This is a genomic window from Bradyrhizobium iriomotense (assembly GCF_018129405.1).
Lineage (GTDB): Bacteria > Pseudomonadota > Alphaproteobacteria > Rhizobiales > Xanthobacteraceae > Bradyrhizobium > Bradyrhizobium iriomotense_B.
Genome location: NZ_JAFCLP010000012.1, coordinates 1 through 112,817, shown reverse-complemented (window position 1 = coordinate 112,817; position 112,817 = coordinate 1). Strand labels below are relative to the sequence as shown.

Annotated in this window: 108 protein-coding genes, 1 tRNA gene, 1 pseudogene and 1 riboswitch; of the genes and pseudogenes, 59 read left to right on the top strand and 51 right to left on the bottom strand. The window is 64.9% G+C overall.

The genetic code is table 11. The features are described from left to right. Positions 1-29 precede the first annotated feature (29 nt). Positions 30-545 carry a L,D-transpeptidase gene (locus tag JQ592_RS23605; protein ID WP_211405178.1) on the top strand — a complete coding sequence of 172 codons (516 nt, stop codon included), beginning with the start codon at positions 30-32 and terminating at the stop codon, positions 543-545. A 52-nt stretch (positions 546-597) separates the two neighbouring features. On the opposite strand, the gene JQ592_RS23600 is transcribed toward JQ592_RS23605, so the two are convergent. Both JQ592_RS23600 and JQ592_RS23595 read right to left on the bottom strand, forming a co-directional pair. Beyond that, entirely contained in the window at positions 598-1,188 is a 591-nt protein-coding gene (locus JQ592_RS23600) for a thermonuclease family protein (RefSeq protein WP_211405177.1), read from the bottom strand. A gap of 71 nt (positions 1,189-1,259) precedes the next feature. Next, positions 1,260-1,460 (bottom strand): DUF1674 domain-containing protein, encoded by a 201-nt coding sequence (locus JQ592_RS23595; RefSeq protein ID WP_211405275.1) that lies wholly within the window; start codon positions 1,458-1,460, stop codon positions 1,260-1,262. A 189-nt stretch (positions 1,461-1,649) separates the two neighbouring features. Between JQ592_RS23595 and JQ592_RS23590 the strand changes: the two genes are divergently transcribed. The 3 genes from JQ592_RS23590 (at position 1,650) to purH (ending at position 6,632) form a co-directional block, all read left to right on the top strand. Further along, complete coding sequence (locus JQ592_RS23590) at positions 1,650-2,996, top strand: RsmB/NOP family class I SAM-dependent RNA methyltransferase (RefSeq protein ID WP_211405176.1); 1,347 nt, start codon at positions 1,650-1,652, stop codon at positions 2,994-2,996. Positions 2,997-3,155: 159 nt separating this feature from the next. After that, a complete protein-coding gene (locus tag JQ592_RS23585; protein WP_211405175.1) occupies positions 3,156-4,874 on the top strand; it encodes a heparinase II/III family protein in 1,719 nt (572 codons plus the stop codon). A 59-nt stretch (positions 4,875-4,933) separates the two neighbouring features. Beyond that, positions 4,934-5,015, top strand: a riboswitch (ZMP/ZTP riboswitch). A gap of 24 nt (positions 5,016-5,039) precedes the next feature. Further along, on the top strand, positions 5,040-6,632 hold the full coding sequence (gene purH, locus JQ592_RS23580; protein WP_211405174.1) for a bifunctional phosphoribosylaminoimidazolecarboxamide formyltransferase/IMP cyclohydrolase: 1,593 nt from the start codon (positions 5,040-5,042) through the stop codon (positions 6,630-6,632). A 254-nt stretch (positions 6,633-6,886) separates the two neighbouring features. On the opposite strand, the gene JQ592_RS23575 is transcribed toward purH, so the two are convergent. Continuing rightward, the gene (locus JQ592_RS23575) at positions 6,887-8,272 is read right to left on the bottom strand and encodes an MFS transporter (RefSeq protein WP_211405173.1); all 1,386 of its coding nucleotides are present in this window, start codon (positions 8,270-8,272) and stop codon (positions 6,887-6,889) included. A 103-nt stretch (positions 8,273-8,375) separates the two neighbouring features. On the opposite strand from JQ592_RS23575, the gene ggt reads away from it, so the two are divergent. Next, positions 8,376-10,124: a gamma-glutamyltransferase gene (ggt, locus tag JQ592_RS23570; protein ID WP_211405172.1), complete on the top strand. Its 1,749-nt coding sequence runs from the start codon at positions 8,376-8,378 to the stop codon at positions 10,122-10,124. Positions 10,125-10,200: 76 nt separating this feature from the next. On the opposite strand, the gene JQ592_RS23565 is transcribed toward ggt, so the two are convergent. Then, positions 10,201-10,866: a glutathione S-transferase family protein gene (locus tag JQ592_RS23565; protein ID WP_211405171.1), complete on the bottom strand. Its 666-nt coding sequence runs from the start codon at positions 10,864-10,866 to the stop codon at positions 10,201-10,203. 166 nt (positions 10,867-11,032) lie between these two features. On the opposite strand from JQ592_RS23565, the gene JQ592_RS23560 reads away from it, so the two are divergent. From JQ592_RS23560 to panE, 4 genes are all read left to right on the top strand, one after another. Beyond that, complete coding sequence (locus tag JQ592_RS23560) at positions 11,033-11,611, top strand: DUF2239 family protein (RefSeq protein WP_433996433.1); 579 nt, start codon at positions 11,033-11,035, stop codon at positions 11,609-11,611. An 82-nt stretch (positions 11,612-11,693) separates the two neighbouring features. Further along, positions 11,694-13,043: an MATE family efflux transporter gene (locus tag JQ592_RS23555; protein WP_211405169.1), complete on the top strand. Its 1,350-nt coding sequence runs from the start codon at positions 11,694-11,696 to the stop codon at positions 13,041-13,043. Positions 13,044-13,133: 90 nt separating this feature from the next. After that, entirely contained in the window at positions 13,134-13,742 is a 609-nt protein-coding gene (locus JQ592_RS23550; protein ID WP_211405168.1) for a 2-hydroxychromene-2-carboxylate isomerase, read from the top strand. A 123-nt stretch (positions 13,743-13,865) separates the two neighbouring features. Continuing rightward, positions 13,866-14,789 carry a 2-dehydropantoate 2-reductase gene (panE, locus tag JQ592_RS23545; protein ID WP_211405167.1) on the top strand — a complete coding sequence of 308 codons (924 nt, stop codon included), beginning with the start codon at positions 13,866-13,868 and terminating at the stop codon, positions 14,787-14,789. A gap of 200 nt (positions 14,790-14,989) precedes the next feature. Here panE and JQ592_RS23540 read toward each other — a convergent pair whose 3' ends face one another. From JQ592_RS23540 to JQ592_RS23530, 3 genes and pseudogenes are all read right to left on the bottom strand, one after another. Further along, positions 14,990-15,574 carry a c-type cytochrome gene (locus JQ592_RS23540; protein ID WP_211405274.1) on the bottom strand — a complete coding sequence of 195 codons (585 nt, stop codon included), beginning with the start codon at positions 15,572-15,574 and terminating at the stop codon, positions 14,990-14,992. Between the two features lie 219 nt (positions 15,575-15,793). Continuing rightward, positions 15,794-17,068, bottom strand: a complete 1,275-nt coding sequence (locus tag JQ592_RS23535) for a PQQ-dependent sugar dehydrogenase (protein WP_211405166.1) — start codon at positions 17,066-17,068, stop codon at positions 15,794-15,796. 380 nt (positions 17,069-17,448) lie between these two features. After that, a pseudogene (locus JQ592_RS23530) lies at positions 17,449-18,429 on the bottom strand (NAD-dependent epimerase/dehydratase family protein); the annotation flags it as partial. 191 nt (positions 18,430-18,620) lie between these two features. Here JQ592_RS23530 and JQ592_RS23525 point away from each other — a divergent pair. Together JQ592_RS23525 and JQ592_RS23520 are read left to right on the top strand one after the other, a co-directional pair. After that, positions 18,621-18,881 carry a hypothetical protein gene (locus tag JQ592_RS23525; protein WP_211405165.1) on the top strand — a complete coding sequence of 87 codons (261 nt, stop codon included), beginning with the start codon at positions 18,621-18,623 and terminating at the stop codon, positions 18,879-18,881. Positions 18,882-18,884: 3 nt separating this feature from the next. Continuing rightward, complete coding sequence (locus JQ592_RS23520; protein WP_246820628.1) at positions 18,885-19,535, top strand: nucleotidyl transferase AbiEii/AbiGii toxin family protein; 651 nt, start codon at positions 18,885-18,887, stop codon at positions 19,533-19,535. 91 nt (positions 19,536-19,626) lie between these two features. Here the strand turns inward: JQ592_RS23520 and JQ592_RS23515 are convergent. Further along, positions 19,627-19,701 (bottom strand) — tRNA-Gly (locus tag JQ592_RS23515). A 274-nt stretch (positions 19,702-19,975) separates the two neighbouring features. Here JQ592_RS23515 and trxA point away from each other — a divergent pair. Together trxA and JQ592_RS23505 are read left to right on the top strand one after the other, a co-directional pair. After that, on the top strand, positions 19,976-20,899 hold the full coding sequence (gene trxA, locus JQ592_RS23510) for a thioredoxin (protein WP_211405164.1): 924 nt from the start codon (positions 19,976-19,978) through the stop codon (positions 20,897-20,899). An 86-nt stretch (positions 20,900-20,985) separates the two neighbouring features. Further along, positions 20,986-21,663: an LON peptidase substrate-binding domain-containing protein gene (locus JQ592_RS23505; RefSeq protein ID WP_211405163.1), complete on the top strand. Its 678-nt coding sequence runs from the start codon at positions 20,986-20,988 to the stop codon at positions 21,661-21,663. Between the two features lie 113 nt (positions 21,664-21,776). On the opposite strand, the gene JQ592_RS23500 is transcribed toward JQ592_RS23505, so the two are convergent. From JQ592_RS23500 to JQ592_RS23485, 4 genes are all read right to left on the bottom strand, one after another. Next, on the bottom strand, positions 21,777-24,275 hold the full coding sequence (locus JQ592_RS23500) for an EAL domain-containing protein (RefSeq protein WP_211405162.1): 2,499 nt from the start codon (positions 24,273-24,275) through the stop codon (positions 21,777-21,779). Positions 24,276-24,456: 181 nt separating this feature from the next. Continuing rightward, positions 24,457-25,050: a cytochrome b/b6 domain-containing protein gene (locus tag JQ592_RS23495; protein WP_211405161.1), complete on the bottom strand. Its 594-nt coding sequence runs from the start codon at positions 25,048-25,050 to the stop codon at positions 24,457-24,459. 86 nt (positions 25,051-25,136) lie between these two features. Continuing rightward, a complete protein-coding gene (locus tag JQ592_RS23490; protein WP_018648269.1) occupies positions 25,137-25,415 on the bottom strand; it encodes a PepSY domain-containing protein in 279 nt (92 codons plus the stop codon). Positions 25,416-25,607: 192 nt separating this feature from the next. After that, complete coding sequence (locus JQ592_RS23485) at positions 25,608-25,958, bottom strand: hypothetical protein (protein WP_211405160.1); 351 nt, start codon at positions 25,956-25,958, stop codon at positions 25,608-25,610. Between the two features lie 105 nt (positions 25,959-26,063). Here JQ592_RS23485 and JQ592_RS23480 point away from each other — a divergent pair, with 105 nt between their 5' ends. Together JQ592_RS23480 and JQ592_RS23475 are read left to right on the top strand one after the other, a co-directional pair. Then, positions 26,064-26,594, top strand: a complete 531-nt coding sequence (locus JQ592_RS23480; RefSeq protein WP_211405159.1) for a TetR/AcrR family transcriptional regulator — start codon at positions 26,064-26,066, stop codon at positions 26,592-26,594. A gap of 60 nt (positions 26,595-26,654) precedes the next feature. Continuing rightward, positions 26,655-26,852 (top strand): Trm112 family protein, encoded by a 198-nt coding sequence (locus tag JQ592_RS23475; RefSeq protein WP_211405158.1) that lies wholly within the window; start codon positions 26,655-26,657, stop codon positions 26,850-26,852. 201 nt (positions 26,853-27,053) lie between these two features. Here JQ592_RS23475 and JQ592_RS23470 read toward each other — a convergent pair whose 3' ends face one another. Beyond that, complete coding sequence (locus JQ592_RS23470; protein ID WP_211405157.1) at positions 27,054-28,274, bottom strand: ubiquinone biosynthesis hydroxylase; 1,221 nt, start codon at positions 28,272-28,274, stop codon at positions 27,054-27,056. A 267-nt stretch (positions 28,275-28,541) separates the two neighbouring features. Between JQ592_RS23470 and tesB the strand changes: the two genes are divergently transcribed. Beyond that, positions 28,542-29,402 (top strand): acyl-CoA thioesterase II, encoded by an 861-nt coding sequence (gene tesB / locus JQ592_RS23465; protein WP_211405156.1) that lies wholly within the window; start codon positions 28,542-28,544, stop codon positions 29,400-29,402. Between the two features lie 3 nt (positions 29,403-29,405). On the opposite strand, the gene JQ592_RS23460 is transcribed toward tesB, so the two are convergent. Next, entirely contained in the window at positions 29,406-30,290 is an 885-nt protein-coding gene (locus JQ592_RS23460) for a DUF4339 domain-containing protein (protein ID WP_211405155.1), read from the bottom strand. A gap of 251 nt (positions 30,291-30,541) precedes the next feature. Between JQ592_RS23460 and JQ592_RS23455 the strand changes: the two genes are divergently transcribed. The 9 genes from JQ592_RS23455 to JQ592_RS23415 all read left to right on the top strand — a co-directional run bounded on the left by JQ592_RS23455 (position 30,542) and on the right by JQ592_RS23415 (position 40,928). Continuing rightward, positions 30,542-30,880: a P-II family nitrogen regulator gene (locus JQ592_RS23455; RefSeq protein ID WP_018323564.1), complete on the top strand. Its 339-nt coding sequence runs from the start codon at positions 30,542-30,544 to the stop codon at positions 30,878-30,880. A gap of 132 nt (positions 30,881-31,012) precedes the next feature. After that, positions 31,013-32,314 (top strand): ammonium transporter, encoded by a 1,302-nt coding sequence (locus JQ592_RS23450; RefSeq protein ID WP_211405154.1) that lies wholly within the window; start codon positions 31,013-31,015, stop codon positions 32,312-32,314. A 311-nt stretch (positions 32,315-32,625) separates the two neighbouring features. Next, entirely contained in the window at positions 32,626-32,964 is a 339-nt protein-coding gene (locus tag JQ592_RS23445) for a P-II family nitrogen regulator (RefSeq protein ID WP_008142813.1), read from the top strand. A gap of 37 nt (positions 32,965-33,001) precedes the next feature. Next, complete coding sequence (locus JQ592_RS23440; RefSeq protein ID WP_211405153.1) at positions 33,002-34,450, top strand: ammonium transporter; 1,449 nt, start codon at positions 33,002-33,004, stop codon at positions 34,448-34,450. 218 nt (positions 34,451-34,668) lie between these two features. Next, positions 34,669-35,073, top strand: coding sequence for a GFA family protein (locus JQ592_RS23435; RefSeq protein WP_211405152.1), 405 nt, complete (start codon positions 34,669-34,671; stop codon positions 35,071-35,073). 231 nt (positions 35,074-35,304) lie between these two features. Beyond that, positions 35,305-36,519 (top strand): aminotransferase class I/II-fold pyridoxal phosphate-dependent enzyme, encoded by a 1,215-nt coding sequence (locus JQ592_RS23430; RefSeq protein ID WP_211405151.1) that lies wholly within the window; start codon positions 35,305-35,307, stop codon positions 36,517-36,519. 9 nt (positions 36,520-36,528) lie between these two features. After that, positions 36,529-39,009 carry a DNA translocase FtsK gene (locus tag JQ592_RS23425; protein WP_211405150.1) on the top strand — a complete coding sequence of 827 codons (2,481 nt, stop codon included), beginning with the start codon at positions 36,529-36,531 and terminating at the stop codon, positions 39,007-39,009. Between the two features lie 151 nt (positions 39,010-39,160). After that, positions 39,161-39,916, top strand: coding sequence for an outer membrane lipoprotein carrier protein LolA (locus JQ592_RS23420; RefSeq protein WP_211405149.1), 756 nt, complete (start codon positions 39,161-39,163; stop codon positions 39,914-39,916). A gap of 196 nt (positions 39,917-40,112) precedes the next feature. After that, complete coding sequence (locus JQ592_RS23415; protein WP_211405148.1) at positions 40,113-40,928, top strand: exodeoxyribonuclease III; 816 nt, start codon at positions 40,113-40,115, stop codon at positions 40,926-40,928. Between the two features lie 109 nt (positions 40,929-41,037). Here the strand turns inward: JQ592_RS23415 and JQ592_RS23410 are convergent, their stop codons facing one another. Continuing rightward, on the bottom strand, positions 41,038-41,481 hold the full coding sequence (locus JQ592_RS23410) for a cyclic nucleotide-binding domain-containing protein (RefSeq protein WP_211405147.1): 444 nt from the start codon (positions 41,479-41,481) through the stop codon (positions 41,038-41,040). 58 nt (positions 41,482-41,539) lie between these two features. Beyond that, positions 41,540-42,226, bottom strand: a complete 687-nt coding sequence (locus tag JQ592_RS23405) for a response regulator transcription factor (RefSeq protein WP_008142830.1) — start codon at positions 42,224-42,226, stop codon at positions 41,540-41,542. A 204-nt stretch (positions 42,227-42,430) separates the two neighbouring features. On the opposite strand from JQ592_RS23405, the gene JQ592_RS23400 reads away from it, so the two are divergent. Next, positions 42,431-43,000: a L,D-transpeptidase family protein gene (locus tag JQ592_RS23400; protein ID WP_211405146.1), complete on the top strand. Its 570-nt coding sequence runs from the start codon at positions 42,431-42,433 to the stop codon at positions 42,998-43,000. A 6-nt stretch (positions 43,001-43,006) separates the two neighbouring features. After that, a complete protein-coding gene (locus JQ592_RS23395; RefSeq protein ID WP_211405145.1) occupies positions 43,007-43,792 on the top strand; it encodes a 2-keto-4-pentenoate hydratase in 786 nt (261 codons plus the stop codon). Positions 43,793-43,850: 58 nt separating this feature from the next. Here the strand turns inward: JQ592_RS23395 and JQ592_RS23390 are convergent, their stop codons facing one another. Beyond that, positions 43,851-44,540: a YggS family pyridoxal phosphate-dependent enzyme gene (locus JQ592_RS23390; RefSeq protein ID WP_211405144.1), complete on the bottom strand. Its 690-nt coding sequence runs from the start codon at positions 44,538-44,540 to the stop codon at positions 43,851-43,853. Positions 44,541-44,649: 109 nt separating this feature from the next. Here JQ592_RS23390 and JQ592_RS23385 point away from each other — a divergent pair, with 109 nt between their 5' ends. Further along, a complete protein-coding gene (locus JQ592_RS23385; protein WP_211405143.1) occupies positions 44,650-46,353 on the top strand; it encodes a diguanylate cyclase domain-containing protein in 1,704 nt (567 codons plus the stop codon). 189 nt (positions 46,354-46,542) lie between these two features. On the opposite strand, the gene JQ592_RS23380 is transcribed toward JQ592_RS23385, so the two are convergent. After that, positions 46,543-47,586, bottom strand: a complete 1,044-nt coding sequence (locus JQ592_RS23380; protein WP_246820627.1) for a GGDEF domain-containing protein — start codon at positions 47,584-47,586, stop codon at positions 46,543-46,545. 197 nt (positions 47,587-47,783) lie between these two features. Here JQ592_RS23380 and leuS point away from each other — a divergent pair, with 197 nt between their 5' ends. From leuS to holA, 3 genes are all read left to right on the top strand, one after another. Beyond that, positions 47,784-50,408, top strand: a complete 2,625-nt coding sequence (gene leuS, locus JQ592_RS23375; RefSeq protein ID WP_211405142.1) for a leucine--tRNA ligase — start codon at positions 47,784-47,786, stop codon at positions 50,406-50,408. Continuing rightward, positions 50,395-50,946, top strand: coding sequence for an LPS assembly lipoprotein LptE (gene lptE / locus JQ592_RS23370; RefSeq protein WP_211405141.1), 552 nt, complete (start codon positions 50,395-50,397; stop codon positions 50,944-50,946). Before leuS ends, lptE begins: the two co-directional genes overlap by 14 nt. Positions 50,947-51,082: 136 nt before the next feature. Then, positions 51,083-52,111, top strand: coding sequence for a DNA polymerase III subunit delta (holA, locus tag JQ592_RS23365; protein ID WP_211405140.1), 1,029 nt, complete (start codon positions 51,083-51,085; stop codon positions 52,109-52,111). A gap of 295 nt (positions 52,112-52,406) precedes the next feature. Here holA and JQ592_RS23360 read toward each other — a convergent pair whose 3' ends face one another. The 7 genes from JQ592_RS23360 to hemJ form a co-directional block, all read right to left on the bottom strand. Continuing rightward, positions 52,407-53,294 (bottom strand): ParB/RepB/Spo0J family partition protein, encoded by an 888-nt coding sequence (locus tag JQ592_RS23360; protein ID WP_211405139.1) that lies wholly within the window; start codon positions 53,292-53,294, stop codon positions 52,407-52,409. Between the two features lie 164 nt (positions 53,295-53,458). Next, positions 53,459-54,355 (bottom strand): ParA family protein, encoded by an 897-nt coding sequence (locus JQ592_RS23355; RefSeq protein WP_246820626.1) that lies wholly within the window; start codon positions 54,353-54,355, stop codon positions 53,459-53,461. 28 nt (positions 54,356-54,383) lie between these two features. Next, a complete protein-coding gene (rsmG, locus tag JQ592_RS23350) occupies positions 54,384-55,157 on the bottom strand; it encodes a 16S rRNA (guanine(527)-N(7))-methyltransferase RsmG (protein ID WP_211405138.1) in 774 nt (257 codons plus the stop codon). A gap of 22 nt (positions 55,158-55,179) precedes the next feature. After that, positions 55,180-57,060 carry a tRNA uridine-5-carboxymethylaminomethyl(34) synthesis enzyme MnmG gene (mnmG, locus tag JQ592_RS23345; protein ID WP_211405137.1) on the bottom strand — a complete coding sequence of 627 codons (1,881 nt, stop codon included), beginning with the start codon at positions 57,058-57,060 and terminating at the stop codon, positions 55,180-55,182. Between the two features lie 654 nt (positions 57,061-57,714). Further along, positions 57,715-59,073 carry a tRNA uridine-5-carboxymethylaminomethyl(34) synthesis GTPase MnmE gene (gene mnmE, locus JQ592_RS23340; protein ID WP_211405136.1) on the bottom strand — a complete coding sequence of 453 codons (1,359 nt, stop codon included), beginning with the start codon at positions 59,071-59,073 and terminating at the stop codon, positions 57,715-57,717. A 314-nt stretch (positions 59,074-59,387) separates the two neighbouring features. Beyond that, entirely contained in the window at positions 59,388-60,653 is a 1,266-nt protein-coding gene (gene rho, locus JQ592_RS23335) for a transcription termination factor Rho (protein WP_128930505.1), read from the bottom strand. A 247-nt stretch (positions 60,654-60,900) separates the two neighbouring features. After that, complete coding sequence (gene hemJ / locus JQ592_RS23330; protein WP_211405135.1) at positions 60,901-61,335, bottom strand: protoporphyrinogen oxidase HemJ; 435 nt, start codon at positions 61,333-61,335, stop codon at positions 60,901-60,903. Between the two features lie 457 nt (positions 61,336-61,792). Between hemJ and JQ592_RS23325 the strand changes: the two genes are divergently transcribed. The 4 genes from JQ592_RS23325 to dnaQ are packed head-to-tail and all read left to right on the top strand — an operon-like array spanning position 61,793 to position 64,619. After that, positions 61,793-62,632 carry a pyruvate, water dikinase regulatory protein gene (locus JQ592_RS23325; protein ID WP_211405134.1) on the top strand — a complete coding sequence of 280 codons (840 nt, stop codon included), beginning with the start codon at positions 61,793-61,795 and terminating at the stop codon, positions 62,630-62,632. A gap of 8 nt (positions 62,633-62,640) precedes the next feature. After that, on the top strand, positions 62,641-63,249 hold the full coding sequence (locus JQ592_RS23320) for a Maf family nucleotide pyrophosphatase (RefSeq protein WP_211405133.1): 609 nt from the start codon (positions 62,641-62,643) through the stop codon (positions 63,247-63,249). A gap of 23 nt (positions 63,250-63,272) precedes the next feature. Beyond that, positions 63,273-63,872 (top strand): dephospho-CoA kinase, encoded by a 600-nt coding sequence (gene coaE / locus JQ592_RS23315; protein ID WP_211405271.1) that lies wholly within the window; start codon positions 63,273-63,275, stop codon positions 63,870-63,872. 27 nt (positions 63,873-63,899) lie between these two features. Next, the gene (gene dnaQ, locus JQ592_RS23310) at positions 63,900-64,619 is read left to right on the top strand and encodes a DNA polymerase III subunit epsilon (protein ID WP_211405132.1); all 720 of its coding nucleotides are present in this window, start codon (positions 63,900-63,902) and stop codon (positions 64,617-64,619) included. Here dnaQ and secB read toward each other — a convergent pair. After that, positions 64,616-65,104 (bottom strand): protein-export chaperone SecB, encoded by a 489-nt coding sequence (gene secB / locus JQ592_RS23305; protein WP_018646030.1) that lies wholly within the window; start codon positions 65,102-65,104, stop codon positions 64,616-64,618. The genes dnaQ and secB overlap by 4 nt on opposite strands. A 414-nt stretch (positions 65,105-65,518) precedes the next feature. Between secB and JQ592_RS23300 the strand changes: the two genes are divergently transcribed. Genes JQ592_RS23300 through JQ592_RS23290 form a run of 3 tightly spaced genes read left to right on the top strand, consistent with a single transcriptional unit; the run spans position 65,519 to position 68,320 of the window. Further along, complete coding sequence (locus tag JQ592_RS23300) at positions 65,519-66,226, top strand: Tim44/TimA family putative adaptor protein (RefSeq protein ID WP_211405131.1); 708 nt, start codon at positions 65,519-65,521, stop codon at positions 66,224-66,226. Continuing rightward, complete coding sequence (gene mltA, locus JQ592_RS23295; protein ID WP_211405130.1) at positions 66,204-67,733, top strand: murein transglycosylase A; 1,530 nt, start codon at positions 66,204-66,206, stop codon at positions 67,731-67,733. The genes JQ592_RS23300 and mltA overlap by 23 nt, the downstream gene beginning before the upstream one ends. Continuing rightward, on the top strand, positions 67,730-68,320 hold the full coding sequence (locus JQ592_RS23290) for a Smr/MutS family protein (protein ID WP_211405129.1): 591 nt from the start codon (positions 67,730-67,732) through the stop codon (positions 68,318-68,320). Before mltA ends, JQ592_RS23290 begins: the two co-directional genes overlap by 4 nt. A 79-nt stretch (positions 68,321-68,399) precedes the next feature. Here JQ592_RS23290 and JQ592_RS23285 read toward each other — a convergent pair whose 3' ends face one another. The 5 genes from JQ592_RS23285 to hslV all read right to left on the bottom strand — a co-directional run bounded on the left by JQ592_RS23285 (position 68,400) and on the right by hslV (position 72,764). Then, positions 68,400-69,524: a hypothetical protein gene (locus tag JQ592_RS23285; protein ID WP_211405128.1), complete on the bottom strand. Its 1,125-nt coding sequence runs from the start codon at positions 69,522-69,524 to the stop codon at positions 68,400-68,402. Between the two features lie 222 nt (positions 69,525-69,746). Continuing rightward, positions 69,747-71,051: an ATP-dependent protease ATPase subunit HslU gene (hslU, locus tag JQ592_RS23280; RefSeq protein WP_211405127.1), complete on the bottom strand. Its 1,305-nt coding sequence runs from the start codon at positions 71,049-71,051 to the stop codon at positions 69,747-69,749. 49 nt (positions 71,052-71,100) lie between these two features. After that, positions 71,101-71,718: a DUF2585 domain-containing protein gene (locus JQ592_RS23275; RefSeq protein WP_211405126.1), complete on the bottom strand. Its 618-nt coding sequence runs from the start codon at positions 71,716-71,718 to the stop codon at positions 71,101-71,103. Next, positions 71,715-72,200, bottom strand: coding sequence for a GNAT family N-acetyltransferase (locus tag JQ592_RS23270; protein WP_211405125.1), 486 nt, complete (start codon positions 72,198-72,200; stop codon positions 71,715-71,717). The genes JQ592_RS23275 and JQ592_RS23270 overlap by 4 nt, the downstream gene beginning before the upstream one ends. Positions 72,201-72,203: 3 nt before the next feature. Next, a complete protein-coding gene (hslV, locus tag JQ592_RS23265) occupies positions 72,204-72,764 on the bottom strand; it encodes an ATP-dependent protease subunit HslV (protein ID WP_211405124.1) in 561 nt (186 codons plus the stop codon). 241 nt (positions 72,765-73,005) lie between these two features. On the opposite strand from hslV, the gene hisB reads away from it, so the two are divergent. The 7 genes from hisB (at position 73,006) to coaA (ending at position 77,744) form a co-directional block, all read left to right on the top strand. Further along, positions 73,006-73,599, top strand: a complete 594-nt coding sequence (hisB, locus tag JQ592_RS23260; RefSeq protein ID WP_211405123.1) for an imidazoleglycerol-phosphate dehydratase HisB — start codon at positions 73,006-73,008, stop codon at positions 73,597-73,599. 67 nt (positions 73,600-73,666) lie between these two features. Then, positions 73,667-74,197, top strand: coding sequence for a DUF2628 domain-containing protein (locus tag JQ592_RS23255; protein ID WP_211405122.1), 531 nt, complete (start codon positions 73,667-73,669; stop codon positions 74,195-74,197). After that, complete coding sequence (hisH, locus tag JQ592_RS23250; RefSeq protein WP_211405121.1) at positions 74,194-74,844, top strand: imidazole glycerol phosphate synthase subunit HisH; 651 nt, start codon at positions 74,194-74,196, stop codon at positions 74,842-74,844. The genes JQ592_RS23255 and hisH overlap by 4 nt, the downstream gene beginning before the upstream one ends. Beyond that, entirely contained in the window at positions 74,841-75,584 is a 744-nt protein-coding gene (hisA, locus tag JQ592_RS23245; protein WP_211405120.1) for a 1-(5-phosphoribosyl)-5-[(5-phosphoribosylamino)methylideneamino]imidazole-4-carboxamide isomerase, read from the top strand. The genes hisH and hisA overlap by 4 nt, the downstream gene beginning before the upstream one ends. Positions 75,585-75,587: 3 nt before the next feature. After that, complete coding sequence (hisF, locus tag JQ592_RS23240; RefSeq protein WP_211405119.1) at positions 75,588-76,361, top strand: imidazole glycerol phosphate synthase subunit HisF; 774 nt, start codon at positions 75,588-75,590, stop codon at positions 76,359-76,361. A 78-nt stretch (positions 76,362-76,439) separates the two neighbouring features. Further along, positions 76,440-76,763: a phosphoribosyl-ATP diphosphatase gene (locus JQ592_RS23235; RefSeq protein ID WP_211405118.1), complete on the top strand. Its 324-nt coding sequence runs from the start codon at positions 76,440-76,442 to the stop codon at positions 76,761-76,763. A gap of 24 nt (positions 76,764-76,787) precedes the next feature. Next, positions 76,788-77,744 carry a type I pantothenate kinase gene (coaA, locus tag JQ592_RS23230; RefSeq protein WP_211405117.1) on the top strand — a complete coding sequence of 319 codons (957 nt, stop codon included), beginning with the start codon at positions 76,788-76,790 and terminating at the stop codon, positions 77,742-77,744. A 359-nt stretch (positions 77,745-78,103) separates the two neighbouring features. Here coaA and JQ592_RS23225 read toward each other — a convergent pair whose 3' ends face one another. The 5 genes from JQ592_RS23225 to JQ592_RS23205 all read right to left on the bottom strand — a co-directional run bounded on the left by JQ592_RS23225 (position 78,104) and on the right by JQ592_RS23205 (position 84,689). Beyond that, positions 78,104-79,150 carry an AI-2E family transporter gene (locus tag JQ592_RS23225; RefSeq protein WP_211405116.1) on the bottom strand — a complete coding sequence of 349 codons (1,047 nt, stop codon included), beginning with the start codon at positions 79,148-79,150 and terminating at the stop codon, positions 78,104-78,106. 80 nt (positions 79,151-79,230) lie between these two features. Next, positions 79,231-79,860 (bottom strand): histidine phosphatase family protein, encoded by a 630-nt coding sequence (locus JQ592_RS23220; protein ID WP_211405115.1) that lies wholly within the window; start codon positions 79,858-79,860, stop codon positions 79,231-79,233. Between the two features lie 355 nt (positions 79,861-80,215). Continuing rightward, positions 80,216-82,441, bottom strand: coding sequence for a PAS domain-containing hybrid sensor histidine kinase/response regulator (locus tag JQ592_RS23215; protein WP_211405114.1), 2,226 nt, complete (start codon positions 82,439-82,441; stop codon positions 80,216-80,218). Between the two features lie 125 nt (positions 82,442-82,566). Next, the gene (locus JQ592_RS23210) at positions 82,567-83,040 is read right to left on the bottom strand and encodes a hypothetical protein (protein ID WP_211405113.1); all 474 of its coding nucleotides are present in this window, start codon (positions 83,038-83,040) and stop codon (positions 82,567-82,569) included. 110 nt (positions 83,041-83,150) lie between these two features. Then, positions 83,151-84,689, bottom strand: coding sequence for a YifB family Mg chelatase-like AAA ATPase (locus tag JQ592_RS23205; RefSeq protein ID WP_211405112.1), 1,539 nt, complete (start codon positions 84,687-84,689; stop codon positions 83,151-83,153). A 229-nt stretch (positions 84,690-84,918) separates the two neighbouring features. On the opposite strand from JQ592_RS23205, the gene JQ592_RS23200 reads away from it, so the two are divergent. After that, complete coding sequence (locus JQ592_RS23200; RefSeq protein WP_011083489.1) at positions 84,919-85,164, top strand: PilZ domain-containing protein; 246 nt, start codon at positions 84,919-84,921, stop codon at positions 85,162-85,164. Positions 85,165-85,243: 79 nt separating this feature from the next. Continuing rightward, positions 85,244-86,020, top strand: a complete 777-nt coding sequence (locus JQ592_RS23195; protein WP_211405111.1) for a tetratricopeptide repeat protein — start codon at positions 85,244-85,246, stop codon at positions 86,018-86,020. Between the two features lie 12 nt (positions 86,021-86,032). Here the strand turns inward: JQ592_RS23195 and JQ592_RS23190 are convergent, their stop codons facing one another. From JQ592_RS23190 to rsmI, 7 genes are all read right to left on the bottom strand, one after another. Continuing rightward, a complete protein-coding gene (locus tag JQ592_RS23190) occupies positions 86,033-87,325 on the bottom strand; it encodes an AAA family ATPase (protein ID WP_211405110.1) in 1,293 nt (430 codons plus the stop codon). Then, positions 87,322-88,056 (bottom strand): CpaD family pilus assembly protein, encoded by a 735-nt coding sequence (locus tag JQ592_RS23185; protein ID WP_211405109.1) that lies wholly within the window; start codon positions 88,054-88,056, stop codon positions 87,322-87,324. The genes JQ592_RS23190 and JQ592_RS23185 overlap by 4 nt, the downstream gene beginning before the upstream one ends. Before the next feature lie 40 nt (positions 88,057-88,096). Then, a complete protein-coding gene (locus JQ592_RS23180) occupies positions 88,097-89,617 on the bottom strand; it encodes a type II and III secretion system protein family protein (RefSeq protein WP_211405108.1) in 1,521 nt (506 codons plus the stop codon). A 10-nt stretch (positions 89,618-89,627) separates the two neighbouring features. After that, positions 89,628-90,440, bottom strand: a complete 813-nt coding sequence (gene cpaB / locus JQ592_RS23175) for a Flp pilus assembly protein CpaB (RefSeq protein ID WP_211405107.1) — start codon at positions 90,438-90,440, stop codon at positions 89,628-89,630. A 512-nt stretch (positions 90,441-90,952) separates the two neighbouring features. Further along, the gene (gene gshB / locus JQ592_RS23170) at positions 90,953-91,897 is read right to left on the bottom strand and encodes a glutathione synthase (protein WP_211405106.1); all 945 of its coding nucleotides are present in this window, start codon (positions 91,895-91,897) and stop codon (positions 90,953-90,955) included. A gap of 10 nt (positions 91,898-91,907) precedes the next feature. Further along, positions 91,908-92,306 carry a YraN family protein gene (locus tag JQ592_RS23165; protein WP_211405105.1) on the bottom strand — a complete coding sequence of 133 codons (399 nt, stop codon included), beginning with the start codon at positions 92,304-92,306 and terminating at the stop codon, positions 91,908-91,910. Beyond that, a complete protein-coding gene (gene rsmI / locus JQ592_RS23160) occupies positions 92,293-93,243 on the bottom strand; it encodes a 16S rRNA (cytidine(1402)-2'-O)-methyltransferase (RefSeq protein ID WP_211405104.1) in 951 nt (316 codons plus the stop codon). Before rsmI ends, JQ592_RS23165 begins: the two co-directional genes overlap by 14 nt. Before the next feature lie 339 nt (positions 93,244-93,582). Between rsmI and JQ592_RS23155 the strand changes: the two genes are divergently transcribed. Beyond that, complete coding sequence (locus JQ592_RS23155; protein ID WP_211405103.1) at positions 93,583-94,815, top strand: penicillin-binding protein activator; 1,233 nt, start codon at positions 93,583-93,585, stop codon at positions 94,813-94,815. Between the two features lie 163 nt (positions 94,816-94,978). Here the strand turns inward: JQ592_RS23155 and hemW are convergent, their stop codons facing one another. The 3 genes from hemW to rph are packed head-to-tail and all read right to left on the bottom strand — an operon-like array spanning position 94,979 to position 97,480. Further along, positions 94,979-96,133 (bottom strand): radical SAM family heme chaperone HemW, encoded by a 1,155-nt coding sequence (hemW, locus tag JQ592_RS23150; protein WP_211405102.1) that lies wholly within the window; start codon positions 96,131-96,133, stop codon positions 94,979-94,981. Beyond that, on the bottom strand, positions 96,120-96,755 hold the full coding sequence (gene rdgB, locus JQ592_RS23145) for an RdgB/HAM1 family non-canonical purine NTP pyrophosphatase (RefSeq protein ID WP_211405101.1): 636 nt from the start codon (positions 96,753-96,755) through the stop codon (positions 96,120-96,122). The genes hemW and rdgB overlap by 14 nt, the downstream gene beginning before the upstream one ends. Before the next feature lie 11 nt (positions 96,756-96,766). Continuing rightward, complete coding sequence (gene rph, locus JQ592_RS23140; protein ID WP_080133847.1) at positions 96,767-97,480, bottom strand: ribonuclease PH; 714 nt, start codon at positions 97,478-97,480, stop codon at positions 96,767-96,769. Positions 97,481-97,661: 181 nt separating this feature from the next. Here rph and hrcA point away from each other — a divergent pair, with 181 nt between their 5' ends. Together hrcA and grpE are read left to right on the top strand one after the other, a co-directional pair. After that, positions 97,662-98,750: a heat-inducible transcriptional repressor HrcA gene (gene hrcA, locus JQ592_RS23135; protein ID WP_211405100.1), complete on the top strand. Its 1,089-nt coding sequence runs from the start codon at positions 97,662-97,664 to the stop codon at positions 98,748-98,750. 96 nt (positions 98,751-98,846) lie between these two features. Beyond that, positions 98,847-99,464: a nucleotide exchange factor GrpE gene (grpE, locus tag JQ592_RS23130; RefSeq protein ID WP_211405099.1), complete on the top strand. Its 618-nt coding sequence runs from the start codon at positions 98,847-98,849 to the stop codon at positions 99,462-99,464. Between the two features lie 121 nt (positions 99,465-99,585). On the opposite strand, the gene pncA is transcribed toward grpE, so the two are convergent. Together pncA and JQ592_RS23120 are read right to left on the bottom strand one after the other, a co-directional pair. Then, positions 99,586-100,308: a bifunctional nicotinamidase/pyrazinamidase gene (gene pncA, locus JQ592_RS23125; protein ID WP_211405098.1), complete on the bottom strand. Its 723-nt coding sequence runs from the start codon at positions 100,306-100,308 to the stop codon at positions 99,586-99,588. 248 nt (positions 100,309-100,556) lie between these two features. After that, positions 100,557-101,498 (bottom strand): hypothetical protein, encoded by a 942-nt coding sequence (locus JQ592_RS23120; RefSeq protein WP_211405097.1) that lies wholly within the window; start codon positions 101,496-101,498, stop codon positions 100,557-100,559. A gap of 394 nt (positions 101,499-101,892) precedes the next feature. Between JQ592_RS23120 and dnaK the strand changes: the two genes are divergently transcribed. The 8 genes from dnaK to JQ592_RS23080 all read left to right on the top strand — a co-directional run bounded on the left by dnaK (position 101,893) and on the right by JQ592_RS23080 (position 109,280). Further along, positions 101,893-103,794 carry a molecular chaperone DnaK gene (gene dnaK / locus JQ592_RS23115; RefSeq protein WP_018645013.1) on the top strand — a complete coding sequence of 634 codons (1,902 nt, stop codon included), beginning with the start codon at positions 101,893-101,895 and terminating at the stop codon, positions 103,792-103,794. A gap of 272 nt (positions 103,795-104,066) precedes the next feature. Next, positions 104,067-105,194: a molecular chaperone DnaJ gene (dnaJ, locus tag JQ592_RS23110; RefSeq protein WP_211405096.1), complete on the top strand. Its 1,128-nt coding sequence runs from the start codon at positions 104,067-104,069 to the stop codon at positions 105,192-105,194. Between the two features lie 88 nt (positions 105,195-105,282). Then, a complete protein-coding gene (locus tag JQ592_RS23105; protein WP_061023588.1) occupies positions 105,283-105,882 on the top strand; it encodes a class I SAM-dependent methyltransferase in 600 nt (199 codons plus the stop codon). A 57-nt stretch (positions 105,883-105,939) separates the two neighbouring features. Further along, positions 105,940-106,518 carry an NADPH-dependent FMN reductase gene (locus JQ592_RS23100; protein ID WP_211405095.1) on the top strand — a complete coding sequence of 193 codons (579 nt, stop codon included), beginning with the start codon at positions 105,940-105,942 and terminating at the stop codon, positions 106,516-106,518. A gap of 6 nt (positions 106,519-106,524) precedes the next feature. Further along, positions 106,525-107,238, top strand: a complete 714-nt coding sequence (gene pyrF, locus JQ592_RS23095) for an orotidine-5'-phosphate decarboxylase (RefSeq protein ID WP_211405094.1) — start codon at positions 106,525-106,527, stop codon at positions 107,236-107,238. 72 nt (positions 107,239-107,310) lie between these two features. Beyond that, entirely contained in the window at positions 107,311-107,622 is a 312-nt protein-coding gene (locus JQ592_RS23090; protein WP_211405093.1) for a DUF1330 domain-containing protein, read from the top strand. 199 nt (positions 107,623-107,821) lie between these two features. Beyond that, entirely contained in the window at positions 107,822-108,637 is an 816-nt protein-coding gene (gene dapB / locus JQ592_RS23085) for a 4-hydroxy-tetrahydrodipicolinate reductase (RefSeq protein WP_211405092.1), read from the top strand. A 19-nt stretch (positions 108,638-108,656) separates the two neighbouring features. Next, the gene (locus tag JQ592_RS23080) at positions 108,657-109,280 is read left to right on the top strand and encodes a 2,3-bisphosphoglycerate-dependent phosphoglycerate mutase (RefSeq protein ID WP_211405091.1); all 624 of its coding nucleotides are present in this window, start codon (positions 108,657-108,659) and stop codon (positions 109,278-109,280) included. Positions 109,281-109,485: 205 nt separating this feature from the next. Here JQ592_RS23080 and JQ592_RS23075 read toward each other — a convergent pair whose 3' ends face one another. After that, complete coding sequence (locus JQ592_RS23075) at positions 109,486-110,382, bottom strand: methylated-DNA--[protein]-cysteine S-methyltransferase (protein ID WP_100233290.1); 897 nt, start codon at positions 110,380-110,382, stop codon at positions 109,486-109,488. A gap of 55 nt (positions 110,383-110,437) precedes the next feature. After that, positions 110,438-110,971: a DUF2244 domain-containing protein gene (locus tag JQ592_RS23070; protein WP_211405090.1), complete on the bottom strand. Its 534-nt coding sequence runs from the start codon at positions 110,969-110,971 to the stop codon at positions 110,438-110,440. 22 nt (positions 110,972-110,993) lie between these two features. Between JQ592_RS23070 and nth the strand changes: the two genes are divergently transcribed. After that, a complete protein-coding gene (gene nth / locus JQ592_RS23065; RefSeq protein WP_211405089.1) occupies positions 110,994-111,767 on the top strand; it encodes an endonuclease III in 774 nt (257 codons plus the stop codon). 24 nt (positions 111,768-111,791) lie between these two features. Here the strand turns inward: nth and JQ592_RS23060 are convergent, their stop codons facing one another. Further along, the gene (locus tag JQ592_RS23060; protein WP_211405088.1) at positions 111,792-112,532 is read right to left on the bottom strand and encodes a sulfate transporter family protein; all 741 of its coding nucleotides are present in this window, start codon (positions 112,530-112,532) and stop codon (positions 111,792-111,794) included. Between the last annotated feature and the right edge of the window lie 285 nt (positions 112,533-112,817).

Sequence of the window (112,817 nt, the reverse complement as noted above, 5' to 3'; positions counted from 1 at the left end):
CCGTTCGGGGCAACGGAAGGGAAGCATTGATGTCGATGAGGATTGCTGCGGCGCTGGCCGCCACCATCGGGGCAGGAGTCTTGATGTCGACGGCGGCCGAGGCGCGGCCGGAAATGGTGGGGGCCCGCCTCGCCGACTACTCGCCGGGCACCATCGTGGTCAAAACCAGCGAGCGCAAACTCTATCTCATCCTCGATAGCGGCCACGCCGTGCGCTACCCGGTCGGCGTCGGCAAGTCCGGCAAGCAGTGGGCCGGCACCACCCGCATCGACGGCAAGTATCGCAACCCGGCCTGGTCGCCGCCCGCCGAGGTCAAGCGCGACAAGCCGCAGCTACCCGACGTCATTCCCGGCGGCTCGCCGCGCAACCCGATGGGCGTTGCCGCAATGACGCTGGCCGGCGGCGAATATGCCATCCACGGCACCAACGTGCCGGGCTCGGTCGGCGGCTTCGTCTCCTATGGCTGCATCCGCATGCTCAACGACGACATCACCGATCTCTACAGTCGCGTCTCCGTCGGCACGACGGTGGTCGTGACGCGCTGATCGCTGGAATGAGAGAATCGAAAAGGCCGCGTCGTTCGGCGCGGCTTTTTTGTTACCAGAACCGCCAGTTGCGCCCGCACCAGCCGTCGCGATGGCCGCCATTGTAGCTCCGCGCATAGCCGCCGGCGAGCAAGGCCGCCGACACGTTGGCGGTGCGCCTGGTCGCGACGTCGGCGAGAACGCGACCGTATTTGTCGGGCCCAAGATTAGTGATCGTCACATCGCCCTGACCGAGCAGATCGCGCAGCGCACCGGTCGCAGCTTTGGCCTTGTCCAGTTCCTCCTTGCATAATGCCTTCATCTCCGGCGCGTCGATGCCGCGCAGGCGAACGCTTACGACGAGATCGCGGCCGCCGCGCTGACGCAGGCGCGCGAGAAAGGTGTCGCCGTCGATGGTCCGGATGACATCGACCGACTGGCGTGCATTGGCGTTACCGGACTGCTGCAAGATGATCTCGACGTCCTGCGAGCGGCCGTCATCCGCGTGCGGAATGGGCCAGTTGGTTCCGTACCGGAACGTAAGCACGATCGCGACCGCGACGCCGACCACGAACACCCACGGGAGCAAACCGGAGAAGCGACGGCCGAACGGCGAGCCGCTGTAGGACGGACGACGTGGATGGCTGGGCTCGAAGCGCGGCATCCGCGCACGCTAGGGCTGAGTCGGCTGAACCGGCAAGATGCCTCAAGAGGAGAGTACGCAGGACCTGCAGCTCAAAAGTCCGAGGCAATGCCTTTGCGCTCCCAATCCCCGTAGCGGGTGGGCTCAGGCCCCTTCGGTCCCTGCAATTCCTTGGGCGCCGCATCGGCATGAGCCGCAGCAGCAGCCTGCCGGCGCGCTTCGGCCTCGGCCAACGCGCGCTGGGCAGCCGGCGATAGCGGCTTGCGATCGGGAACGGAGGGCTGGTCACTCATGTCGAGCGGTCGTAGCGCAAGATCACGGGGCATGCGAGGTCCAATATCGCATTGCTGAAATGGTGATAGTGGGCTGTAAACGCGAGACGCCATTCTTACATTTGGCATATTCGCGTGCCACAGATCGAATCCTCTAGGCATGCGCCCATAGCGGCGGAACTGCCGCTCGTTTCAGAACCTTGCTTCCGCATGCCATCTCAACGTTTCGCCCCTCCGTCCGAAGTGCCCGGTCTTGCGGCGCGGCGGATTGCCGCCGATATCGTCGACGGCGTGCTGCACAAGCACCGCACGCTCGACGATCAACTCGACGGCGGCGGCGCCCATCCCGGACTGAAGACGCTGGCCGACCGCGACCGCGCGCTGATGCGCCGCCTGGTTGCGACCGTGTTGCGCCGGCTCGGCACGCTCGGCCATGTTCTGTCCCGCCTGCTCGACAAGGGCATTCCCTCCGACGCGCCACGCGCGCAGAGCGCGCTGCTGATTGGCGCCGCCCAGATCCTGTGGATGGACGTGCCCGACCACGCTGCCGTCGATCTCTCCGTCCGCCTCGTGCAATCCGACCGGCGCGCCGCGCGCTATGCCGGCCTCGTCAATGCCGTGCTGCGCCGCTGCGCGCGCGAGGGCAAGGCGCTGGTCGAGGAAGTCGCGACGCAATCGCTCGACTTGCCGCCCTGGCTGCTGGCGCGCTGGAGCGCGCATTACGGCGAGAGGGCCGCAAGGGACATGGCGCTGGCGCTCGGCCATGAGCCATCGCTCGATCTCACCGTGAAGTCGGACCCAGCCCAATGGGCAAGCCGGCTGCATGGCGAGACGCTGCCGACCGGGACGGTGCGGATGCTGCTGCACGGCTCGGTGACCATGCTGCCCGGCTTCGCCGAGGGACAATGGTGGGTGCAGGACGCCGCCGCCGCGCTGCCGGCCCGGCTGTTCGGTGACATCAAGGGCAAGTCCATTGCCGATCTCTGCGCCGCGCCCGGCGGCAAGACCGCACAGCTGGCGCTATCAGGCGCGCATGTCACCGCGATCGACCGCTCGCCCGCCCGTGTGGCGCGGCTGCGCGAGAATCTGGCGCGGTTGTCGCTCCAGGCCGAGACCGTCGTTGCTGACGCCGTGGAGTGGGCCGGCCCTGCCGAAGGCTTTGACGGCATCCTGATCGACGCGCCCTGCACCTCGACCGGCACCATACGCCGTCATCCCGACGTCGCCTGGCTCCGCCAGGAATCCGACATCGCCGCGCTGACCGCGCTCCAGCAGCGGCTGCTGAAGAAATCCGTCTCGCTGCTCAAGCCGGGCGGCACGCTGGTCTACTGCACCTGTTCGCTGGAACCCGAGGAAGGCGAGCAGGCCGTGGCCACACTGCTGGCCGCGGAGCCTGCGCTTCGCCGCGTCCCGATCGAGGCGTCGGAGGTCGCGGGACTCGCCGAAATCATCACCGGAAACGGCGACCTGCGCACCCTGCCGAGCCATCTGCCGAACGTCGATCCCAAGCTCGGCGGGCTCGATGGATTCTTCGCAAGCCGGCTCGTTAAATCCTGATTTTGCACTGGTTTTTACAACCTCGACGCTGATTCGCGCCGTTCAGGGTGGTGTCAGGCGGTCGATTTTGGGATTAATAAGGATTCGTCGGAATCCCTCTCTCCCCCTTCAAGGCAAGGCGTGTCGGTCGCTCAACGCAGACGTATCTCGACGCTGGTCATGAACCGCTTCGCGCGGAACATGCTCTCGCGCGCGAGTGGCGGCCCGGTTGCGCTGTCGCGGGTCTGGCCCAGCCGCACCGACCGGCTGATCATCGCGCCGCACGACTTACGCACCGCGGATGCGACCCGCGCCGCCGAGATCTATGCAGGCCGCTTCGTCTTCGCCGGCAAGATCGTCAATTGCCACGGCCGTTCGATCTTCGATCTCGAGCCGCCGTCGGAGGATTGGGAGGTCGCGCTGCTCGGCTTCGGCTGGCTGCGCCATCTGCGCGCCGCCGACACCGCGCTGACGCGGGCCAATGCGCGCGCGCTGGTCGAGGACTGGATCGCCAACCCCGCCAACAAGCGCCGCCCCGTCGCGCGGCGCGCCGACGTGCTGGCGCGGCGCGTGATCTCGCTGCTGTCGCAGGCGCCGCTGGTGCTCAACGACACCGACAACAAGTTCTATCGCCGCTATTTGCGCGCGCTCGCCCGCGAGATCCGCTTCCTGCGCTACACCATGGTCGACATCCCCGACGGGGTGCCGAAGCTGCAGGTGCTGATCGCCCTGTGCTATGCGGCGCTGTGCCTCGCCAACCAGGCGCGTCACATCCGCAGCGCTTCGAAAAAGCTGTCGGACGAATTGCAGCGGCAGATCCTGCCCGATGGGGGCCACATCTCGCGCAATCCCGGCGCGCTGATCGAGCTGCTGATCGACCTCTTGCCGCTGCGCCAGACCTTTGCCGCGCGCAACATCGCGCCGCCGCCGGCACTGCTCAATGCGATCGACCGCATGATGCCGATGCTGCGCTTCTTCCGCCACGGCGACGGCAATTTCGCACTGTTCAACGGCATGAGCGCGACGCCCTCCGACCTGCTCGCGACGCTGCTCGCCTATGACGACACCCACGGCGCGCCGATGGCGAACATGCCGCATACCGGCTTCCAGCGCCTCGATGCCGGCCAGACCACCGTGATCATCGACACCGGCCCGCCGCCGCCGGCCGGCATCAGCCACGACGCCCATGCCGGCTGCCTGTCGTTCGAGCTGTCCTCCGGCATCAGCCGCATCGTCACCAATTGCGGCATGCCGACCACGGGTCGCGACAATTGGCGGCCGTTCGCGCGCGGCACCGCGGCGCATTCGACGCTGACCTATCACGACACGTCGTCATGCCAGTTCGTCGAGATGTCGGCGATGAAGCGCCTCCTGCACGGCGCGCCCGTCACCAGCGGCCCCGTGGAAGTCGAGAGCTATCGCGAAATCGTGCAGAACGGCACGCTGCTCACGACCTCGCATGACGGCTATCTCTCCAAATTCGGCGCGATCCATCGCCGCGTGCTGATGATCACCAATGACGGCGCGCGCATCGACGGCGAGGATACGCTGTCGCCGCCGCAGGGCGGACGCTTCAAGGGCGCCGATGCCGATTTCGCGCTGCGCTTCCATCTGCATCCCGCCGTGAAAGCGAGCCGGCTGTCGGATGCCCGCGGCGTCATGCTGGTGCTGCCGAACCGCGATGTCTGGACCTTCGAGGCGCTCGACGACAAGGTCGACCTCGAGGACAGCGTGTTCCTGGCCGGCAATGACGGCCCGCGCCGCACGGCCCAGATCGTGATCCGCCAGGACGCGCGGCAGGCGCCCTCGATCCGCTGGAGCTTCATCCGCTCGACCGCTTCCCCCGCGGTCACCAATGCCCGCCGCAACGCCCGGCGCGAGCCGGAACTTCCGCTGTAGACGCGCTCGATTCGGCCCCATCTCGTCGTTGTGAAAACGGCCAAAAGCTGCTATCGAGCCCTCGCTCGCGCGACTGGCGACCTTGGATGGAGCACCATCGGGAAGCGCGGGACATATAAGCCGCGCGCCTGGGCATAGACACTCCCTTAGCAGAGGATCTTGCTCATGACTGACCATCCCCGCCGCGTCACCCGCGCCCTTCTCTCCGTTTCCGACAAGACCGGCCTGATCGAGTTCGCCAAGGCGCTTGCCGCGCATGACGTCGAGCTGGTCTCGACCGGCGGCACTGCCAAGGCCATCGCCGCAGCCGGCCTCAAGGTGAAGGACGTCTCCGACCTCACCGGGTTTCCCGAGATGATGGACGGCCGCGTCAAGACGCTGCATCCGAAGGTGCATGGCGGCCTGCTCGCGATCCGCGACAACAAGGAGCATGCGGAGGCGATGAAGGCGCACGGCATCGCGCCGATCGACCTGCTCGTCGTCAACCTCTATCCGTTCGAGGCGACGGTCGACAAAGGCGCGGGCTTCGAGGACTGCATCGAGAACATCGACATCGGCGGCCCCGCGATGATTCGCGCCGCCGCCAAGAACCATGACGACGTCGCCGTCGTGGTCGAGGCTGACGACTACAAGGCCGTGCTCGACGAGCTTGCCGCCAACAAGGGCGCAACGACGCTGAAGCTACGCCGCCGCCTTGCGGCAAAGGCCTATGCTCGCACTGCTGCTTACGATGCGGCCATCTCCAACTGGTTCAACCGTCAGCTCGAGATCGACGCGCCCGACTTCCGCGCCTTCGGCGGCAAGCTGATCCAGTCGCTGCGCTATGGCGAGAACCCGCACCAGACCGCGGCGTTCTATGCCACGCCGGACAAGCGCCCCGGCGTCTCGACCGCGCGGCAGCTCCAGGGCAAGGAGCTCTCCTACAACAACATCAACGACACCGACGCGGCCTATGAATGCATCGGCGAGTTCGACGCCAAGCGCACCGCCGCCTGCGTCATCGTCAAGCATGCCAATCCCTGCGGCGTTGCGGAAGGCTCAAACCTCGTCGAGGCCTATCGCAGGGCGCTGGCCTGCGATTCCACCTCGGCCTTCGGCGGCATCATCGCGATGAACCGCGCGCTCGACGCCGACACCGCGCGCGAGATCACCAAGATCTTCACCGAGGTGATCATCGCACCCGACGCGAGCGAGGAAGCTATCACCATCATCGGCGGGAAGAAGAATCTGCGCCTGCTGCTCGCCGGCAGCCTGCCCGACCCGCGCGCGCCCGGCCTTACCGCCAAGACCGTGGCGGGTGGCCTGCTGGTGCAGAGCCGCGACAACGCCGTTGTCGATGACATGACGTTCAAGGTCGTGACCAAGCGTGCGCCCACAGACGCGGAGATGCGCGACCTGAAGTTCGCGTTCCGGGTCGCAAAACACGTCAAGTCCAACACCATCATCTACGCCAAGGATCTCGCCACCGTCGGCATCGGCGCCGGCCAGATGAGCCGGGTGGATTCAGCGCGGATCGCGGCGCGCAAGGCGCAGGATGCGGCGGGCGAACTGAAGCTCGCCGAGCCGCTGACCAGGGGTTCTGTCGTGGCGTCGGATGCGTTCTTCCCGTTCGCCGATGGCATGCTCGCCTGCATCGAAGCCGGCGCCACCGCCGTGGTGCAGCCCGGCGGCTCCATGCGCGACGACGAAGTGATCAAGGCCGCCGACGAGCACGGCATCGCCATGGTGTTCACGGGCACGCGGCACTTCAGGCACTAGTCTATCCACGAGCGTAGCCCGGATGGAGCGCAGCGAAATCCGGGTTTCGCGGGCATATCCTCTCCGCGAGTCGTCCCGGCGCAGGCCGGGACCCATACGCCGAGTACGCAATTGTTGCGCGAGCTGACAATTGCCAATCTTCGTCAAAATCAATTCGGTGGTTATGGGTCCCGGCCTGCGCCGGGACGACATCGGATGTGTGGCGACAGCAGTCCCGGATTGCGCTTCGCTCCATCCGGGCTACGGGACGACGGCTACTCCCGCACCCGCATCAGCAGCCCCAACCCGGCGACGAAGAAAATGACCAGCACGGCCATGCCGGCCTTCTGGCTTGCGGTCGCCGCGGTGATCATGCCGATCAGAAGCGGGCCGATGAAGGACGTCACCTTCCCGGTCAGTGCGAACAGGCCAAAGTACTGCGCGATGCGGTCTTTCGGCGCGAGGCGGATCAGCAGCGTGCGCGAGGCGGCCTGAAGCGGGCCGCCGGCGGCACCGATGAGACAACCCAGCACGAGATAGGCGCGCTCGGCCGCGCTCGAGAACAGGGACGCGCCTGCTTGCGGCGGCGCCACCTTGACGAACAGCACGCTGTCCTTGTCGACCAGGAGGATCGCCGCCACCGACAGCAGCAGGACCAGCAGGCTGCCGGCAATGACGCGCTTCGGCCCGAGATGATCGTCGAGCTTGCCGCCAAGCCATGCGCCGAACGTGCCGGCAATCGCGAGCATGATGCCGAAGGTGCCGATCTGGATCGTGTGCCAACCGAACGTGCCGGCGGCGTAAATGCCGCCGAACGCGAACAGCGACACCAGGCCGTCGGTGTAGATCATGTTGGCGAGCAGGAACGCCGCGAGCGACTTCTGCTGCGGCAGACTTTTGATCGATTGCTTCAGCTCCAGCAGGCCCTCGCGTAGCGCCTCACGCACCGGCAGCTTCGCGGGATAGTCCGGTGTGAACAGAAACAGCGGCGTCACGAAGACGATGAACCATAGCCCGGTGAGCGGTCCGACGATGCGGTCGCCCTGATGGCTGACGGGATCGAGCCCGAACAGCGGCGCGAATCCGAGCAGCGTGCGGCCGGTCTCGGGATTGGCGGCGAGGAAGCCGAGCACGATGATCAGGCTGACGATGCCGCCGATGTAACCCGTGGCCCAGCCGGTGCCGGAGAGCCGGCCGATGCGCTCCGGCGGCACCAGGGTCGGCATCATCGCGTTGTTGAAGACGGTGGCGAATTCCGCACCGACGCTGGCGAGCGCCACCGCGGTGAGCAGCGGCGGAATGACTGAGGGGTCGCCGGGCTTGCCGATCCACAGCGTGCAGGCTGCCAGCACCAGCAGCGTGCCGAACCCTGCGATCCAGGGCTTCCTGCGGCCGGACGCATCCGCGATGGCCCCGAGCACCGGCGACAGCAGCGCGATGGCGAGCCCCGCAGCCGCCATTGCAAAGCCCCACAGTGATTGGCCTGTGGCCGGATCCGGCGCGACGCTGGTGGCGAAATAGGGCGCAAACACGAAGGTCGTGATCAACGTGAAATAAGGCTGCGCCGCCCAGTCGAAGAAGATCCAGCTGACGACAGCCGCGCGCGGCGGATAGGTCCGCTGCACGCCGGCCATGAGCAGATCGGGGGCGATCGTCGTCATTCCGAAGTCCTCATCACGAACAGTTTTGTCCCACTTAGCGCAAACCGTATAGCATTAAGGAGAGGCGTGTGAACCGGCCCGAGGCCACGGCGGAAATTTGATAATGTCGTCATATTGGACCCGGCGGACATTTGTCGCCTTCTTCTCCATTCTGGCGTTCGGACTCGCTCCTGCGACCGCGCAGGATGCCCGGCGGGCCTATGTTCCGCCGCCGCTCGGTACGGTGCACGCCGTTGCCGCCGAGCATGGCATGGTGGTGGCGCAGGAGAAGATCTCCGCGCAGGTCGGCGCCGACATCCTGCGACGCGGCGGCAATGCGGTCGATGCCGCGGTCGCGACCGGCTTTGCGATGGCGGTGACCTATCCGCGCGCCGGCAATATCGGCGGCGGCGGCTTCATGGTGATCCATTCCGCCGAGCGCAACGAAGACATCGCGATCGACTATCGCGAGACCGCGCCGGCAGCGACCACGCCGCAGATTTTCCTCGGTCCCGACGGCAAGCCCGATGCCGCGAAGTCGCGCGATTCCGCGCTCGGCGTCGGCGTGCCCGGCACCGTCGCAGGCCTTGCGCTGGCATTGGAGAAATACGGCTCGGGCCAGTTCACGCTGGCACAACTGCTCGAGCCGGCGATCGCGCTGGCCCGCGACGGATTCCTCGTCAGCGACGACATCGCCGACAGCCTGCCGGGCTGGCACCGGCGCCTCGCGCGCTGGCCGTCCTCCGCGAAAATCTTTTCGCGGCCTGACGGCAGCTCGCTCGTCGAGGGCGACCGACTGATACAGAGCGACCTGTCCGAAACGCTGTCGGCCGTCGCAGCACAGGGGCCGCGCGGCTTCTACGAGGGCCCGGTTGCGGAGAAGCTCGCCAAGGCGCTGTCGGATGCCGGCGGCATCATGACGACGGCCGATCTGAAGGCCTATCAGCCGGTGATCCGCACGCCCGTGCGCGGCAGCTATCGCGGCTACGACATCGTCTCGATGCCGCTGCCGTCCTCCGGCGGCGTGGTGCTGGTGGAGACGCTCAACATCCTCGAAGGCTTTCAGCTCGCCGATCTGAAGCAGGGATCGCCGGCATCGCTGCATCTCCTCGTCGAGGCCATGAAGCGCGCCTATGCGGATCGCGCGCGCTATCTGGGCGATCCCGCTTTCGTCAACGCGCCGATACAAACCCTCACGTCAAAGGACTACGCGGCCAAGCTGCGCGCCGGCATCTCCACCGATCGCGCCACGCCGTCGAAGCAGCTGGTGTCCGCCGCCGAGGCGCCACGCGAGGGCAGCAACACCACGCATTTTTCGGTCGTCGACAGCAGCGGCAACGCGGTCAGCAACACCTATACGCTGAATTTCAGCTACGGCGTCGGCCTCGTCGCCGAAGGCACCGGCGTGCTGCTCAACAACGAGCTCGACGATTTCACCGCGGCGGTCGGTGCCTCCAACGCCTACGGCCTCGTCGGCTACGAGCCCAATCTGCCCGGCCCCGGCAAACGGCCACTCTCCTCGATGTCGCCGACCATCGTGCTCAGGAGCGGCAAGCCGGTGCTAGTCACGGGTTCGCCCGGTGGCAGCCGCATCATCTCCACCGTGCTCCAGGTGATCGTCAACGTCCTCGATTACAAAATGGACGTCGCCGCCGCCGTCGCCGCGCCGCGACTGCATCATCAATGGCTGCCGGACGAAGTGCGCATCGAGCGCGGCTTTCCCGACCAGGTCCTGTCCGAGCTGAAGGCCATGGACCACGTCATCGTCGAGCCGATGGGACAAACCTCCGCCAATTCGATTCTCGTGACGCCGAACGGTCCTCTCGGCGCGCCCGATCCGCGCACGCGCGGCGCGGAAGCCGCGGGACAGTAACCTCGTCGTTGCATGGCAAGGCAGCGCGCGCACGCTTGCGCAGGCCGACGCGCACCGCTCCGGAATGACGGGCTAACTACCGCCCCACCTGATACGGCCCGCCCTTCTCGAGCGCACGCGCATAGGCCGGCCGCGCGTGAATGCGCTCCAGGAACGCCATCGCCTTGGGATGGCCCTGCTCGAGCCCGCCGCGCGCTTGCGCGGCTTCCAGCGGGAAGCTCATCTGGATATCGGCGGCAGTGAACTCGCTGCCGGCGAACCACTCGCTCTTCGCAAGCTCGCCTTCCCAATAGTCCATGTGCTGCTTGAGCTGCGGATTCACCAGCGCGGTCAGCGCCTGGTTGCAGACCTTGCGCACCAGCGGGCGCAGCAGCGCGGGGGCGCGCTTCGGCATCAGCGTGAACAGCAGCTTCAGGAGCAGCGGCTGCATCGCCGATCCCTCGGCATAGTGCAGCCAATAGGTGAAGCGCAGCCGCTCCGGCGTGTTCGGCGGCGGGATCAGCCGGCCGTTGCCGTAGGTGGCGATGAGATATTCGATGATCGCGCCTGATTCGGCGATGGTGTTGCCGTTGTCGGTGATGACAGGCGACTTGCCGAGCGGATGGATGGCGCGCAGCTCCTTCGGCGCGCGCATGTCCGGCTGGCGCTGGTAGCGCACGATCTCGTAGGGCACGCCCAGCTCTTCGAGCAGCCACAGCACGCGCTGCGAGCGGGAATTGTTGAGGTGATGAACGGTCAGCATCGCGTGGTCCCCGGGGCTAGGCGTGGTCGATCGGCCCGGCCGTTCGTGCCAGCCCGGGAACACAATGTCGAGCCATCGGTGCGGATATTTTCACCCGGGTATATTGACGTGAGTAATTTACCCGGGTATTAAATTGGACAACGCAATCAATATGGCAATGATTCCAATGCAAGGGACCTACACAGCTTTCGTCGGCCAGCGCCGGCTGGCCTCCGGCCCGGCGGGCGAAGTCGCGCTCGCGGTCAAGCGGGCGACACAACCGCTGGACCAGCCGGTCGTCATCTTCGACGACGGCACGGGCCGGTCGATCGATTTCGACCTGCGTGGCGACGACCGAGAGATGCTGGCGCGGCTGGAAAAGCTGGCACCGCCGCCGACTGAGACCGAAGCACCGGCCGAGCCACGCGGACGCGGCCGGCCGAAGCTCGGCGTTGTCGCGCGCGAGGTGACGCTGCTGCCGCGGCACTGGGAGTGGCTCAACGCGCAAGCCGGCGGCGCTTCGGTCGCCTTGCGCAAGCTCGTCGACGAAGCCCGGCGCGCCAGCGGCGACAAGGACCGCGCGCGGCAGGCACGCGATGCAGCCTATCACTTCATGTCGACCATGGCGGGTGACCTGCCGCAGTTCGAGGAAGCCTCGCGCGCGCTGTTTGCCGATGACCGGCGACGCTTCGCCGGACTGATCGCCGACTGGCCGACCGACATCCGCGACCACATCGTCAAGCTCGCCTACAGCGACCGCGCTTAAGGCGCGCTCTTCAACCCCATCGACGGCCGAGCCGCGCCTTGCGCGGCCACGGCTTCGCACGCCCTGATGAAAGGCCAAGCCCATGTCTGCTCCAAAGCTGCTCTGGACCACGTTCCTCCGCTTTCTCGCACCGCTGATGCTGAGCAACGCGCTGCAATCGCTGTTCGGCACCGTCAGCAACGTCTATCTCGGCCAGATGATCGGCGTCGACGCGCTGGCGGCGGTGTCGGCGTTCTTCCCGGTGATGTTCTTCCTGTTTGCCTTCGTCATGGGCCTGAGCACCGGCGCCACCGTGTTGATCGGCCAGGCCTTCGGCGCCGGCGAGCACGGCAAGATCAGAAGCGTGGTGGGCACGACCCTTGCTGTCGGCCTGCTGCTCTCGGTTGCGATTGCACTCGTCGGCGGAGTTTTCAGCCGGCAATTGATGACGGTACTCGCCACGCCCGCGAACATTCTGGACGAGGCCAGCGCCTATGCGCGCATCGTGCTGCTCACGATGCCGCTCGGCTTCATCTTCCTGCTGATGACGGCGATGATCCGCGGCGTCGGCGATGCGCTGACGCCGCTGCTGGCGCTGGCGGTATCGACGGCGATCGGCCTGATCCTGACGCCGATGCTGATCCGCGGCACGTTCGGAGTGCCGGCCGTCGGCATCACCAGTCCGGCATGGGCGGCGGCGATCGCCAACGGGCTGACGCTGATCGTGCTGGCCATCTATCTGCTGCGGAAGAAACATGCGCTCGCACCGGACGCTGCATTGCTGGGTCATCTGCGGCTCAATCGCGCCGTGCTCGGCAAAATTCTCGGCATCGGGCTGCCGAGCGCGGTGGGCATGGTGGTGATGGCGATCGCCGAGCTGGTGCTGCTCGGCCTCGTCAACGGCTTCGGCTCGAACGCCACCGCGGCCTATGGCGCCGTCAACCAGGTGATGGGCTATACGCAGTTCACGGCGATGTCGATTTCGATCGCAGTCTCGATCCTCGGCGCCCAGGCCGTCGGCGGCGGCGACAGGGCCCGGCTCGACGGCATCGTGCGCACCGGTCTTGCGTTCAACATCGTCCTGACCGGCGGGCTGGTGGCGCTGATCTATCTCGCGCCGCGCGCCGTGCTCGGCATCTTCATCACCGACGGCGCCGTGCTCGATCTGGCAAAGGGACTGCTCCACATCGCCTTGTGGAGCTCGGTGCCGTTCGGCCTCGCCACGGTGTTCTCAGGCGCGATGCGTGCGGGCGGTGTCGCCTTCACGCCGATGCTGCTGTCGATCTTCGCCATCGTCGCGATCGAGCTGCCGGCCGCGGTCATCCTCAGCCGCACCGTCGGCCTCGAGGGCGTGTGGGCCGCCTATCCCATCGTGTTCTGCGCCATGTTCATTTTGCAGATGGGCTATTACCTCCTGGTGTGGCGCAAGCGCGCGATCCGGCGCTTGATCTGACCGTCAAAGTATTATGACCGTCATTAAACGGTGGACCCGCGGCGCGTCCTGCGCCAAAATGCCAAAAAAGTGTCTCCAGGGAGAACGAACTTGCCCCGCACAGCCCCGCAATTCCTGTTCGATTTCGGCAGCCCGAATGCCTATCTCAGCCATCTGGCGATCCCGGCGATCGAAGAGCGGATCGGCGTCAAATTCGAATACGTGCCGATCCTGCTCGGCGGCATCTTCAAATCGACCAACAACAAGTCGCCGGCCGAGACGCTCGCCGGCGTCAAGAACAAGCCCGAATTCCAGCAGGTCGAGACCGAGCGGTTCATCAAGCGCTTCAAGGTGCAGCCTTACGTCATGAACCCCTTCTTCCCCGTCAACACGCTGAACCTGATGCGCACCGCGATCGCGGCGCAGCTCGAGGGCGTGTTCGAAAAATATGTCGACGCCGCCTTCCACCACATGTGGCGCGAGCCGAAGAAGATGGACGATCCCGAAATCGCGGCAAAGGCGCTGGCGTCCTCCGGCCTCGATGCGCAAAAGCTGTTTGCCCGGGCCCAGGAGCCCGAGGTCAAAAGCAAGCTGATCAAGAACACCGAGGAGGCGGTCGCCCGCGGCGCCTTCGGCTCGCCGACCTTCTTCGTCGGTAACGAGATGTTCTTCGGCAAGGAGCAGCTGCGCGAGGTCGAGGAGATGGTGAAGGGCGAGTAGGGAATGGCGAATGGCGAGTAGTGGAAACGTTACTCGCATCTCGCCGTCTGCTATTCTATTCGCTACTCCCTATTCGCCATTCGCCTGTTTCTGAAGAACAACGACAATAACGGAGTCCTTCCCATGCGAATCCTCGTGGTCGGCGCCGGCGCCATCGGCGGCTATTTTGGTGGCAGGCTGTTGCAGGCCGGCCGCGACGTCACCTTCCTGGTCCGGCCGCGCCGCGCCGGCGAGCTCGCCAGCGCCGGTCTCGTCATCAAAAGCCCGAATGGCGACGTGACCCTGAAAAATCCGCCGACGGTGCAGGCCGACGCGCTCAAGGACAAATTCGACGTCGTGCTGCTCAGCTGCAAGGCGTTCGACCTCGACGACGCCATCAAGTCGTTCGCCCCGGCGGTCGGACCGAACGCCGCGATCATTCCGATGCTCAACGGCATGAAGCATCTCGACATCCTCGACGCCAAATTCGGCAAGGAGCGGGTGCTCGGCGGCCTCTGCGCCATCGCCGCGACGCTGAACGAGAAGCGCGAGGTGGTGCAGCTCCAGCCGATGCAGTCGATCAATTACGGCGAGCGCGACGGCAAACTCTCGGATCGCGTCAAGGCAATCGACGAAGCCTTCAAGGGCGGCATCGTTGGTGCCACCGCCAGCCAGAACATCATGCAGGATATGTGGGAGAAGTGGGTGCTCCTCTCATCGCTCGCCGCAAGCACCAGCCTGATGCGCACCTCCGTCGGCAACATTTTGGCCGCTCCCGGCGGCCGGGACTTCCTGCTCGGCATGCTCGATGAGACCAGCGCGGTCGCTACGGCGTCCGGCTATCCGCCGGGTGACCCGTTCTTCGAGCGCGTCAAAGGCAATTTCACCACCGAAGGCTCGCCGATGACCGCGTCGATGTTCCGCGACATCAAGGCGGGCCTGCCGGTCGAAGCCGATCACGTCGTCGGCGATCTCATCGCGCGCGCTGATGCTGCCAAGGTGCCGGTGCCGAAGCTGCGCATCGCCTACACGCATCTGAAGGCGTATGAGAAGCAGCGGGCGGGGTAGCCCGCGCTCCACGCACCGCTGTCGTCCCGGGCAAGCGTAAGCGCTGATCCGGGACCCATAGCCACAAGAGGACATGGCGCGCGACGCCGTCACTTCGAGTCCCCGTAACCACATCTTGCTGTGGTTATGGGTCCCGGATCGGCGCGCGCCTCGGGCGCGCTTGTCCGGGACGACGGCGGAGTTTGTCGCTACACTTTCCGCTATTTCAAATGCGCCAGATAATGCGACACCGCGGTGATTTCCTCGTCGCTCATGTGATAGGCGACGTCGGCCATCGCCGCGACGCCGCCGCCGACGCGGACGCCCGCCTTATAATCATGTAGCGCCTTGACGAGATATTCCTCGCGCTGGCCCGCGAGCCGCGCCACCGCCTTGGTGCCGGCATAGCTGTCGGTATGGCATGAAGCACAGCGGCGGCCGGCCGCCGCCTCCGCGCCTTTCTTCGAGAGATCGGGGTCCTTGTCCTCCGCTCCCTTCGGCGGCGTCATTTGTGAAAAATAGGCGCCGAAATTGCGGATGTTCTCGTTTGTGATCTCTTCCACGATCGGCTGCATCTGGTCGTTCTTGCGCGAGCCGGCGCGGAAGAACACGAGCTGCCACTGGATGAATTGATCAGGCTGGCCAGCGAGCGAGGGAATGTTCTCCGTCTGAGAAATGCCGTTCTCGCCGTGACAACCGGAGCAGACGGCGGCCTTCTCCTTGATTGCGGAATTGTCGGCGGCCTGGGCTGGGATAGATGCGAGCATCAGCGTCGCAGACAGAATTCCGAACCGAACGACCCGCATCACTGATTTCTCCGGCTGTCATTGCCGGGCTTGACCCGCCTGCGAGGCCGAAGCCTCTTCGGCGTGGCGTAGGCCCGGCAATCCATCCCTTTTGCAAAGTCTTCTCGTTTGATGGATGCCCGGATCAAGTCCGGGCATGACGAACGCGTTCCATTGCAAGTCTGTCACAAGCAAAAGAGGCTGCGGCCATCGCGCGGTCGCAGCCTCATATCGTTCGCGCTACTTCTTGCTGTAGCTGATGCGATAGATCGCGCCAGCCCAGTCGTCGGCGACGAGGATCGAGCCGTCCTTGGCGAGGATGATGTCGGCGGGACGACCAAGATAGCCCTGGTCGCCCTCGAGCCAGCCGGAGGCGAACACCTCCTGCTTGGCGTTCTTGCCGTCGGGCCCGACGATCACGCGCATGATACGGGCGCCCTGGTACTTGTGCCTGTTCCAGGAGCCGTGCTCGGCGATCAGGATGTTGTTCTTGTACTCGGCGGGGAATTGATCGCCGGTATAGAACTTCATGCCGAGCGGAGCGACGTGCGCGCCGAGATTCAGCACGGGCGGCGTGAACTCGGAGCATTTGTGGCCCATCGCGAACTTCGGATCGGGCAGGTCGCCCTGGTGGCAATAGGGATAGCCGAAATGCTCGCCCATCTTGCTGATCATGTTCAGCTTGTCTGACGGCAGATCGTCGCTGACCCAGTCGCGGGCGTTCTCGGTGAACCAGTATTTGCCGGTGCGCGGATCGACGTCGCCGCCGACCGAGTTGCGGACGCCGAGCGCATAAACCTCGGCGTTGCCGGTCTTGGGATCGACGCGGCGGATCTGCGACACGCTGGTCGGGGGAATGCCGACATTGAAGGGCGGTCCGAACGGCAGGAAGAACCAGCCTTCCTTGTCGACCGCGATGTACTTCCAGCCATGCGCGGCATAGGACGGCATGTCGTCATAGACGACCTTGCCCTGGCCGAGATTGTCGAGATTGGCCTCGGCGTTGTCGTAGCGGATCAGCTTGTCGACCGCGATGACGTAGAGCGCGCCGTCCTTGAAGGCGAGACCGGTGGGCATGTTCAGCCCCTTGAGGATGGTCTTGACCTCCTTCTTTCCGTTGTTGTCCTTGATGGCATAGACGTTGCCGAGGCCGAACGAGCCGACGAACAGCGTGCCCTTGTCACCCCAGGCCATCTGCCGCGCGGCGAGAACGCCGGGCGCATAGACCTCGATCTTGAAGCCCGGCGGCAGCTTGATCTTCTTCATCATCGCCGCGAGCTCAGCCTCGGACGCGCCGGTCGGCGGACCCGACGGCGGCGCGAGGCCTTTCTGCGCCTCGGTCTCGTCGCCGAGGAACCAGTCGTCCGGCGGATGGGTCCAGAATTCCTTGGTGCCGGATTCGTATTTCTTCAGTGCCCGGTTTTTGTCCTGTTGCTGCGCATTGACAACGCTGGTCCCGGCAAGAAGGGCAACCGCTGCAAGCGCCAACACGGATCGATGGAACATCGATGTCATCGCGTCACTCCCCTAAGGCAGCCGTCAGGGCTGCACGTTCTTTGTTTTGCTGTTTGAGTAGGCGAAGTTCGGAAGTCTGTCAGGACGACAGACGTAAAAAGGTTAGCACATCTGCGAGCGGTGAGAAGCGCATCGCGTGTGCTGCGGTTGCGCTCAATAAAAATTGAGACGGATTGCTTCCTGCGCCAGCGTGGCAACAACAACGATCTCGCTGCAACGCGGAATCAGAAGGACGCCCGGTTCAATTTGCAGGCAGCGGAAGGGCCACATAAAAAAATGCGAAAACAACCCCATGCACAGTAGAACGGCCGAGGCCCCGTTGCGCACGGTGACGCCGCGCAGGCGTTTGACAGGTCGGGCAAAACTGCAAAAGCGGTGATGGCGACGGGGTAAGGCCCGTCGTCGAAAACTGCCTCGTGATAGCCTTTCGACCCGACGTCGCGCGCCAGCGTGCTGCGGAAATCCTGGTCCGCACGGAGGCACTGCAGCACATGCGCGAAGTCGAATTCGGGCCGCCAGCCCAGCTCGCGCCGGGCGCGCGCGTTGACATAGATGCGGTCGATCTGCGGCAGCAGGCGCCAGCCGCGCGCCGCGTAGAGCTGTGCACAATCCGGATAGAGCGCGCGCACGATGCTTGCCGCGTCATCCGAAAGCGCTCCGAGATGATGCGGCTCGAACGGGCTCGTGGCCGAAACGATGTAGCGGGCAAAACCGATTTTTGGCGCGCGGTCGCCGGCGAGCAGATGGGCGCTCACCGCGTCCGCTATGTCGAGCCGGCGATAGAGCAGCTCGTTGGCCTGCGCGTTGTCCAGCGGGTAGGCCGACCGCATCGCCGGATCGTCATCGTCCTCCGGAAAGAAGCGCGAAGTCCGCAAGACCACGACCGGAAGCCTGCGCTCGCGAAAGAACAACTCGCACAGCGTCTCCGCCATCAGCTTGGTCGTGCCATAGATGTTCTTCGGCACCGGCGGCAGCTCCTCGGTAACCCACACCGCCGCCTGTCCCGCTTCGGGGCGCAGCTGCGAGCCGAACGCACTGGTGGTGCTGGTGAAGACGAAGCTCTTCACGCCGGCCGCCGCGGCCGACTCAAGCAGGTTGAGCGTGCCGGTGACGTTGGTGTCGACAAAGTCCTGCCTGGAGTGGGTCGCCACATGCGGCTTGTGCAGCGTCGCGGTGTGGATCACGGAAGAGACGCCAGACATCTGCTCCCGCACGAATGCGGGATCGACGATCGAGCCGACGGCGTCGGTGAAGGGGGAGGGCTTCAGATCGATCCCGCGCGCAGGCAAGCCGCGCGCCTGGAGTGTCCGCAAAAGGGCCTCACCGAGGTGGCCCGCGCTGCCGGTGACCAGAATTGTCATGTGAGACCGAATGAACCAACCGCCAACGGCGGAAAGCCGCCGTCCATTCCGAAGCGTTTAGCCGAGGTTTGCCGCAAATCCACCGGCTGGATGGAACAAAAGGCAAACAATTGACCGCGAAGACCGTTAGGGAGAGTGTAGGTACTCCCATGTCAATCCTATATTGACCGGGTATCGAGATAGTGACGCAGATGAAGAATCCCATCCTCGTTCTGACGACCGTAAATGCGCCGTACAGCAAAAGGCTGGACGCGCAGGAGCTTGTCCATTGTCTGTTGGACCCTCCCTCGGCGAGGGCAGCCTGCGGTCCCATGTCGTCGTTTTTTGGGGACGTTGCACCCGAATTGCAAATCGCGTTCGCTGAGATGCATGGCATCAGCCACGATCAATTGGTTGCCGCCGCGAAGGCGTTTGCTGAATTTTCGGGACAATCCTATCCGCTCGCGGCGTAACAAATGAACGCTCAATCAGATTGGGCGCAACTTTTTCGCATTGCCTGTGCGATGATCCGGCACGTCAACGCCGAACAGAACATCATTGATCATTGGACGTTCGGCGGCGGCACAGCGATGATGCTGCAAATCGATCATCGGATAAGCCAGGATGTCGATATCTTTCTTCCGGACCCTCAAGTTCTTCCCTTCCTCGATCCACAGAAGCATGACTTCAATTTCGAGATTAGGCCTGCCGACTATAATGGAGACGGCGCACGGTCTCTGAAACTCAGCTTTGAATTTGGTCAGATCGATTTCATCGTCGCGACGTCACTTACGTCCTCGCCGACGACGCAAGCGACAGTTGAAGGCGAAATGATCCTTCTGGAGACAATCCCAGAGATCATTGCAAAGAAGATCTATCATAGAGGTAACAGCATCACGCCGCGCGATATCTTTGACATCGCGGCGAGCGGCGAAATGCATGCGGAGTCCATTATCAAGGAGCTGGCCCGGTATCGCGACCGCGTCGCAGGTACGCTGGCCACAATCGACAAGCTAAAGCCTGACTTTGTGAGCGCGGCGATCAATCAGCTCTCGATCAAAGACGCCTATAAGCTGATCGCGAATACAGCGCTCGAAAAGACCAAAGACCTCCTTCGCGCTGTATAGCTGGGGCGAGGCGGACCCACACACCAAAACGGTGCGTCGAGGCTCACCCCGGCGGGGATAGCCAACTCATTTTGGATGCTCTGGGAAAAATTGGAGCGGGCGAAGGGGCTCGAACCCTCGACCCCGACCTTGGCAAGGTCGTGCTCTACCACTGAGCTACACCCGCATCCTGTGTCGGTCGCGTGACGCGCCGGCAACGGCTGTCGTATGCCAAAAGCGGGAGGGGAATGCAACAGCTACCGGCAGCATAGATTCGCAATTGCGGGCCTAAATAGACCCCGAATGCGGCCAAATCGATCGAAAATGCCCCGGAACCGCCGAATCGGAGCCGACGGATTGAAATTCGGCCCATTCGGCCCAATTTAGGAGCCGACACCGAAGCATATGCATTGGCGACGTGCTAAAGAGCCGCCATTCCAGACATCAGACGAGGGAATCCCGTGACGATCATCGACCAGGGTAACGGAGCGGCGGGCCCGGCTGCGGCCGATCTGATCAAGGACACCACCACCCAGACCTTCGTGAAGGACGTCATCGAGGAATCGAAGCGCCAGCCGGTGCTGATCGACTTCTGGGCGGAGTGGTGCGGCCCCTGCAAGCAGCTCACCCCCGTGCTCGAAAAGGCGGTCAAAGCGGCCAAGGGCAAGGTCAAGCTGGTCAAGATGAACATCGACCAGCACCCGGCGATCCCGGGCCAGATGGGCATCCAGTCGATCCCGGCCGTGATCGCCTTCGTCAACGGCCAGCCGGCCGACGGCTTCATGGGCGCGGTGCCCGAGAGCCAGCTCAACGCCTTCATCGAAAAGCTGACCAAGGGCGTCACCGCCCCGGGCGAGGTCAACGTCGCCGAGATCGTGCAGGAAGCCGATGCCGTGCTCGCCGAGGGCGACGCCGCGGCCGCCGCGCAGATCTATGCCGAGGCGCTGCAGCATGATTCGACCAACATCGCGGCCCTGGCCGGCCTTGCCAAGTGCTACGCCGTCTCCGGCGCTATGGAGCAGGCCAAGCAGACGCTGGCCATGGTCCCGGAATCCAAGCGCAACGATCCCGCGGTGAAGGCCGTGCAGACGACGATCGATCTCGCCGAGCAGGCGGAGCAGCTCGGGCCCGTGGCCGAGCTGGAACAGAAAGTTGCCGCAAACCCGCTCGATCATCAGGCCCGGTTCGACCTTGCGACCGCGCTCAACGCGCAAGGCAACCGCGCGGCCGCCACCGACCAGCTGCTCGAGATCATCAAGCGCGACCGCAAGTGGAACGACGACGGCGCCCGCAAGCAGCTCGTGCAGTTCTTCGAGGCCTGGGGCGGCACGGATGATGCAACGGTCGAGGGACGAAAGCGCTTGTCGACGATTCTGTTTTCGTAAGCGCGGTTATTTTTGGAGCATGATCTTGTCGGAAAACCGCTGCACACTTTTCCGGATCATGCTCTAGCGACGTCAGCGGGGACAAGATGCCGATCAACATCGAATATCGCGGACCCGCCGACCTTCCCGAGATCATTCCGGTGTTTCCGCTGCCGGGCGCGCTCTTGCTGCCGCGCGGCCAGATGCCGCTCAACATCTTCGAGCCGCGTTACCTTGCGATGGTCGACGATTCCTTCCGCGACGGCCATCGCCTGATCGGCATGATCCAGCCCGACGTGGCGCACTCGCCGAAGAATTCCGACAAGCCGGCGCTGTTCCGCGTCGGTTGCGTCGGCCGCATCACCCAGCTCGCCGAATCCGGCGACGGCCGCTACATCCTCGAGCTCACCGGCGTCTCCCGCTTCAAGGTGGTCGAGGAGCTCGAGGTGCTCACCGCCTACCGGCAGTGCAAGGTGGATTTCTTCACCTTCGTCGACGACTTCACCGCGCGCATGGGCGAGGACAAGGTCGATCGCGAGGCGCTGCTGTCGGTGCTCGCCGACTTCCTGAAGGCCAATAATCTCAAGGTCGACTGGGAGGGCGTCGAGAGCGCGCCCAACGAGGCGCTCGTCAACGCGCTGGCGATGATGTCGCCCTACGGCCCCGCCGAAAAGCAGGCCATGCTGGAGGCGCCGGACCTGAAGACCCGCGCGGAGATCCTGATCGCGGTCACCGAGATGGACCTCGCCAAGAAGCGCACCAGCGGCGATCCGCCATTGCAGTGAGGGTCTAAAGCATGATCCGGAAAAGTGCGAAGCGGTTTTCCGGAAAGATCACGCGTAAACAACAACCTAAAGCGCGATGACGATTCGTCCCAATCTCATCGCGCTTTAACGGCTCACGCAGCGCGGATGGCTGCTTCGTCCCGCCGCAGCATTCTGGCGACGTCGGAAGCAGGCATCGGCCGGCTGAAATAATAGCCCTGCGTTTCCACGCACCCCTCCTCACGGAGGATGTCGAGCTGCTCTTCCGTTTCGACGCCTTCGGCGGTCGTCGTCTTGCCGAGACTGACTGCGAAACGAACCACTGCGCGTGCGAGATGGCGCGCCTCTGCCCGCGTGCTGGATAGTTCGTCGACGAAACTGCGGTCGATCTTGACCTTGTCGAACGGGAATCTCTGCAGAAAGCTCAGCGATGAATAGCCGGTGCCGAAATCATCCAGGGCTATGCGCACGCCGAGCTCGCGCAGCTGAGCGAGCACTGCAAACACGGCCTCGCTGTCGTGCATGATCACCGTCTCGGTGACCTCGAGCTCGAGCCTGTGCGGCGCAAGTCCTGAACTCGCCAGCGCGCCCACAATGACCGGAACGAGCTCCTTGCTCCTGAATTGCGCGGGAGACAGGTTGATCGCGATCCTGACATGCGCGGGCCATGTGGCAGCTTCCGCGCAGGCGGTCCTCAAGACCCATTCGCCCAGCGGCACGATCAAGCCGGTCTCCTCCGCAAGCGGGATGAATTCGCCCGGCAGCACCAGGCCTCGCTGCGGGTGATGCCAGCGCAGCAAGGCCTCGAAGCCACAGGTCTCGCCGGTCGCGGCGCGGACGAACGGCTGGTAGTGAAGTTCGAACTGACGGCCGGCAAGCGCAGCCCGCATCTCGCGCTCCAGGTTGCGTCGCGCATGCATGAGCTCGTCGAGCTGCGGCTCGAAGAAGCGGAATGCACCACGCCCACCACTCTTGGCCGAGTAGAGCGCGAGATCCGCGCTCTTCAGGATCACGTCGGAATCATTGCCATCGCGCGGCGCGATGGCAATGCCGATGCTGGTGCCCACCGTGACCCGGTGATCGCCGAGATCGAAGGGTTCGCAAAGCGCCTTTCTGATGTTCTCGGCAAGGGCGGCGGCCTCCACGGCCGGGTTGGTCACGTAGTCGATGACCGCGAACTCGTCGCCGCCCAGTCGGGCGATCAATGCGGTTTCCGTGACGCATTCGCGCAGACGCGCGGCAACGACGCGCAGCAGGGCATCGCCGGCCGGATGTCCAAGCGTGTCGTTGACCTCCTTGAAGCGATCGAGGTCGAGCATGAGCACGGCCAGATCGAGGCCGCCATTGCGCGTCACCGCAATCGCATGCTCCATCCGTTCCCTGAGCAGCACGCGATTTGGCAGATCGGTCAGTGCGTCGTGCTGCGCCATGTGGGTGATCTTGGCCTCGGACCGGCGTTGCTCGGTCACATCGAGATGCGTGGCCACCCATCCGCCACCGGCCATCGGCTGTCGCGTCACGCAGATCAGCCGGCCATCCGCAAACTCGTCGATCCTGCTCGAGACTGCGTCGAACGGCAGCGCCGCCAGTTTCGAGATGAACTGCTCGGCAGCGCCTTCGCTGGAATCGCCCTTGAGAATGCCCTTCGCGATACGATGCCTGATGATGTCGGTATGCGATGTCCCTGTCCTCAGCAGTTCCGGCGGCAACTGATAGAGTCGGGCATAACGCTCGTTGCAGACGACAAGCCGCTTTTCGGCGTCGAACATGCAAAGGCCCTCGACCATGTGATTGATCGCCGTGTCCAGCCTGAGCGTCTGTCCCTGTAGTTCCTGCTGCGAATCTTCGAGCTGCTGCCGGGCGACCGAAAGCTGGCTGATGATCCCCTCGAACCTGGCGGTTCGGCTTGCCAGGCGACGATCGGCCAGCACGCCGATCAGGCTCATCCCCAGCACGGAAAGTGCGACACCGGCGATGGCAAGCGCGAGAAACGCCGGTGAAAGCGAAAGCGTATCCGTCGCGAGGGTGGGATCCGGCGTGATCTGCACGGCGCCCATGGCCGTGAAGTGATGCGACACGATGGCGAGTGTGAGCAGGACAGCCGCCCCCAGCGTGCCCCGATAGTCCTGGTAGGTGAGGGCAGCTGCCAGCGCGGCGTAGCCGAGGCACATGCCCAGGATGATCGAGACGATGACGAGGTCCACCGACCAGGTGACCCGGCCGGGCACTTCAAGGGCCCACATTCCCAGATAATGCATGCTGGCGATGCCGCCACCGACGATGACACCCCCTGCCAGTGCGCCCCACCGGCGGGACGCGCCGACCGCAACACCGAAGCCGACCGAGGTCAAAAGCATTGCCGCAGCGAGTGAAAACGCCGTCAGCACGAGGCCATAGCCGGTCGTGACGCCGGGCTCATAGGCGAGCATTGCGACGAAATGCGTCGCCCAGATTCCGTAGCCGATGGCTGCGCCGGCAATAGCGATCCAGATCCACCGCGTTCTCGCGCGCGTCGCGATCGCACGGTGAAAAATGCTGGCCGCGACGATGCTTGCGACGAAGCAGACCAGGCCTGCGAGTACAACGAGCCGCCAATCGTGCTCGGCCGTAAGACAGGAAAAAACGCGGAACATTCAATACGGCTCCATCGTCAATGACATCGATGGTGGATGCGCTAAACGTTCATCGCGTTAATTTTGTGCAACGCCTGATTGCATGCTTACCGGCGCGTTAACGCTTCCTGCTCAATTTCGATTTTTGCAGCGCCGTTCCGCAACCGCGCCCAAGCCGAGGGAAGAGTGCGTGCCGCGAATGCTAGTGCTGACCGCGAATCCGCTTGCGGCCGGTGATCATCGCGCGGATCAGGTTCTCGCGCTGAAGAAGTCCCATCAGCAGCACGCCCACGACGTGCAGCACGACCAGTACGATGACCGCGTCCGATGAATAGTGATGGGTGTCCTCGACCCACCAGAGGCCGAAGAAGGTCACCGTCACCGACATCGCGCCCGTGATCGCCGAGACCGCGGTCGCCAGCAGCAGCGCGACCAGCATCAACGTGCCGGCGGGATTGAGCCCGATATAGCGGCCGGTGATGCCGCGGCGCAGATTCCAGAGATAGCGTGGCGCGGCCCGAAGCCGGACGCCGACCATGCGGAAGCGGGAGTAGCGACTGCCCCAAAAACCCCAGACCAGACGGAAGGCGAGAAGCCCGAGCACCGTATAGCCGACGATGCGATGGACCCGGTCATAGACGGTGGGCGTGAACCACGCGGCCAGGATGCTGGCCGCGAAAGCCCAGTGCCAGAGGCGTAGCGGAAGATCCCAGACCGCGACCGTCCGCGATGCGGTCCGATCCGCGGGGGCCCTGTCGGACTCCCCGCGCGCTTCTGGCACCGCTTCTTCGATCAAGCTGGGACCACCCTCGAGCCTAACTCTGCGCGGACGATTTCGCGCAGCTCAACTGGCAAGCTTACTTGCAAGTTTACTTGGCAGGTTTACTTGGCAATCGTGTGCTTCAGGCTGAGATCTTCCGGGCTGTAGAACAGCTCGTAGAGCTTGCCTTCCTTGACGCCGTACACTTCGTAGCACGAGCCTTCGATCTTGGAACGCCGCACTTCGTAGCCCAGCGCCTTGGCCTTGGCTTCAGCTTCGCTGGCCGGCTTCCACGACGCCTTGTCGAGCTTGGTGCAGTCCTTGAAACCGTCGGCCATGGCCGTCGATCCCGCGCCAATCCCGACCGTCAGTGCAATGGCAACAACACGAATGACCTTCACGAACTTCTCCTCTCTGTCGTGGACGCTGCGCGGAGCCGCGAGCGGGACCGAAGGAAGCAAAGGAGGAGATGAAGTCAATCCGGTTCGGGCATAGATCGCTTTAGATAAGTTCTAACATTGGCCAAAAGCCGAGTGCTCTCCGCATGCAGTGCGCATTTGACCCGCCTCTGCGGCCTTACGCCTCACAGGCAGCTAGTAGCCCGCAACCGCCAGCGCGACGACCGCGCTGAGCATCATCCAGCCGAAGTGCCGGCCGCGCGTCGCCCATGCGTTGGCGAGAGCGGAGAAGCCGAACACGCAGGCCATGGTGACGACGATCCAGTGGCGCGCCGGCTCCGAGCCCATCCAGGGCACGGCGATCAGGAGCACGCCTCCGCCGATCCAGGCGACGGTCGAGGCCTGCCAGACCAGGCGGATCAGGGTGCGCAGCCGTTCCGGCTCGATGCGGGCGCGGACGAACACCTTGGCCTCACCGAGGTAACCGTGGATGAGGGCCACGGCAATGGTCAGGACGCCGGCGCACTGGAGCAGGAGATCACGCATCGTCATGGCTCCCGAAGGTTTTTCCATACATCTGTGTATGGTGAGATAAGCGCTGGTCCGCGACCTGTCAATACACTAGTGTATGGTCGGATTTTGGGAACCGAGATGACCGAACAGCTCTCCGTCGAGGACTGGACCAGCCAGGGCCTGAAGACGCTGGCCAAGAGCGGCTTCACCGCGTTGAAGGCCGATCCCCTGGCCAAGGCCATGGGGGTTTCGCGCGGCAGCTTCTATTGGCATTTTGCCGATCTTGGCGCGTTCCACGCCGCGGTGCTGAAGCGCTGGCGCGAGATCGCGGCCGAGCAGATCATCGCCGACGTCGAGGCCGCCGGCGACGAGCCGCTGCAGGCGCTGCTGCGCAGGTCGTTCGGCGCGCGGCTCGACCTCGAGCGCGCGGTGCGCAACTGGGCAGCGTTCGATGCGGGTGCGCAAGCAGCGGTGCGCGCGATCGACCGCCGCAGGCTCGACTATATCGAGCAGCTGCTCGGCAAACGCGGGCTTGCCCCGACGACGGCGCAGGCCCGTGCGCAGATCCTCTATTGGACGTTCCTCGGCTTTGCCCTGTCCGGGGCGCCGGTACCGGCGGCGCGGCTTCAGGGCATGCTCGACGAGATTCTGCGGATGGTTTCGGCTTGAGCCCGCGATGGGCGGGCGCAAATTTTTGTGCTAGAGGGCAACCGAACGCCGGAGACAATGATGAACTCGCCTACCGAACGTCCCGAAGCCAGTGTCGATCCCAAGCTGCTGGAGATTCTGGTCTGCCCGCTGACCAAGGGCCCGCTGGAGTTCGATTCCGCAAAGCAGGAGCTGATCTCGCGCAGCGCCAAGCTCGCTTATCCGATCCGCGACGGCATCCCGATCATGCTGCCGGAAGAGGCACGCAAGATCGATTGAGGTTTTGCGCGATGGCCGCGCAACAATTCCGATGTCGTCCTGGCGAAAGCCAGGACCCATAACCCCCGAATTGCATTGTTCCACGAGCTGGTAACTCCGGGTCTTCGCAAAACGATTGCTGCGGAGTATGGGTCCCGGATCTGCGCGCGCTTGGGGCGCGCTTGTCCGGGACGACAGTGGAGGGTGTAGCGCCAGCGCGCCCTACAACGCCTCGCCCTTCAACAACCTTGGCACTTCGCCGGTCAAACCGGCGGCCTGGCGGATGAAGAGGTTCTTCAGCGGCGGGGCGCGGTCGACGAGGCCGAGACCGATGTCGCGCACGGTGCGCAGCAAGGTCGACTGGTTGGAGAACAGGAAGTTCAGCGAGTTGGTGGCAACGCCCATCGCCATGGTGTCGAAGCGGCGCCAGCGCTGGTAGCGCTCGAGCACGTCGGCGCCGCCGAGATCCATGCCGAGCCGCGCGGCGTCGACGACCACCTCGGCCAGCGCGGCAACGTCCTTCAGCCCCATGTTGAGGCCCTGGCCGGCAATGGGGTGGATGACGTGCGCGGCATCGCCGACCAGCGCGAGGCGCTCGGCGATGAAGGAGCGCGCGACGAAATAGGACAGCGGAAACGCGCGCGGCTTGTCGAGCGCCTTCACCTCGCCGAGATGCAGGCCGAAGCGCTGCTCGAGCTCGGCGTGAAATTCCTCGTCACTGAGCGCAACGATGCGTGCGGCCTCAGGCCGGCGCTCGGTCCACACCAGCGATGAGCGTTTTCCCGTGAGCGGCAGGATCGCGAAGGGGCCCGCAGGCAGGAAGTGCTCCTCGGCGCGGCCCTCGTGGTCGCGTTCATGCCCGACGGTGACGACGATGCCGGACTGGTCATATTCCCAGCCATGGGTGACGATGCCGGCGCGCTCGCGAAGCTTTGACCGCGCGCCGTCGGCGGCGACCAGCAGGCCGGCCGCGATCACGCTGCCGTCGCCGAGCGTCACGTCGATGCCCTCGGCGCGCGCATCGTAGGATGCAACCGTGGTGGCGCGAAGATCGATGCCCTCGGCCTCGGCGCGCACCACCAGCGCATCGATCAGGCGGCGGTTCTCGACCATGTGGGCGAAGGGCTCGCCCGGCGCGACATCGCCGGCGAAATTCAGGAACACCGGACGGGTGGCGTCCTCCAGCTTCGAATCGGTGACGACCATGTCGAGGATCGGCTGCGCCTCGCCCCTGACGTCATCCCAGGCGCCGATCGCCTCGAACAGGCGGCGGCAGGCGGCGACGATCGCGGTGGCGCGCGGGTCCCGGCTCGGCCGCGTGCTGAGCGCGGGATCGGCGACGATGACGGGGATCTCGGGACCGAGCCCCTGGCGCAACGCCAGAGCCAGTGCGAGGCCGGCAAACGCGCCGCCGCCAATGACAATGCTTCCCTGTACCGACATACCAAGCTTCCCGGTCAATTCTCGGTCTTGCTAGCAGACTTGAGCTGGGCGAAACAGTGCGGTGAAACAAGGGCGGAACGGCCTCTTTCGGTCCTTCCGGGGCGCGCGATCCGAACTCGGCTTTTCCCGAGTTCGGCGCGTTAAGTTAACCAAGTCGGCAACAGCCGACTTGATTGGCGCGAACCCGGAATCCAGAGGTTTTCAGCTCGAGATTCCGGGTTCGCACTGCGTGCGCCCCGGAATGACGCGGCACGAGAAAGCACCAGCATGTCCAAAAGCCTGATCGACCTGATTTCGATCCTCGACCTCGAGCAGCTCGAGGTGAACCTGTTCCGCGGCAACAGCCCGAAGACGAGCTGGCAGCGGGTGTTCGGCGGCCAGGTGATCGGACAGGCCATGGTTGCGGCCTGCCGCACGGTCGAGGGCCGGTTGCCGCATTCGCTGCATTGCTATTTCATCCTGCCGGGCGATCCGCAGATCCCGATCATCTACCAGGTCGAGCGCCTGCGCGACGGCAAGAGCTATTCCACGCGGCGCGTCACCGCGATCCAGCACGGCAACGCGATCTTCTCGATGATGGTGTCGTTCCACGCCGACGAGGAGACCGCGTTCGATCATCAGGACAAGATGCCCGACGTGCCGCCGCCGGAGAAGCTCACAGCGGAGGAGGCGGCGAAGCAGCCGATGTTCCGCGAGATGCCGGAGTTCATCCGGCGCTACTACGAGTCGGATCGTCCGATCGAGCTGCGCCCGGTCGAGCTCGGCCGCTATTTCGGCCAGAAGATCGACGACGGCCGCATCCACGTCTGGATCAGGACCGCGGCAAAGCTGCCGGACGATCCGGCGCTGCACATGTGCGCGCTCGCCTATGCCTCGGATTTCTCGCTGCTGGATGCGATCATGGCGCGTTACGGCCGCACGCTGTTCGACAAGCGCATGATGCCGGCGAGCCTCGATCACGCGATGTGGTTTCACCGCCCGTTCCGCGCCGACGAATGGCTGCTCTATGCGCAGGATTCGCCGAGCGCGCAATCAGGCCGCGGCCTGACCCGCGGCTCGATCTTCAAGCCCGATGGCACGCTGGTCGCCTCCGTCGCGCAGGAAGGCTCCGTGCGCGAGCGGAGATAGCCCTCAGAAGCCGCGAGCGGCCGCTCCGCGATCGACCAGCGCGAATTGCGACACGAACCAGCGGCCGTACCAGCGCAGCATCCACGGAATCGGGATGATGAAGCTGCAGGCCAGCGAGAACACCACCGATCGCCACAAGACCTGCCAGCCGCTGCCGTTGAAGACGACCTCGCGCCGCGTGCCCTCGATGTTCCGGCAATTCCAGCGCATCCAGAACGCGATCACCCAGGCCCAGCCGATGATGGTGATGGTCGAGATCATCATCAGCAGGTACCAGCCGACATAGCCGATCGCGCTGCCCTGGAACGAGAGCGGCAGCCGCTCGCCATTCGAGGTGAAGTTGGCGACGGCCCAGCGCAGGATCACCCAGGCGAGAAACGCATTGACGATCACGGCAAGGAGCGGCGCGAACGATATGCCGGTCGCGCCGGCGTAGGTCAGGAGCGCGTTGAGCATCAACGCCCACCAGATGTCCATCGGCTGGCCGGCGAAACCGAAATTCGGGCGGCCCGGCACCTGGATCTGCGACGTGATGTATTTGTAGAACCAGACGGTGACCCAGGGGGCGGGAATCACCAGCAGGATGCCGATCAAGAACACGATGCTGCGGCCGAGCAGACCGAACGGGCTGAAATCGGCCGTCAGCGATCCGCCGGCAGCGCCACCATAGCCACTGCTGCCCATCATCGGCGGGCCGCCGGCTGGAATCATCGGAGGTGCGCCGCCGACGAGGCCCGGAATCTCGGCGGCCTTCTGCCAGCCGGCCATGCCCTCGGTCCACACCAGCGTGTCCGGGCGGACGATGCCCTGGGCGATCAGATCGCGGAATTGTCCTTCCGGAAAGGGCCCCTGCTGCTTGCCCTCGGATGCGTAGAACCAACTCGCCATGAAACGTCCCCCTCGAACATACTTATGTACCGGCCAAGGCGCTTAGGTTCACCGCTTCGGTTCACCGCATCCATGCCAAAAATGCATTGTGAAGGATGAACGGCTGCCCTGTACAGAGGCGGCCGTTCACATGGCCAAACGTTTTTCTGCTTCAACCTGCAACTTTTTTGTGCCATTTGCCCGGAAAGATGCCAGATTGACGCAGCGCCGGGGACATACGGCGCGGCGCATCCCGGGGAATAGGCCTGACCATGAAACTCGTCGTCGCGATCATCAAACCCTTCAAGCTCGACGAGGTCCGCCAGGCCCTGACGGCGATCGGCGTCCACGGCATGACCGTGACCGAGGTGAAGGGCTATGGGCGCCAAAAGGGCCACACCGAGATCTATCGCGGCGCCGAATATGTCGTGAACTTCCTGCCGAAGCTGCGCATCGAGATCGCGGTCGCCTCCGACGTCGCCGACAAGGCCGTCGCCGTGATCACCTCGACGGCCCGCACCGGCCAGATCGGTGACGGCAAGATCTTCGTCACGCCGATCGACCACGCGCTGCGCATCCGCACCGGCGAAACCGACAGCGACGCGCTTTAGATTCTTGTTTTGACGCGTTTTCTTCACGCGAACCGGTATCCACTTCGCTTGAAAACGCTTTGATCTTCTTCGATCGCACCGGGCAACGACGCCGCAAGCGTGCGACGTAATTTCTATGCTGGGGGAAACGACATGGCGGGATTGTTGCGCCGTGCAGCCGCTTCGGCTGCGCCGATCGGACTTGCGTTGGTCATGGCCGCGCCGGCGCACGCCGCCGCCTCCGAGATCAACACCGCCGATACCGCCTGGATGATCGTTGCCACCGCGCTGGTGCTGATGATGACGATCCCGGGGCTGGCGCTGTTCTATTCCGGCATGGTGCGCAAGAAGAACGTGCTCGCCACCATGGCGCAGAGTCTTGCCGCGGTGACGCTGATCTCCATTCTCTGGGTCGCGTTCGGCTATTCGCTCTGCTTCGTCGGCGACGGGCCGTGGATCGGCACGCTCGACCGCTGGTTCCTCGCCGGCATGACACTCGACAGCGTCAACCCCGCGGCGAAGACGATCCCGGAATCGCTGTTCATGCTGTACCAGATGACGTTTGCGATCATCACGGTGGCGCTGGTCGCGGGCTCGGTCGCCGACCGCATGCGGTTCTCCGCTTATCTGTTGTTCTCCGTCGCCTGGTTCATCTTCGTCTACATTCCGCTCGCGCATTGGGTCTGGGGCGGCGGCTTCCTCAACAGCCTGGGCGTGCTCGATTTCGCCGGCGGCCTCGTGGTGCACCTGTCGGCCGGCACCGCCGGCCTCGTCGCCGCCAAGGTGATGGGGCGCCGTCATGGCTACGGCACCGAGAATCTCTCGCCGTTCGATCTGTCGCTCGCGGTGATGGGCACCGGCCTGTTGTGGGTCGGCTGGTTCGGCTTCAACGGCGGCTCGGCAGGCGCAGCCAATTCGCGTGCGGTGCTGGCGATCATCGCCACGCATCTCGCCGCCTGCTCCGGCGCGCTGACCTGGGGTGCGATCGAATGGTCGACACGGCGCAAGCCCTCCGTGCTCGGCATGATCTCCGGCGCGGTCGCCGGTCTCGGCACCATCACGCCAGCCTCGGGTTTCGTGGCGCCGTGGCATGGCATCGTCATCGGCATCGCCGCCGGCGTGATCTGCTACTGGGCCTGCACCTGGCTGAAGCACCGCTTCGACTATGACGATTCGCTCGACGTGTTCGGCGTCCACGGCATCGGCGGCCTGACCGGCACCCTGCTCGCCGGCGTGTTCGCAACCAGCGCGATCGGCGGCACGGCCGGCCTGATCGAGGGCCATCCGCAGCAGCTCCTGATCCAGCTCTACGGGGTCGCCGTTACCTTCGTCTGGTCGGCGGGGGTGAGCTTCATCCTGCTCAAGCTGGTCGGCCTGTTCGTGCCCTTGCGCGTATCCCGTGAGCACGAGCTCGAGGGATTGGATATTTCGCAGCACGGTGAAGCCCTGCAATAGGCTTCTGCGCTACGTAATTACCTTCTCGCTGCCCGACACGTGAGCAACATTGTGTCGGCAGCCTGTCGTGCTCGCTTTTTGAGCAGCCGTGATCAGCTTTTGAGCGCGACGTAATAACGCACTGCACCGCAAGACGCGCCAAGCGCGAAAACACCCGTTTTCATAATCCGTTAGGCAATGCGCCCGATCTGGCACGGCATTTGATTCTAGGGGTCCCGGCTGTGCCCGCGTAGTGAAACTTCTCCCTCGTGGCGAACCAGTCGAGAAACGCCCGGCCACGTCCGGACCGGGCCCAAGCGGGGATAGGACCCATGAAAATTGTTATGGCGATTATCAAGCCATTCAAGCTGGAAGAAGTCCGTGACGCCCTGACCGCCATCGGCGTTCACGGTCTCACGGTGACGGAAGTCAAGGGGTATGGTCGCCAAAAGGGCCATACGGAAATCTATCGCGGCGCCGAATATGCCGTGAGCTTCCTGCCCAAGATCAAGATCGAGGTCGCTGTCGCCTCCGACCAGGTCGACAAGACCATCGACGCCATCACGTCCGCTGCGAAAACCGGACAGATCGGCGACGGCAAGATCTTCGTCATCAATCTCGACCATGCGGTTCGTATCCGCACCGGCGAGGCCGATGCCGCGGCCCTCTGATTTCGCGCTCAACCTTATCCAAGCAGGAGTAAATAATATGACGTTCAAGCGTCCCTATGGCGCGGGATTGGCCGCTCTCGCAGTCGGCCTGTTCGCTGCGACCGCAGCCTACGCCGAGCCAACGGTCAACAAGGGAGACAACGCCTGGATGCTGACATCGACAGTGCTGGTGCTGTTGATGACGATCCCCGGCCTCGCGCTGTTCTACGGCGGCCTCGTCCGTTCCAAGAACATGCTCTCCGTCCTGATGCAGGTGTTCTACACCGTCTGCGTCGTCACCGTGATCTGGGCCGTGTACGGCTACAGCCTCGCCTTCACCGGCGGTTCCGACTTCATCGGCGGCTTCTCCAAGGCCTTCATGATGGGCGTCACCACCGACTCGAAGGCCGCGACCTTCTCGGTCGACGCCAACATCTCGGAGCTCATCTATGTGTGCTTCCAGATGACCTTCGCGGCGATCACGCCCGCCCTCATCGTCGGCGCCTTCGCCGAGCGCATGAAGTTCGCGGCAATCGCTCTCTTCATCCCGCTCTGGGTCACGCTGATCTACTTCCCGATCGCGCACATGGTCTGGTACTGGCCGGGCCCGGACGCGATCCAGGATGCGGCCAAGGCTCTCGCTGCGGCTGGTGATGCAGCGGCGAAGACCGCGGCGCAGGCCAAGCTCGACGAGATCAATGCCGACGCCGGCTGGATCTTCAAGGCGGGCGCGATCGACTTCGCAGGCGGTACCGTGGTGCACATCAACGCCGGCATCGCAGGTCTCGTCGGCGCCCTCCTGATCGGCAAGCGCGTCGGTTACGGCAAGGACCTGTTGGCCCCGCACTCGCTGACCATGTCGATGATCGGCGCCTCGCTGCTCTGGGTCGGCTGGTTCGGCTTCAACGCCGGCTCCAACTTAGAGGCCAACGGCGGCGCTGCCCTCGCCATGACCAACTCCTTCGTCGCCACCGCAGCCGCCGCGCTGTCGTGGATGTTCGCGGAGTGGATCGTGAAGGGTCATCCGTCGGTGCTCGGCGTCATCTCCGGTGCTGTCGCGGGCCTCGTGGCCGTCACGCCCGCCGCCGGCTTCGCCGGTGTCATGGGTGCGATCGTCCTCGGCCTCGTGGTCGGCGTGGTCTGCCTGTTCTTCTGCACCGTCGTGAAGAACGCGATCGGCTACGATGACAGCCTCGACGTGTTCGGCGTGCACTGCATCGGCGGCATCGTCGGCGCCATCGGCACCGGCATTCTCGTCAACCCCGCCCTCGGCGGCGCCGGCATCATCGACTACACCGCGATCCCGCCGAAGGTTGCCGATTACGACTTCGCGGCGCAGATGATCTCCCAGCTCAAGGCCGTCGGCACCACGCTGGTGTGGTCGGGCGTCGGTTCGGCGATCCTCTACAAGGTCGTCGATGTGATCGTTGGCCTCCGCGCCAATGTCGAGAGCGAGCGTGAAGGCCTCGACATCACCGAGCACACCGAGCGCGCCTACAACATGTAACCTCTCCTCCCGGGCGCGATCTCCTCGGAGATCGCACCCACAACTACGGTTTGGGCACATACCCGGCAATGCCCCGACCGTTGAGGGGCTCCAGCGCAAGTTGGAGCCCCTTTCTTTTTGCAGATTTTCTTTTTGACCAGGTGCCGAAGAAAAAGATTGCCATTCCAGATTGCCGGCGCAGAAATACCGACTACAACGAAAAACAATCGGAGGTCGTCATGCGTTTGGAAGGCGGATGCTATTGCGGCGAAGTGCGCTATGTCGCCGAGGGCGACCCGATGATGCAGGCGCAGTGTCATTGCCGCGAATGCCAGTACATCTCGGGCGGTGCGCCCAACACCTTCATCGCGATGCCGGCAGCCGGCTTCTCCTACATCACCGGCCAGCCCAAGCAGTTCACGCGCAAGGACCTCGAACGCGCCGTCACGCGCGAATTCTGCGCCGAATGCGGCACGCATCTGGTGACCAAGGTTCCGGGCCTGCCGGCCGCGATTGTCAAGGTCGGTACGCTCGACGAACCAAAGCAATTCCATCCGCAGATGGCGATCTACACCTGCGACATGCAGGAGTTCCACGCGATTCCCGCCGGCATGAAGACATTCGAGAAGCTGCCGGGGCGCTGAAGGTCGACCCACGAAAGCGGTGCACTCCCTCTCCCGCAAGTCTCCCGCAAGCGGGAGAGGGACGAGCCCGCCATGCATCCCGTTGTTATCCGGCCCCCTTATTCCCGCTCTGGACGGCGGCGGCGGCCGATGGTTAATCGCGTCTTAACCTCGCCCTATCTATGGTGAACTGAACCGCTTCCCGCCGGCGCCTTGGTGCGACCGGCCGTTCCAAGAGTACTGGCGCCCAGAATGGCAATGACCGCTTCATCCCGTGCGCCGCAGGCCAGTGGAAGCTCCGATTCCGCACGCTCGCCCTTCGTTCGGCTGAACGAACTGCTGGCGCCGCATCAGCCCGGCAAGCCCTTGATTTCGCTCGCGGTCGGCGAGCCGCAGCATCCCGTGCCTGACTTCGTCGGCCCGGTCCTGGCCAAGCACATCGCCGAATTCGGCCGCTACCCGATGAACCAGGGCACCGAGCCGTTCCGGAACGCTGCCGGCGCCTGGCTGTCGTCGCGCTTCAAGCTGCCACGGCCACTTGACCCCAAGACCGAGATTCTCGTCCTCAATGGCAGCCGCGAGGGGCTGTTCCTCGCCGCCATCGCAGCCGCGCGCTATGTCGGCCCGCGCCCCGGCAAGCCCGCCATCCTGATGCCGAACCCGTTCTATCCGGTCTATGGCGCCGGTGCGAGCGCCGCCGCCTGCGAGCCGATCTATCTGCCGACCACGGTCGAGAACGGCTTCCTGCCCGATCTCGACGCCATCGACGAGGCGACGCTGGCGCGGACGGTCGCGTTCTATCTGGCCTCGCCCGCCAATCCACAGGGCTCGGTCGCCAAGCCCGACTATTTCAAACGCTTGAAGCAACTCGCCGACCGCTACGGCTTCGTGATCCTCAGCGACGAATGCTATTCGGAGATCTACACCCGCGAAGCCCCGGGCAGCGCGCTGGAATGCGCCGGCCCCGACTTCACCCGCGTGGTTGCGTTCCAGTCGCTGTCGAAGCGCTCCAACCTGCCGGGCCTGCGCGTCGGCTTCGCCGCCGGCGACAAGAAGCTCATCGGCATGTTCCTCGAGCTGCGCAACATCGCCGCGCCCCAGGTGCCGGTGCCGCTCCAGCACGTCGCGACCGTCGCCTATGGCGACGAGACGCATGTCGAGGAGAACCGCAGGCTCTACCGGATCAAGTTCGATCTCGCCGACCAGATCATCGGCAATCGTTACGGCTATCGCCGGCCTGACGGCGGCTTCTGCGTCTGGCTCAACACGTCCGAGCTCGGCGACGACGTGTCGGTGACCCTCAGGCTCTTCAAGGAAGCAGGCGTGCGCGTGGTGCCCGGCAGCTTTTTGGCGCGACAGCAGCCTGACGGATTCAATCCCGGCGCAGGCTACATCCGCCTCGCGCTGGTGCAGGATAGCGAAACGACGGCGCAGGCGCTGCACCGTCTGGTCGAGACTCTGGGTTAGGCGGGGCCCGTGAGCATGTCGGCAATCGAACGTGTCATTCCACTGGTCGGCCATCTGCCGCCCTCGATCCGCGAGGGGCTGGCGCGGCGCATGCGCGAGCTCACCGGCCTCGGCCTGATCGCGCTGTCGGGCGTCGCCTCGGCGGCGCTGATGACCTGGTCGGTGCAGGATCCCAGCCTCAGCCACGCGACCTCGCGGCCGATCCGCAACATTCTCGGCTATGCCGGCGCGATCGGCGCCGACCTCGCGATGCAGATCCTCGGGCTCGGCGCGATCATGCTGGTCCTGACCGTCGCGGTCTGGGGCTGGCGCATGATGACGCATCGTCCGTTCGACCGCGAGGCGCTGCGGCTCGGCTCCTGGATCCTCTGTACCGTGATCGCGGCAGGCTTCGTCAGCTGCTGGCCGCATGGCGGCGCCTGGCCGCTGCCGACCGGGCTCGGCGGCGTGGTCGGTGACGCCCTGGTGCGCGCGCCCGCTGTGATCTTCGGACCGGCCGGCACGATCTATCGCATGGTGCTGGGCACGATCCTGTTCGCCGCGATGACCGCGACGTTCCTGATCGCCTGCGGCCTCGGCGCGCGCGAGCACGACGAAGAGCTCGCGGAGATCGAGGACGACGACAAGCCGCTCGACGAAGACGAGGAGAGCGATCGCGGCTCGGTCTCGCTGGGCTGGCTGTTCCATGCGCTGATGAGCACGAAAGCGCGGCTGATCTGGCTGTGTGGTGCTGCCTACCGCTCGCTGGTCTCGAGCGGACCGAAGACCAAGGCCGTTGCGTTCAGCCGCCAGGAGCCGAATCTCGGCGGCGGCCGCGCCGCGCCGTCGATCTCGCCGCAGGCCGAAGACGAGGACTACGAGGACGAGCACGAGGAAGAAGCGGAAGACGGGGAGGAGGAAGAGGAGGAGCCCGCCGCGCGCGCCCCGCGCAAGAAGGCGGCTCCGAAGGCTGCGGCCAAGAAATCCTCCGACAAGTTCGATCTTCCGTCCGTCTCCATGCTGGCCGCGCCGAAGGCCGGCGACCGCCAGCCGCTCAGCAAGGCCGAGCTGGAAACCAATTCGCGTTCGCTCGAAGGCGTGCTGCAGGATTTCGGCGTGCGCGGCGAGATCGTGAAGGCCAATCCGGGTCCCGTCGTCACTCTGTACGAACTGGAGCCGGCGCCCGGCATCAAGTCCTCGCGCGTCATCGGACTTGCCGACGACATCGCCCGCTCGATGAGCGCGCTGTCGGCGCGCGTCGCCGTCGTGCCCGGCCGCAACGCGATCGGCATCGAATTGCCGAACGCGCATCGCGAAAAGGTTTATTTGCGCGAACTGCTCGTCGCGAAAGAGGCGACCGACACGGTGGCAAAACTGCCGCTCTGCCTCGGCAAGACCATCGGCGGCGACCCTGTCATCATCGACCTCGCGCGTACGCCGCACATGCTGATCGCCGGTACCACCGGCTCCGGTAAGTCGGTCGCGATCAACACCATGATCCTCAGCCTGGTCTACCGGCTGCGGCCCGATCAGTGCCGGCTGATCATGGTCGATCCGAAGATGCTCGAGCTCTCCGTCTATGACGGCATTCCCCATCTGCTCACGCCCGTCGTGACCGACCCGAAGAAGGCCGTGGTCGCGCTGAAATGGGCCGTGCGCGAGATGGAGGAGCGCTACAAGAACATGGCCAAGCTGGGTGTGCGCAACATCGACGGCTACAACACCCGCCTGCTCGAATTGAAGGCGAAGGGCGAGGAGCCGACGCGCACGGTGCACACCGGCTTCGACAAGGAGACCGGCAAGGCGATCTACGAGGAAGAGAAGCTCTCGCTCGACCCGCTGCCCTATATCGTCATCATCGTCGACGAAATGGCCGACCTGATGATGGTCGCCGGCAAGGACATCGAAGGCGCGGTGCAGCGCCTCGCGCAGATGGCGCGCGCCGCCGGCCTGCATGTGATCCTAGCGACGCAGCGTCCGTCGGTCGACGTCATCACCGGCACCATCAAGGCGAACTTCCCGACCCGCATCGCCTTCCAGGTCACGTCCAAGATCGACAGCCGCACCATCCTCGGCGAGATGGGCGCCGAGCAGCTGCTCGGCCAGGGCGACATGCTCTACATGGCGGGCGGCGGCCGCATCAGCCGCGTGCACGGACCTTTCGCTTCCGACGAGGAAGTCGAGAAGGTGGTGCGTCACCTCAAGACGCAGGGCCAGCCGGAATATCTCGAAGCGGTCACCGCCGAAGAGCCGACCGAGGACGAGGACGGCGCGGTGTTCGACGCCACCGGCATGGGCGCGGATGGCGGCGGCGATTTGTTCGCGCAGGCGGTTGCGATCGTCAAACGCGACCGCAAGGCATCGACCAGCTACATCCAGCGCCGCCTGCAAATCGGCTATAACCGCGCCGCATCGCTGATGGAGCGCATGGAACTGGAAGGCATCGTCGGTCCCGCCAACCACGCCGGCAAGCGCGAGATTCTGGTCGAGGAAGAAGACAGCCATATGTGAGGCAGCCGCCTCAATTCATAATTTCACGCGAAATCGTTATCTGCTTTTGCCCGAAATCACGCTAAAAAGGCGCCCAGCCATACAGGACGACGCGTTGATCAGACATCCGGACATTCGATTCGCTGCCACCATCGCTGCGAGAAGCGCGCGCGTGGCCGGCGTGCTTCTCGTCACTGCCGCGATGGTGACTGCGTCCTCGTTCGCGCAGACCGTGCCGGTGCCGAAGCCTGCGCCGAAGGGGCGCGACGGCGGCACCTCCGCCGGAGGGCCGGCTGTCACCGGCGCGACGCAGACGCCGCCGAACCCGGTCATCCCGGACCCGCGCCGCAACGTGCCGAGCAGCATCTTCCAGACCTTCGATGCCAACCAGAAGGCGCAGGCGGCCAAGGTCAGCGCCTATCTGTCCTCGCTGCAGACGCTGGTCGGGAATTTCGTCCAGGTCGGCCCCGACGGCAGCAAGACGCAGGGCGATTTCTACATCCAGAAGCCCGGCAAGGTGCGCTTCGAATATGACGCGCCGAGCCCGATCGACATCATCGCCGACGGTTCGTCCCTGGTGGTGCGCGACCGCAAGCTCGCGACCCAGGACGTCTATCCGCTGTCACAGACGCCGCTGCGCTTCCTCTTGTCCGATCGCATCGACCTGATGAAGGACACCAATGTCGTCAACGTCTCGGCGGACGACGTCTTCGTCAGCGTCACCATCGAGGAGAAGCAGGCGTTGGTCGGCACCAGCCGCCTCTTGCTGATGTTCGGCGTCAAGGACGGCCAGCTCAAGCAGTGGACCGTCACCGACCCGCAGGGCTACGACACCACGATCGCGGTCTACAATCTGGATTCGAGCAAGAGGCTCGACCCCGGCATGTTCAAGATCGATTTCACAAACTACGGCCAGTCGCCGGGATAGGCGCCGTAGGGTGGGCAAAGGCGCACTTGCGCCGTGCCCACCATCTCTTCCTCATGGCAGGCATCGTGGGCACGCTCCGCTTTGCCCACCCTACGAGAGCACGCCCAGATCCTCACATCTCGAACCCGAAAAGACGGTGGGCACGGCGCTTTGCGCCTTTGCCCACCCTAGGAGAGCTTGCTAAGACGCATCCCTCATGCGTCTTTCCCTGACAACCTGGAACATCAATTCGGTGCGGCTGCGCATCGACCTGGTCGCGAAATTCCTCAAGAGCGCGCGACCGGAGGTGCTGTGCCTGCAGGAGACCAAGTGCATCGACGACGCCTTTCCGCTGAAGCGCTTCAAGCGGCTCGGTTACGAGCATGTCGCCCTGAACGGGCAGAAGGGCTATCACGGCGTCGCCATCGTCTCGAAGATTCCGTTCGAGTCGAAGGACATCCGTACCTTCTGCGACAAGATCGATTCACGGCACATCTCGGTCTCGTTCGGCGAAAAGGCAGGCATCGCAAAACCGCTGGTGCTGCATAATTTCTACGTGCCCGCCGGCGGCGACATTCCCGATCCCGCGCTGAACGAGAAATTCGATCACAAGCTCCGCTTCCTCGACGAGATGAAAGCGTGCGAGCCGCTGCATCCCCGTGGTGAGGACCGTCACATCCTGGTCGGCGATCTCAACGTCGCCCCGCACGAGAACGACGTGTGGTCGCACAAGCAGCTGCTGAAAGTGGTCTCGCACACGCCTGTCGAAACCGAGAAGCTGACGGCCGCACTCGCCGCCGGCGAGTGGGTCGATGTCGCGCGCGAGCGCATTCCGATGTCGGAGAAGGTCTATACGTGGTGGAGCTACCGCTCAGCCGACTGGACCCTCGGCGATCGCGGCCGCAGGCTCGACCACATCTGGGTCTCGCGCGCGTTGAAGGACGCGGTCAGTGACTTCAAGATTCTGCGCGATGCGCGGAGCTGGGAGCGGCCGTCGGACCATGTGCCTGTCACGGTGACGCTGGACGTGTGAGGTGCCGTAGCCCGGATGCAGCGCAGCGAAATCCGGGACTGTCTTTCCGCAGGCGACAATCCCGGATTGCGCTTCGCTGCATCCGGGCTACGAAACAGAGCGACGAGCGTCAGCTCGTCAGCTTCGCGCCCGCCATCAAGATATCGCTGGCGATCTGGCTGGAGCGGACCGCGAACTCGTCGCGCAGGCGCACGGCGGCGGCGGGATCGCTTTCGAGCACGCGCTGGAACAGGCCGCGCGCGACGCGGATGACGGAGGAATGCTCCAGCGCGATCGCGCTGGACGGCCGCTTCATCGGCACCACCAGCGCAAGCTCGCCGATCAGCGCGCCGGGACCTGCGATCATCTCGGCGCCGGCGCCGTCCTCGACCCGGAAGGCGCCGCGCTGGACCACGAAGCCTGCATCGGCGTCGTCGCCGAGATTGAACAGGACATCGCCACGGACGAAATCACGCTGCTCGGAGCCGATCGCCAGCATGCGCAACGAGGCGTCTCCCAACAGGCGCAATGTCGGGACACGCTCGAGAAGCGCTACGTCGTCGTCGATTGACATTCAGGTCCGAGGCTCAAAGGCACGCCATCTAAAACGATTCGCGCGCCCCTAAAGCGTATCACGGCACCAGCTTGTAGCCACCGGCTTCCGTGACCAGGATCTCGGGGTTGGCCGCGTCCTTCTCGATCTTCTGGCGGAGGCGGTAGATGTGGGTTTCCAGCGTGTGGGTGGTGACCCCGGAATTGTAGCCCCAGACCTCCTGGAGCAGGGTCTCGCGCGACACCGGCATCTGGCCGGCACGGTAGAGGAAGCGGAGGATGGCGGTTTCCTTCTCGGTGAGCCGCACCTTGCGCGCATTGGCCGCGGTCAGCATCTTCGAGCCCGGGCGGAAGGAGTAGGGGCCGACCGAGAACACCGCGTCCTCGCTGGCCTCGTGCTGGCGGAGCTGGGCGCGGATGCGGGCCAGCAGCACGGCGAAGCGGAACGGCTTTGCGACATAGTCGTTGGCGCCGGATTCCAGGCCCAAAATCGTATCGGAATCGGTGTCATGCCCGGTCAGCATGATGATCGGCGCCTTGAAGCCGCCCTTTCGCAGCGAACGGACAACTTCGCGGCCATCGGTATCGGGCAGGCCGACATCCATCAGAACGAGATCGGGAGAATTGGCCTTCGCGGCGCTCGCGCCCTTGGCGCCGGTATCGACGGCAGAGGCTTCGAATTCTTCGTGCAGCGATAATTGCTCCACCAACGTATCGCGCAGATCGGTATCGTCATCCACGATCAGGATCTTGCGGGCATTGGCCATGGGGTATCATCCTTTTGGAGTCCGGCCCGGCGCGCATGCATGCCGCGCCCAGCCGCGAGGGGAAGTTTAGGGGGTCGCCGTTATTATTGTTGTTCGTGTTGAAGTAGTGGGCTGTTACCGATTCTCAAGCCAGAACCACTCTAACCCAGAATAGCAGGGCGCTTTGATGAATGTCCTGTAATGAATTCGACATCGCACGTACACATGAAAAACAACGTCGCTTCAGCTACTTACAACCGAAATCGAAGCTTCGGACCGCTGTCCGCGGTCCGCGTTAAGCCTGCTGCCGGGAATCCGCGCCGGGGCTGGCTGACGGCCGGACAGCTGACGATACCGGTGGCGCTGGGACGCGGCGGCATCCTCGCCAACAAGCGCGAGGGCGACGGCGGTACTCCGAGGGGTAGCTTCCGTCCCAGACGCCTGTGGTGGCGCGGCGACCGGCACAGCCGTCCGCAGACTTTCCTGCCGGCGCGGATCATCACCGGCGAGGACGCCTGGTGCGAGGATCCCAACGACCGTCACTACAACCAGGGAATCCGGCTCGGCGAGGGGCAGGGCGGTGACCGGCTCAAGCGGGCCGACCATCTCTATGACTTCATCGTCGAAATCGACCACAACACGCGTCCGCGCATCGCCGGCCGCGGCAGCGCGGTGTTCCTGCATCTGGCCCGCGACAATTTCGGCCCGACCGCGGGCTGCGTCTCCATGACCAAATCCGCGATGCTGCAATTGCTGCGACGACTGGGACCAAGAACAAGAATCATCATCGGGTGAGGGCACATGCTCGAGAAAGATCAGATTGCCGCGGCATCGCGCGTCCTCTTTCGGCACTGGCGCGACGGCACCAAGCTCGACGCGCTGGAAGCGCGCTTGCGGCCGCAGAACCGCACTGAGGGCTATGCCATTCAGGCCGGGCTCGAAACATTGTCGAGCGGGAAACTGTTCGGCTGGAAGATCGCGGCAACGAGCGAGTCCGGGCAGAAGCACATCAACGTCGCGGGGCCGCTGGCCGGTCGCATCATGAGTGACACCGTGATCGCCGACGGCGGCACCGCGTCGATGAAGGGCAACGAGATGCGCGTCGGCGAGCCGGAATTCGCCTTCCGCATGGGCCGCGATCTGCCACCGCGCGCGACGCCGTACACGGTCGATGAAGTGCTCGCCGCCGTCGGCAGCTTCCATCCCGCGATCGAGATTCCCGATTCGCGCTTTGTCGATTTCGCCGGCGCCGGCGAGGCACAGCTGATCGCCGACAATGCCTGCGCGCATCTGTTCGTGCTGGGCGCGGCGACGTCGGCGGATTGGCGCGCGATGGATCTCGTCGAGGAGCGGCCGCAGATCACGCTGCGCGGCGAGCGTTATGTCGGCCACGGCAAGAACGTGCTCGGCGATCCCCGCGTAGCTCTCGCCTGGCTCGCCAACGAACTGCGCGGGCTCGGCCTCACCTTGCGGGCAGGGGAGGTGGTGACCACAGGCACGTGCCATCCGCCGCTGCCGATCGAGGCCGGCGATCATTTCGCGGCGGATTTCGGCGTGCTGGGGAAGGTGTCGGTGGGGTTTGTGTAGGCCGCCCCATCGTCGTCCTGGCGAAAGCCAGGACGACCAAAAATAGATTCGCCGATAATCACCGATGCCCGAAGATCGCGCTGCCCACGCGGACATGCGTGGCGCCCAGCATGATCGCGGTCGCGAAATCGGCGCTCATGCCCATCGAGAGATTCTTCAAGCCGTTGCGCTCCGCGATCTTGGCGGTCAGCGCGAAATGCGCGGCCGGCGGCTCGTCGACCGGCGGGATGCACATCAGTCCGGAGATCGTCAGCCCATAGGTGTCGCGGCAGCTTGCGAGGAAGGCATCCGCCTCGCCGGGCGCGACGCCGGCCTTCTGCGGCTCCTCGCCGGTGTTGATCTGGACGAACAGCTGCGGGTGCTTTTTCTGTGATTCGATTTCCTTGGCTAACGCCTGGCAAATGCTCGGGCGATCAACCGAATGGATGGCGTCGAACAGCGCGACCGCCTCTTTCGCCTTGTTGGACTGCAGCGGCCCGATCAGATGCAGCGCGATACCGGGGTAAACAGACGTTAACGCCGGCCACTTGCCTTTGGCCTCCTGCACCCGATTTTCGCCGAATACGCGCTGTCCGGCGGCGATAACCGGGGTAATTGCATCCGCGGCGAAAGTCTTGGACACCGCGATCAGCGTGACGGAGGCGCGATCACGCCGCGCATCCTTGCAGGCGCGTGCAATTTCGGCCTCGACCGAAGCGAGTGCGTTTGGTGAATCGCCGGTTATCGGCGCGGCGCTTTTTTCTGTCATGACGTTGGATTGGCCGTGATCGTACGGGAGGTAAGTCCAATTTTACCGAGTTCAAGAAAGAGTTTTTGAACCCTTCGCTTTACCTTAGCCCGCGGGGTGGGCAGCGAAGATGGCAAGCGTCAGTTTCAACCGCAAACGAGCGAAACTCAAGCAGGTTCTCGGAATCCGGGCCCGGCTTGCGTTGCTCGCCGTGATTCTGGTTGCGCCCTTGATGCTCGAGCGCATCCGTTCGCTCGAGGACGCGCGTACGCGGCAGATCGCGCAGGCCGCGGCTGAATTCACCACCATCGCACGGCACAGCGCCGATGCGCAGCGCGAGGTGATCTCGTCGGTCGAGACAATCCTCAAATCGGAAGCCTTCATCCGCGCCTCGGCCGGCGGCATCAGCAAGAGCTGCGACGTGCTGCGCGCGAGCCTGCCCTCCAATCTTCCCTGGATTCGCACGCTGCTGATCGCGGGCCAGGACGGCCGCATCCAGTGCGCCACCAACAACATGTATGTCGGCCTCGATCTCAGTGACCGGCCCTACTTCCAGCAGGCGCAGCAAACCGGCCGCTTCGTGCTGAGCGATTTCATCCTGTCGCGGCCGGTGCCGTCGCCAACGGTGATGGCGGTCTACCCCGTGTCGGCGTTCAGCGGCGTCGCCGATGCCGTCGTGCTGGCGACCGTCAACCTCGACTGGATGTCGAAGGTCATGAACAATCTCGGCGGCCGCGCCGGCATCACCGCCGTGCTGGTCGACAGCGCCGGCACCGTGCTGGCAGCTCCTGCCGACCAGCACAGCTCGGTCGGTCGTCCGCTCGACAACATGCCGCTGATGTCCGCGATCGCCGACAGGGCGCTGCGCTCGGACCAGGACGAAGGCTCTCTCTCGTTCCTCGCCGCTGACGGCTCCCGCCGCGCGGTCAGCTATATCCGCATCGCCGGCACCAATGCCCGCCTGATCGCCAGCATCGACGAGGACAAGGTATCCGCGGCGGTGAGCCGCGACATCCGCACCGCCTATCTCCAGCTCGCTTTCGTCGTCGTGTTCGTCCTGCTCGGCGCGTTGATTGCTGCCGAGAAGCTCGTGATCAAACCGATCGAGATGCTCGCCGACATGGCCAAGCGCCTCGGCGAAGGTGATCTCTCCGCGCGCGCAGCGCGCAATCGCCTGCCGGCCGAGTTCGTGCCGCTGGCCCGTGCGTTCAACGCGATGGCCGCGCAACTCAGCCAGCGCGAGCGCGAGCTGATCGCGAGCAACGACCGGCTGACCGTGATGGCCTCGATCGACATGCTGTCGGGCCTCGCCAACCGCCGCGGCTTCCAGAGCCGGCTCGATTTCGAATGGATGCGCGCGCAGCAATATGGCAGCGACCTCGCGCTCCTCATGATCGACGTCGACCATTTCAAGCTGTTCAACGACACCTACGGCCATCTCGAAGGCGATTCCTGCCTGACCAGGCTCGGCGAGTCGCTCTCGGGCATCGCCGCCGACACGATGGGGTTTGCGGCACGCTATGGCGGCGAGGAATTCTGTTTGCTGCTGCCGAACACGGATGTGAACCGCGCCGTCGAGATCGGCGAGCTGGTGCGCGCAGCCGTGCTGAAACTGTGCCTGCCGCACATCACCTCCGCCCACATGATTGTCACCGTCTCGATCGGCGTCGCCGCGACGAAGCCCAACGAGGCCTTGCGTCCCGGCGATCTCATCGAAGCCGCCGACGCCGCGCTCTATGCCGCCAAACACCGCGGCCGCAACAACGTCGTCGAGCACGGCGTGCAGGCGATCGAGACCGGCACGGCAGCGATGATGATGGCGGCGAGCGCCTGATCCGCGCGGACAACTCTGTTCACCTCGCCCCGCTTGCGGGGAGAGGTCGGATTGCATCGGAGATGCAATCCGGGTGAGGGGGACTCTCCGCGAGTCCAACTCTCACCGTCTTTGCGGAAGCAGCCCCTCACCCCAACCCTCTCCCCGCAAGCGGGGCGAGGGAGCGCACCGTCGTCGTCCCACCCGCAACTAGCCCGCAGCCCCCGCGCGGTCGAGCTCGATCTCGGTCACCACGCGATTGCGGCCGCCGCCCTTGGCGAGGTAGAGCGCGCGATCGCAGCGCTCGATGAGATCGGCGATGGCTTCGCCGGAACGATACTGCGCCACGCCGATCGACACGCTGATGTTGGGCAGGACCTCGCCGGTCGAACGGCGGGTGATCCTGCATTCGGCGATCGCGCGCCTGATATGCTCGGCGATTCCGGCACAGGTGGCAAGATCGGCGCCCGGCAGCACCGCGATCAGCTCCTCGCCGCCGTAGCGCGCCGGCAGATCCTGATCGCGCACCTTCTCGCGCAGCACCTTTGCGATGAGGCGCAGCACCTGGTCGCCGACGCCATGGCCGAAATCGTCGTTGAAGGTCTTGAAGCGGTCGATGTCGAGCAGGAGCACGCTGAGCGGCTCGCCCCAGTCCGCCGTGACTTGCGCCTTGCGCAGGAATTCGTCCAGCGCCCGCCGGTTGGCGAGGCCCGTCAACGTGTCGGTCCGCGCGCGCTCCTCGGACTTGGACAGCGAGTCGCGGATGACGTCGAGCTCGCGGGCCTTTTCGGCAAAGCCCGCCTCCAGACGCGTCGCCCTTGTAGCCGCGCGGGCCAGCTCGTTCATGAGCTGGGCGACCAGCGCCTTCGGGTCGACGCCGGACTTGCCCTGGTCGGCGACCTCGCTGATCGCCTGCATCTGCGAATGGTTGTCGGCGATCGCGCTCGCCAGGAACTCCTTGGCCGCCCCCATCAGGGTGTGCAGCCGCTCGGAGGTGACGACGACGGCGCTCACCTGGGGGGCGATGTAAGTCTCGAACAGGTTTTGATTGGTCCGGGCGTCGAAGGGGCGATTGTGGTCGATCAGGAGATCGATGGCGTCGCGCAGATCGTCATGGCTGCCTGCGAAATACTGGTACCAGACGGCAAAATTGATCGGCGTCGGCGCAATCCGCTGCTCGGCCATGCTCCGCATCGCCCGTCCGGCGATGGACGCGGCATAATCATAGTCGGGATCGTCGAAGCTGGCGTCCATTGCGAGTATTTTGGGGTCCTGGCCAGCCGCAACCTCGCATTCGACCCCTTAATCACACCCCAACGGCGGCCTAGGTAGTTATGCGGAGCGGCCCGGCAGGTTCCTGACCCCGCGGCAACCCATTGACCCCCCGCGGACTTCTATGGCCTAGTCCGCCGTCTTTAGACGGCCGAACCCAAGAAAAACCCAACGATTCCATGACCTCCGAACGCTATAACGCCCGCGATTCCGAACCGCGCTGGCAGGCTGCCTGGGACCAGCAGGCGATCTTCGTCTCGAAGAACGACGATTCGCGGCCGAAATATTATGTGCTCGAGATGTTCCCCTACCCGTCCGGGCGCATCCATATCGGCCATGTCCGGAATTACACGCTCGGCGACGTGCTGGCCCGCTTCATGCGCGCCAAGGGGTTCAACGTGCTGCACCCGATGGGCTGGGACGCCTTCGGCCTGCCGGCCGAGAACGCCGCCATCGAGCGCAAGGTCGCCCCGAAGGCCTGGACCTACGACAACATTGCCGCGATGAAGAAGCAGCTCCGCTCGATCGGGCTGTCGCTGGACTGGTCACGCGAATTCGCGACCTGCGACCCCAGCTACTACAAGCATCAGCAGAAGATGTTCCTGGACATGCTCGCCGCGGGCCTCGCCGAACGCGAGAAGCGCAAGCTCAACTGGGACCCCGTCGACATGACCGTGCTCGCCAACGAGCAGGTGATCGACGGCCGCGGCTGGCGCTCCGGTGCGATCGTCGAGCAGCGCGAGATGAGCCAGTGGGTCTTCAAGATCACGAAGTACTCGCAGGAGCTGCTGTCGGCGCTGGATGGGCTGGACCGCTGGCCCGACAAGGTGCGGCTGATGCAGCGCAACTGGATCGGCCGCTCGGAAGGCTTGCTGATCCGCTTCGCGCTGGATGCGGCGACGACGCCCGCCGGCGAAAGCGAGCTGAAGATCTTCACGACGCGCCCGGACACGCTGTTCGGCGCGAAGTTCATGGCGATCTCGGCGGATCATCCGCTGGCGCAGGCAGCTGCCGCCAAGAACCCGAAGCTTGCGCAGTTCATTGCCGACATCAAGAAGATCGGCACCGCGCAGGAGATCATCGACACCGCGGAGAAGCAGGGTTTCGACACCGGCATCCGCGCGGTGCATCCGTTCGACCCGAGCTGGAAGCTGCCGGTCTATGTCGCCAATTTCGTGCTGATGGAATACGGCACCGGCGCGATCTTCGGCTGCCCCGCGCACGACCAGCGGGACCTCGACTTCGTCAACAAGTACGCCCTCGGCAACACGCCGGTCGTCTGTCCCGAGGGCCAGGATCCGAAATCGTTCGTCATCACCGACACCGCCTATGACGGTGACGGCCGCATGATCAATTCGCGCTTCCTCGACGGCATGACCATCGAGCAGGCCAAGGAAGAGGTGGCGAAGCGTCTCGAGAGCGAGCTACGCGGCAACGCGCCGGTCGGCGAGCGGCAGGTGAATTTCCGCCTGCGCGACTGGGGCATTTCGCGCCAGCGCTATTGGGGCTGCCCGATCCCGGTGATCCATTGCCCGAAATGCGATGTGGTGCCGGTGCCGGATGCGGACCTGCCGGTGGTGCTGCCGGAGGATGTGAGCTTCGACAAGCCGGGCAACGCCCTCGACCATCACCCGACCTGGAAGCACGTCACCTGCCCGAAATGCGGCGGCAAGGCGAAACGCGAAACCGACACCATGGACACCTTCGTGGACTCGTCCTGGTATTTCGCGCGCTTCACTGATCCCTGGAACGAGAATTCGCCGACGACGCCTGCCGTGGCCAACCGGATGCTGCCGGTCGACCAGTATATCGGCGGCGTCGAGCACGCGATCCTGCATCTGCTCTACAGCCGCTTCTTCACCCGCGCGATGAAGGCGACCGGGCACATTGCACTGGACGAGCCGTTCGCCGGCATGTTCACGCAAGGCATGGTGGTGCACGAGACCTACCAGAAGGCCGACGGCACCTGGGTGCAGCCGGCCGAGGTGAAGATCGAGGTCGGCGGCAACGGACGCCGCGCCACGCTGCTCAGCACAGGCGAGGACGTCGCGATCGGTCCGATCGAGAAGATGTCGAAGTCGAAGAAGAACACGGTCGACCCCGACGACATCATCGCGACCTACGGCGCCGACGTCGCCCGCTGGTTCATGCTGTCGGACTCCCCGCCCGACCGCGACGTGATCTGGAGCGACGAACGCGTCCAGGGCGCCTCGCGTTTCGTGCAGCGGCTGTGGCGGCTGGTGAACGACGCGGTGGAACTCGGCAAGAGTGCCGCCGCGTCCCGGCCGGCTTCGTTCGGCGAGGATGCGCTCCTCTTGCGCAAGGCGGCCCATGGCGCGCTCGACAAGGTCACCACCGGCGTCGAGCGGCTGCACTTCAATGTGTGCCTCGCCCACATCCGCGAATTCACGAATGCGTTTTCGGAGGTGCTCCAGCGCCCCGGCCAGCCCAGCCCTGACCTGGCCTGGGCGATCCGGGAGGCCAGCCAGATCCTGGTCCAGCTGTTCTCGCCGATGATGCCGCATTTGGCCGAGGAGTGCTGGCAGGTTCTGGGCCAGAAGGGACTGGTTTCGGAGGCCAATTGGCCCCAAATCGAACGCGATTTGCTGGTTGAAGACAGCGTGACCCTGGTGGTCCAGGTCAACGGCAAGAAGCGCGGTGAGGTCACAGTTGCAACAGCGGCCCAGAATCCGGAAATCGAGGCTGCCGTTTTGGCCCTCGATGCGGTAAAGCTGGCCCTGGACGGCAAGCCCGTCCGCAAGGTGATCATCGTCCCCAAGAGGATCGTGAATGTTGTCGGCTAGGATCCGCATCGCAGCCCGCCTGCTGGCAGTCGCCGCACTGGCGGCGCTGACGGCTGGCTGCTTCCAGCCGATGTATGCCGACCGTGGCGACGGCACCCCCGGCCTGCGCGAGAAACTGATGGGGGTCGAGCTGCCGCCCATCAACAAGCCCAACGCCTCCCGCGAAGCCCGTGTCGGCGTCGAGGTCCGCAATGCCCTGGCCTTCAAGCTTTACGGCTCGGCGACGGGCATGCCGCCAACCCACCGCCTGGACATCCGCTTCACCTCAAGCCGCTCGTCCCTGATCGTCGATCCCAACACGGGTCTGCCGAGCAGCGAGAATTACGGCATCGACTGTCAGTACAACCTGATTGAGGTCGTCAGCGGCAAGTCGGTCATGACCGGCACCACGTTCTCGCGCGTGTCCTACGACATGCCCGGCTCCTACCAGCGCTTCTCGCGCAACCGCGCCGTTCGCGATGCCGAGGATCGTGCCGCCAACGAGATCGCAGAGAACATCAATACAAGGCTCGCCGCGTTCTTCACCGCGGGCACCTAAATTCATTCCCGTCATTCCGGGGCACGCGTAGCGTGAACCCGGAATCTCGATCCCCAACCTCTGGATTCTCTGGTGCGCAATTGCGCACCGTAGCTTGCCTCTGACGAGGCGCCCCGGAATGACGACTTGAGGCGGCATGGTCGCGCTGCGCGGAAAAGAGATCGACGCCTTCCTCGCCCGCCCTGATGCGGGCCGCCCCATTATCCTGCTCTACGGTCCCGACGCCGGCCTCGTGCGCGAGCGCGCCGACGCGCTGATCGCCTTGGCGGTCGACGATCCCAACGATCCCTTCTCGCTGGTGAAGCTCGACGGCGACGAACTCTCCGCCGAGCCGTCGCGCCTCGTCGACGAAGCCATGACGGTGCCGCTGTTCGGCGGCCGCCGCGCCATCCGCATTCGCGCCGGCTCGCGCAGCTTTGCCGGCGGCATCGATACGCTGGCCGAGATGAGCGTGAAGGATTGCCGCATCGTGATCGAGGCCGGCGAGTTGCGCCCGGAATCACCGCTGCGCAAGGCCTGCGAGAAGGCCAAGACGGCGGTCGCGATCGGCTGCTATCCCGACACCGAGCGGGACCTCGCCAAGCTGATGGAGGACGAGCTCCGCATTGCGAACCTGCGCATCGCGCAGGATGCCCGAGCGGCACTGATGTCGTTCCTCGGCGGCGACCGCCAGGCCTCGCGCAACGAGCTGCGCAAGCTCACGTTGTACGCGCATGGCAAGGGCGAGATCACGTTGGATGATGTGATGTCCGTCGTCGCCGATGCGTCGGAGCTGAAGCTCGATCCGATCGTCGACGGCGCCTTCGCCGGCCGGCCCGACATCGTCGAGACCGAATTTGCAAAAGCCATGATCGCCGGTACCTATCCCGGCGTGATCATCTCCGCCGCACAGCGCCAGGCCGCGTGGCTGCACAAATCCGCGCTTGCGATCGCCGACGGCCAGCCTGCCTCCGCCGTGCTCGATGGCGGCTTTCCGCGCCTGCATTTTTCACGAAAGCCGATGGTCGAAACCGCGCTGCGCAATTTCAGCGTGGCGCGGCTCGCCGCCATCATCGAGCAGCTCGCAACCGCCGCGCTCGAGACCCGCAAGCAATCGACGCTAGCCGCCGCCATCGCCCAGCGCACGCTGATGGCGATTGCCGCGAACGCGAAGCGGCGGGGATAGGTGCGGCTCTCTCCGCGTCATTGTGGGCGTAACTCTCTCCACTCGTAATTGCGGGCGCAGCGAAGCAATCCAGAGTCCCTCCGCGGAAAGATTCTGGATTGCTTCGCTACGCTCGCAATGACGATGTTGATGTAGTTGCGCGCCAATATCTCCCCAATGTCGTCCTGGCGAAAGCCAGGACCCATTACCCCAGGGAGAGGTTTGGCGAAGACTCGCAGTTCGGTACTGCTACCTTCCGCGATTGAGAGATCACGCGGTATGGGTCCTGGCTTTCGCCAGGATGACACCGGGAGAGTTACAGCGCGCCCTTGGCCAGCCGCTTCATCACCTCGTCGAGCTGATCGAGGTTGCGATAGTTGATCTGCACGGAGCCGCCGGGGTCGCGGTGATTGACGGTGACCTTGAGGCCGAGCGCGTCGCTGACGCGCTTCTCCAGATCGATCGTGTCGGGGTCCTTTTCCTTGCCCCCGCTGCTGCGCGCCTTCTGCGGCTTGCGCTCCGGCACGCCCTCTTCATGCGCGAGCGCTTCGGCCTGGCGGACGTTGAGGCCTTCCTCGACGATGCGCTTGGCCGCGGCGAGCGGATCGGGAACGCCGATCAACGCACGGGCGTGACCCGCCGTCAATTCACCGGTCGCGATGAAGGCCTGCACCTCGGCCGGCAGCTTGGTCAGCCGCATCATGTTGGCGACATGGCTGCGGCTCTTGCCGACGACCCTTGCGATGTCGTCCTGGCTGCGTTTGAACTCGTTGGCGAGCGCGTGGTAGCCCTGCGCCTCCTCCATCGGATTCAGATCCTCGCGCTGCACGTTCTCGACGATCGCGAATTCCAGCGCGTCGCTGTCGCTGATGTCGACCGGGACGATCGGCACCTCGTGCAGGCCGGCCATCTGCGAGGCGCGCCAGCGCCGTTCGCCGGCGATGATCTCGTAGCGATCCTGCGCGCCCTTCACCGGACGCACTACTATCGGCTGGATCACGCCGTGCTGCTTGATCGAATCGCTGAGCTCCTTCAGCTCCGTGTCCGAAAACGTCCGGCGCGGGTTGCGCGGATTGGCCTTGATAAATTCGATCGGCACCTTGCGCTGTGCGCGCGGACGATCGACATGCTGAGCTTCGCCGCCGACGTCACCGATCAGACTTGCAAGACCCCGGCCCAGTCGCGAACGCGCTTCATCGGCCATTGCCAGCTCCCTTGGATTCAACTCGAACGCTCCTGCTACTCTGTTCCCGTCATTCCGGGGCGCGCGAAGCGCGAACCCGGAATCTCGACGTTGTTCAATTTCAAATCTCGGGATTCCGGATCAATTCGCGTGCCGCGAATTGTCCGGAATGACATCATCTGGATTCAATGCGTCGTGCGCAGCTCGCGCTCGCGCTGGATCACTTCGGTGGCAAGCCGCAAATACGCTTCGCTGCCGACGCATTTGAGATCGTAGACCAGCACCGGCTTGCCGTAGGACGGCGCTTCCGAGATGCGCACGTTGCGCGGGATCATGGTCTTGTAGACCTTCTCGCCCATGAACTGGCGGACGTCGGCGACGACCTGGTTCGAGAGGTTGTTGCGCGAGTCGAACATGGTCAGCACGATGCCGTGGATCGACAGGTTCGGATTGAGCGTCGAGCGCACCTGCTCCACCGTCTGCAGCAATTGCGACAGACCTTCGAGCGCGAAGAACTCGCACTGCAGCGGCACCAGGATCGCGTCGGATGCCGCCATCGCGTTGACCGTGAGCAGGTTGAGCGAGGGCGGACAGTCGATCAGCACATAGGTGTAGTCGGCGTCCGGCGAGACATTGTTGTTGAGTGCGCCGATCGCATCGCGCAGCTTGAAGGCGCGGCCGGGCGTGGTGCCGAGCTCGAGCTCGAGGCCGGAGAGATCCATGGTCGACGGCGCGATGTGCAGCCGCGGCACTGCGGTCGAGACCACGGCTTCGCGCAGAGGCGCTTCACCGATCAGCACGTCATAGGTCGAGCAGGAGCGGTTGCGGCGATCGATGCCGAGGCCGGTCGAAGCGTTGCCCTGCGGATCGAGATCGACGATCAGGACGCGCTCGCCGATCGCAGCGAGCGCCGTGCCGAGGTTGATCGCTGTGGTTGTTTTTCCCACGCCGCCCTTCTGATTCGCCAGCGCCAGGATGCGCGGGTGACCCTGTGGGACTTCAGCTGTCTGGTCTTGAGCTGTCTGGTCTTGGGCGGTCTGGTCTTGGGCGGTCTGGTCCTGCGGCTCGTCAGTCACGCTCATCGAAATTCCCCATTCACCCCTGAACGCCTCAGCCGCGCCGTTCGGCGGCACTCAGCTCCACGATCCAACCGTCGCCGGTGCGGCTTTGGTGGAGCTGCGGCTGAATATTCCAATATTTAGCGGCTTCGGTCAATTCAGCCTCTACATCTTGACCCTTGAGAAATAACGCCTTTGCGCCCTGGCGCATCAGCGGCTCCGCAAAGCCGATGAGTTGATGTAGCGGAGCCAGCGCACGCGCGGTGACGCAATCGACGGGGCCGGTGATTCTATCCACATTATCCCCGATCTCAGCGAGATGTACGACTCCCGGAGATGCGGTGACGCGAATCGCTTCGCGCAAGAAGGCGGCCTTCTTGGCGATTCGCTCGACGAGATGGACGCTCCCGCCGGGCGTCCCGGCCATGGCGCAGGCGAGCACGACGCCGGGAAAGCCGCCGCCGCTGCCGAGATCGGCCCAGCGTTTTGCGCTCGGCGCGAGATCGACCAGCTGGAGCGAATCGGCGATGTGCCGGGTCCAGAGGTTTGGCAGGGTCGAGGGCGCGACAAGATTGGTCTTGGCCTGCCACTCCCGCAGCAGCGCGATGTAGCGATCAAGGCGGGCTTCCGTTTCATGTGAAACGTGAGCGAGCTTCAGCGCCGCGCGTTTGTCGGCGGCGATGACGGCATCGAGCGACTGATCGTTGGCGCTGGCCTTGTCGATCTTCGGTCTGGCCGGTGCCGGGTCCGGTCGACGGCCACCGCCCTCACCTGCTCCGGGTCGTCGGGATAGCGGTCTGTCCCCGCCCGGTCCGCGCTGTTTCACGTGAAACGCCTATGCGATTGGCTTATGCGATTGCTTTGGAAGTCTTCCGTGCCTCGCGGCGGAGATAGGCCGCGAGAATGCCGAGCGCCGCCGGCGTCATGCCATCGATCCGGCCGGCCTGGCCGACGGTGAACGGACGCGACTTCTCCAGCTTGGCGCGGACTTCATTGGAGAGACCTGGGACCAGCTGGTAGTCGACCTCCGACAGCACCATCCCCTCATCGCGCCGGAAGGCTTCGACGTCGGCGCTCTGGCGCTCCAGATAGACATCGTACTTGGCGTCGATCTCGAGATGGGTGGCGATGACGGGATCGATATTCGACAGCTCCGGCCAGATCGCGCGGACCTGGCCCCAGCCGATCTCGGGATAGGCCATCAGCTCGAAAGCCGAGCGGCGCTGGCCATCCCGGTTCAGGGACAGCCCATGCTTGATCGCCTCGTTCGGCGTGATGGTCAGCGACTTCGACAGCGTCCGGGCGCCGTTCAGAGCGTCCATCTTGGCGCGGTGATGCCGGGTCCGGGCATTGCCGACGCAGCCGAGCGCGATGCCCTTCTCGGTCAGACGCTGATCGGCATTGTCGGCCCGCAGCGTCAGCCGGTACTCGGCCCGGGAGGTGAACATCCGATAGGGCTCACTGATCCCGCGGGTGACGAGGTCGTCGATCATCACGCCGACATAACCATCTGCGCGGTCGAACACCGTCAGCGCGGCACCGCTGGCGGAGAGCGCGGCGTTCAGGCCGGCCACGATGCCCTGCCCGGCGGCTTCCTCGTATCCGGTGGTGCCGTTGATCTGCCCGGCCAGGAACAGGCCGCGCAGACGCTTGGTCTGCAGGGTCGGATCGAGCTCGCGGGGATCGATGTGGTCGTATTCGATGGCATAGCCCGGACGGACCATCTTCACCCGCTCCAGGCCGGGAATGCTGGCGAGGATCGCGAGCTGGACCTCCTCCGGCAGTGAGGTCGAAATGCCGTTGGGGTAGACCGTCGTATCGTCGAGCCCTTCCGGCTCCAGGAAGATCTGGTGGCCGTCGCGGTCGCCGAAGCGGACGATCTTGTCCTCGATCGAGGGGCAATAGCGGGGACCCGAGCTCTTGATCTGGCCGGAGTACATCGGGGAGCGATGGACATTGGCCCGGATCACCTCATGGGTCGCCGGCGTGGTGCGGGTGATCCCGCACTGGATCTGCGGGGTCGTGATCCGCTCGGTCATCACCGAAAACGGCTCCGGCGGCTCGTCTCCCGGCTGCATCTCGACCGCCGACCAGTCGATCGTGGTGCCGTCCAGACGCGGCGGAGTACCCGTCTTGAGCCGCCCGAGGGTGAAGCCCGCACGCTCGAAGGAGCGGGAAAGGCCCATCGCAGGCGCCTCGCCGACACGGCCGGCGGGCCAGTTCTTCTCACCGAGATGGATCAGGCCACGCAGGAAGGTCCCGGTGGTGACGACGACCGCCCCTGTCCGAAGCTCCCGGCCATCGGCCAGGCGTAGTCCGGTCACCCGCCCCTCGACCACGATCAGCTCGTCAGCCTCGCCCTCGATGACGGAAAGGCCCTCGGTCTGGCGAATCGCGGCCTGCATCGCCGCCGCGTAGAGCTTCCGGTCCGCCTGGGCGCGCGGACCACGCACAGCGGGACCCTTGCGACGATTGAGCACGCGAAACTGGATGCCGCCGGCATCGCCGACCTGGCCCATGAGACCATCGAGCGCATCGACCTCACGGACCAGATGGCCCTTGCCGAGACCACCGATGGCGGGATTGCAGGACATCGCGCCGACCGTGGAGAAACGGTGCGTCACCAGAGCGGTCGTGGAACCCATCCGGGCAGCGGCAGCCGCGGCCTCACAGCCGGCGTGGCCGCCGCCAATCACGATGACGTCGAAACTCTCGCGCTCTGTTCGCATGGGCGGACTTCTAGCTCAGCGCGGAAAAAGCCGGAAGTGGAAACTCGGGGGCGTGTGGTGTTTCACGTGAAACAGGGTGATCCAGGATCGAAAGCGCTTTGGCGAAAACAACCCCATGCACAGTAGAGCGAGCGTTGAAGACGCTGCTGTTTCACGTGAAACAATGCGGGATCTGAGCTGGGAAGGGATCCTAATGCTCCCTTCGGAGTGGGCAGTGACGAGCGACCTCCCCGTCATTGCGAGCGCAGCGAAGCAATCCAGAATCCATCCGCGGAGCCAGTCTGGATTGCTTCGTCGCAAGGGCTCCTCGCAATGACGAGATTGAGGTGCGACCGCCGACACCAACTCTCCCTGCGGGTGAAGGGACGTCCGCCGGGTCCAGGCTAAGCAATCGACGCGTCTCATGTGAAACAACTGGAACCCGCAACCGAGCTTTGCGCGAGCCAGACTCGAACCTGTTTCACGTCAAACAACGGTGAGTCTGTAGCCCGGATGGAGCGCAGCGAAATCCGGGAAAGGTATCCCGACCGGCGGAGCAGTCCCCGGATTACGCTCGCTTCATCCGGGCTACGAACCGGAACTAGCAAAGGTGGCTGTTTCACGTGAAACACCAAGGAATGGAACAAGCGCTAGTTCTACAATGAAGAACTAGCGCTACTTTCCGATGCAGAATTTTTGGAAGATGGCCCCAAGGACGTCCTCGACATCCACTCGGCCCAGCAGCCGACCCAGGGCATAGGCCGCGGCACGCAGCTCTTCGGCCGCGAGCTCTTCGCCCTCTTCTACAAGCTCCAGACTCCGGCGCAAGCTGTCCGACGCCTGGCGCAGCAGGTCGCGTTGGCGGGCCCGGGTGACCAATGCGCCCTCGGTCGTCCCGAAGAAGTTGGCGGCGAATTTCACGAGGGCCTCGACCAGCTCCGGAATGCCGTCGCCCCGGCTTGCCGAGATCCCGAACTCGCCTGCCGGCTCGGCTCCCCCGGCCCCGCCAAGGTCGATCTTGTTGCGCACGATCCAGACCACGCCGCCCAACAGATCGCTTCTGTCCCCGGGCATCCGCAGCGACGGTCTTGCATCTGAATCGACGGCGCGCCCGCCCTCCACCAGCCACAGCACGAGGTCGGCGTCCTCGGCCCGCGCCCGGGCGCGGCGCACGCCTTCCTGCTCGACCGGATCGTCGGTCTCGCGAATGCCGGCGGTGTCGATGACGGTGACGGGATAGCCGTCGAGATCGAGCTGCACCTCGATCACGTCGCGCGTGGTCCCCGCATGCGGCGAGACGATCGCGACCTCGCGGCGCGCGAGCTGATTCATCAGCGTCGACTTGCCGACATTCGGCTCGCCCGCAATGGCAACCACGAGGCCGTCGCGCAGACGTTCAGAATGTCCCTGAGCCGCAAGGACTTTTGCGATTTCGTCGTGAAGAGCCTTGATCGCTTTCACGGCCGGCGCCCTCAGCTCCGCCGGCACATCGCCTTCATCGGAAAAATCGATGCCGGCCTCGATCAGCGCGGACGCCTCGATGATGCGCTCGCGCCAGTCGCGCGCGCGGTCGCCGAGCAGCCCCTGTAACTGGCGCAGCGCCTGGCGACGCTGACGGTCGGTGTCGGCGTGAATGAGATCGTCGAGGCCCTCGGCCTCGGTCAGGTCGAGCTTGCCGTTCTCGAAGGCACGCCGGGTGAACTCGCCGGGCTCGGCCGCCCGCGTGTTCGGAATATCGGAAATAGAGGCGAGAAGCGCCGCCAGCACCGCCCGGCCGCCGTGGACGTGGAATTCGGCGATGTCCTCGCCGGTCGCGCTGGCCGGCCCTGGAAACCAGAGCACGACCGCGTCGTCGATCGGCTGGCCGGCCCCGTCCCGGAGCAGCCGGCGGCCCGCCTGCCGCGGCGCCGGCAGCCGGCCCGCGAGCGTCGTCAGGACCAGGCTGGCCTGCGAGCCCGACACGCGCACCACCGCGATGGCGCTGGGCGCTCGGCCGGATGACAGCGCAAAGATGGTCTGGTCACGCGGATGCATGGCCTATTTGTGCGGCTCCCGGCGAAAAGGCAAACATCCGTTTTTAGCCGGCCGGTGCCGGGGATTCTGCTGCACCAGATCTCGCAGCAACCTATGCTGCGATGCAGCAATTCCCGCAGCATTTTTGCTGCAAGAATACGTCCTCGCGCAGCAGACAGGCCGGGCCGAAATTCAAGTATTTTTTCTATATATCAACAAATTAAAAGCCCGCCAGAACTCCGGTCGCTGGCTGCCATTCATGCTGCACTTCGCTGCAGCAAAGCCGCAACAAAAAGGGCGCCCGAAGGCGCCCTCTGATCTTTGCTGCAATGCACTCAGGTGTTCATGGAGTCGAAGAACTCCGAATTGCTCTTGGTCGAGCGCAGCTTGTCGAGCAGGAAGTCGATCGCGTCCATCGTGCCCATCGGATTGAGGATGCGGCGGAGCACGTACATCTTCTTGAGCACCTGCGGGTCGGTGATGAGCTCCTCCTTGCGGGTGCCGGAGCGCGAGATGTCGATCGCCGGGAAGGTGCGCTTGTCCGAGACCTTGCGGTCCAGGATCAGTTCCGAGTTACCGGTGCCCTTGAACTCTTCGAAGATGACTTCGTCCATGCGGCTGCCGGTATCGACCAGCGCGGTCGCGATGATGGTCAGCGAGCCGCCCTCCTCGATGTTGCGGGCGGCACCGAAGAAGCGCTTCGGGCGCTGCAGCGCGTTGGCGTCGACACCGCCGGTCAGCACCTTGCCGGATGACGGCACGACGGTGTTGTAGGCGCGGCCGAGGCGGGTGATCGAATCGAGCAGGATCACGACGTCGCGGCCGTGCTCGACCAGGCGTTTTGCTTTCTCGATCACCATCTCGGCGACCTGGACGTGGCGCACCGCCGGCTCGTCGAAGGTCGAGGATACGACCTCGCCCTTCACCGAGCGCTGCATGTCCGTGACTTCTTCCGGGCGCTCGTCGATCAAGAGCACGATCAGATAGCAATCGGGGTGATTTGCGGTGATCGAGTGCGCGATGTTCTGCATCAGCACGGTTTTACCGGTGCGCGGCGGCGCCACGATCAGCGCGCGCTGGCCCTTGCCGATTGGGGCTACGATGTCGATCACGCGTGCAGACAGGTCTTTCCGCGTCGGATCGTCGATTTCCATGCGGAAACGCTGGTTCGGAAACAGCGGCGTGAGGTTGTCGAAATTGACCTTGTGCTTGGCCTTTTCCGGATCCTCGAAATTGAGCGTGTTGACCTTCAGCAGCGCAAAGTAGCGCTCGCCCTCTTTCGGGCTGCGGATGTGGCCTTCGATGGTGTCGCCGGTGCGCAGGCCAAAACGGCGGATCTGCGAGGGCGAAACGTAGATGTCGTCCGGGCCCGGCAGATAATTGGCATCGGGCGAGCGGAGGAAGCCGAAACCGTCGGAGAGCACCTCGACGACGCCTTCGCCGACGATGTCGGTCTCGGCCAGCGAAAGCTGCTTGAGGATGGCGAACAACAGCTCCTGCTTGCGCATGGTGCTGGCGTTCTCGACCCCATTCTCTTCCGCGAACGAGACGAGCTCGGCCGGGGTTTTCGACTTGAGGTCCTGGAGTTTAATTTCCCGCATTGGGGTGGTCCTGTGGGGTAACCTTGGAAGGGGTGCGAGGAGGCTCTGAAATGCGGACGTGAGAAGATAAGGTCCGCAGGTCTGGCAAGGTTAAGTGCCGATGAGGCTTCAAACCTGATGCGGTGTCCGGCCTCTGGAAAGCTCAGACACAACCACATCCGCCTGCGTTGGGTGGGATATCGATAATATAGAAAATCGCTTCTCACTCCGCAAGCCGAAGCGCTGAGCGGATGGTCGCAAGACTTGCCTAGAACGGTTTCACGATCACCATGATGACGATGAGAATCATCAGGACGGTCGGCACCTCATTGATAATCCGATAGAATTTCTGACTCCGCGGACGCCGGTCGGCAGCGAAATCCTTCAGCCAGCGGGAAAAAAAGCCGTGGACCGCCGACAGCGCCAGGACCAGTGCCAGTTTTACGTGCAGCCAGCCGAACGTGAACCAATGGCCGGACCAGGCGAGAAACAGTCCGGCAAGCCAGGTCACGATCATCGCCGGATTGATGATCGCCTTGAACAGCCGGCGCTCCATGACCTTGAACGTCTCCGACTGCTTCGAGCCGATCTCGGCATCGCAATGATAGACGAACAGCCGCGGCAGATAGAGCATGCCCGCCATCCAGGAGATGACGGCGATCACGTGCAGCGCCTTGATCCAGAGATAGACGTCTTCGAACATTTTCGCGGTCCGGATTGATGCTCAGCGAAAGGAGCTGGGGATAGTAAGAACTCGTTAAGGTCTCACCTGCACACATATCCGTCCGTCGTGCCTTCCTCAAATCTAGAATCTTAGATTCTTAAAGGTTTGAGTCTAAGTGACCGTGGATTGGACTCACGCAATTCCGTCCGCCACTTCGCGCGCGCTTGTTCACATCCCTCAACATATTCTGGGCAGGTCCGGCCTGTTCCGATAAGTCATCCGGACTCAACGGCTTGCGTCCGCCTGTCGGCAGCTTATCAAGGGGGTTATCCGCGCAATCCCGCTTCCCGCATCGAGAGGCGTCGGACTTGTTCTGAGGGGCAGCGGTGTGAAGAAAATTGGCACTTGTCCCGTCCCTGGTGTCGCACATCCCTTTCCGAGCGGTTAAGCTCCACAGAAATCCACACACCACCCCGCCCTCATCCCAAGAGTTTTTGTGCCGACCTCGAACAATTATTTCCATCTGCACCTGGTCTCCGACTCCACTGGCGAGACGTTGATCACCGTCGCGCGAGCCGTCGCCGCGCAGTACGCCAACGTGACGCCGGTCGAGCATGTCTATCCGCTGGTGCGGAGCCAGAAGCAGCTCGACCGGGTGCTCGACGAGATCGAGGAGGCGCCGGGCATCGTGCTGTTCACGCTGCTCGAGAAGGACCTGGTCGCCAGGCTCGAGGACAAGTGCAAGCAGATCAATGTTCCGAGCCTCTCGATCATCGGGCCGGTGATGCAGCTGTTCGAAGCCTATCTGGGCGCTGCGACCACAGGCCGCGTCGGCGCCCAGCACGTGCTTAACGCGGAATATTTCAAGCGCATCGACGCACTGAACTACACGATGATCCATGACGACGGTCAGCATGTCGACGGTCTCGATGAGGCCGACGTGGTCTTGGTCGGCGTGTCCCGCACCTCGAAGACGCCGACATCGATCTATCTCGCCAATCGCGGCATCCGCACTGCGAACGTGCCGCTGGTGCCCGGCATTCCCGTGCCGGCGCAATTGGAAACGCTGACGCGGCCGCTGGTGGTGAGCCTGCACGCGACGCCGGAGCGCCTGATCCAGATCCGCCAGAACCGCCTGCTCTCCATGGGCGCCGAATCCGGCAGCGACACCTATACCGACAAGCAGTCAGTCACCGAGGAGGTCGCGTTCGCACGCAAGCTGAGCGCCAAGCACGATTGGCCGCTGCTGGACGTCACGCGGCGCTCGATCGAGGAAACCGCCGCGGCGATCATGAAGCTCTACAGCGATCGCCAGCGCAACCGGCCGTCGGACTAGCTGTCGCGATGGCTCTGTGGCGCGGCACATCTCCGTTGATCCTGGCCTCGCAAAGCAGTGCGCGGAAAGTGCTGCTGGCCAATGCCGGGCTCGCATTCGAGGCTGTCACGGCTGACATCGACGAGCGCGGCATCCAGACGGGCTCCAATCTCAGCGATCCGCGCGAAATCGCTCTGCTCCTGGCCCGCGAAAAGGCCAAGGCCGTCTCTGCCGATCGTCCCGGAAGCTATGTGATCGGCGCCGACCAGACGCTGGCGCTCGGAAGCCGTCTCTTCAACAAGCCGGCCGGCCGCCCGCAGGCGCTGGCGCAGCTGCGCGATCTCGCCGGCAACAGCCACGAGCTGAATTCCGCCGTGGCCGTGGTGCGGGACGGCAAGATCGTTTTCGAGGATGTCTCGGTGGCGCGCATGACCATGCGGCCGATGAGCGAAGCCGAACTCTCAGCCTATCTCGACGCCGCCGGCGATGCCGTGACCAGAAGCGTCGGTGCCTATCAGCTCGAGGGTCTTGGCATCCATCTGTTCGAGCGCATCGAGGGCGACCATTTCACCATTCTCGGCCTGCCGCTGCTGCCGCTGCTTGCGTTCCTGCGGAGCGAGCAGCTAATTGCGGTGTAAACGCGAGAGAAGGCTGGGTGCTGATGCGGATCCTGGGACTGACCGGCTCGATCGGGATGGGCAAATCCACCACCGCGAAGTTGTTCGCGGAGGCCGGCGTGCCCGTCTACGACGCCGATGCCGCCGTGCATCAGCTCTACGAGGGTGAAGCCGCGCCGGCGATCGAGGCCGCCTTCCCCGGCACCACCGTCAACGGCAAGGTCGACCGAACAAAACTCTCGGCGCGCGTGGTGCACGATCCCGCCGCGATCAAGCAGCTCGAGCAGATCGTCCATCCGATGCTCGGTGCTTCCCGGAAGAAATTCTTCGCCGACGCCGAGGCCGCCAAGACGCCGGTCGTGGTGCTGGACATCCCGCTGCTGTTCGAGACCGGCGGCGAGAAGCGGGTCGACGCGGTGGTCGTGGTATCGACCTCGCCGGAACTGCAGCGCGAGCGGGTGCTGGCGCGCGGCACGATGGACGCGGCCAAGCTCGATGCCATCATCGCCAAGCAGACCCCCGACGCCGAGAAGCGCAGGCGGGCTGATTTCGTGGTGGATACCTCACACGGACTTGAACCGGTGCGCGCCCAAATCAAGCACATCCTGGCCGAGGTCGTTAAGATGCCGCAGCGGCGAGCCTGATTCGCCGCCTCACACGGCCTCCCGATCATGCGCGAAATCGTCCTCGACACCGAAACCACCGGCCTCGATCCGCTCCGCGGCGATCGTCTGGTCGAAATCGGCTGCGTCGAGATTTTCAACCGCATGCCGACGGGACAGACGTATCACGTCTATATCAACCCCGAACGGGACATGCCGGCGGAAGCCTTCGCCGTGCACGGGCTGTCGGCCGAATTCCTGTCGACCAAGCCGCTGTTCCACGAGGTCGTCGATGCGTTTCTGGAGTTCATCGGCGATGCGCCGCTGGTGATCCACAACGCCTCGTTCGACATCAGCTTCATCAATGCCGAGCTCGACAGGATCAAGCGCGCGGCGGTCCCGCGCGAACGGCTGGTCGATACGCTGCTGCTGGCGCGCCGCAAGCATCCCGGCGTGTCGAACCGGCTCGACGATCTCTGCTCGCGCTATTCGATCGACAATTCACACCGCACCAAGCACGGCGCGCTGCTCGACGCCGAACTGCTCGCGGAAGTCTATGTCGATCTGGTGGGAGCGCGGCAGTCGCAATTGCTGCTGGCTTCGGAGCGCGAAGAGATTCGCGTCAGTTCCGCCGGCGATGTGCCGCGGCGGCAGCGGTCAGTGCCGCTCGCGCCGCGAGTCTCAGATGCCGAGCGGGAGGCCCATCGGGCCTTCATCGCAACGATGGGCGAAAAGGCGATCTGGAACGAGTTTTTGCCCGCTCCAGCGACCGCCGATCCGGCTGGTTAGGCCTGGCCGGTCTGGCCACCCTGGGCGGCCATTTGCCGCTCCATGTTCTGGCGGTAGAGACCGACGAAATCGACGGGGTCCAGCATCAGCGGCGGGAACCCGCCGTCGCGCACCGCGGTTGCGATGATCTCACGGGCGAACGGGAACAACAGCCGCGGGCATTCGATCATGACCAGCGGGTGCAGGTTCTCCTTCGGCACGTTGACGATCCGGAACACGCCGGCATAGGCGAGTTCGAACGAGAACATCACCTTGCCCGCGGTCTCGGCCTTGCCCTCGACCGTCAGCGTCACCTCGAATTCCTGCTCGCTGAGGTTATTGGCGCCGACATTGATCTGGATGTTGATCTGGGGCGGCTGGCCCTGCTGCTGGAGCGAGCTCGGCGCGTTCGGATTTTCGAACGACAGGTCCTTGGTATATTGCGCCAGCACGTTGAGCTGGGGAGCCTGGGCCGCTTCGGGAGGGGTGCCGTTACCGTTGGTCATAGAAGTGTCTCCTTACCCGATTGGGGCTGAATTTCGCGGCGGTTGGCTAACATAGGGCCGCCTCGTTCCACAAGGACGAACGGTCCCGGATGGGGGATCCAGATCGTGCCCGCAACTATGACGCTCAGGGCGGCCTTTCGCCGAAATCGCGCCTTAAACGATTGAAGATACGCGATTTCCGGGCAGGATCGGGTTTCCCCTTAAGCATAAAACGCGCTACACTCGCCGCTGTGCCAAAAGGCGCCATTGGCCGGGCAAGATTTCATGCCTACATCCCACGGACCAGACGCGCGGACCTAGAATGGTGATGTAGACTTGCCGTTTCCGTATGGAACGGTTGACTGGCCGGATTGATTTTCCCGGCGACGACCCCGAAGCGAAGACCCAGAGCAAAGACCAGAAAGCGAATACGACGTGGATATCTACACCATAATCTTCCTGGCGTTGGCGGTCTTCATCTTTCTGAGACTGCGCAGCGTGCTGGGGCAGCGCACGGGCAACGAGCGGCCGCCGTTCGATCACACTGCCGCCCGCAATGCGCTGGGGGGTGCCCAGGACAAGAACGTCGTGACCATGCCGGGCAAGGTGATCGACCAGGCGCCGCTGGCGCCGACGGCCGAGCCGGCCGCGCCCAGCGACCGCTGGAAGGGCCTGACTGAACCGGACACCGCGCTCGCCCAGGGTCTCGATGCCATCGTCGAGAGAGACTCCACCTTCGATCCGCGCCACTTCATCTCGGGCGCCCGCGGCGCCTATGAGATGATCGTGCTGGCCTTTGCCAATGGCGATCGCCGCGCGCTGCGTGATCTCCTTTCGTCGGAGGTCTATGAAAGCTTCGACGCCGCGATCAAGGAGCGCGAGAAGAACGAGCAGAAGACCGAGACGCGCTTCGTCTCGATCGACAAGGCTGAGCTCGTCGGTGCCGAGCTGCGCGACCGCACTGCCCAGCTCACGATCCGCTTCGTCTCGCAGATGATCTCGGCCACCCGTGACAAGGCCGGCAACATCGTCGACGGCAGCGCCGATACGGTCGCCGACATCACCGATATCTGGACTTTCGCCCGCGACACCACCTCTCGCGATCCGAACTGGAAGCTGGTTGGCACCGGAAGCGCGAATTAAGCTCTTTCTCAAGAACAGCGCGACGGCGTTCTGCGCAGCTGTTGTCGTGCTGTCGACGTTTTCGCTCGGCGCCGAGGCGGCGCGGCGCCACTACCGCAGCCATCATCACCACGCCCCGCAATTGGCCGCCGCTCCGCCGCGGGCCTTGCCCTATCCGCAGCTGCCCCTGCCGTTCGAGATCTCAGGCGCGCAATATCTGCCGTTGGCCTGGGCCGACGTGAAGGGCTGGGGCGACGACGATCATCTCGCCGCCTACAAGACATTTCGCGCCAGCTGCAAATCGATCAATGCTCAGAACGGCGCCGCCGAGCCGAAAGCGCTGGGGGCTTCGCTTAGCGAGCCGTGCCGGGTCGCCAAATCGCTCGAGCTCAGCGACGACGCCAAAGCGAAGACCTTCTTCGAGGAGAATTTCGCACCGCTGCGCATCTCCCGCCTCGGTGAGCCCGATGGTTTCGTCACCGGCTATTACGAGCCGGTGCTCGAGGGATCGCGTACGCAGACCGACGTCTACAATGTCCCGGTCTATCGCCGCCCGTCGAACCTGTTCGTGCGCGGCTACAAGCAGGACTCGGTCAGCCTGCCCAACAAGGGCCCGGTCTACCGCAAGATCGGCCGCCGCAAGCTGGTGCCCTATTACGATCGCGGCGAGATCGAGGACGGCAAGATCGCCGGGCGCGGGCTGGAGGTCGCCTGGCTGAAGGACCCGACCGATCTGTTGTTCGCGCAGATCCAGGGCTCGGCGCGGATCAAGTTCGAGGACGGCACGACGCTCCGGCTCAATTACGACGCCTATAACGGCTATCCCTACACGGCGGTGGGACGCATCCTGATCGAGCGCGGCATCATTCCGAAGGAGGAGATGTCGATGCAGAAGATCAGGGAGTGGATGGCGCAAAACCCCGATGGCGCCAAGGAGCTGCGCCGCCAGAACCGCGCCTACATCTTCTTCCGCGAGGTCAACCTCTCCGACAAGGACGAGGCGGTGGGCGCACAAGGCATTCCGCTGACGGCGGGACGCTCGATCGCGGTCGACAAGTCGCTGCATGTCTACGGCACGCCGTTCTTCATCGAGGGCGAGCTGCCGATCGATTCCGAGCGGTCGAAGACGTCGTTTCACCGCCTGATGATCGCCCAGGACACCGGTTCAGCCATCATCGGACCTGCCCGCGCGGATCTCTATTTCGGCGCCGGGCAGGAAGCCGGCCGCGTCTCCGGCCGGCTGCGCCATCCCATGCACTTTGTCATGTTGGTCCCGAAGGGCCTTGATCCCTCGGTGAGGGGCGCGCGGCTGCCGGTACCGGATCCGCGTCCCTCGGAGAAAATCGCAAAACTGTTTCCGCAGACTGATCCCGCCAAGACGGGCACGCCTGCTGCCGCCGCGCCGCAAGGCAAGAACGAAACGGTTGCCATCGCCGGCCCTGTCCCGCTACCGGTGCCGCGTCCCGCGATCGAGCCTGCCTCTGAGCCGCGACGACCCGTGAAGAATCGTCCCCATCGGCAGCAATGAAGCGATCGTCCCGTCCGCCCGTGCTGGAGCCTCGCCCCTCGCCGCGCCGCCGCGCGCTGAGCGAGGAAGAGCGCGCGCTGTGGGATACGGTCGCAAAGCAGGTCAAGCCGCTGAGGAAGCATCGCGCGGCCAAGGCGCATGCCGCGCCGCCTGCCGGGCCTTCGTCCGTGGCCCAGGTGACCCGGACTTCGCCGCCGGCAAGGCCGGTTACTGCTGCGCCGGCACCGCGCGTCGCCAAGCCGACGGTCCCGCCTCTGGCGCCGCTCGGCAAGCGCGAGCGCACAAAACTGTCGCGCGGCCGCAGCGAGATCGAGGCGCGTCTCGATCTGCACGGCATGACCCAGATGCGCGCGTATCGCGCGCTGACCGGCTTCCTGCACCGGGCCCATCATGACGGCCTGACCTTCGTGCTCGTCATCACCGGCAAGGGACGCAGCGGCGGCGAAAGCGGCGTGCTCCGCCGCCAGGTGCCGGAATGGCTGAGCCTGCCGGAATTCCGCGCCTTCGTCGTCGGATTCGAGACGGCGCATATCGGCCACGGCGGCGAGGGCGCGCTCTATGTGCGGATCAGGCGGGCGAGGGTTTAGCGAGCATGATCCGGAAAAGTGGGCACCGGTTTTCCCTCGCGACAAACGCGGAACGCGTTTGCGCGGAGATCATGCTCAACTAAAAAGGCCGGACGATTCCGACGCGCGGGATCAAGGTGATGATCAGGCCGAAGATATTTGTCTTCCGATCCTCGGCTGGAATCATCGGCGTTTCCTGTTTCGCCGGCAGCATCTTCACCGCGTGCAGGATCAGGAACATGCAGACCGCCCAGTTCGAGATCCAGCGCGAATAGTCGAACACCATCGCGAACATCACGAGATAGCCGAGGCTGATGCCTGTTAGCGCTGCGATGACGAGCCGGCGGTGCGTTTCGCTCGCGAGCGCGCCGATCAGGCCCGCGAAGAAGCGCCACAGCGGCGTGTGCAGCCAGATCAGCAGCGCGAACACCGGCACGCCGAGGATGTTGTGCGGCAGGCGGCCCCAGGTGTCGGAGATCTCCTTCATTAGCGGCTGATACCAGATGTAGGCGAACTGCAGCAGGTCCGTGCGGGATGGATCGGCCATCCGGGTCTTCAGATGCGAGACGAAGTCCGCCTCGGGGATCGGCATCGTTCCCAGGAATTGGGCGGCGAAGAACAGCGCGGAAACAAGGGCGAGGGCGATCACGCCGAATGCGACATTGCCGCGACTGCAGGCGTAAGCGAGATAGTGCCTGATCACCACGATGGTGATGATCGTCGGCACGTACATCAAGAGATGAATGTGGTGGATCAGCACCAGCACGATCGAGAACAGCGCAGCCAAAGCCACGAACAGCAATGAGCCAGCGGGCATCAGCAAGAGGACGATCGCCAGCGCGCAGCCATAGATGTCGAAATGGCCGAGCGTGTGCATGAAATTCTTCAGGAAGAACGGCGAGCCCGCGGTGAAGACGAACAGCGGCAGCGTCTTCGCGGTGAAGCCGAATGTTCTCCGGAACAGTCTTGTATAGAGCCCGAGCGTCATCAGCCATGTCGCGCTGCCGAGCGCGAACACCAGCCACACCGGCACCTTGTCGGTGAACAGCGCAACGATCGCCCCGATCAGGGCGCGCTTGATGAAGCCGAAATGATAGTCGACGAGGAGATGGATGTAGGGGACGTAAGGTGGCAGCTGGATCTTGTGCACGAACACGCCGGCGATGACCGCGGCATTGATCGCGAGCAGCAGGCGCCAGGGGTTTTGCTGGATGTTAGCGGGCACGTGGCACCCGGCGCGCGTCAAACTCCGCTGTCGTCCCGGACAAGCGGGCTCCTGGCAACGCGTAGCGTTGTCCAGGGCGAGCGCAGATCCGGGACCCATAACCACTGCAGGTCGTTTGAGCCGAGATCGGAGCCGCCATGTGTTTCAACAAGGACCATCAGGGGTAATGGGTCCTGGCTTTCGCCAGGACGACGGCCCGATAGATAGCTGACGCCGGCCGAATTACAAAATGAACCGGCTGAGATCGGCGTTCTTGGCGAGGTCGCCGACGTGCTTCTGCACGTAGTCGGCGTCGACCCTGATGGTCTCGCCGTTGCGGTCGGGGGCGGTGAAGGAGATCTCGTCCAGCACCCGCTCCATCACGGTCTGCAGCCGCCGCGCGCCGATGTTCTCGACCGTGGAGTTCACGGCCACCGCGACGTCGGCGAGCGCATCGATGGCGCTGTCGGTGATGTCGAGCGTCACGCCCTCGGTCTGCAACAGCGCGACATATTGCTTGATCAGCGAGGCCTCGGGCTCGGTCAGGATGCGCCGCATGTCGTCGCGGGTCAGCGCCTGCAACTCGACGCGGATCGGCAGGCGGCCCTGCAATTCCGGCAACAGGTCGGAAGGCTTTGCGACGTGGAAGGCGCCGGAGGCGATGAACAGGATGTGGTCGGTCTTGACCGCGCCATGCTTGGTCGAGACCGTGGTGCCTTCGATCAGCGGCAGGAGATCGCGCTGCACGCCCTCGCGCGAGACGTCGCCGCCGACGCGGCCGTCGCGGGCGCAGATCTTGTCGATCTCGTCGAGGAACACGATGCCGTTGTTCTCGACCGCGCTGATCGCTTCCAGCGTCAGCTGCTCGGTGTCCAGCAGCTTGTCGGATTCCTCGTTGACGAGGATCTCGTGCGAGCCTTCCACCGTCAGCCGCCGCGTCTTGCTGCGGCCCCCGAGCTTGCCGAAGATGTCGCCGATCGAGATCGCGCCCATCTGCGCGCCCGGCATGCCCGGGATCTCGAACATCGGCATGCCGCCGCCGGAGGATTGCGTCTCGATCTCGATTTCCTTGTCGTTGAGCTCGCCGGCGCGCAGCTTCTTGCGGAAGGATTCCCGCGTCGCCGAGCTGGAATTGGCGCCGACCAGCGCATCGAGCACGCGCTCCTCGGCGGCGAGCTGGGCCCGCGCCTGCACGTCCTTGCGCTTCTTCTCGCGCACCTGGGCAATCGCGACCTCGACGAGATCGCGCACGATCTGCTCGACGTCGCGGCCGACATAGCCGACCTCGGTGAACTTCGTGGCTTCCACCTTCAGGAACGGCGCATTCGCGAGCTTGGCCAGACGCCGCGCGATTTCCGTCTTGCCGACGCCGGTGGGGCCGATCATCAAGATGTTCTTCGGCAGCACCTCTTCGCGCAAGGAGCCTTCGAGCTGCTGCCGCCGCCAGCGGTTGCGCAGCGCGATCGAGACGGCGCGCTTGGCGTCGCTCTGGCCGACGATGAAACGGTCGAGTTCGGAAACGATTTCGCGGGGGGAGAAGTCTGTCATGTCTGTTTAGCTAGGGCGGGAGGCGGCCGAGGACAAGCCGCAATTTAGGTCAGATGATCGGCGGCCCCGATTGCCATTGTTTCACGGCCTCGATCGGATGGATCAGCATCAGGATATTCAGCGTCAGATTGTCGCGAATATGGAGCGCCAGCATGATTTCGAAAGCGAGGCCGAGCAGGACCGTCGCAGATATCGGCAGCACGCGCGCGACCAGGAACCCGAGCATCATGGCCAGATTGTCGGACACCGAATTGACGATGCTGTCGCCGTAATAGTCCAGCGAGATCGTGCCGGCGCGGTAGCGCTCGATGATAAAGGGCGAGTTCTCGACGATCTCCCAGGCGCCCTCGATCAGCATCGCGATGATCAGCCGGGCCGGCCACGACAAGGTCAGGAATGGCAGCCGCGCGAACAGCAGCCAGGTCAGCCCGTAGAACAGGAAGCCGTGCAGCACATGCGAGAAACTGTACCAGTCGGCGATGTGCTGTGAATTCTCCGAGCTGTTCACCACGCCGTGCCAGAGCTTGACATAGCCGCAGGTGCAGATCGGCACCCGGCCCATCGCGAACAGGATCGAAGCCTGCAGCGCAAGCAGCAGCAGCGCGACGCCGGCCCAGGCGAGCGGCGGAAATGCGACCTTGCTCTCCTGCGCGTGCGCCAGCGTCATGCTTCGCGCACCATCAACAGCGCCGGCCCGTCCGGCGTCTCGACCATGCGGTCGCGCACGAAGCCGGCCTTTTCGTATGCGCGTATGGCGCGCGCGTTGAGTGGATCCGGATCGGTGACGACGCGCGGCAGGCCCCGCCGCAACTGTTCGTCGACGAACGCGCGGATGAACGCCGAGCCGTGGCCGCGCGCGATCATGTCGCCCTCGCCAATGAACTGGTCGATGCCACGCGTGCCCTCCGGTTGCGGCCCGAAGCCCGTATTCCAGGCGGTCAGGCGGTAGCACTGAAGATAGCCGAACGGCTTGCCGCCGGCCAACACGATGAACTGGTGCATCGCCGGCTCAATGAGATCACCGCTCACCAGCGCGAACTGCTCGTCCGGATCGCCCCACCATTCCCGCACATGGGCTTCGCCCAGCCATTGCCGGATCAGCGGCAGGTCGGCCGCGGTCATCGGGCGGAAGGTGAAGGCGGGCGGCATCGCCTACCCGCTTGCCAGGCTCTCGATGGTCAGGTTGCGGTTGGTGTAGACGCAGATTTCGGCGGCGATGTCGAGGGAGCGTCGGACGATGGTCTCGGCGTCCTTGTCGGTGTCGAGCAGGGCCCGGGCGGCCGCCAGCGCGTAATTGCCGCCGGAGCCGATCGCCATCACGCCGGCCTCGGGCTCGAGCACGTCGCCGGTGCCTGTCAGCACCAGGGAGACGTCCTTGTCGGCCACGATCATCATGGCCTCCAGCCGCCTGAGGTAACGGTCGGTGCGCCAGTCCTTGGCGAGCTCCACGGCGGCCCGGGTCAGCTGCCCCGGATATTGCTCGAGCTTGCTCTCCAGCCGCTCAAACAGGGTGAAGGCGTCGGCCGTGGCGCCGGCGAAGCCGCCGATCACGTCGCCCTTGCCGAGCTTACGGACCTTTTTGGCGTTGGACTTGATCACGGTCTGGCCGATCGAGACCTGGCCGTCGCCGCCGACCACCACCTTGCCGCCCTTGCGAACCGTCAAAATCGTGGTGCCGTGCCAGCCCGGCGAGCTGTTCTGGGTGTCCTGCATGAAATACCTCACTGTCCGGCCTGATTTAGGCGGTCCGGGCTGAGGGTACAACGGGCCGTTCCGGGCCGAATTTCGCTCACCATAGGCAGAAGTAGAGGTCGGCCGGCCGTTCCCGCAGTAGCGAAGGTGTCATTTGGCTGTTAATAGACTGGCGTTTTCGGCCCCCGAGCATGATCCGGAAAAGTGGGCACCGGTTTTCCGGAAAAGATCATGCTCAAATAGAAGCGAAAGCCAGCTTTCAATGCGCACCGCGACGATCAAGCGCAAGACCAAGGAAACCGACATCGAGGTCTCCGTGAACCTCGATGGCACCGGCGTGGCCAATATCGCGACCGGCATCGGCTTTTTCGACCATATGCTCGATCTTCTCGCTCGCCATTCCCGCATCGACCTCACGGTCAAGGCGGTGGGCGATCTGCACATTGATTATCACCATACCACCGAAGACACCGGCATCGCGCTTGGCCAGGCGGTCAGGCAGGCGCTCGGCAACATGGCGGGCATCACCCGCTATGCCGGCGTGCACATGCCCATGGACGAGACGCTGTCGCGCGTGGTCATCGACATCTCGGGCCGCCCGTTCCTGGTGTTCAAGGCCGACTTCCCCCGCGACAAGATCGGCGAGTTCGACACCGAGCTGGTGCGCGAGTGGTTCCAGGCCTTCGCCAGCAACGCCGGCGTGACTCTCCACGTCGAGACCCTATATGGCGATAACAGCCATCATATTGCCGAGTCCTGCTTCAAGGGTCTGGCGCGGGCGCTGCGCACCGCCGTTGCGATCGATCCGAAGGCGGCGGGCGAAATCCCGTCCACCAAGGGCTCGCTCGGCGGCTGACATCTCCGTCGGTCAACGAAACGCTGCCGGCGGCATCTACTCAATTTCTCGAGAACGGGGCATCCCCATGCCTGTCTACACAGTTCATGCTCCCTTCCCTGGCGGAGCCGACCTGCGTGCGACCGACAAATTCGTCTTCGTGCGCGACGGCTTCCATTTCTGGGCGATGATTTTTGGCCCGTTCTGGCTGCTCTGGCACCGGCTCTGGCTTGCGCTGATCGGCTGGATCGTCTTCCTGGGCGCGTTCGATGCCGGGCTGCACAGCCTCGGCGTCGGCCGCAGCTCGATCTTCTTCGCCAATATGATCATCGCGTTGCTGATGGGGCTTGAGGCCTCCAGCCTGCGGCGCTGGACGCTGTCGCGCGGCAAGTGGCGGTTGCTCGACATCGTCATCGCCGACGACCGGGACACGGCCGAGCGCCGCTTCTTCGAGCGCTGGAGCCAGAAGCAGCACGGCATCGTCAACGATCAATGGGCCGTCGACCGCGGCGGCCCGCCGCCGACCCGCAACACGCCGGGCCAGCAGTTTTCGAACCCGCCGCCGATTCCGGCCGGCGGCATCATTGGATTGTTTCCAGAACCGGGAGGGTCAAGATGAGCGTCGCCATCATCGATTACGGTTCCGGCAATCTGCATTCTGCCGCGAAAGCCTTCGAGCGCGCCGCGCGCAGCCTGGAAATCCCGCAAAAGGTCTTCGTCACCAGCGATCCGGACCAGGCCTACGAGGCTGACCGTCTGGTGCTGCCGGGCGTCGGCGCCTTCGCCGATTGCCGGCGCGGGCTGGATGCCGTCAACGGCATGGTCGAGGCGATCACCGAAGCGGTGCGCGTCAAGGCGCGGCCGTTCTTCGGCATCTGCGTCGGCATGCAGCTGATGGCGAGCCGCGGCAAGGAGCATGTCATCACCGAAGGCCTGAACTGGATCGGCGGCGACGTCGAGAAGATCACGCCGCGCGATGAAAGCCTGAAGATCCCGCACATGGGCTGGAATACGCTCGAGGTGCTCAGGGAGCATCCGGTGCTGAACAAGCTCCCGCTCGGCCCCAAGGGCCAGCACGCCTATTTCGTGCACTCCTATCATCTCAACCCCGCCAGCGAGGCGGACGTGCTCGCGCGCGCCGATTATGGCGGGCCTGTCACCGCGATCGTCGCGAAGGACACCGCAATCGGCACCCAATTCCACCCCGAGAAAAGCCAGCGCTTCGGCCTCGCCCTGATCTCGAACTTCTTGCGATGGAAACCGTGATTCTCTTTCCTGCGATCGATCTCAAGAACGGCCAATGCGTGCGCCTCGAGCAAGGCGACATGGCGCGCGCGACCGTTTTCAATCTCAATCCCGCAGCCCAGGCGCAGAGCTTTGCCGAGCAGGGCTTTGAGTATCTCCACGTCGTCGACCTCGACGGTGCGTTTGCCGGCAAGCCGGTGAATGCCGAGGCCGTCGAGGCGATGCTGAAGACGATCAAGATCCCGGTGCAGCTCGGCGGCGGCATTCGCGATCTCAAGACCGTCGAAGCCTGGCTCGACAAGGGCATCACGCGCGTCATCATCGGCACCGCCGCGGTGCGCGACCCTGAATTGGTGAAGGCGGCCGCGAAGAAATTCCCCGGCCGCGTGGCCGTCGGCCTCGATGCCCGCGACGGCAAGGTCGCGGTCGAAGGCTGGGCCGAGACCTCGCAGGTGACGGTGCTCGAGATCGCAAAGCGCTTCGAAGATGCCGGCGTCGCCGCCATCATCTTCACCGACATCGCGCGCGACGGCCTGCTCAAGGGCCTGAACCTCGACGCGACCATTGCGCTCGCCGACGCCATCTCGATTCCCGTGATCGCCTCCGGCGGTCTCGCCTCGATCGAGGACGTCAAGGCGATGCTGACGCCGCGCGCCAAAAAGCTCGCCGGTGCGATCGCCGGCCGCGCGCTCTACGACGGCCGGCTCGATCCCGCCGCCGCCCTCACCCTGATCCGCAACGCGCGCACGCCTGGGAGCTGACACATGTTCAAGGTGCGCGTGATCCCCTGCCTCGACGTCAAGGACGGCCGCGTCGTCAAGGGCGTCAACTTCGTCGATCTGCGCGATGCCGGCGATCCCGTCGAAGCCGCGATCGCCTATGACGCCGCCGGCGCCGACGAGCTGACCTTCCTCGACATCACCGCGACACATGAGAACCGCGGCATCATGCTGGACGTGGTCCGGCGCACGGCGGAGGCCTGCTTCATGCCCGTCACCGTCGGCGGTGGCGTCCGCAAGGTCGATGACATCAAGACGCTGTTGCGCGCCGGCGCCGACAAGGTCTCGATCAACAGCGCCGCGGTGTCGCGGCGCGAATTCGTCAAGGAAGCTGCCGAAAAGTTCGGCGAACAGTGCGTCGTGGTGGCGATCGACGCCAAGCGGGTCAAGCGCCCGGGCGGCGACCGCTGGGAGATCTTTACCCATGGCGGCCGTAACTCCACCGGCATCGATGCGATCGAATACGCCCAGGAGGTGGTCTCGCTTGGCGCCGGTGAAATCCTGCTCACCTCGATGGATCGCGACGGCACACGGCAGGGCTTCGACATTCCGCTGACCCGCGCGATCGCCGACAGCGTTCCCGTTCCCGTGATCGCCTCGGGCGGCGTCGGCAATCTCGACCACCTCGTCGACGGTATCCGCGACGGGCACGCCACAGCCGTGCTGGCCGCCTCGATCTTCCACTTCGGGGAATTCACCATCCGCGAAGCCAAGGAGCACATGGCCAGGCGCGGGCTGCCGATGCGCCTCGATGCCTGACGACTCCCGTTCGTAAAAATGCTACATAAGCTCACGGGGAATGGCCTCCGTGGCCTCACGTGTTTCTGAGCAAGTCCGATGTCGCGTTTCACGATCCACGACCTGGCCGAGACCATCGACGCCCGCGCGGCGGCCGGAGGCGAGGCCTCCTATACCCGCAAGCTCCTGGACAAGGGCGCCGAGCATTGCGCCAAGAAGTTCGGTGAGGAAGCAGTCGAAACCGTAATCGCAGCAGTCGAAAACGATCGCGCGCATCTGATCGCCGAGAGCGCCGATCTGCTCTATCATTTCCTTGTGCTTTTGAAGGCACGCGGCATAAAGCTGGAAGAGGTCGAGGCCGCGCTGGGCAAGCGGACCTCGATGTCAGGGTTGGAAGAAAAGGCGTCGCGCAAAAGCGATTGATCGAGGCAACGGAAAGGCGGCGTCATGGATATCCGCGCACCCGAGCAGCAGTATAACCCGTACCGCGTTTATACGCGCGAGCAGTGGGCGCGCCTGCGCGACGATACGCCGATGACGCTTGAACCGGGCGAGTTCGACCGGCTGCGCTCGCTGCATGATCGCCTCGACCTGCAGGAGGTCGAGGACATCTATCTGCCGCTATCGCGCCTGCTCTCGATCTACGTCGATGCGATGCAGCGCCTGTATTACGCCGAGCGCCAGTTCCTCAACATCCGCGATCGCAAGGTGCCCTATATCATCGGCGTCGCCGGCTCGGTCGCGGTCGGAAAGTCCACCACGGCCCGCGTGCTTCAGGCGCTGTTGGCGCGCTGGTCGCCGCGTCCGAAGGTCGAGCTGATCACCACCGACGGATTTCTCTATCCCAACGCGGTGCTCGACCGGCAGGGCATCATGCAGAAGAAGGGCTTTCCGGAGAGCTACGACCTGCCGTTGCTGCTGAGCTTCCTCTCAGACATCAAGTCCGGACGCCGCCATGTCCGTGCGCCGGTCTATTCGCATCTGACCTACGACATCGTGCCGAACCAGTGGGCCGAGATCGACCAGCCGGACATCCTGATCGTCGAGGGCGTCAACGTGCTGCAAACCGGCAAGCTGCCGCGCGATGGCAAGGCGGTGCCCGTCGTCTCCGACTTCTTCGATTTCTCGGTCTATATCGATGCCGACGAGGCAGCGCTGCGGCGGTGGTACATCAAGCGCTTCCTGGCGCTGCGCGACACCGCGTTCACCAATCCAAAATCCTACTTCAACCGCTATGCGCTGCTCTCGGACGAGGAAGCAACCGCGACCGCAACCGCGATCTGGGAGCGCACCAACCTCGCCAATCTCGAGGACAACATCCTGCCCACCCGCCCCCGCGCGACGCTCATCCTGAAGAAGGGCCCGGATCACGTGGTGGAGAGCGTGGCGCTCAGGCGGCTGTAGTCGCGCCGGTAAAGATGGGCCCTGGCCGCCCCGGCAAAAGTGTCTTTTGTTGCTGACCGACAAGCGGTATTCCGCTATGCCTTCATAAACGGCGGGAGGCAGCATGGTTGATCGTCTCAAAAGCGCTGCGAAGCAGCTTGAAGCGCCGACCTGTCCGGACTGCCATATCGAGATGAAGTGGTTCCGCTCCGAACTGCTCGCGGACGAGCCGACCCCGATCATCGCGCATCTCTTCGTGTGCCCGCATTGCAAGCGCGCAGCGCAGACCGAGACCATCTTCAAGGCAGACGTACCGCCGGCTAGCAAGCTCTCGGCGCCGCGGCCTACGGCTTCTGCCGCACAACCGGTCGTTTCCGGACCTACTGTTGCGCCTTCGAGCCGACGAAGATGTGCCACGTCGTCAGAAACATTGCGGCGACGAGTGGGCCGATGACGAAGCCGTTCGCTCCGAATGTTGCAAGGCCGCCCAGGGTGGCAAGCAGCACAATGTAGCTTGGCATCCGGATCGACTGGCCGACCAGGACAGGGCGGAGAAAATTGTCCGCAAGACCGATCACGAAAGTACCGAATGCGAGCAGGATGATTCCCTTCGTGACTGCGCCTGCCACAAGCAAATAGAGCCCCACCGGAACCCAGACCAGGGCGGAGCCGAGCACGGGCAGGAGCGAGAGCAGCGCCATGAGAGCGCCCGCCAGCAGCGGCGCAGTCAGGCCGAGCAGCCAGAAGATCAGCCCGCCAAGCGTTCCCTGAATCAGGGCAACGAGGACGATCCCGTTGATCGTCCCGCGCACCGTGAGGGTGAACGCATCGAGAATTTCGGCGGTGTGGCTCGGGCGCAGCGGGAGCGCGTCGCGGATGCGTGTAGTGAGCGCGTCACCGTCGCGCAGCAGAAAAAACAGCAGGTACACCATCACGAGCAGGCTTGCGACGAACTCCAGCGTCAGCTGACCGATGTTGAAAGCGTGCCCGGCGAGCTGTTGGCCGGCGGGGACGACCAGGCTCGACAGGCGTTCCTTCAGGGCCGAAAGATCGATGCTGGTCAGCCGGTCCGAGATGGAAGCAGCCCAGTCAGGCAGCGCGGATTTCAGCCGCTGCAGGTGATGAGCGAAGCTGAGCTCCCCGTTCTGAACGCGCTGATACAGCTCCCCTCCCTGCTCGACGAGCGAAGCGATGACGATCGCCACGGGGATCAACACCATGACGACCACGACGACGACAGTGAACAATGCGGCAAGGTTGTGCCTTCCCGGGAGGGTTTTCAGGGCGCGTCGATAGAGCGGCGCGAAGATGATCGCCAGCAGCGTGGCCCACAGCAATGCTCCGGAGAACGGCCAAAGCACCCAACCGAACGTAACGGAGATCGCGGCAAGCAAGATGAGGAATGAGCGGTCTTCCGATGTTCTCACGTGTTCGCCAGCCTTTCAGTCGCGCGTCACAAGACATCGGTATCACAAGATCGTGGCGGAGCGGCAAGTCGCGAGTCCCGTCACTTGCCCGCTTCCGCGCGCCAATCCGCGAGCTTGATGCGCCCTGCAAAGGTGGCCGGGCCCGAGCTACCGCACCTGTAGACGAAAGCTTCGCCTTCCTGCACGTCGCCGGCCTCCTTGCCGAAGGCATCGGCGATGTTCGTCTTGTGCGTGACCAGGAAGGTGTTGGTACCGGCCTTCGGCGGCGTATCGACGAGCTGGCGCACGGCCTGGCCCGCCTTGGCATTGGCACCGGTCGGGTTTGCCATCCCCGATGCACTGGCGTTGCTGCTGTCCGTCAACGCGTCGACCGGCTTGACCTCGCGGCCGGAGATCAGCTTTGCAGCCTCGATCGCCCGGTTGAGCCGGCTGGTGTAGACATCGCCGATCGGGATCGCGAGCTCCTTGATCGCCGTCCCGATCTGGCGCGCCGCATCCCTGCCCTTTTCACTGAGCTGACGCTGGGCGCCCATATCGTCGAACTTGAAGGGGTAAACGTCCTTTTGGCTGTCGTCGGTGGCAGTGTGCCGAAAGACGAGGACGTAGCCGCCTTGCTGCAGCGATGCGATCAGGTCCGGCGTGTCGGCCGCGGCGGCCTGGGAGCAAACAGCGAGAAAGACAATGACGGAGAGCCGGTAGAGCACGTTCATGCGCGATATCCTCGTCGGAAACCGAGCCCCCGAAGGATGATGACGCGCAGTGCATTGGATTTCAATCGCAGATTGTCGGTCGGGCAAGGCGCTCCTGTCACCACATCGTCATTGCGAGCGTAGCGAAGCAATCCAGACTGTCCCCGCGGAGAGACTCTGGATTGCTTCGCGGAGCCTGTCATCGGGCCGCGCTACGCGCGGACCCGTTGGCTCGCAATGACGGGGAGAGAGCTGCAGGCTGGGATGCCGTAGGATGGGCAAAGGCGCGAAGCGCCGTGCCCACGCTCTGTGCCTGTTGTCGAACGATGCGTGGGCACGCTTCGCTTTGCCCACCCTACGGCAGCGTTAATTGCTGCTACACCGCCAGATGCCGTGACGCCGGGAGGCCGGCCAGTGCCTCGTCGAGCTTGTCGCGGTCGAGCGGCTTGATCAGGAAGCCGTTCATGCCGGCCTCAAAGCAGGCGTAGCGATCCTCTACCAGTGTATTGGCCGTGAGGGCGAGGATCGGCGTGTGATGGCCGCCGGTGGCGGCTTCATGGGCGCGGATGCGTTTGGTCGCCTCGATGCCGTCGAGCTGCGGCATCTGGATGTCCATCAGCACGAGATCATAGGGCGTGCCGGCCGACGAGGCGGCGAGCCAGGATTCCAGCGCGGCCTCGCCATGGACGGCGATGACGACGCGATGGCCGAGTTTCGTCAGCAGCGAGCGCATCAACAGCGCGTTGATCTCATTGTCTTCGGCGACGAGGATCGACAGGCCTTTCACCGGCGCCGTGCTCGTGGAGTCCGCCGGCGGTTCCGGCGCGAGGTCGGGCGAGGGGATCTCCGGCGTCAGCGTCAGGCGCGCGGCGAGCGAGGCCGCGCGCAGCGGCCTCACCAGAAAGCCGGTGAAGGCCGGCGAGAGTTTTTCATGGCGCGAGCTCGACGTCAGCAGCACCAGCCGTTGCGGCGCATGCGCGCGGGCGAGTTCGCCCAGCCGGTCGGCGATGGCAGGACCGATCGCGCGATCGACCAGCACCGCGTGCCATGAACGTTCCGGCAGCAGCACTTCCGCGACAGTGGCGTCCGTCACCAGGCAGGTCTGACTGCCCCAGCGCTCCAGGCGCCGCGCGATCAGCGAGGCCTCGATGCCCTCGGCGATCAGGAGGATCGACTTGCCGGTCAAGTCAGGGCTCGGGAACGTCGTCTGCCCCGCGCTTCCTTGCGACGGCGCGAGCGGCACTGCGACCTCGAAGGTCGCGCCCTTGCCCGGCTCGCTGGTCAGCGTGATCCGGCCGCCCATGCGCTTGACGATGCGTTCGCTGATGGCGAGGCCAAGCCCGGTGCCGCCATAGGTGCGGGCGACGCGCTCGTCGGCCTGCTCGAACTCGCGGAAGATGCGCTGCTGCGCTTCGGGCGCGACGCCGATGCCGGTGTCGCGAACCAGGAAGCTGATCTCGTTCGGCCAGATGCCGGGTTCGACGATCAGCGCGACGCCGCCGTTCGCGGTGAATTTGATGGCGTTGCCCGCGAGGTTGAGCAGCACCTGGCGCAGCCGTGCAGCGTCGCCGACGACCTCCAGCGGCAGGCGCTCGTCGACATAGGCGGCAATTTCGAGCTGCTTGGCCTGCGCACGCGGCGCCAGCAGCTCGGTGATCTCCTCGATCAGGGTCGAGAGCGCGAACGGACGCTGCTCGAGGTCGAGCTTGCCGGCCTCGATCTTGGAATAGTCGAGCAGCTCCTCGATCAGCGCCATCAGCGCTTCGCCCGAGGTCTTCACCGCCCGCGCATAGGTCGTCTGCTCCGGCGTCAGATTGGTGTCGAGCAAGAGGCCGCCCATGCCGATGATGCCGTTCAGGGGGGTGCGAATCTCGTGCGAGGCCATCGCCAGGAAGCGTGACTTGGCGCGGTTGGCAGCATCGGCCTGATCGCGCGCCTCCGACAGTGCACGCTCGGTCTCGGTGCGATCGGTGACGTCGCGCCCCACGCTCTGTAATTCGGCCGCCTGGCCGGCGTCGAGCCGCACGTAACCTTCGCGCCAGGCGATCCAGCGCGCGCCGTGCGGTGTGGTGATCTTCTGGTCGTGGATGCGCGTGCCGTTGCTTTCGCGGGCGCTGTCGCCCTGCTCCAGCACGTCGAAATCGAAGCGCGTGCCGACCAGCGCGCCGCGCGCCTGTCCCGCGAGCGCGCAATAGGCGTCGTTGGCGAAGGTGATGCGGCCCTGATGGTCGCGCAGCACGATCAGGTCGCCCTGCTGCTCGAACAGGCTGCGGGCGCGCTCCTCGGCTTCCTTCAGCTCCCAATTGCGGTCGATCAGCGCCTCGTTGTGGGCGGCGAGGGTGCGCATCCGCTTGTTGACGAAGCGCAGCCGCATGCTCAGCGTGGCAAGGCCAAGGCAGGCGAGGGCGAACAGGAAGCTCGCGCCGATCGCAAAGGCGTTCGGATCGTAGCCGGAATTTTCGGAGCGGCTGCCCGAGACGAAGCCATAGGCGCCGCCGAACGTCGCCGAGAAGATCAGGAAGGAGCGGATCGCGAAGGCGATCCTGGGATGCTGCCGCCTGAAGCGGCGCATGCGCACCTTGATCCGGAACGTCCGACCCATCGCCACCGATCCTGTCTCTTGTCCGAAACCCCACCGCCGCCGCGTGCGACGATGTCTCGCTGACCTTGCGAACAGCTTGAGGCTTTGGCGCCGCCTCCAAACAGGGTTGACGAGGTGTTAACGGCTCAGAGCGAGGCGGCCTGGAAAGGGAACGGGCGTTGGCCGTTATGGGCGCCGACAATCAGCGCCGCCGCTTCGCGCTGCGAGAATGACCTGGAGCGCACATAGATGCGGTAATCGGCGGGGCCGTCCGTCGAGAGATAAATCACCGGGCCGCCATCGACCGGCTGCGCAGCGATGGTGACGAGGCGGTTTGCCGGATTGGCCTGGCAGGAGTCGGTCTCGGAACCGAGGCCGTCATCGACCACCGCGAAGTCGGCGGCGTCCGCATCCTCGGTGATCTGGACCCTGACCGTAGCGCGCGCGGGATCGTCGGTGAAGGCGACGTGGACGCCGGCGGTCCAGAACAGGGATGTCAGCTCGACCGAGGTTTCGCCCAGGGCGATGCAGGGATGCGAGACCGATCCGATCTCGCCGCGGGCAAATACGGCAGCCGCCAACAGGGGAACAACCGAGGCCAGGATCTTGAAACGCAACATGACACTCTACTCGCCAGGCCCGAGTGAACGACTCTTGGAGAACTCGTTGGGCCTTATGGTTTGCAGAGCGTAAAGGAAACTCGTTACCGCCGGGTTGATGCGCGGAATGATCAGGCGAGCTGGCGCACATCCTCCGCGAGTGCGCGGTAGGACAGCGCCTCGGCGAGATGCAGCCGGCCGATCTTGTCGGCGTGATCGAGGTCGGCGAGCGTGCGCGCCACCCGCAGCACGCGGTGATAGCCGCGCGCCGACAGCCGCATGGTCTCGGCGGCATCGCGCAGCAGCTTGGCGCCCTGCGCGTCGGGCTTGGCGATCTCCTCCAGCACGGAGGCGGGCGCTTCGGCATTGGTGCGGATGTTGGGCAGGCCCGCTTCAGTGTAACGCGCGAGCTGAATGTCGCGCGCCGCGGCCACGCGTGCGGCGACCTCGGCCGAGCCCTCCGCCGGCGGCGGCAGGATCAGGTCGGCGGCGGTCACGGCCGGCACCTCGATGCGCAGGTCGATGCGGTCCATCAGCGGGCCGGAGATGCGGGCCTGGTAGTCGGAGGTGCAGCGATCGATGCGGCCGCGCTTGCAGGCATAGCCGGGTTCGAAGGCGTTGCCGCAGCGGCAGGGATTCATCGCCGCGACCAGCATGAAGCGCGCAGGGTAGGTGACGCGGTGATTGGCGCGGGAGACGGAGACCTCGCCATTCTCCAGCGGCTGGCGCAGCGAATCCAGCACGCGCGGATCGAACTCCGGCAGCTCGTCGAGGAACAGCACGCCCTGATGCGCGAGCGAGATCTCGCCGGGCCTGGCGCGCATGCCGCCGCCGGTGAGCGCGGCCATGCTGGCGGAATGATGCGGCGAACGGAACGGCCGCCGCGACGTCAGCGCGCCGCCCTCGATCTCGCCGGCGACGGAGGCGATCATCGAGACTTCCAAGAGTTCGCCCGGCGACAGCGGTGGCAGGATCGAGGGCAGGCGCGCCGCCAGCATCGACTTTCCGGCGCCGGGTGCGCCGATCATCAAGAGGTGATGTCCGCCGGCGGCCGCGATCTCGAGCGCGCGCTTGGCGCTTTCCTGGCCCTTGATGTCGCGCAGGTCGAGCTTTGAGGCGGCCGCTTCATGCACCTTCGGCGTGGGCCGCGACAGCACCTGCGTGCCCTTGAAATGGTTGGCGATCTGGATCAGCGATTGTGCGGCGATGATCTGGATATCAGGGCTCGCCCACGCCGCCTCCGAGCCGCACGCCGCCGGGCAGATCAGGCCTTCCTCGCGCTGATTGGCGCCGATCGCGGCGGGCAGCGCGCCAGCCACCGGCGCAATCGAGCCGTCGAGGCCGAGTTCGCCGAGGACGGTGAAGCCGGTCAGCGCATCCGGCGGGATCGCGCCGATCGCCGCCATCAGCCCGAGCGCGATCGGCAGGTCGTAATGGCTGCCTTCCTTCGGGACGTCTGCCGGCGCCAGGTTGACGATGATCCGCCGCGCCGGCAGCGCCAGGCCGGAGGCGATCAGCGCCGAGCGCACCCGCTCGCGCGCCTCCGACACCGCCTTGTCCGGCAGGCCGACGATGGCAAAGGCCGGCAGGCCCGGCGCGACCTGCACCTGCACGTCGACCGCGCGGGCCTCGATCCCCTCAAAGGCGACGGTAGAAACCCGTTGAACCATGCCCGAACCAGCCTGCCCTCTTGCACAATTGAGGGTAGCAGGAGGCGCGGCGCTCTGCAAGAACAATACAGGAACATTCTCCAGGGGCCGGGCCAGTTCCTAAACAATCGTAAACACGATCCCGACACTACGCCGCGAATGCGAGCTTCTGTCCTCAGCACATTCCAACGAATGTTCGCTACTCCTAAGGGTGCGGGATGGGCCGTGGTCTAACGGGTGAACAGTTAAAATGCTTGCAAATCGCCGGAGAAGCGAACGTCGGGTGTGCAGCCGGCTCGCCAAGATTCATTTTGGGGCGGGCTCGCTGCCCAGGGACTGCACGATTACGGATATCTCGGACGGGGGCGTGAAAGTCGTGGCGGAATTTCTGGAAGTGCCGCCGCAGTTCACCATCATCTTCGCGCCGGACTATTCCCGCCAATGCCGCCTGCGCTGGCGCATCGGCTGCGAATTCGGTGCGGAATTCACCGACTAATTCCGATCGATACGCGTCCTTAACGGGACTTTAGCGTTAATCGGTAAGCATCTCTGATCAGTTGCCGAGTGATCAGAGTATGCCCACGCGTTCCTCCCTCGCCTTCCCCCCGGCGAGATTTCTGCTTTCCGCGCTCATCGTGCTTGCCCTCGGCGGCTGTCAGACGACGAGCCTCGAGGACGTCACCGGCGCGCTCGGCGGCAAGACGGAAACAGCCGGCAAGGCCGACGCCAAGCCGAACATGGACGCGTTGCGCGAGCGCTATCGCGCCAAGCCCAGCGATCCCGCAATTGCGATCGAATACGGCAAGGCGTTGCGCGACAGCGGCCAGCGCGCCCAGGCGGTCGCGGTGCTCGAGCAGGCCGTGCTTGCCCATCCCAGCAACAAGGCGCTGCTCGCCGGCTACGGCCGCGCGCTCGCCGACAACGGCAATTTCCAGCAGGCGTTCGACGTTCTGGGCCGCGCGCATTCGCCTGAGGATCCCGATTGGCGGATCCTGTCGGCGCAGGGCGCGGCGCTCGATCAGCTCGGCCGCAACGAGGAGGCGCAGCAATATTACGCGACCGCGCTGAAGATCGTGCCTGAGGAGCCGCAGGTTCTGTCGAATCTCGGCCTGTCCTACATGCTGCAGAACAACCTGCCGCGGGCCGAACAGGTGCTCGGCCGCGCCTATCAGCGCAATCAGAACGATGTGCGGATCCGTGCCAATCTCGCGCTCGTGCTGGGATTGCAGGGCCGCGAGGCCGAGGCTGAAATCCTCGTGAAGGCAGATTTGCCGCCGGACCAGGCCGCGGCCAAGGTCACGGCGCTGCGCCAGTTGCTGGCGAAGAAGCAGCAGCAGCGGGCCGAGAAGTAGCCCGCCGGTTTGTTATGACGCCTTGCGATGCGGGGCGGATCCGCGACCCGAGCGGCCCTTCAGCTTCTTCAAGAGCGGCGCGAGTAGCGAGCGCTTCGGCTTCTTCACCTCGCCGCGCCCGGCGAGACGGTTGGCCATGGTCTGGAACAGCCCGGTGGTGCGGTGGTTCTTGGAGACCTCCGCGATCATCTGGCCGTTATTGGCCGCGGCCGAGAACAGTTTCGAATCGAACGGGATCACCGCGATCGGCTGGCTCTCCATGGTCTTGGCGAACGCCTTGACGTCGATCTCCGCACGCTTGTGCATGCCGACCTGGTTGATGCAGTACAGCGGCGGCCGGTCGTTCGGCCGCGCCGCTTTCAGCACGCTCAGCATGTTCTTGGTGTTGCGCAGGTTCGCCAGATCAGGTTCGGCCACGATCACGATGTCGTCGGCATTGACCAGCGCGCGCTTGGTCCAGGCGGACCATTGATGGGGAACGTCGAGCACGATGCAGGGCGTCGTCATGCGCAGCGTGTCGAACACCGCGTCGAACGCTTCGGCGCCGAAATCATAGACGCGGTCGAGGGTGGCGGGCGCAGCGAGCAGGCTGAGGCGATCGGTGCACTTGGCGAGCAGCCGCTCCATCAGTGCGGTGTCGGGCCGGTCCTGCGACAGCACCGCATTGGCGATGCCCTGCGCCGGGTCCTGGTTGTAATCGAGACCCGCAGTGCCGAAGGCGAGGTCGAGATCGATCACGACGGAATCGAGCGAGAGGTCGCGGGCGATGGTCCAGGCCACGTTGTGCGCGACGGTGGACGCGCCGACGCCGCCCTTGGCGCCGACCACCGCGATGACGCGGCCGGTGATGATGGCTTCGGATGCCGAGAACAGGCTGCAGATCGAGCGGACCACGTCGAGCGTCTCGACCGGGCCGACCACGTAGTCGTTGACGCCGCGCCGCACCAGCTCGCGATAGGGCGCGGTATCGCTGGGATTGCCGATCACGACCACGCGGGTGCCGGGATCGCAGACGCCGGCGAGATCGTCGAGACCTTCGAGGATGTCGCGCGTGCCGTCGGATTCGATCACGATCACGTTCGGCGTCGGCATCGATTCATAGACTTCGATTGCCGCAGCTAAGCCGCCTTCCTTGGCGGTGAGATGCGCCTTGGCGAGCCGGCGATCCTCGCCCGCGGCGGTCACCGCCTTGAGCGTCTGGTCGGTCTCGCAAAACGCCTGCACGGAGATGCGAGGAACCGGTGCAATGTGTTCCTCGGGGTGCCGCGGATCGTCCGTCTCTTCTTCGTCGTTGAAGCCTGTCATTTGCCTGTGTCGCTGAGTTTGGCCTTCTCGGCGTCGGGATTGGGAGTGGCGATCGGGGTGCCCTTGCGATAGCGGTCGAAGGCGACGTCGCGCCGCGCAGTGTAAACCGCCGTTTCAGAACGCGGCTGCTCGAGGTCAGCAGGATTGTCGATCATCGCCGCGAGGTTGCGCTGGCTGGCGCAGCCCAGATTGAAATATGGCCGGTTCTCGTTGTAGCCGGGGTCGAGGATAGACGGCCCGACGTCCTCCGGCCACAGCCCGCAGGGACCCGCGACCGCGGCGATCCTGGAATAGCTGAGGCGGATGGTGGGCAGCAGGCCGGGATCCTCGGGCCGATAGGGACGCTTGACGATGGCGCGCGACGGCACGCCGCCGGATGCCAGCACGGCACGGATTTCCTGATAGGTCGCCGCCGCAGCGCGCGAATTCGCGGTGTCTACAGGCACGTCGACGACGACGGAGCCGCTGCCTTCACGCACCCAGTCCCTCGCGATCCCCGCGACGTCGGAGTGCTGCGCGTCCGAGAGGCCGCCGCGCGCCTTGCCGACGAAGATCACGATCGATTTCTTGCCTTCCTGCACCGCGATCGGGTGGCGCTGGCGGTAGTCGGTCGGCACCGTCTGGGTGACGATCTCGCCGGTGGTGTTGCAGGCGCCGAGCATGACGGAGAGCCCCGTCAGCGCCAGCGCGACGCTTAAGCCGCGACGTCGATCCGCTGTCGTCTTCGTCATCGCTTGATCCCCTCTTGTCCCGGTCCCCAAACCGTTCGTTTCAGTCGATGATGAAGCCGAAATCGCCGCGATTGCCGTCGATTGGATCGACGCGCCGCGCGATGCCATAGAGGCGGTTCATGCGGCCGAGCAGAGCCGTCTGCGCGTCCGAGGCCGGCGCGAAGCCGTCGTCGGGCCGCGACAATTCCTTCTGGGCGACCGCGCGCACCACATAGGGCGTCACGATCACCATCAGCTCGGTCTCGTTGTTGACGAAGTCCTGGCTGCGGAACAGCGCGCCGATGATCGGCACCTGATCGACGCCGGGCAGGCCGTTGATCGCCTGCTTGGTCTGCTGCTGGATCAGGCCGGCCATCGCCATCGAGCCGCCCGAGGGAATTTCCAGCGTGGTCTCGGCGCGGCGGGTCTGGATCGAGGGGATAGTGATCGAGCTGGTCGTGCCCGAGGACACCGCCTGCGTCACGGAGATCGCGTTCTGATTCGACAGCTCCGAGACTTCGGTCATCACGCGTAGGCTGATACGTCCCTCGCTGAGCACGACCGGCGTGAAGTTCAGGGAGATGCCGAACTTCTTGTAGGTGATCTGGGTGGTACAGACGTGGGTGACCGGATCGCAGGAATAGCCCGCAGGGATCGGGAATTCGCCGCCGGCGATGAAAGTGGCGGACTCGCCGGAGATCGCCGTCAGGCTCGGCTCGGCCAGCGTCCGCATCACGCCGGCGCTTTCCATCGCGCGCATCGTGGCGTTGACGGTGGCCACGCCTTTTGCGAGTCCGGTAACACCGAGCCCGTTGCTGCTGACGAGCGGGCCACCGGAGACCGAGAACGGGTTGGAGTTGTTGAAGTTCACGACCGCGGTGCCGGCGTTCAGGCTGGCGCTGAGATCGACGCCGAGCTGCTTGACGATGTCGCGGCGCACTTCGCCGACGACGACCTTGAGCATCACCTGGTCGCGGCCGCGCACGACGATGTTGTTGACGACCTTCTCGGCGCCGCCGACGAGCTTGGCGGCGACGTCACCGGCCTGCTGGGCCTCGACCGGGCTCGACACCGAGCCGGTCAGCATCACGCTGTCGCCGACGCCCTCGATCTGCACGCCCGGCAGCGACTGGCGCAGCGCCGAACGCATGCCGTTGAGGTCGCGTTTCACCGCGATGTCGTAGGCGGCGACCTGCTGGCCATCGGCGGTGAAGAACACGACATTGGTCTGGCCGACCTGGCCGCCGATGATGTAGGCGCGCTGGGCCGAGCGGATCACCGCATTGGCGATCTTGGGATCGGCCACCAGCACGTCCTTGACCTCGCGCGGCAGGTCGATGACCACGGACTTGCCGACGCCGAGCGAGAGAAAACGCGTCTTCGCCGGCGCGATCGAGCCGACCGACGTCAAGCCGAGATCCGGCACCTGCATCGGTGCCTGGTCGCCGACCGGCGCATCTGCAGCAGCGCTGACCATGTCAGGCGCTGCGAGCAGCCCCAGCATCAGCATCGCCCCCGTCCAGAACGTGCTTGCGCGATTCCCCCGAATGCGCAGGCCCGTCCGATCATCCCCGTAGTTCATGCTATCCCCATCACTTCTGTGACGTCAGTTGCCGCACCTGCACCCCGTAACGGATCACGTTCACCCCGCCGGAACGCTTGGCCGCCTGGTCCTCGACCGTGAGTTCGGTTGCGTTGACATCGACGATGCTGCGCAGCGCGAGCTGGATCGTGCCGCCCTGGCGTGCGGCCGACAGCGTGGCGACCTGATCGGGCTTGAGCTCGAGCGTGACGGTCTTGCCGAGCACGGCGGTCTGGCCGTCCTTTTCCTTCGGCGCCTGGTCGATCGCGAGCACGCGGATATTGGACAGGATGACCTCGGACACGATGAGGTCGTTGCCGGCGGTCGCGCCGTTGGCGTCGGGATTCTTCAGGCGGCGCGTCAGGACGACGTCGACGCGGTCGTTCGGCAGGATGAAGCCGCCGGCGCCGGTCTCGGCGGAAATCTCGGTGGAGACGGCCCGCATGCCCGAGGGCAGGATCGCGGCCATGAAGCCGGAGCCCTCGGCCCGCACCAGCTTCTGCTCGCGGATCGGCTCGCCCTGCATCAACGGGACGCGTGCGATCGAGCCGGCGATCTGGATCTGGGCGTCAGGCCTGGCGTCGCGGCGGATGAAGGCGCTGCTCGCGGTCGCGGCCGGCCAGGACTGCCATTGCAGGTCGTCGGGCTTTACGGCCTGGCCGAGCTGGATGTCGTTCTTCGCGATCAGAACCTCGACCGTCGGCAGCTTCTCGGCGACGGGAGCGACGGGCGTAGGTGCATTCTGATAGCCGCTCGCCAGATATGCAGCGACGCCGCCGGCGCCCAGCGCGATGACGAGAACGACAATGCGTGCGGTGTTCATACGCTTTTACTCTTACGCGGGGTACTCGAACCGCACCTGGCGGGTTCCCCTGCGTCGATGAGTAGGGACTAAAAGTATAAGGGTTGTTGCGAGGCCGAATGCGCCGGCCGGTCACGATGCTGGTTTTCGGCAGATGGTGAACGCGGCGTTATTCAGTCGGCCAGCGGCCCCGTAGATTCACGCATGCCGGCGCGCGCGTTTGGATGAGGCGAGGGGCGTCATGGTGAACGGGTGGTTAGTGGCGCGTACGTTTCGAGCTGCACAATCATGGTCGTGAGACGAAAGCAACGCGCTACATCACCGGTGTCGTCCTGGCGAAAGCCAGGACCCATTACCACCAATGGGAATTGTTGCAGAACGTGTCTACCCGACTTCGCCAAACCAGCAGTTGGGGTAATGGGTCCTGGCTTTCGCCAGGACGACGTTGGGGAAACGTTTGCGCACGACGCGCTTTTGCACGTGCGTAGCCCGGATGGAGCGCAGCGCAATCCGGGCTACGAAGCAAGAGGCGCTTACTTCTTCCGCTTCTGCTCGATCACGTCCCAGATCTTCGCCGCCACGTCGGGGCCGCCGAGCCGTGAGATGGCGCGGATGCCGGTGGGCGAGGTCACGTTGATCTCGGTGAGGTTGCCGTTGATGACGTCGATGCCGACGAACAGCAGGCCCTGCTCGCGCAGCGCCGGGCCGACGGTCGCGCAGATCTCGCGCTCGCGCGGGGTGAGCTCGGTCTCCTGCGCCGCGCCGCCGCGGACCATGTTGGAGCGGAGGTCGTCGGCGGCCGGCACGCGGTTCACCGCGCCGGCGAACTCGCCGTTGACGAGGATGATGCGCTTGTCGCCGTGCTTCACCTCGGGGATGAACTGTTGGATCACCCAGGGCTCCTTGAACGTCACCGAGAACATGTCGAACAGCGAGCCGAAATTCATGTCCTGCGGCATCACGCGGAACACCGCCGCGCCGCCATGGCCATGCAGCGGCTTCATCACGACGGCGCCGTGCCTGTCGCGGAACGCGTTGATCTCGTCGAGATCGCGCGAGATCAGCGTCGGCGGCATCAGCTGCGGAAAGTTCATCACGAACAGCTTTTCCGGCGCGTTGCGCACCGAGGCCGGGTCGTTGACCACCAGCGTCTTCGGATGGATGCGCTCCAGGAAGTGCGTCGAGGTGATGTAGGCGAGGTCGAACGGCGGGTCCTGGCGCAGCAGCACCACGTCGAAGCCGTTGAGCACCTCGCGCTTGGGCTCACCGAGGGTGAAATGGTCGCCGGGCTCGTCGCGCACGGTCAGGACCTGCACCGGCGCGACCAGCTCGTCGCCGACCATCGAGAGCTTGTCGGGCGTGTAATAGGACAGGCCATGGCCGCGCTTCTGCGCCTCCAGCAGCAGCGCAAAGGTGGAATCGCCCTTGATGTTGATGCGGGCGATGGGGTCCATCTGGACGGCGACGTTCAGTTTCATGGTCTGCCTTTCAGGTCGAGGCGTCGAATGCCGCCAACACATGGCGCGGAAGCGAGCGCGGCGCAATCAGCATGGCGTCGAATCGCAATTCGAATTCGGCATGCTCGGGATGCGCCACGAGCCAGCCTTGGGCGGCGTTGATGATGCGCTGCTGCTGGCGTGGGGTTACGGCATAGGCCGCATCGTCCAGGCTGGCACGGGCCTTGACCTCGACGAAGGCGATGAGGTTGCGGCGGCGCGCCACGAGGTCGATCTCGCCGTGCGGCGTGCGGTAGCGTTTTGCCAGGATGCGGTAGCCCTTGGCCATGAGATAGGCCGCGGCGCGGCTCTCCGCGGAGATGCCGGTGCGGAACGCGGCGACGCGCTCGGGCGAGGCGCCTTTCGGTTCCGCACCCTCAGTCTTCGCCATCGCCGCCCCGCAGGTCCTTTGCGAGCTCGAGCGCGCGGGCATAGACCTCGCGGCGCGGCCGGCCCGATAGCGCGACGGCGTGCGCAACGGCGTCCTTGACGCTGTGCGCGGCGAGCTGCTCGCGCAAGAGAGCATCGAGCGCATCCATCGTCAGCACCTCGGCGTCTGCGGTGGGCGGACCGATCACCAGGACGAACTCTCCGCGCGTCTCCGGCGCGTCTGCTTGTCGCGCAAGCTCGGCGAGGGGCGCGCGCCTGACCTCCTCGTGCAGCTTCGTCAACTCGCGGCAGACCGCGGCGTCTCGCTCACCCATGATCCCGGCGAGATCGGTCAAGGTGGCCTGCATCCGATTTCCCGACTCGAACATCACCAGCGTCGCGTCGATGCGGGCAAGCTCAGTGAGGCGGCTGCGCCGCGCGGCGGATTTCGCCGGCAAGAAACCTTCAAAGAAGAACCGGTCGGTCGGCAGGGCCGCGACCGACAGCGCCGCCAGCACCGAGGAGGGGCCGGGCAGCGCATAGACCGCATGCCCGGCGGCGCAGACCTCGCGCACCAGCTTGAAGCCGGGATCGGAGATCAGCGGCGTGCCGGCATCCGATACCAGCGCCACCGAGCCGCCCTGCGCCAGCGCCTCCAGGATCTTCGGGCGCGCGGCTTCGGCGTTGTGCTCGTGATACTGCCTGAGCTGCGCGGAGATGTCGTAGCGCTCGGTCAGGCGCCGCGTGATGCGGGTGTCCTCGCAGGCGATGACATCGACGCCGGCGAGCGTCTGCAGCGCGCGCAAGGTGATGTCGCCGAGATTGCCGATGGGGGTCGCGACCAGATGCAGGCCCGGCGCCGCCTTCGGGGCCGCCAGCCGATGGGCATCGATGGAGAAGCCGCGCGGGGCGGCGTCTGGGTCTTCAGGCGTATTTATCGGGGCCGGCTTTGCGCGCATAATGAAGCCAACTTAGGCACGATCCCCATGGCTGGGAACTGCTCTTCGAAAAGATCGTGCCGAGGTGAGGGACGAGGAACGGACGGGAATGTGATCGACCCAAGGTCACGTCGCGAGGGCGTGAGGGCCCTCGTGCCATATTCGCGACGGAAACGCCGCCTTGATGCTACGCGACGAACGGCGAACAGCTGGCCAGGACGGGAAGGCCGCCGCGTTAAGCGGCCATTATCCTTTTGTTTTGGTTAACTATTTGTCGACACTATGCCTGAATCCGCGGCTTGTGTCGCGGCAAAGAATGTTGTGACCGGCTGGCGAGAGCCGGCCGGAAGAGAAGCTGTCATGCTGGGCCCGCGTCATCCAAAATCTCCCGCTCTGGGGCCCCTGTCATCGGGTGCGACCCGGCGGAGCGCGCTCGGCCTGTTGCTTGGCGCGCCCCTGCTGTCGGCCTGCGCCGGCGTGCAGCAGAGTCTCAGCCAGTTCTCCAATCCGTTTTCCAGCTCGTCGCCGCCGGCTCAGCCGGCCGGGCCGCCGCAACAGGCGACGACCGCCGGCAGCGGCGGGGTCAAGGTCGCCGTGATCCTGCCGCTCTCGGCGGCCGGCAACGCCGGCCTCGCCGCGCAGTCCATGCGCAACGCCGCCGAGATGGCGCTGGCCGAGTTCCAGAACCCGAACATCCAGCTGCTGATCAAGGACGACAACGGCAGCCCGCAGGGCGCGCAGGCCGGCGCGCAGCAGGCTGTCGAGGAGGGCGCCGAGATCATCCTGGGGCCGCTGTTCGCGCAGTCGGTGCCCGCGGTGGCGCAGGTCGCGCGCACCCGCAACATCCCGGTGATGGCGTTCTCGACCGACTCCAGCATCGCCGGCCGCGGTGTCTATCTGCTCTCGTTCCTGCCGGAATCCGACGTCAACCGCATCGTCGAATATTCCGCCAGCATCGGAAAGCGCTCCTTTGCCGTGCTGGTGCCCGATAATGCCTATGGCAATGTCGTCGAGGCCGCGGTGAAGGCGGCGGTGCCGCGGCGCGGCGGGCGCATCGTCGCGTTCGAGAAATACGGCGCCGATCGCGCCACCCCGGCGCGAACAGTGGCGCAGCAGCTCGGCAGCGCGGATGCGCTGTTCATTGCCGACGACGGCGACGCGGTGGTTTCAGTGGCGGATGCGATGACCGCGGCGGGCGCGAATTTGCGCAACATCCAGCTGCTCGGCACCGGCCTGTGGGACAATCCGCGCGTCTATGCGAGCTCAGCGCTGCAGGGCGGCCTCTATGCCGCGCCGGATCCGGCCGGCTTCCGCGCCTTCTCCGGCCGCTATCGCACGAAGTACGGCGCGGAGCCGATCCGCACCGCAACGCTCGCCTATGACGCGGTCGCGCTCGTCGCCGCGCTCGCGCGTACGCAAGGCGGCCAGCGCTTCTCCTCCGATGTGCTCACCAATCCTTCCGGATTCGCCGGCATCGACGGCCTGTTCCGCTTCCGCCCCGACGGCACCAATGAACGCGGCCTTGCGGTGATGAAGGTGACGACAGGCGGGGGCGTTGCGGTCGCGGGGTCGCCGAAGAGTTTTGGGGCGTAGCTGTTTCTCCGCCGTCGTCCTGGCGAAAGCCAGGACCCATACCGCGTGATCTATCGAGTGATTACGGTGCGAGTTCCAGCAAAGAACAATTGGGACTCTTCGCCAAACTCCTCCCTGGGGTAATGGGTCCTGGCTTTCGCCAGGACGACGATGGGGAGAGAGTTCAGGCCGCCAGATCCGCGACCACCGCATCCAGCACCGGAAATCCGCTGCTGGTCACGCGCAGACGTCCTGTCGCATCCACCGTAATCGCGCCTTCCTCGCGCAAGAGCGCGATGCGGCCGGGGTCGAGCGGGCGGCCGGAGAGGGCGGTGTAGCGCTCGGGATCGATGCCTTCGGCGAGGCGCAATCCCATCAGCAGGAATTCGTCGGCGCGCTCCTCGCTGTTGAGGAGATCGTCGGTGACGATGCCGTGGCCGTTGGTCTCGACCCGCAGCAGCCAGGCCTCCGGGCGCTTCTCGGTGGCGGTGGCATGGCGCACGCCGTCGATGTCGAGGCGGCCATGCGCGCCCGGGCCTATGCCGGCATATTCCTCGCCGCGCCAGTAGACCAGATTGTGCCGGCACTCGGCGCCGCGCCGCGCGTGATTGGAAATCTCGTAGGCGGGTAGCCCCAGCTTGTCGCAGGTCTCCTGCGTGACGTCGTAGAGCGCGCGCGCGACCGCCTCGTCCGGCGTCTTCAATTTGCCGGCCTGGTGCAGGCCGAAGAACGGCGTGCCTTCCTCGATCGTCAATTGATAGAGCGACAGATGCTCGGCCGCCTCGTCGATGGCGTGCCGCAGCTCATCGGCCCACATCGCCGGCGTCTGATCGGGGCGGGCGTAGATCAGGTCGAACGAATAGCGGTCGAACGAGCGGCGTGCGATGGCGACGGCATCGAGCGCCTCACGTGCGCTGTGCATCCGTCCCAGCGCCTTCAGCGAAGCATCGTCGAGCGCCTGCACGCCGAGCGAGACGCGGTTGACGCCGGCTGAGCGATAGCCGGCGAAGCGCGTGGCCTCGACGCTGGTCGGGTTTGCTTCGAGCGTGACCTCGACATCGCGTGCGACAGTCCAGTGCTTGCCGATCGCATCGAGCACGGCGCCGACGGTTGACGGCTGCATCAATGACGGCGTGCCGCCGCCGAGGAAGATCGAGGTCACTTCGCGTCCGGGCGCGCGCTCGGCGGTCGTCGCAATCTCGCGCGCGAAGGCCGAAGCAAACCGCGCCTCGTCGATCGCGGCGTGGCGGACATGGCTGTTGAAGTCGCAATAGGGACATTTCGACAGGCAGAATGGCCAGTGCACGTAGACGCCGAAGGCTTCCTTACCGCGGCTCAAGGCAGATCTCCGCCAGTTTCACGAAGGCGCGGGCGCGATGCGACAGGCCGAGGCCGAGCGGTGGCAGGCCGTGCTTCTCGATGCTTTCCATCTCGCCGAAGGTGCGGCTGTGGCCATCGGGCTGGAACATCGGATCATAGCCGAAGCCGGCGGTGCCGCGCGGTGGCCAGACCAGCGTGCCGTCGACGCGGGCCTCGACCTCTTCGAGATGATCGTCGGGCCAGGCAACGCAGAGCGCAGAGACGAAATGCGCTCTTCGGCGGTCGGGAGTGGTCGAGCCGCGCTCCAGCAACAGCCGCTCGATCTGAGCCATCGCTGCGTTGAAATCCTTGGCCGGACCGGCCCAGCGCGCGCTGTAGATGCCTGGTGCGCCGTCGAGCGCGTCGACGACGATGCCGGAATCGTCGGCGAAGGACGGAAGCTTCGTCGCCTTTGCCGCCGCGATCGCCTTGATAGCGGCGTTGCTGCGGAAATCGTTGCCGGTCTCGTGCGGCTCGTCCAGGCCGAGCTCACCGGCCGACACCGCCTCGATTCCGTACGGCGCAAGCAGCTCCTTCATCTCGGCGAGCTTGCCGGGATTGTGGGTGGCGATGACGAGCTTTCCGGTGATTCGGCGGTGCATGGGCCTATTGACTACGCGACAGCCAGTTTCTGCAAGTCCACGAGACGCGCGACGCCCTTGCGCGCCAGCGCCATCAGCGCCAGGAACTCGGCTTCCGTGAACGGTTCGCGTTCCGCGGTGCCCTGCACCTCGATGATGCGGCCATCGCCGGTCATGACGAAATTGGCGTCGGTCTGGGCTTCCGAATCCTCGGCATAGTCGAGGTCGAGCACCGGCGTGCCGTTGTAGATGCCGCAGGAGATCGCGGCGACGTTGTCGCGCAGCACGTTGGCCTTGATCATGTTGCGCGCCTTCATCCAGTTGATGCAATCGGCGAGCGCGACCCAGGCGCCGGTGATCGAAGCCGTGCGGGTGCCGCCGTCGGCCTGGAGCACGTCGCAATCGACCGTGATCTGGCGCTCGCCGAGCGCTTCGAGGTCGACGATGGTGCGAAGCGAGCGGCCGATCAGGCGCTGGATCTCGACGGTGCGGCCGCTCTGCTTGCCGGCCGAGGCCTCGCGGCGGGTGCGTTCGGAGGTCGCGCGCGGCAGCATGCCGTATTCGGCGGTGACCCAGCCGCGGCCCTGGCCCTTCAGCCACGGCGGCAAGCGGTCTTCCAGCGTGGCGGTGACCAGCACATGGGTGTCGCCGAATTTCACCAGGCACGAGCCTTCCGCATATTTGACCACGCCGCGCTCCAGCGTCACGGGGCGCAATTCGTCGGGCGCACGGCGGCTTGGCCGCATGGGAAATCCTCCAAAACTCACGGGAAAAGGCTGCTCGCGGTGCTTGTAGGTGGGGTCAGGGTGGGCGGCAAGGGGGAAGATCGGCGCTTATTCACCCCCGGTTTTCCACCCCGCAAACGCCACGCTTGTCAGAACCGCCTCGGATGGACAAATTATCAGTATCTGAGAGGAGTTACCGTCTGTGGCCCATCACGATCCGATCCATCTGATCGCGCCGCGCGCAGGCCTCGCCCAGCTCAACGAGCGTTCCCGCGACATCTTTCGTCAAATTGTCGAAAGCTATCTCGCGACCGGCGAGCCGGTCGGCTCGCGCAACATTTCCCGCCTGATCGCCATGCCCCTGTCGCCGGCCTCGGTCCGCAACGTCATGGCCGATCTGGAACAGCTCGGCCTGATCTATGCCCCGCATACCTCCGCAGGCCGGCTGCCAACGGAACTCGGCCTGCGCTTCTTCGTCGACGCCCTGATGCAGGTCGGCGACCTCAATGAGGCGGAACGGCAGTCGATTCAGAGCCAGCTTGCCACGGTCGGCCAGGCCCAGTCGGTCGAGGCGGCGCTGGACCAGGCGCTGACGCGGCTGTCGGGCCTCACCCGTGCCGCGGCGGTGGTTTTGACGCCGAAATCCAATACACGGCTCAAGCACATCGAATTCGTCCGCCTGGAACCGGAAAAAGCGCTGGTGATCCTGGTCGGCGAGGACGGCCAGGTTGAAAACCGCGTGCTGACGCTGCCCCCCGGAGTTCCATCCTCGGCGATCACCGAGGCCGGCAATTTCCTCAATGCCCGGATCCGCGGCCGGACCCTGGCCGAGGCGCGGCTCGAGCTCGAAACCGCGCTTGGGGAGGCCCGCGCCGAGCTCGATCAGCTGACGCAGAAGGTGATCTCGGCCGGCATCGCCAGCTGGTCGGGCGGCGAGAACGAGGACCGCCAGCTCATCGTCCGCGGCCACGCCAATCTGCTGGAAGATCTGCACGCGCTGGAGGATCTGGAGCGGGTGCGCCTGTTGTTCGACGACCTCGAAACCAAGCGCGGCGTCATCGACCTGCTCGGCCGCGCCGAGACCGCCGAGGGCGTGCGGATCTTCATCGGCTCCGAGAACAAGCTGTTCTCGCTGTCGGGCTCCTCCACCATCATCTCGCCGTATCGGGATGCCGCCGGCCACATCGTCGGCGTTCTCGGTGTGATCGGGCCGACACGGCTGAATTATGCCCGCGTGATCCCGACCGTGGACTATGCCGCCCGCATCGTCAGCCGCCTGCTGGGGGGCTGACCGGCATTTGCGCCGATCACGGGCGCTTGATTTTCGTGAGCTTAGGCACGATATCCGGGCCAACAATCCCTGGAAACGAGTTCGAGATTAGAGCCGATGACCGAGCAAGACCGGCAACCCGAAGACACGACTGCAGCGACCGGCGAGCCCGTGGTGTCAAAACCCTACATCATGCCCGACGATCCCGAGCCGGGCTCGGTCGAGTTGCTGCAGAAGGAAGCCGCCGAGGCGCGCGATCGCATGCTGCGGACGCTGGCCGAGATGGAGAACTTACGCAAGCGCACCACCAAGGAGGTCGCTGACGCCCGCCTCTATGGCATCACCGGCTTTGCCCGCGACGTGCTCGACATCGCGGACAATCTCCAGCGCGCGCTCGATGCCGTTCCGGCCGAGGCGCGTGCCACGGCCGATCCCGGCCTGATCTCGCTGATCGAAGGCGTCGAGCTCACCGAGCGTTCGCTGCTCAACGCGCTGGAAAAGCACGGCGTGAAGAAGCTCGATCCGCAGGGCCAGAAGTTCGACCCGAACTTCCATCAGGCGATGTACGAGGTGCCCGATGCGTCGGTGCCGTCGGGCACCGTGGTGCAGATCATGCAGGCCGGCTACACCATCGGCGACCGCGTGCTGCGCCCGGCGCTTGTCGGTGTCGCCAAGGGCGGCGCGAAGACCGCCCCCGCGGCGAACAACAACGAGCAGAGCGGCGCGACGAACTGATTTTTTGCGTCATTCCGGGGCGATGCGAAGCATCGAACTACGGTGCGCGATTGCGCACCTGAGAATCTCGAGATTCCGGGTTCGGCTCTTCGAGCCGCCCCGGAATGACGGCCATCTAGCTTTACGCGCTCACCGCGATATCCGCGGACTGAATTCGCTTCACGCCGGCCTTGGCCATGTCGGCCCAGGCTTTTGCCAGCGAGCCCTGGGTGTCGATGCCGCGGCAGGCGTCTTCCACCACATAGACCTCGAAGCCCGCCTTGCGTGCGTCCAGCGCGGTCCAGGCGACGCAGAAGTCTGTCGCAAGGCCAGCGACAAAGACGCGCTTGATCTTGCGGCCCTTCAGGTAGCCGGCGAGACCCGTCGAGGTCTTGCCGTCGGCTTCGAGGAACGCCGAGTAACTGTCGACGTCCTTGTGAAAACCCTTGCGGATGATGAGCTCGGCGTGCGGGATCGACAGGTCCTTCGACAGCGCGGCGCCGTCGGTGCCCTGCACGCAATGGTCCGGCCACAGCACCTGCTTGCCGTAAGGAAGGTCGATGGTCTCGAACGGCTTCTTGCCGGAGTGGACCGACGCAAACGAAACGTGGCCGGGCGTGTGCCAGTCCTGCGTCATCACCACGTTCGAAAACGCTTTCGCGATTCTGTTGATGACCGGCACCACCTGCTCGCCTTCCTTCACGGCGAGACTGCCGCCCGGCAGGAAGCAGTTCTGCACGTCGATCACGAGCAGCGCGGATGCATCGTCCGGCTTGATCGATGCCGCCGCAAACAGCGTGGTTGGCGCCAGCGTCGCCAGCGCCGTCGTTCCAAGCATTGCCAAGACCTGTCGCCGATCCAGCATCGTTCGTCTCCCCTCCAGGATGATCCAACTGGGGAAGCCTAGTTCCGTTCGTATACGAACAGAAGCCCGAAAATGCAGCCGGTATTGGTGAGGGGTTGGGCTGTCAGCCCCTGTCGTCCCGGCGAAGGCCGGGACCCATACGCCGCAGCAATCGTTTTGCGAAGACTCGGAGTTATCAGCTCGTCCTGCAACCACTCCCTGTGGTTATGGGTCCCGGCCTTCGCCGGGACGACACCGAGTATGCAGCGCTACCCCTTCGGCTGAATCCCGTCGCGCACGGCGCGGAAGCGGGTGAAGGCGGCTTGCCACTGGTCGCGCGGGGCGCTGGCGATGATGCGCAGTGAGGCGCCGCCGCTGGAGAAGCGGATCCACTGCACCACGGTCACCGGCGTCTTGTCCTTGCCGCTGACGCCGTCGATCCGGGTCTCAAAACCCTGCTGGCCGTTGATGCGGATCGGCTCCGACATGGTGACGCGGGATTCGCGCACGCCGGGGATCTGGAGCGCGGCTTCCTGGGCGAAGCGGGCGCGATCGTCGGCCTGCTGCGGGGTGGCGCCGATCAGGCCGAGGATCATGAACGGCTTCGACTCATAGCCTGCGCTCTCGTTGCCGTCGGCCAGGATGATGCTGGATCCCGGCGCCAGCGTGCGGATGTCCTTGAAGTCGGCGAGATCGGTGATCTTGAACGGCATCAGTGCGATCTGCTCTTCGGCCGAGACCTGCTTGCGGGTGGTGGCGCTCGCGAACATCTGGCGCACCGCCTCGTCGGTGTAGATCTTGGTCGCGTTCTCCGGGATCTGCACCGCGACGTAGCCGGAGAAGCCTGCGCCCGGCACGATCATCGAATAGCGCTTCACCGGGGTATCGCCGGCCTTGCCGCTCTCGGTGGTGAAATAGGCAAGACCCGCGGGGGTCTCGATCTTGTCCTGCTTGACGCCGCCCGCTCCGGCCGGATTGGAATTGAAGGCGCTCACGACCTCGCCATAGGCCGCCGGCGGCAGCTCGGTGATCAGCACCTTGACGCCGCCGTCCTCGCTCTCGAAGCCCGGAAAGGTCTTGGCCGTGCTGAGGCCGACCAGCGGCACCATGCCGAGCCGCAGGCCGGGCGGGAAAACAGCGTCGGCAGCCAGGGCCGGGAGCGCGGCGGCAATGAGGAGGGCGAGCGCGGCGAGGGGGCGGATCAGCTTCATGGGCACTCTGATTGGTTCACATTGAGGCCGTTCGATGGTCGCCCACCGGGCCGCATTGTCGCGCGAAGCCGCCTTGCGCGGCGGTCGGCCGGCCCGCCTTTTAGCGGGTTTGGCCCCGCCGTAACAGGGTGTGGCCGATCACGGCGGCGGGGGTGGCGGATCTCCCGACCTGTTAATATTTCCTCACCCGCAAGGGCGGTTGAGCCCGGATATGAGCTCTTAAAACCCAATGTTTTCACGGCCGAAACGTTGCTTCGGTCCTTGCGGGCCCCTCCCCCCCTCCTATATGAGCCTCAATCATCGCAATATCGCGGATGTTTGATCTTAGGGGGTTTCGGTTCGGGTGCCTTCTGGGCCCAGCCAACCTGCCGCAATAAAGAAGGATATCAGGACCATGGGAAAGGTCATTGGGATCGACCTCGGCACCACGAACTCGTGCGTCGCCGTGATGGATGGCAAAAACGCCAAAGTCATCGAGAATTCCGAAGGCATGCGCACGACGCCTTCGATCGTCGCCGTGACGGACGACGGTGAGCGCCTCGTCGGCCAGCCGGCCAAGCGCCAGGCCGTCACCAATCCCGAGCGTACGTTCTTCGCAGTGAAGCGCCTCATCGGCCGCCGCTACGACGACCCGATGGTCGAGAAGGACAAGAAGCTCGTTCCGTACAAGATCGTGAAGGCTTCCAACGGCGACGCCTGGGTCGAGGCCGACGGCCAGACCTACTCGCCCTCGCAGGTCTCGGCTTTCATCCTGCAGAAGATGAAGGAGACCGCGGAAGCCCATCTCGGCCAGAAGGTCGACCAGGCCGTCATCACCGTTCCCGCCTACTTCAACGACGCCCAGCGCCAGGCGACCAAGGACGCCGGCAAGATCGCTGGCCTTGAAGTGCTGCGCATCATCAACGAGCCGACCGCGGCCGCGCTCGCCTATGGCCTCGACAAGACCAAGGCCGGCACGATCGCCGTGTACGACCTCGGCGGCGGCACGTTCGATATCTCGATTCTCGAAATCGGCGACGGCGTGTTCGAGGTGAAGTCGACCAACGGCGACACCTTCCTCGGCGGTGAAGATTTCGACATGCGCCTGGTCGGCTATCTCGCCGACGAGTTCCAGAAGGAACAGGGCATCAACCTGCGCAACGACAAGCTCGCTTTGCAGCGTCTGAAGGAAGCCGCTGAAAAGGCCAAGATCGAGCTGTCGTCGACGACGCAGACCGAGATCAACCTGCCCTTCATCACCGCGGACCAGACGGGCCCGAAGCATCTAACGATGAAGCTCACCCGCGCCAAGTTCGAGGCGCTGGTCGACGACCTCATCCAGAAGACCGTCGAGCCCTGCCGCAAGGCGCTGAAGGACGCCGGCGTCACCGCCGGTGAGATCGGCGAAGTCGTGCTGGTCGGCGGCATGTCGCGCATGCCGAAGGTCCAGGAAGTCGTGAAGCAGCTGTTCGGCAAGGAGCCGCACAAGGGCGTCAACCCGGACGAAGTCGTGGCGATCGGCGCTGCGATCCAGGCCGGCGTGCTCCAGGGCGACGTCAAGGACGTGCTGCTGCTCGACGTGACCCCGCTGTCGCTGGGCATCGAGACGCTGGGCGGCGTGTTCACCCGCATCATCGACCGCAACACCACGATCCCGACCAAGAAGAGCCAGGTGTTCTCGACGGCTGAAGACAATCAGAATGCCGTCACCATCCGCGTCTTCCAGGGCGAGCGTGAAATGGCGGCCGACAACAAGATGCTCGGCCAGTTCGACCTGATGGGCATTCCGCCGGCTCCGCGCGGCATGCCGCAGATCGAGGTGACCTTCGACATCGACGCCAACGGCATCGTCAACGTCTCGGCCAAGGACAAGGCCACCGGCAAGGAGCAGCAGATCCGCATCCAGGCCTCGGGCGGCCTGTCGGAAGCCGACATCGAGAAGATGGTCAAGGACGCCGAGGCCAATGCCGAGGCGGACAAGAAGCGCCGCGAGGCCGTGACCGCCAAGAACGAGGCCGATGGCCTGGTGCATTCGACCGAGAAAGCGCTGGCCGAGCACGGTTCGAAGGTCGCCGAGACCGAGCGCCGCGCCATCGAGGATGCCGTCAGCGATCTCAAGGAAGCGCTGAAGGGCGACGATGCCGAGGCGATCAAGGCCAAGACCCAGACGCTGGCCCAGGCTTCGATGAAGCTCGGCGAGGCCATGTACAAGCAGCAGGCCGAGGCCGACGCCAAGAAGGACGCGGCCAAGGACGACGTCGTCGACGCGGAGTTCACCGAAGTCGACGACGACAAGAACAACAAGAAGTCCGCCTGAACCCCAAGAGGGTGATGATGCGGACGGCTTGGACCCCACACACGCTACCGGCCTCCTCCCTCACGGGGGAGGCCGTCGTGTCGGGACGGACGGGCCAAGACTTTTCTCAGGACTCTTCCAAAGTCGGCTCCGTTACGATCAATCAATTCCCAGCCGTTATTCTCAACGCCGCCGTGCCGCCCTCTGCCGCAAGGCGGAAGGCTGCCTATATGGTCGCGTGGCGACATCGTTTCGCTCCGACTTGACTCGCGATTGGATAGACCGAGCCCGCCATGTCCACCAAGCGCTGCTATTACGAAACCCTCGAAGTCGAACGCACCGCTGACGATTCCGTCCTGAAATCGTCCTTCCGCAAGCTGGCGATGAAGTTCCATCCCGACCGCAATCCCGGGGACGACACCAGCGAGGTCAAGTTCAAGGAGATCAACGAGGCCTACGAGGTCCTGAAGGACAAGGACAAGCGCGCGGCCTATGACCGCTTCGGCCATGCCGCCTTCGAGCAGGGCGGTCCCGGCGGCGGCGCCGGTTTCGGCGCCGGCTTCGCCTCCTCTTTCTCCGACATTTTCGAGGACCTGTTCGGCATGGCTGGGCAGCGCGGCCGCGGCGGCCGCGAGCGCGGTGCCGACCTGCGCTACAACATGGAGATCACGCTCGAGGAAGCCTTTGGCGGCAAGACCGCGCAGATCGAGATCCCGGTCTCGGTCACCTGCGAGGCCTGCTCAGGCATCGGCGCCAAGGCCGGCACCAAGCCGAAGACCTGCTCGAGCTGCGGCGGCGCCGGCCGCGTGCGGCAATCGCAGGGCTTCTTCACGCTCGAACGCACCTGCCCGGGCTGCCAGGGCCGCGGCCAGATGATCGAGGACGCCTGTCCGTCCTGCTCCGGCCAGGGCCGCGTCACCCGCGAGCGGACGCTGTCGGTCAACATTCCCCAGGGCGTCGAGGACGGCACGCGGATCAGGCTCGCCGGCGAAGGCGAGGCCGGTGTGCGCGGTGGTCCGCCCGGCGACCTCTACATCTTCCTGTCGCTGGCCCAGCACCAGTTCTTCCAGCGCGACGGCGCCGACCTGCATTGCCGGGTGCCGATCTCGATGGTGACGGCTGCCCTCGGCGGCGAATTCGAGGTGCCGACCATCGACAAGGCCAAGGCCAAGGTGAAGGTGCCGGCCGGGACCCAGTCCAACCGTCGATTCCGCATTGCATCAAAAGGCATGCCGGTGCTGCGCTCGCGCCAGACCGGCGACATGTATGTCCAGGTCGTGGTCGAGACCCCGCAGAACCTCACCAAGAAGCAGCAGGAATTGCTGGCCGAGTTCGAAAAGCTCTCCTCCGGTAACACCCAGCCGGAATCCGAGGGTTTCTTCGCCAAGGTCAAGGACTTCTTCGGGAATCGGGCGAACTGAGTCGGCTTGACCGTATCGCCTGCGGCCTATACCTGTTTATGACCATTTTCTGACACGCCGCGGTCCCGCGGTCCCGTCCGGTCCAGACATGCCATTGCCATCGTCCGCGCGTGCGTTGAAGAAGCCCCGTCTCGACGACGAGGTGCGCTTTCTCAGATCGTGGATCGAAAAGCCCCTCCACATGGGCGCGGTGATGCCGTCGGGCAAGCTCTTGGCCCGGACCATGGCTCACTATGTCGACGTCGATTCCGACGCGCCGGTGGTCGAGCTCGGGCCCGGCACCGGTGCCATCACCTCGGCGCTGATCGAACGCGGCGTCGACCAGAAGCGTCTCGTCCTCGTCGAATACAATCCCGGCTTCTGCGCCCTGCTGCGTGACCGCTACCCGCAGGCCAAGGTCGTGCAGGGCGATGCCTATCGGCTGCGTGACACGCTCTGGAACGTGCTGAGCGCGCCCGCCTCGGCGGTCGTTTCGGGCCTGCCGCTGGTCACAAAACCGATGCTGACGCGGCTGCGGCTCATTCGCGACGCCTTCACGGCGCTGGCGCCCGGCGCGCCCTTCATCCAGTTCACCTATGCGGTGGTGCCGCCGATCCCGAAATCGCTGCCCGGCGTGTCCACAGAGGCCTCGGAACGGATCTGGATGAACCTTCCGCCGGCCCGCGTCTGGGTGTATCGCAAGGATTAATCCCGCCGGCGTTCTTCTTTGCGCGGCGGGCTCATTTCGCCGAACGCATGGAAGCGGATGTCCGCACCCAAAATCCTGGTCATTCCCGGCTCGCTGCGCACCGGCTCGCACAATGCGAAGCTGGCGGCGGTCTTAGCCTATGAATTCGCGAAGGCCGGCGTCGACGTCACCCGCATCTCGCTCGCCGATTTTCCGCTGCCGATCTACGACGGCGATCTCCAGGCGAAATCCGGCGTGCCCAAGAACGCGATCAATCTGAAGCGCATGATCGGTGCGCATCACGGCGTGCTGATCGTCTCGCCCGAATACAACGCCTCGGTGCCGCCGCTCCTCAAGAACGCGATCGACTGGGTCAGCCTTGTCCACGAACTGCACGAGGCGCGCGGCGAGGTGTTCCGCAACCGCACCTTTGCGCTCGCCGGCGCTTCGCAGAGCCGGTTAGGTGCTGCCCGCGCGCTCCAGGCATTGCGGCTGATCCTGACCTCCTGCCACGCCAATGTGATTGCCAGCCAGCTCACGCTCGCCTTTGCCAACGATGCCTATGACGATATGGACAGGCTGAAGAACGAGCGCGATATCGCCGCGTTGAAGGAGCTGGTAGCGCAGTTGATCGACGTTTCCCAACGCATGATGTGAGGTGACATGACGCCAGCCGAGATCGCCCCGAAAGACCGCCTGATCGTTGCGCTCGATCTGCCGAGCGTTGATGCCGCGGAGGCGATGATCGCAAGGCTCGGCGACAGCGTCTCATTCTACAAGATCGGTTATCAGCTCGCTTATGCCGGCGGCCTGCCGCTGATCGGCAAGCTCGCCGACAAGGGCAAGAAGGTGTTTGCCGATCTCAAGATGCACGACATCGGCAACACGGTGACGCGTGGTGTGGAGAGCGTCGCGAAATTGGGTGCGACCTTCGTCACCGTGCACGCCTATCCGCAGACCATGAAGGGCGCGGTCGAAGGCCGCGGCAGCGCCAGCCTGAAGATCCTCGCCGTCACGGTGCTGACCTCCTACAACGACGACGACCTTCATGCGGCCGGCTATCGGCTCAGCGTCTCCGAGCTGGTCGAGGCGCGCGCGCAGCAGGCGCAGGTGCTCGGTGTCGATGGCCTCGTGTCGTCGCCGGAAGAAGTCGGAGCCTTGCGCAAGATCGTCGGCCATCAGATGAGCCTCGTCACCCCCGGCATCCGCCCGGCGGGTTCGGCCAGCGGCGACCAGAAGCGCATCATGACGCCTGGCCGCGCGATCACCGCGGGCGCCGACTATCTCGTCGTCGGGCGCCCGGTGGTGGAAGCCGCCGATCCGAAGGCCGTCGCCGACGCCATCCACGCTGAGATCGCACAAGCTCTCGGAGCATGATCCGGAAAAGTGTGAAGCGGTTTTCCGATCAGATCATGCTCAAATAGAGACCAACAACAAGGGAGAAGAACAATGGCAAAAGGCTACTGGATCGGGCGCGTCGACGTGAACAATGACGAGGGCTACAAGCCCTACATCGTCGCCAACGGCCCGATCTTCAAGAAATGGGGCGGTCGCTTCGTCATTCGCGGCGGCAAGTTCACCACCGTCGAGGGCGCCAGCCGCACCCGCAACGTCGTGATCGAATTTCCGGACTACCAGACCGCAATCGCCTGCTACAACTCGCCGGAATACCAGGCCAACATCAAGGTGCGCCGGCCGCACTCGATCGCCGACCTCATCATCATCGAGGGCTATGACGGCCCGCAGCCGCAGGACGGCTGAGGCGGACCGTCATTCCGGGGCGGCTCGCAGAGCCGAACCCGGAATCTCGAGATTCCCCGGTGCGCAATTGCGCACCTGAGGTCTGGTCCTTCGGACCATCCCGGAATGACGGTGAACGTGGCGTCACCGCCGCCTGATCCCCCCTCGGTTGCCGGAACTGCATCCCCCCGCTACAACGGCCTCCGAAGAGGATCACACCATGTCCGACATGCGCTTGATTGTTGCGGGAGCCGGCGGCCGGATGGGCCGCGCGCTGGTGCGGGCGATTGCCGAGAGCAAAGGGGCGGTGCTGGCGGGCGCGCTGGAGGCGCCGGGCTCCGACCTGCTCGGCAAGGATGCCGGCGTGCTCGCAGGCCTGCCGGCCAATGGCATAAAACTCTCCGCCGATCTCTGGGCGATGTCGAAGGACGCCGACGGCATCCTCGATTTCACCGTGCCGGCGGCGACCATCGCCAATGTCGCGATCGCCGCCGAGCGCGGCATCGTGCATGTCATCGGCACGACCGGGTTGTCCGGCTCCGACAACGCCGTGATCAAGAGCGTCACCAACCGCGCGGTCGTGGTGCAATCCGGCAATATGAGCCTGGGCGTCAATCTGCTCGCCGCCGTGGTCAAGCGTGTCGCCAAGGCACTCGACCAGACCTTTGACATCGAGATCGTCGAAACCCATCACCGCATGAAGGTCGATGCGCCCTCGGGAACTGCACTGATGCTGGGTCAGGCGGCAGCCAGCGGCCGCGGCGTCACCCTCGATGACCACTCCGAGCGTGGCCGTGACGGCATCACCGGCGCGCGCCGGCCGGGCAATATCGGTTTCGCCTCCTTGCGCGGCGGCACCGTGGCCGGCGACCACAGCGTGACCTTCCTCGGCCCGTTCGAGCGCCTGACGCTGTCGCACCAGGCCGAGGACCGCATGCTGTTCGCGCACGGTGCGCTCAAGGCGGCGCTGTGGGCGCATGGCAAGGCGCCGGGGCACTACTCCATGGCCGACGTGCTCGGCCTGTCCGACATTTAAACAACACGGAAAGCAGTCAATGAGTGAACGTCTCCTCGTGCTCGTGCGCCATGGCCAGAGCGAATGGAATCTGAAGAACCTGTTCACGGGCTGGAAGGACCCTGACCTCACCGAGCTCGGCGTGAAGGAAGCGAAGGAAGCCGGCCGCAAGCTGAAGGCGCAGGGCCTCGTGTTCGACGTCGCCTACACCTCGGTGCTGACGCGCGCGCAGCACACGCTCGATCTCATCCTCGGCGAGCTCGGCCAGGAAGGCCTGCCGACTTCGAAGGACCTCGCGCTGAACGAGCGCGACTATGGCGATCTCTCCGGCCTCAACAAGGACGACGCCCGCAAGAAATGGGGCGAAGAGCAGGTGCATGTCTGGCGCCGCTCCTACGACGTGCCGCCGCCCGGCGGCGAAAGCCTGAAGGACACGCTGGCGCGCGCACTGCCGTACTATGTGCAGGAGATCCTGCCCGGCGTGCTCAACGGCAAGCGCACGCTGGTCGCCGCCCACGGCAATTCGCTGCGCGCGCTGATCATGGTGCTGGAGAAGCTGTCACCGGAAGGCATTCTGAAGCGCGAGCTCGCCACCGGTGTGCCGATCATCTACCGGCTCAATCCGGATTCGACCGTGGCGTCGAAGCTGGATCTGGCGGGCTGATAGACACCGTCATTCCGGGGCGCCCGAAGGGCGAACCCGGAATCTCGAGGTTCCGGGTTCGATGCTTTGCATCGCCCCGGAACGACATCAGCTGCCGTAGGGTGGGCAAAGCGCAGCGTGCCCACGCAGCGTCAGCGATTTGAGAAAGACGGTGGGCACGGCGCTATGCGCCTTTGCCCACCCTACGGCAGTGTGCTTGTTGCGCCTACTGCACCCCCACCCGTCCGGCTTCCCAGCCCAGCATCGCCTGCTTGCGGGTGATGCCCCAGTGGTAGCCGGTGAGCGTGCCGCTCTTGCCGAGCGCGCGGTGGCAAGGCACGACGAACGAGACCGGGTTCTTGCCGACGGCGGCGCCGACGGCGCGCGAGGCCTTCGGGCTGTTGATGTTGCAGGCGATGTCGGAATAGGACACCGCGCGGCCCATCGGAATCTTCAGCAGCGTCTCCCACACCCGCACCTCGAAATCGGTGCCGATCAGCACGACGCGCAGCGGCTGGTCGGGCCGCCAGAGTTTCGGGTCGAAGATGCGCGCGGCGAGCGGCGCGGTGCCTTCGTGATCTTCGACATAGGTCGCGTTCGGCCAGCGCCGCGTCATGTCCGCGAGCGCGATCTTCTCCTCGCCGGGATCGGCGAAGGCGAGGCCCGACAGGCCTCGGTCGGTCGCGATCACAATCGCGGTGCCGAACGGGGAGGGGTGGAAGCCGTAGCGCAGGGTCAGCCCCGCGCCGCCGTTCTTCCACTCGCCCGGCGACATCGCTTCGTGGGTGACGAAGAGATCGTGCAGCCGGCCCGGGCCTGACAGGCCGGAGTCGAGCGCGGCATCGAGGATGCTGGCGGAGTCCCGCAGCAAGCCCTTCGCATGGTCCAGGGTGAGCGCCTGCATGAAAGCCTTCGGCGTGATCGAGGCCCAGCGGCGGAACAGATGGTGCAGCTCATCGGGCGTGACGCCGGCCGCATCCGCCATCGCCTCGATGGTCGGCTGCGCGCGCCAGTTCTCCGAAATGAACGCGATCGCCCGGCGCACCGAATCATAGTCGCGCAGCGCGGCGTTCTGGGGGCCCGGCTTGGCCAGGCGCTGGTCATGGATTGCGAGTGTCATCATGACCGGAAATGTAGGAGAGGGGCGGGTCTGAAACCACCCGATTTCCGATGCGGGATCAGCTGATCGGGTTGTAGGTCGGCCCGCGCTTGGCGGCGTTCAGTGCCTCGACCAAGCCTTTGTAAAAGCTTGCCTTTTCCTCGGGTCCCAGGAACCTCGCAATCTGGATCTGGTGGCCGCGCGAGATCAGATAGAGATGCTCGATGCCGAAATCCTCGTCGACTTCCATGTCGAGGCGGACCCAGAGCGGATTGAAGGTCCATTCGGCGACCTGACCGCGATGGCTGATGCGCCTCACGCGCAGTTCGGAGGTCGTGACGGTGATCTCCTCGCGCGCCCGGGCGGTGCCGAAATTGACGTTGAAGGCCCACCAGACCACGAGCACGTCGAGACCAAAGAAGCCGAGCACGGGCCAGGCACCCTTCATCAGGAAGGCGAGGCCGGTGGCAAAGCTGACGACGCTCAGGAACAGCATGACGGCGAGGAAGCCGGTGCGGTTCAGCGAGCGGTGCGGCGTCAGCAGCGCGGAGAAGATCTGCGCCTCGCGCTGATCTTCAAAGTCCTCGCGCTCAATTTCGTTGCCTGTGCTCATCGTCCCTCAGTATATCCCGATCATGGCGAAAATCACCCGCAAGCCGATCCCGCGCAAAGCCGCCGTGCCGAAGAAGCAGGCAAAGGCGGCCGTCGCCAAGCCCAATTCCAAGCCCGCTAAGAAATCCGCGTCGGCCAAAAAATCGCTCAAAGCTATGAAACCTTGGACGCCGGCGGAGATCCACGAGGTCTTCAGCCGCTTCCGCACGGCCAATCCGGAGCCGAAGGGCGAGCTCGAGCACATCAACCCGTTCACGCTGCTGGTCGCGGTGGTGCTGTCGGCGCAGGCCACCGATGCGGGCGTCAACAAGGCGACCCGCGCATTGTTTGAGGTCGCCGATACGCCGCAGAAGATGCTCGACCTCGGCGAGGAGCGCTTGCGCGATTACATCAAGACCATCGGCCTCTATCGCACCAAGGCCAAGAACGTCATCGCGCTCTCGGCAAAAGTGCTCAGCGAGTTCGGCGGCGAGGTGCCGCGTACGCGCGCGGAGATCGAGTCACTGCCCGGTGCGGGACGCAAGACCGCCAATGTCGTGCTCAACATGGCCTTCGGCGAGCACACCATGGCGGTCGACACTCACGTCTTCCGCGTCGGCAATCGCACGGGGCTTGCGCCCGGCAAGACGCCGCTCGAAGTCGAGCTTGGCCTCGAAAAGGTGATCCCGGCCGAGTTCATGCTGCACGCCCATCATTGGCTGATCCTGCACGGTCGCTATACCTGCCTCGCGCGCAAGCCGCGCTGCGAGGTGTGCCTGATCAACGATCTCTGCCGCTGGCCGGAGAAGACGGTGTGAGCCGAGCCCGCGCGCCGGTCGTCGTCAGCGCATCTGGCGGGCCGGCTCGATCAGCTCGGGCCGCGGGCCTGACAGGCGCTTGTGCATGTGGACCATGAAGGCCATGCCGAAGATCGGCGTCGCCAGATTGACGATCGGGATCGAGACGAAGGCGGCGATGAAGAGGCCGGCGGTGAAGATGGTCGCGGCGTTGTCACGCCGCATCGCCTTGGCTTCCTCCGGAGGACGGAAGCGCATCGCGGCGAGCTCGAAATATTCGCGGCCCAGCAGCCAGGCGGCGGCGATGAAGAAGATCAGGAAGCCCGCGCCGGCGAACAACACCAACGGCAGCGCAGCCAGGTAAACCAGGATGGCCAACAGCGCGGTCTTCACGCCCTCCATGATCGCCTGGCTGAACGGCAGCGCCACGCCCGGCCGCTCGGCGGGATAGTGCTCGCGCTCGACGATCTCGGCGACATCGTCGACGAACAGGCTCGCCACCAGCGAGGTGATCGCCGGCATCAGGAAGACGCCGCCGAACACGACGCCAAGCCCCGCGGCGATCGAGACGATCCAGGAGAGAACCTCGAGCGAGGAGTGCCAGCCCGGCCCGAGCAGGCCTTCCAGCCAGACCTCGCCATAGGTCGCAAACCAGCTGAGCAGCCGCTGCAGGCCGATCGCCAGCACGGTGATCAGCACCAGCGCGAGCCCGATCGATCGCCACAGGATCGAGCGCATCGGCGGCGAGATCATTTGCGACAGCGCCTTGATGGCGGCATCCAGCATGGGGGACCCTCTGTGATAAACACTTCGCGAGAGGTAGACACCGAATGCGGCTTCGGCAAGGGCTGCCCTTCCTTCTCCCCTTGTGGGAGAAGGTGGCGCGAAGCGCCGGATGAGGGGCTGTTTCCACGAGCTCAAACGAGAGTTGGACTCGCGGAGAGATACCCCTCACCCGTCTCGCCGCTGCGCGGCGAGCCACCCTCTCCCGCAAGGCTACGAGATTCACACATTTCGGAGGCTCCAACCATGCTTGATGGCGTGGAACTGGGTGAGGCCTCTGATCATGAC

Excerpts from the sequence above, each read along its gene's own strand:
- JQ592_RS23605 (WP_211405178.1), top strand. The coding sequence starts at position 30 with ATGTCGATGAGGATTGCTGCGGCGCTGGCCGCCACCATCGGGGCAGGA.
- JQ592_RS23600 (WP_211405177.1), bottom strand. The coding sequence starts at position 1,188 with ATGCCGCGCTTCGAGCCCAGCCATCCACGTCGTCCGTCCTACAGCGGC.
- JQ592_RS23595 (WP_211405275.1), bottom strand. The coding sequence starts at position 1,460 with ATGAGTGACCAGCCCTCCGTTCCCGATCGCAAGCCGCTATCGCCGGCT.
- JQ592_RS23590 (WP_211405176.1), top strand. The coding sequence starts at position 1,650 with ATGCCATCTCAACGTTTCGCCCCTCCGTCCGAAGTGCCCGGTCTTGCG.
- JQ592_RS23585 (WP_211405175.1), top strand. The coding sequence starts at position 3,156 with ATGAACCGCTTCGCGCGGAACATGCTCTCGCGCGCGAGTGGCGGCCCG.
- purH (WP_211405174.1), top strand. The coding sequence starts at position 5,040 with ATGACTGACCATCCCCGCCGCGTCACCCGCGCCCTTCTCTCCGTTTCC.
- JQ592_RS23575 (WP_211405173.1), bottom strand. The coding sequence starts at position 8,272 with ATGACGACGATCGCCCCCGATCTGCTCATGGCCGGCGTGCAGCGGACC.
- ggt (WP_211405172.1), top strand. The coding sequence starts at position 8,376 with ATGTCGTCATATTGGACCCGGCGGACATTTGTCGCCTTCTTCTCCATT.
- JQ592_RS23565 (WP_211405171.1), bottom strand. The coding sequence starts at position 10,866 with ATGCTGACCGTTCATCACCTCAACAATTCCCGCTCGCAGCGCGTGCTG.
- JQ592_RS23560 (WP_433996433.1), top strand. The coding sequence starts at position 11,033 with ATGCAAGGGACCTACACAGCTTTCGTCGGCCAGCGCCGGCTGGCCTCC.
- JQ592_RS23555 (WP_211405169.1), top strand. The coding sequence starts at position 11,694 with ATGTCTGCTCCAAAGCTGCTCTGGACCACGTTCCTCCGCTTTCTCGCA.
- panE (WP_211405167.1), top strand. The coding sequence starts at position 13,866 with ATGCGAATCCTCGTGGTCGGCGCCGGCGCCATCGGCGGCTATTTTGGT.
- JQ592_RS23540 (WP_211405274.1), bottom strand. The coding sequence starts at position 15,574 with ATGCGGGTCGTTCGGTTCGGAATTCTGTCTGCGACGCTGATGCTCGCA.
- JQ592_RS23535 (WP_211405166.1), bottom strand. The coding sequence starts at position 17,068 with ATGACATCGATGTTCCATCGATCCGTGTTGGCGCTTGCAGCGGTTGCC.
- JQ592_RS23525 (WP_211405165.1), top strand. The coding sequence starts at position 18,621 with ATGAAGAATCCCATCCTCGTTCTGACGACCGTAAATGCGCCGTACAGC.
- JQ592_RS23520 (WP_246820628.1), top strand. The coding sequence starts at position 18,885 with ATGAACGCTCAATCAGATTGGGCGCAACTTTTTCGCATTGCCTGTGCG.
- JQ592_RS23505 (WP_211405163.1), top strand. The coding sequence starts at position 20,986 with ATGCCGATCAACATCGAATATCGCGGACCCGCCGACCTTCCCGAGATC.
- JQ592_RS23500 (WP_211405162.1), bottom strand. The coding sequence starts at position 24,275 with ATGTTCCGCGTTTTTTCCTGTCTTACGGCCGAGCACGATTGGCGGCTC.
- JQ592_RS23485 (WP_211405160.1), bottom strand. The coding sequence starts at position 25,958 with ATGCGTGATCTCCTGCTCCAGTGCGCCGGCGTCCTGACCATTGCCGTG.
- JQ592_RS23480 (WP_211405159.1), top strand. The coding sequence starts at position 26,064 with ATGACCGAACAGCTCTCCGTCGAGGACTGGACCAGCCAGGGCCTGAAG.
- JQ592_RS23475 (WP_211405158.1), top strand. The coding sequence starts at position 26,655 with ATGAACTCGCCTACCGAACGTCCCGAAGCCAGTGTCGATCCCAAGCTG.
- JQ592_RS23470 (WP_211405157.1), bottom strand. The coding sequence starts at position 28,274 with ATGTCGGTACAGGGAAGCATTGTCATTGGCGGCGGCGCGTTTGCCGGC.
- tesB (WP_211405156.1), top strand. The coding sequence starts at position 28,542 with ATGTCCAAAAGCCTGATCGACCTGATTTCGATCCTCGACCTCGAGCAG.
- JQ592_RS23460 (WP_211405155.1), bottom strand. The coding sequence starts at position 30,290 with ATGGCGAGTTGGTTCTACGCATCCGAGGGCAAGCAGCAGGGGCCCTTT.
- JQ592_RS23455 (WP_018323564.1), top strand. The coding sequence starts at position 30,542 with ATGAAACTCGTCGTCGCGATCATCAAACCCTTCAAGCTCGACGAGGTC.
- JQ592_RS23450 (WP_211405154.1), top strand. The coding sequence starts at position 31,013 with ATGGCGGGATTGTTGCGCCGTGCAGCCGCTTCGGCTGCGCCGATCGGA.
- JQ592_RS23445 (WP_008142813.1), top strand. The coding sequence starts at position 32,626 with ATGAAAATTGTTATGGCGATTATCAAGCCATTCAAGCTGGAAGAAGTC.
- JQ592_RS23440 (WP_211405153.1), top strand. The coding sequence starts at position 33,002 with ATGACGTTCAAGCGTCCCTATGGCGCGGGATTGGCCGCTCTCGCAGTC.
- JQ592_RS23435 (WP_211405152.1), top strand. The coding sequence starts at position 34,669 with ATGCGTTTGGAAGGCGGATGCTATTGCGGCGAAGTGCGCTATGTCGCC.
- JQ592_RS23430 (WP_211405151.1), top strand. The coding sequence starts at position 35,305 with ATGGCAATGACCGCTTCATCCCGTGCGCCGCAGGCCAGTGGAAGCTCC.
- JQ592_RS23415 (WP_211405148.1), top strand. The coding sequence starts at position 40,113 with ATGCGTCTTTCCCTGACAACCTGGAACATCAATTCGGTGCGGCTGCGC.
- JQ592_RS23410 (WP_211405147.1), bottom strand. The coding sequence starts at position 41,481 with ATGTCAATCGACGACGACGTAGCGCTTCTCGAGCGTGTCCCGACATTG.
- JQ592_RS23405 (WP_008142830.1), bottom strand. The coding sequence starts at position 42,226 with ATGGCCAATGCCCGCAAGATCCTGATCGTGGATGACGATACCGATCTG.
- JQ592_RS23400 (WP_211405146.1), top strand. The coding sequence starts at position 42,431 with ATGAAAAACAACGTCGCTTCAGCTACTTACAACCGAAATCGAAGCTTC.
- JQ592_RS23395 (WP_211405145.1), top strand. The coding sequence starts at position 43,007 with ATGCTCGAGAAAGATCAGATTGCCGCGGCATCGCGCGTCCTCTTTCGG.
- JQ592_RS23390 (WP_211405144.1), bottom strand. The coding sequence starts at position 44,540 with ATGACAGAAAAAAGCGCCGCGCCGATAACCGGCGATTCACCAAACGCA.
- JQ592_RS23385 (WP_211405143.1), top strand. The coding sequence starts at position 44,650 with ATGGCAAGCGTCAGTTTCAACCGCAAACGAGCGAAACTCAAGCAGGTT.
- JQ592_RS23380 (WP_246820627.1), bottom strand. The coding sequence starts at position 47,586 with ATGGACGCCAGCTTCGACGATCCCGACTATGATTATGCCGCGTCCATC.
- leuS (WP_211405142.1), top strand. The coding sequence starts at position 47,784 with ATGACCTCCGAACGCTATAACGCCCGCGATTCCGAACCGCGCTGGCAG.
- lptE (WP_211405141.1), top strand. The coding sequence starts at position 50,395 with ATGTTGTCGGCTAGGATCCGCATCGCAGCCCGCCTGCTGGCAGTCGCC.
- holA (WP_211405140.1), top strand. The coding sequence starts at position 51,083 with ATGGTCGCGCTGCGCGGAAAAGAGATCGACGCCTTCCTCGCCCGCCCT.
- JQ592_RS23360 (WP_211405139.1), bottom strand. The coding sequence starts at position 53,294 with ATGGCCGATGAAGCGCGTTCGCGACTGGGCCGGGGTCTTGCAAGTCTG.
- JQ592_RS23355 (WP_246820626.1), bottom strand. The coding sequence starts at position 54,355 with ATGAGCGTGACTGACGAGCCGCAGGACCAGACCGCCCAAGACCAGACC.
- mnmG (WP_211405137.1), bottom strand. The coding sequence starts at position 57,060 with ATGCGAACAGAGCGCGAGAGTTTCGACGTCATCGTGATTGGCGGCGGC.
- mnmE (WP_211405136.1), bottom strand. The coding sequence starts at position 59,073 with ATGCATCCGCGTGACCAGACCATCTTTGCGCTGTCATCCGGCCGAGCG.
- rho (WP_128930505.1), bottom strand. The coding sequence starts at position 60,653 with ATGCGGGAAATTAAACTCCAGGACCTCAAGTCGAAAACCCCGGCCGAG.
- hemJ (WP_211405135.1), bottom strand. The coding sequence starts at position 61,335 with ATGTTCGAAGACGTCTATCTCTGGATCAAGGCGCTGCACGTGATCGCC.
- JQ592_RS23320 (WP_211405133.1), top strand. The coding sequence starts at position 62,641 with ATGGCTCTGTGGCGCGGCACATCTCCGTTGATCCTGGCCTCGCAAAGC.
- coaE (WP_211405271.1), top strand. The coding sequence starts at position 63,273 with ATGCGGATCCTGGGACTGACCGGCTCGATCGGGATGGGCAAATCCACC.
- dnaQ (WP_211405132.1), top strand. The coding sequence starts at position 63,900 with ATGCGCGAAATCGTCCTCGACACCGAAACCACCGGCCTCGATCCGCTC.
- secB (WP_018646030.1), bottom strand. The coding sequence starts at position 65,104 with ATGACCAACGGTAACGGCACCCCTCCCGAAGCGGCCCAGGCTCCCCAG.
- JQ592_RS23290 (WP_211405129.1), top strand. The coding sequence starts at position 67,730 with ATGAAGCGATCGTCCCGTCCGCCCGTGCTGGAGCCTCGCCCCTCGCCG.
- hslU (WP_211405127.1), bottom strand. The coding sequence starts at position 71,051 with ATGACAGACTTCTCCCCCCGCGAAATCGTTTCCGAACTCGACCGTTTC.
- JQ592_RS23275 (WP_211405126.1), bottom strand. The coding sequence starts at position 71,718 with ATGACGCTGGCGCACGCGCAGGAGAGCAAGGTCGCATTTCCGCCGCTC.
- JQ592_RS23270 (WP_211405125.1), bottom strand. The coding sequence starts at position 72,200 with ATGCCGCCCGCCTTCACCTTCCGCCCGATGACCGCGGCCGACCTGCCG.
- hslV (WP_211405124.1), bottom strand. The coding sequence starts at position 72,764 with ATGCAGGACACCCAGAACAGCTCGCCGGGCTGGCACGGCACCACGATT.
- hisB (WP_211405123.1), top strand. The coding sequence starts at position 73,006 with ATGCGCACCGCGACGATCAAGCGCAAGACCAAGGAAACCGACATCGAG.
- JQ592_RS23255 (WP_211405122.1), top strand. The coding sequence starts at position 73,667 with ATGCCTGTCTACACAGTTCATGCTCCCTTCCCTGGCGGAGCCGACCTG.
- hisH (WP_211405121.1), top strand. The coding sequence starts at position 74,194 with ATGAGCGTCGCCATCATCGATTACGGTTCCGGCAATCTGCATTCTGCC.
- hisF (WP_211405119.1), top strand. The coding sequence starts at position 75,588 with ATGTTCAAGGTGCGCGTGATCCCCTGCCTCGACGTCAAGGACGGCCGC.
- JQ592_RS23235 (WP_211405118.1), top strand. The coding sequence starts at position 76,440 with ATGTCGCGTTTCACGATCCACGACCTGGCCGAGACCATCGACGCCCGC.
- coaA (WP_211405117.1), top strand. The coding sequence starts at position 76,788 with ATGGATATCCGCGCACCCGAGCAGCAGTATAACCCGTACCGCGTTTAT.
- JQ592_RS23220 (WP_211405115.1), bottom strand. The coding sequence starts at position 79,860 with ATGAACGTGCTCTACCGGCTCTCCGTCATTGTCTTTCTCGCTGTTTGC.
- JQ592_RS23215 (WP_211405114.1), bottom strand. The coding sequence starts at position 82,441 with ATGGGTCGGACGTTCCGGATCAAGGTGCGCATGCGCCGCTTCAGGCGG.
- JQ592_RS23210 (WP_211405113.1), bottom strand. The coding sequence starts at position 83,040 with ATGTTGCGTTTCAAGATCCTGGCCTCGGTTGTTCCCCTGTTGGCGGCT.
- JQ592_RS23205 (WP_211405112.1), bottom strand. The coding sequence starts at position 84,689 with ATGGTTCAACGGGTTTCTACCGTCGCCTTTGAGGGGATCGAGGCCCGC.
- JQ592_RS23200 (WP_011083489.1), top strand. The coding sequence starts at position 84,919 with ATGCTTGCAAATCGCCGGAGAAGCGAACGTCGGGTGTGCAGCCGGCTC.
- JQ592_RS23195 (WP_211405111.1), top strand. The coding sequence starts at position 85,244 with ATGCCCACGCGTTCCTCCCTCGCCTTCCCCCCGGCGAGATTTCTGCTT.
- JQ592_RS23190 (WP_211405110.1), bottom strand. The coding sequence starts at position 87,325 with ATGACAGGCTTCAACGACGAAGAAGAGACGGACGATCCGCGGCACCCC.
- JQ592_RS23185 (WP_211405109.1), bottom strand. The coding sequence starts at position 88,056 with ATGACGAAGACGACAGCGGATCGACGTCGCGGCTTAAGCGTCGCGCTG.
- JQ592_RS23180 (WP_211405108.1), bottom strand. The coding sequence starts at position 89,617 with ATGAACTACGGGGATGATCGGACGGGCCTGCGCATTCGGGGGAATCGC.
- cpaB (WP_211405107.1), bottom strand. The coding sequence starts at position 90,440 with ATGAACACCGCACGCATTGTCGTTCTCGTCATCGCGCTGGGCGCCGGC.
- gshB (WP_211405106.1), bottom strand. The coding sequence starts at position 91,897 with ATGAAACTGAACGTCGCCGTCCAGATGGACCCCATCGCCCGCATCAAC.
- JQ592_RS23165 (WP_211405105.1), bottom strand. The coding sequence starts at position 92,306 with ATGGCGAAGACTGAGGGTGCGGAACCGAAAGGCGCCTCGCCCGAGCGC.
- rsmI (WP_211405104.1), bottom strand. The coding sequence starts at position 93,243 with ATGCGCGCAAAGCCGGCCCCGATAAATACGCCTGAAGACCCAGACGCC.
- JQ592_RS23155 (WP_211405103.1), top strand. The coding sequence starts at position 93,583 with ATGCTGGGCCCGCGTCATCCAAAATCTCCCGCTCTGGGGCCCCTGTCA.
- rdgB (WP_211405101.1), bottom strand. The coding sequence starts at position 96,755 with ATGCACCGCCGAATCACCGGAAAGCTCGTCATCGCCACCCACAATCCC.
- rph (WP_080133847.1), bottom strand. The coding sequence starts at position 97,480 with ATGCGGCCAAGCCGCCGTGCGCCCGACGAATTGCGCCCCGTGACGCTG.
- grpE (WP_211405099.1), top strand. The coding sequence starts at position 98,847 with ATGACCGAGCAAGACCGGCAACCCGAAGACACGACTGCAGCGACCGGC.
- pncA (WP_211405098.1), bottom strand. The coding sequence starts at position 100,308 with ATGCTGGATCGGCGACAGGTCTTGGCAATGCTTGGAACGACGGCGCTG.
- JQ592_RS23120 (WP_211405097.1), bottom strand. The coding sequence starts at position 101,498 with ATGAAGCTGATCCGCCCCCTCGCCGCGCTCGCCCTCCTCATTGCCGCC.
- dnaK (WP_018645013.1), top strand. The coding sequence starts at position 101,893 with ATGGGAAAGGTCATTGGGATCGACCTCGGCACCACGAACTCGTGCGTC.
- dnaJ (WP_211405096.1), top strand. The coding sequence starts at position 104,067 with ATGTCCACCAAGCGCTGCTATTACGAAACCCTCGAAGTCGAACGCACC.
- JQ592_RS23105 (WP_061023588.1), top strand. The coding sequence starts at position 105,283 with ATGCCATTGCCATCGTCCGCGCGTGCGTTGAAGAAGCCCCGTCTCGAC.
- JQ592_RS23100 (WP_211405095.1), top strand. The coding sequence starts at position 105,940 with ATGTCCGCACCCAAAATCCTGGTCATTCCCGGCTCGCTGCGCACCGGC.
- pyrF (WP_211405094.1), top strand. The coding sequence starts at position 106,525 with ATGACGCCAGCCGAGATCGCCCCGAAAGACCGCCTGATCGTTGCGCTC.
- JQ592_RS23090 (WP_211405093.1), top strand. The coding sequence starts at position 107,311 with ATGGCAAAAGGCTACTGGATCGGGCGCGTCGACGTGAACAATGACGAG.
- dapB (WP_211405092.1), top strand. The coding sequence starts at position 107,822 with ATGTCCGACATGCGCTTGATTGTTGCGGGAGCCGGCGGCCGGATGGGC.
- JQ592_RS23080 (WP_211405091.1), top strand. The coding sequence starts at position 108,657 with ATGAGTGAACGTCTCCTCGTGCTCGTGCGCCATGGCCAGAGCGAATGG.
- JQ592_RS23075 (WP_100233290.1), bottom strand. The coding sequence starts at position 110,382 with ATGATGACACTCGCAATCCATGACCAGCGCCTGGCCAAGCCGGGCCCC.
- JQ592_RS23070 (WP_211405090.1), bottom strand. The coding sequence starts at position 110,971 with ATGAGCACAGGCAACGAAATTGAGCGCGAGGACTTTGAAGATCAGCGC.
- nth (WP_211405089.1), top strand. The coding sequence starts at position 110,994 with ATGGCGAAAATCACCCGCAAGCCGATCCCGCGCAAAGCCGCCGTGCCG.
- JQ592_RS23060 (WP_211405088.1), bottom strand. The coding sequence starts at position 112,532 with ATGCTGGATGCCGCCATCAAGGCGCTGTCGCAAATGATCTCGCCGCCG.